Origin of the sequence: Janthinobacterium sp. SUN128 (genome assembly GCF_030587275.1) — a bacterium.
GTDB lineage: Bacteria > Pseudomonadota > Gammaproteobacteria > Burkholderiales > Burkholderiaceae_D > Janthinobacterium > Janthinobacterium lividum.
This window is the reverse complement of the sequence record NZ_JAPWHY010000008.1, coordinates 1-82,097: the sequence shown is the minus strand read 5'-3', so window position 1 is coordinate 82,097 and position 82,097 is coordinate 1. Positions and strand designations below refer to the sequence as shown.

Below are 82,097 nucleotides of genomic sequence, written 5' to 3'. Positions count from 1 at the left end.
ATGCCTGATGACCATAGCAAGTTGGTCCCACCCCTTCCCATCCCGAACAGGACCGTGAAACAACTTTGCGCCGATGATAGTGCTGCAACCAGTGTGAAAGTAGGTTATCGTCAGGCTTGTTATATAAAAAAACCCCGCGTGTGCGGGGTTTTTTTTCGTCTGCAGCGTTCATCGGATCAGATGCCCCAGGTGATGCTTTCATTTTCCGCCTTGGCCGAGCGCAGCATTTCCATCAAGGGATAGGCGCGCTGCGAAAAATGCACTTTTTGCGCGCGCGCATGGGCGCCCGTTTCGCCATCTTCCAGGGTTTCCGGCGTATGCGCATCGTGTTCGATGTCGTTTTCCGGATGCAATTTGCTTTCCGCGACTTCTTTTTCCAGCAGGGCCAGGGCATCGCCCGCTTCAGCTGGCGTGATGACGCCGCGCGTGGGGTTCTTGTGCAGGATGTCGAGGATGCGTTGGGCATGTTCCTGGTACATCAGCACTTCTGGGGAGGATTTGGATTTGAATGAGATCAACATAAGCGCTTTCTGAAACTTGTTGTTAGTGTCGAAACAATATCACGACTTGAAATGTCGCACAGGCCGTCCGATTGCCCGGATTGCACATTTGCAAGCCGGATAGGGCCATCTGTTGGACACCGCACGCATTTACAAGAGCTTGTTTATCGTGAAAACACCCGTTTAAGCGATCGTTAAGTCTCAATCCAGTTTCACGGAGTCCATGAAGGTGTCGATGGTGTCACGCGACAGCTTGCTTTCTTCACCGAGAATGATGATCTGGAAGATGCGTTTGTCCTGCGCCACAAAACGGCCGACCAGCAGGACGGGCTTGCCCTGCTGCGTCCCCGTCGCTTCGATGCTCAGCGAACGGCGTTGATGGCTGCCGGCCGCCGTGCTGCTGGCAGCCGAGGCCGATTTTTCGCTGCGCAAGGTACCGTTGATATTTTTCAACAGTGCCGTCTGCATGGCGGGCAGGGCCGTTTGTGCCTGTTCCACACTGTCGAGCACGGCGCTGCCAATGGCGAAGGTATTGCCATCGACCTCGCTGGCCGTCATGGTCAGGCTGACTTTCTTGCCATCGAGATCGATCTCGCGCGTCAGCACGGCCGGCTTGCCTGGAAACAGGGCCGTGAACTGGGCATCGGGGCTGCGATAGTCGCGCCAGTCGAATTTCGGACTACAGGCGGACAGGACGCTGGCAGCCGCGAGCGTCGCCAGGACGAGGGAAAGTGATGTTTTTTTCATCAGCAGATGGTAGCAGCGCCGCCCATCACGCGCAATCGCGCACGCGTGGGGCTCATTGGCCGCCTTATATTTCACGCAGTACGCGCCGGTACTGGATCGCTTCGGCAACATGCGGCTGCGCGATGGCCGGGCTGCCCGCCAGGTCCGCGATGCTGCGCGCCACGCGCAGTACCCGGTGATAGGTGCGCGCGGACCAGTGCAGGCGCGTCATGGCGCCATGCAGCAACTGTTCGCCATGCTTTTCAAGGCGACAATGCTGCTCGATTTCCGTGTTGCTCAGCTGCTGGTTTGATTTTCCCTGGCGCGCCAGCTGCAAGGCATAGGCTGCCGCTACACGCGTGGCGATCCGCTGCGTGCATTCTCCGGCACCGGCCTGCCGGCCTAGCGCGGCCGGCGGCATGGCGGCCACTTCAATCTGCAGGTCGATACGGTCGAGCAGCGGGCCGGACAGGCGATTGTGATAGCGCAGCACGGCGTCTGGCGTGCAGCGGCAGCGGCCGGAAGCGTGGCCCAGGTAGCCGCACGGGCAGGGATTCATGGCGGCGATCAGTTGAAAGCGGGCAGGAAACTCGGCCTGGCGGGCCGCGCGTGAAATGCTGATCACGCCCGACTCCATGGGCTGGCGCAGCACATCGAGTACCCGCCGCTGGAATTCGGCAATTTCATCGAGAAACAGCACACCGCAGTGGGCCAGCGAGATTTCTCCCGGGCGCGGCACGTTGCCGCCACCCACCAGTGCCACGCCGGATGCCGTCTGGTGCGGGGCGCGATAGGGCCGCCGTTTCCAGTGTTCCACCTTGAAGTGGCCCCCTAGCGAATGTACGGCAGCCGATTCCAGCGCTTCTTCATCGCTCATGGGCGGCAGCACGCCGGGAAAGCGGCTGGCCAGCATGGTCTTGCCTGCGCCTGGCGGCCCCACCATCAAGACGTTGTGACCGCCCGCTGCCGCCACTTCCAGTGCCCGCCGCGCCTGCTGCTGCCCCTGCACGTCGGCAAAGTCGGGATACGGAAAAGCGTGCGCTGCCAGCACGGGCTGGTGGCGTTGCAGGGCGGTCTGGCTGGTATGCGCGGCAAAATGCGCGCAGACCTCGAGCAGGCTGTGGGCGGGATAGATGCAGGCATCGCCGACGAGAGCGGCCTCGTCCGCGTTCGCCTGCGGCAGGATGAAGGCGCGTGGCGCGCCCGACTGGCTGCGCTGCATGGCAAAGGTCATGGCCAGGGCGCCGCGGATGGGACGCAACTGGCCTGAGAGCGACAGTTCGCCCGCGAATTCATAGTGATGTAATTGATCGCCCGGCAATTGGCCGGAGGCGGCCAGGATGCCCAGTGCAATGGGCAAGTCGAAGCGGCCCGATTCCTTGGGCAAGTCTGCTGGTGCCAGATTGGCCGTGATGCGCCGGGCCGGCATTTCAAAGCCGCAGTTTTGCAACGCGGCACGAACACGGTCGCGCGATTCCTTCACTTCCGTATCCGGCAAGCCGACAATCGTAAACGAAGGCAAGCCGTTGGCAAGGTGGACTTCGACACTTACCTCGGGCGCCTCCATGCCGGCCAGGGCGCGGCTTTTCAGGACGGCCAGGCTCATCAGACTCCCCTGTAGCGCGGGCGCGGGCAGGATCAGTCTAGCGTTAGAAACGCCGTCAGGCTTGAGGTATGCCAGCAAGTCCGTCAATAACGGACCCTGCCGGCCGCACTTTACGCCTTGGTGTCGTTCAGGCGCGTTTCCAGTTCGATCAGGCGCAATTCCAGTGCGTCCAGTTTGGCGCGGGTCTTGGCCAGTACTTGCGCCTGGATATCGAATTCCTCGCGCGTGACGAGATCGAGGCGGGCGAAGCCCTGGGTCATCATCGACTTCACGTTTTTCTCGATATCCTTGGCCGGCGAGTTTTCGATGGCTTGATGGATCTTGCCTTGCAAATCGTTAAAGAAGGTATTCATGTCCATGGTCAGTCCTTTTATGGTGCGGCCTGTGCATCGCACCATTGCGGTGCACAGCGGCGTTAATCTGGTGCGAATCTGGGCAAATTCACAATGCTTTAGCAGCCCGTACCCGCATGCCCAGAGGCTTGCAGGGTATGTATGGCCGGAAACGCACCTGTCAAGGTGGCAATGGAGCTGGCACGTATTCTGCTAAAGAAGGTATGAACGCTTTGTGATCTCCAGCCAAGATTTTAAACCTCAACCGCTTTAAAAGTTCAATAAAAGGGAATCGCCATGAAGAATCTGTCCAAGAACATGACTTTAGCTGCAGCGTTGACGCTGGCCATGACCGCCATGTGCGGTAGCGCCATGGCCCAGGATGCAGTGGTGGCGCCTGCTGCGGCCGAAGCCGTGCCTGATAACGTGGTGAGCTATAACGTGGCGCTGACCAGCGACTACCGTTACCGCGGCCTGTCGCAAAGCCGCTTGAAACCGGCCATCAGCGGCGGCGCCGACTATACCCATAACCCGACGGGCCTGTATGTGGGCACCTGGTTGTCGAGTATCAAATGGATCAAGGATGGCGGCGGCGACACCAATCTGGAATGGGATATCTACGGCGGCAAGCGGGGCGAGATCAGCAAGGATTTTACCTATGACGTGGGCGGCCTGTACTATTTCTATCCCTCGAATGGACTGAGCACCAATGCCAACACCTTCGAGCTGTACGGCCAACTCGGCTATGGCCCGATATATGTCAAATACTCGCATTCGACGACGAATCTGTTCGGTGTCGCCGACAGCAAGAACAGCGGCTACCTCGACGTGGGTGCCAACGTCGAGGTGCATGATGGCTACATGCTGAACCTGCATGTCGGACGTCAGAAGGTCGAGCACAACGATTCTCTCAGCTACAGCGATTACAAGATCGGCGTGACCAAGGACTTCGGCGTGGCGACCGTTTCCCTGGCAGCCGTCAAGGCCAATAACGTATCGCTGGCTCCGAACGGCAAGAATCTGGCGAAATCCGGTCTCGTGCTGACCGTGTCCAAAACCTTTTAAGCGAGACTGCCATGAAAATGATTACCGCAATCATTAAACCGTTCAAACTGGACGAAGTACGCGAAGCTTTGTCGGCTATCAATGTGCAAGGCATTACCGTCACGGAAGTCAAGGGCTTCGGCCGCCAGAAAGGCCACACGGAACTCTACCGTGGCGCCGAGTATGTCGTTGATTTCTTGCCAAAGACCAAGATCGAAGCGGCCGTCGATGACGCCATTGTCGACCAGGCCATCGAAGCGATCGAAGGTGCCGCGCGTACCGGTAAAATCGGTGATGGCAAGATTTTCGTCTACAACCTGGAACAGGTCATCCGCATCCGTACCGGTGAAACCGGCAACGAAGCGCTCTAAGGGGAATATTGATGCATAAAAATATAACAAAATTGCTAGCTGGGATAGCCTGCCTGTGTGCGTTTGGCATTGCCACGCCAAGCTTTGCCGATGCGCCCGCCAAGACGGAGGCGGCCACAACCACGGCCGTCGCCGCTCCCGCCGTCACGCCGGTTCCTGACGCAGCGCCTGCCGCCGCCGCTCCGGCCCCGGCTGCTGCCGCGCCAGCCGCCGCGCCTGTCGCCAACAAGGGCGACACCAGTTTCATGATGATCAGCACCTTGCTGGTGATCTTGATGACGATCCCCGGCCTGGCCCTGTTCTACGGCGGGCTGGTGCGCTCGAAAAACATGCTGTCGGTGCTGATGCAAGTGTTCATGGTGTTCGCGCTGGTCATCGTGCTGTGGTGTATCTACGGCTACTCGATCGCCTTCACGGAAAAAACCGCCTTCTTCGGTGGCTTCGACCGCCTGTTCCTGAATGGTATCTGGGATCCGGCCAAGGGTACGTTTGCCGCCGCCGCCACTTTCAGCAAGGGCGTCGTCATTCCCGAGTTCGTCTTCGTTGCTTTCCAGGGCACGTTTGCCGCCATCACCTGCGCACTGATCGTTGGCGCCTTTGCCGAGCGCGCCAAGTTTTCCGCCGTGCTGGCCTTCGTCGTGCTGTGGTTCACGTTCGCCTACCTGCCTGCAGCCCACATGGTGTGGTTCTGGACCGGTCCTGACCTGATCACCAGCGCCGCCACCTCGGCCAGCGAAGCCCTGAAGGCGGGCTGGATCTGGCAAAAAGGCGCGCTGGACTTCGCCGGCGGCACCGTGGTGCACATCAATGCCGCTGTCGCCGGCCTGGTGGGCGCCATCATGATCGGCAAACGCGTCGGATACGGCCGCGAATCGATGGCACCGCACTCGCTGACGATGACCATGATCGGCGCGTCGCTGCTGTGGGTGGGCTGGTTCGGTTTCAATGCCGGCTCCTCGATGGAAGCGGGCGACGTGGCTGCCCTGGCCTTCGTCAACACCTTGCTGGCAACGGCCGCCGCCACCCTGTCGTGGGTGTTTGGCGAGTGGATCAGCAAAGGCAAGCCTTCCATGCTCGGTGGCGCGTCCGGCGCCGTGGCCGGCCTGGTGGCGATCACCCCGGCGGCCGGCTTTGTTGGCCCGATGGGCGGCCTGGTCATCGGCTTGCTGGCCGGTGTCGTCTGCCTGTGGGGCGTGAATGGCCTGAAACGCCTGATCGGCGCCGACGATTCGCTCGACGTGTTCGGCGTGCATGGCGTGGGCGGTATCCTCGGTGCCTTGCTGACGGGTGTGTTTGCTGCGCCACAACTGGGCGGCCAGGGCGTATTCGACTATGTCACCAACAAGATGTCGGCGGATCCGTACTCGATCGGCCACCAGGTGTGGGTGCAGGCGCAAGCGGTTGGCACCACCATCCTCTGGTCGGCCATCGTCTCCGTTATCGCCTATAAACTGGTCGACATCGTCATCGGCCTGCGCGTACCGGAAGAAGAAGAGCGCGAAGGTCTCGATATCACCAGCCACGGCGAGCAAGCGTATCATGGCTAAATAGTCATTATCTGGCATGCCAGCGTCCCGGCGCGGCATGTCCAGCTGGAAAAGGCACCTCATTGAGGTGCCTTTTTTTCGTTGTGGGAATGTAAAAGGTCTTTAAAACAAGGCTTTTGCCCCGATTTGGGGTACTTACACGGTAATATAGTCGGCAGTTCTGTGTGCTTTTTTGAATACTGCACATAATTTAAGGATGTAACTATGGTTCCCCATCTCGTCACGGCCCTGACCGGACCGCTGCTCGACCTCGAAAAAAAGATTCTGGCCGCGACGCCGGCCATTGAGCGCTGGTTTCGCATGGAGTGGCAAGAACACACGCCACCCTTCTATTGCTCGGTAGACTTGCGTAACGCCGGCTACAAGCTGGCGCCCGTCGATACCAATCTGTTCCCAGGCGGTTTCCATAACCTGGCCACGGAAATGCTGCCCTTGTCCGTGCAGGCGGCCATGGCCGCCATCGACAAGTATTGCCCGGACGCCCGCAATCTGCTGATCGTGCCGGAATTGCACAACACTACGCCGCAGTATCTGCAGAACGTGGCGCGCCTGATGCAGATATTCCGCCAGACGGGGCTGCACGTGCGTTTCGGCTCCTGGTCGCCCGACATCACCCAGCCGACACCCTTGGCGTTGCCAGATGGCAACATGCTCGTCATCGAGCCGCTTGTGCGTCTGAACAATGGCCGCCGCCTGGGCTTGAAAGATTTCGACCCGTGCACGATTCTGCTGAATAACGACTTGTCAGACGGCATCCCCGATATCTTGCAAAATATTCATGAGCAAAGCCTGTTGCCGCCCTTGCACGCGGGCTGGGCCCTGCGCCGCAAGAGCAACCACTACACGGCTTACGATGAAGTGGTGAAAAAATTCGGCAAGATGATCGATGTCGATCCGTGGATGCTCAACCCCTTCCACGCCAAGTGCAGCGACGTCAACTTCCAGGAAGGCGAGGGCGAAGATGCGCTGGCCGCCAGCGTCGACGTGCTGCTGGCCAAGATCCGCAAGAAATACAAGGAATACGGCATCAAGGAAAAGCCTTTCGTCATCGTCAAGCCCGATGCGGGCACGTATGGCACGGGCATCATGACGGTGCGCGACGCCAGCGAAGTGCGCGACCTGTCGCGCAAGCAGCGTGACAAGATGTCCATCGTCAAGGATGGCAAAGTGGTCACCGACGTGATCATCCAGGAAGGCGTGCCGACCTTTGAAAGCATCAAGGATGCCGTGGCCGAACCGGTCGTCTACATGATCGACCGCTACGTGGTGGGCGGTTTCTACCGCGTACATGCTGAGCGTGGCGTGGACCAGAACCTGAACGCGCCCGGTTCGCAGTACGTGCCGCTGGCATTTGCCCAGCAGCATGCCGTGCCGGACTTGAAGGCCAAGCCGGGCACGGCCGCGCCGAACCGCTTCTATGTGTATGGCGTGGTGGCGCGCCTGGCCTTGCTGGCCGCGTCGCTGGAAATGGAGCGCACGGACCCGAATCCCGAGGTGTATTGATCCATCGCGGAGGCTTGCCGGGCGCGCCGACTACCGCGCCTGGCGATCTCGGCTAGAATCAAGCATTCCTTATCCAGGCTCCCCGATTGGACGCACCATGAAAATTGCATTCCTTGCCGACCCGCTGGCAGGCTTCAAGACTTACAAAGATTCCACTTTCGCCATGATGCGCGAGGCGGCCAGACGCGGCCACGCCGTGTACGCCTTCGAACAAAAGGACATGGCGCTGGAAGAGGGCATCGTCACGGCACGGGTACAGCACATCGAGCTGACGGGCGACGAACACGACTGGTACAAGGTGGTCTCCACCGAGGAAGTGCGCCTGTCGGCCCTGGACGCCATCATCGAGCGCAAGGATCCGCCGTTCGACATGGAATACGTGTACGGCACGTATCTGCTGGAGCTGGCGGAAAAGCAGGGCGCCTGCGTCTTCAACAAGCCGTCCGCCATCCGCGACAACAATGAAAAACTGGCCATCGCCCAGTTTTCCGAATTCACCTCGCCGACCCTGGTGACGTCGAACGAAGCGCGCCTGCGCGCCTTCCACGCCAAGCACCAGGACGTCATCTTCAAGCCGCTCGACGGCATGGGCGGCACGGGCATCTTCCGCGTCAAGGCCGATGGCCTGAACCTGGGCGCCATCATCGAGACCCTGAGCGAGAACGGCGCGCAAACCATCATGGCGCAGCGGTTTATCCCCGATATCGACAAGGGCGACAAGCGCATCCTCGTCATCGGCGGCAAGCCGGTGCCATTTTCGCTGGCGCGCATCCCGCAGGCGGGCGAAGTGCGGGGCAACCTGGCCGCCGGCGGCACGGGCGTAGCGCAGCCATTGACGGCGCGCGACCTGGAAATCGCTGAAAAGCTGGGTCCGATCCTGGCCGCGCGCGGCCTGATGCTGGTAGGATTGGACGTGATCGGCGACTATCTGACGGAAGTCAATGTCACCAGCCCGACCTGCTTCCAGGAAATCATGCAGCAGACGGGTTTTGACGTGGCTGCCATGTTTGTCGACGCCGTCGAGCATGGCGTTGCGCAAACACAGCAGCGCTAGAAAGTGGAATGGCTATGGTAGGGATTTTGCTCATGACACATGCACCGCTGGGACAGGCATTCATCGCCGCTTGCGCGCATGTGTTTCGCGGGCCAACGGAACGTTTTGAAGCCATCGACGTCGTCGCCGACCAGGACCTGGCGGAAGTGCAGAAGCTGGCGTCGGACGCCATCTGCCGCCTCGATGACGGCTCCGGCGTGCTGGTGATTACCGACGTGAAGGGCGGCACGCCGTCGAACTGCTGCAACAAGCTGGCCGATGCGGGTCGGGTGGAAGTCATCGCCGGCATCAGCCTGCCGATGCTGCTGCGCGCCATCACGTATCGCCGCGACACGCTCGACGTGGTGGTGGAGATGGCGCTGGCCGGTGCGCAAAGCGGCGCCGTGCGCGTCGATAACCGCATCCGCGTGGGCGAATAAGGAAGTACATGGCCGCCGCCCTGAAGGCGGCGGGTTTTATAGGCCAAGATTGTCATCAGCGTAGTGCATTCAGGGATAGAGACCATACAAAAATGATTCAAAAAGAACTCGAAATCATCAACAAGCTGGGATTGCACGCACGCGCTTCCGCCAAATTTACCCAGCTCGCCGCCAAGTTCAAGAGCGACGTCTGGCTGACCCGCAACGCGCGCCGCATCAACGCCAAGTCCATCATGGGCGTGATGATGCTGGCCGCCGGCAAGGGCGCGAAAGTGACCCTGGAAGCCGAGGGTGATGATGAGCTGGCATGTGTCGATGCGCTCACCGCCCTGATTAATGACAGGTTTGGCGAAGGCGAGTAATGCCCGCCGAACGCAGCCGCAGCCGCATTCCGACAGGTCACCCCATGGCATCTTTCACGCTCCACGGCATCCCGGTCTCCCGCGGCATCGCCATTGGCCGCGCGCATCTGCTGGCGCCGGCCGCCCTTGACGTCAAACATTACCTGGTCGCCCAGGAACAGATCGAAGCGGAAGTCCAGCGCCTGCAAAGCGCCATCGCCACCGTCCACAAGGAACTGCAAACCCTGTGGAACGAGCTGCCCAAGGATGCGCCCACGGAACTGGGTGCCTTCATCGACGTGCACGCGCTGATCCTGTCCGATCCGATGATTTCCGAAGCGCCGCTCGACATCATCCGCAAGCGCCACTACAACGCCGAATGGGCGCTGCTCACGCAGATCGATGAATTGTCGGCCCAGTTCGACGAAATCGAAGACCCGTACCTGCGCGAACGCAAGGCCGACATCCAGCAGGTGGCCGAACGCGTGCTGAAAGTCTTGCTGGGCACCGAGCAGCTGTTGCCCAAGGCGGCCGCCGAAGATGAATTGATGGCGCAGATGATCGTCGTCGCGCACGATATCTCGCCGGCCGACATGCTGCAGTTCCGCGACCGTTCCTTCATCGGCTTCATCACCGACGTGGGCGGGCAGAACTCGCACACGGCCATCGTCGCGCGCAGCCTGGATATCCCGGCCGCCGTCGGCATGTCGCAGGCGTCGATGCTGATCGAGCAGGACGACTGGCTAATCATCGACGGCGATGCCGGCGTCGTCATCGCCAACCCCAGCGCCCTGGTGCTGGAACAGTACCGCGAGCGCCAGACGGCCATGCAGCGCGCGCGCAAAAAGCTGGGCAAGCTGAAAAAGACGCCGGCCGTGACCAAATGCGGCACGCCCATCACCCTGCTGGCGAATATCGAGTTGCCCGAGGATTGCCCGTTTGCGCTGGAATCGGGCGCCAGCGGCGTGGGCCTGTTCCGCTCCGAATTCCTGTTCATGGGCCGCGCCCACAAGATACCCACCGAGGACGAGCAGTTCGAAGCTTACCGCAACACGGTGCAGTCGATGAAGGGACGCGTGGTGACGATCCGCACCTTGGACATCGGCGCCGACAAGCCGCTCGACCAGGCCGACCATACGGCATTGAATCCCGCCCTGGGCTTGCGCGCCATCCGTTACTGCCTGGCCGAGCCGCAACTGTTCCTGACGCAGCTGCGGGCCATTCTGCGCGCCTCCGCCTTCGGCAAGGTGCGCATCCTGATTCCCATGCTGGCGCATGCGTTCGAGATCGACCAGTCGCTGGCCATGATCGCGCAGGCGAAGGCCAGCCTGCGCGAGGAGGGCGTCAAGTTCGACGACGAGGTCGAAGTGGGTGCCATGATCGAGATCCCGGCCGCGGCGCTGGCCCTGCCCATGTTTGTCAAACGCATGGATTTCCTGTCGATCGGCACGAATGACTTGATCCAGTACACGCTGGCCATCGACCGCGTCGATTATGAGGTGGCGCATTTGTACAATCCGCTGCACCCGGCCGTGCTGCAACTGATCTCCATGACGATCGCCGCCGGCCACAAGGCGGGCATCGACGTGGCCGTCTGCGGCGAAATGGCGGGCGACGTGAAGCTCACGCGCTTGCTGCTGGGCATGGGACTGCGCGAGTTTTCCATGCATCCGGCGCAACTATTGGCGGTCAAGCAAGAGATCCTCAACAGCGACCTGGGCCTGATTGCGCCACAAATGCGCAAAATTATGCGTTCCATGGAACCAAATGTGATCGCGGAAGCCGTACAACAGTTGCAGCTCATGTAAACTGTCACCCTATCGGCATCAGGACACATCGCGCGCGGCAAGATGTGTCCTGATGCTAAAGTTGCAGCACCTATCATCGCGGTGCTGCATCGACTATGGCCCGTGGGGCCAACCTCCTTTTATAAACCGACACACATGTCATCCATTGGAATCGTTTCGCCGCAAACCATGTATTTTGCGCAACCCTTGCAGCTGCAAAGCGGAGCATCGCTGCAAGACTATATGTTGATGTATGAAACCTACGGCACCCTGAACGCCGACAAATCGAACGCGGTGCTGGTCTGCCACGCCCTGAACGCCTCGCACCACGTGGCCGGCGTCTACGCGGACGAACCGAAAAGCACGGGCTGGTGGGACAATATGGTTGGTCCCGGCAAGCCGCTCGATACCAACAAATTCTTCGTCATCGGCGTCAACAACCTGGGTTCCTGCTTCGGTTCGACGGGCCCCATGCACACCAATCCCGCCACCGGCAAGCCGTATGGCGCCTCCTTCCCCGTCGTCACCGTGGAAGACTGGGTCAGCGCGCAGGCGCGCCTGGCCGATGAACTGGGCGTCAGGCAGTTTGCCGCCGTGATGGGGGGATCCCTGGGCGGCATGCAGGCGCTGGCGTGGAGCATCATGTTCCCCGAGCGCCTGCGCCACTGCGTGGTAATCGCCTCGACGGCCAAGCTGTCGGCGCAGAATATCGCCTTCAATGACGTGGCGCGCCAGGCCATCCTGTCCGATCCCGATTACCATGGCGGCGATTTCTATGCCCATGGCGTGGTGCCGAAGAACGGCTTGCGCGTGGCGCGCATGGTGGGCCACATCACGTATCTGTCGAACGATGACATGGCCGAGAAATTCGGCCGCAAGCTGCGCGACGCGGCGCAGACGGGCGACTACAAGTTCGGCTTCGGCATCGACTTCGAGATCGAATCGTATCTGCGCTACCAGGGCGACAAGTTTTCCGAATACTTCGACGCCAACACGTATCTCTTGATCACCAAGGCGCTCGATTATTTCGATCCGGCGCGTGCGCATGGCGGCGACCTGGCCAAGGCCCTGTCGGGCACGAAGGCCAAGTTCTTCCTCGCCTCGTTTTCCACCGACTGGCGCTTTTCGCCCGAGCGCAGCAGGGAGATTGTCGAAGCGCTCGTATGCAACCGCCGCCAGGTCACGTATGCGGAAATCGATGCGCCGCACGGCCACGACGCCTTCCTGCTGGAGGATGCGCGCTACATGAACATGGTGCGCGCCTATTATGGCCAGGTATGGAACGACATCGGGGCGGGCTTGCCCGCTCCTGCACAGCACACCGCCGTCCGCCAGGGCGCGAAGGAGACCGCATGACTTTTGACGAATTGAGCGCGCTGCGCCCCGACCTGGCCTTCATCGCCCACTGGGTGCCGAACAACGCGCATGTGCTGGACGTGGGCTGCGGCGAAGGCGTGATGCTGCAGTATCTGCAAAGCGACAAGGAATGCAGCGGCTACGGCATCGAGATCGCCGATGACAAGGTACTGGCCAGTACCGTGCGCGGCGTCAACGTGATCCAGCAAGACATGGAGAAGGGCCTGGCCATCTTTGGCGACAACAGCTTCGATACGGTGCTGTGCCTGTCGTCCTTGCAGATGATGAAGCAGGTCGAGCCGCTGCTGCGCGACATCGTGCGCGTGGGCGCCGAGGCCATCGTCTCGTTCCCCAACTTCGCCTACTGGCCGCACCGCGTGGCGCTGCTCAAGGGCCGCATGCCCGTGTCGAAATCGCTGCCTTACCAGTGGTATGACACGCCCAACGTACGCTGCGCAACCATCAATGACTTCCGTGAACTGGCCGAGGAATGCGGCCTGGAAGTGATCGAATGCGTGGCCCTGGCCGAAGGCAAGATGGTCTCCGTGCTGCCGAACCTGCGCGGCGACCTGGCCGTCTTCCGCCTGCGTAAAAAAGCGGTGCATTGATGACCACAAGCCCGGCACCAGGCTGGCGTTCCTATGCCAATGGCCGCATGCTGGCCGTGCTGGTGCTGGGCTTCAGTTCCGGCTTGCCCCTGTTCATCCTGCTGTACCTGCTGCAGGCATGGCTGGCCAAGTCGGGCTTGAATGTCAAGGCGCTGGGGCTGTTCGCCCTGGTGCAGTTCCCGTACATCTGGAAATTCCTGTGGGCGCCCCTGATGGACCGCTACCGCATCCTGGGACTGGGACGCCGGCGCGGCTGGATGGCCCTGACGCAGGTGGCGCTGTTCTTTTCCATCGGCGGCATGGGCATGCTCGATCCGCTCACGCAGATCGGCCTGATCGCGGCCGCCGCCGGCGGCGTGGCCTTCCTGTCGGCCAGCCAGGATATCGTTATCGACGCCTACCGGCGCGAAATCCTCAGCGATAACGAGCAGGGCCTGGGCGCCGCCGTCATCGTCAACGCGTATAAAGTGGCGGGCATGGTGCCGGGTGCGCTGTCGCTGATCCTGGCCGACCGCATGCCGTGGCAGCCCGTTTTCTGGATCACGGCCGCCTTCATGCTGCCAGGCCTCGTGTGCACCTTGCTGATCAGGGAGCCGACCGTGTACGGCTCGCCGCCGAAGACCATGCGCGAAGCGATCATCTTGCCGTTCCAGGAATTCATCGCGCGCGATGGTTGGCGTAACGCAATGTGGATCCTCGCCTTCGTATTACTCTACAAAATCGGCGACAGCATGGCCACGGCGCTGGCGACGAAGTTTTATCTGGACCTGGGTTTTTCCATGACGCAGATCGGCCTGGCTGCCAATACCACGGGTTTCTGGGCCAGCCTGGCCGGCGGCGTGGTGGGCGGCATCTGGATGCTCAAGCTGGGCATCAACCGGGGCCTGTGGGTGTTTGGCGCGCTGCAGGCCATCGCCATCCTCGGATTCGCCTGGCTGGCGCAGGTGGGGCCGAACACCATGCTATTGAGCGCCGTGATCGGCTTCGAAGCTTTCGCCAGCCTGGGCCTGGGTGCAGCCGCCTTTGTCGCGTTCCTGTCGCGCACGACGGACCCGCGCTACACGGCCACGCAATATGCGCTGTTTTCCAGCCTGAGCGCCGTGCCGCGCACCCTGATCAATGCCTCGGTGGGCTTCCTCGTCGCCGAGCTGGGCTGGTTCTCGTTTTTCATCGTTTGCTTCTTCCTGGCCTTCCCGGCCATGATGATGCTGCCTAAAATCGCTCCATGGAGGTCTGCCAATGGCACCAATATCCCTTAAACGTTACACCGTCCTGGCCAGCCTGTGCGCGGCCACCGCGCTGGCGCCCCTGTCCGTCTCCGCCCAGCAGGCGACAGTGCAGGATGGCATCAAGGTTCGTCCTTTGTCGACCTCGCGCATCTTTGCCGGCGGCGCCGATTTCAATGCACAGTCGAAGCAGCAATATACGCAGCTGGTCAACGAAGCGAAGGAAAAAAATGCGCTGGTGCCGGACAGCGATCCGCAGGTGAAACGCCTGCGCGCCATCGCCCAGCGCATCATCCCGTTCGCCACGCGCTGGAACGAGGCGGCGGCCAGCTGGAACTGGCAGATCAACCTGCTCAACTCGGACGAGGTCAACGCCTTTTGCATGCCGGGCGGGCAGATCGCCTTTTACAGCGGCATCATCACCAAGCTGAACCTGACCGACGATGAAGTGGCCGTCGTCATGGGCCATGAAATCTCGCACGCCTTGCGCGAACACTCGCAGGCGCAGGCCGGCAAGGGCAACCTGGCCGCCGTCGGCGCCAAGCTGGCCGGCGCCGGCCTGTCGGCCTGGCTCGGCGTCGACCCGAATCTGACCAGTACCGCCACGAATATGGCGGCCAAGGGTGTGATGCTGAAATTCTCGCGCGACGATGAACGCGAAGCGGACCTGATCGGCATGGACCTGGCCGCGCGCGCCGGCTTCGATCCGCGCGCCGGCGTGGTGCTGTGGCAGAAGATGGCGGCCGTGAGCGCGGGCGCGCCGCCGGAATTCCTCTCGACCCACCCGTCGGGCAAGGACCGCATCTCGCAGATGAACAGCCACATGACGCAAGTGCTGCCCCTGTACGCGCGCAGCAAGGGCGTCAGCGTGGACGCCTTGCCGCCATACCGCAGCAACGCCATCGCGCAGCGCTAGGATGTCGAACCGCCACACCGCCGCACCCTTGCCCATGCGCGACGGTGTGGCGCCCAGCTACCTGTGGCTGCCGGAAGGGCAGTGGCCCGACATGCTGGCGTTTCTGCTCGAGCGCTATCCGCAGATCAGCGCCGCGCAATGGCGGGACCGCATGGCGCGCGGCGAAGTGGTCAACGGTGACGGCGCCGTGCTGGCGCCCGACAGCGCATACCGGCGCGGCATGCGCATTTTTTACTACCGCGAGCTGGAGCGCGAAACGCCGATCCCCTTCCAGGAAGAGATCCTGTTCCAGGACGAGCATTTGATCGTGGTCGACAAGCCGCACTTCCTGCCCATGACGCCGGCCGGGCGTTTCGTGCAGGAGACCCTGCTGACGCGCCTGAAGAAAAAGCTGGACTGCGCCGAGCTGACGCCGATCCATCGACTCGACCGCGAGACGGCTGGCGTGGTGATTTTTTCGCGCCAGATCGCCAGCCGCGGCGCGTATCAATCGCTGTTCCAGCGCCGCGAAGTGCGCAAGACGTACGAGGCGCTGGCGCCGCGCCTCGATGGCCGCGATTTTCCATTTGCCTACCGCAGCCGCATGGTCGAAGGCGCGCAGTTTTTCCTCATGCGCGAGGAAGCAGGCGAGCCGAATTCGGAAACCATCATCGATGTGATCGAGGAGCGCGGCGACGTCAACCTGTACCGGCTGCAGCCGCACACTGGCCGCAAGCATCAATTGCGCGTGCACCTGGCCTCGCTGGGCATCCCCATCGTCAACGATGCGTTTTACCCGGTGGCTCTGCCGTGCAAGGAAGACGATATGTCGCAGCCCTTGCAGCTGCTGGCGCGGGCCATCGAATTTGCCGACCCGTTGACGGGCGAGATGCGCCATTTCGAAAGCCGGCGCGTGCTCGCGTAACCCACACCACCAAGGACACAGCCAACAATGTTGTCGGATTACGGTCCTGCGGACCTAATCCGACCTACGGCAGATCAGGCGTAAGCCGACACCACCCGCGACGTGTCAAAGATCAGCTCTTGAGCGTGTAATCGATGATCAGCGGCGCATGGTCGGAAAAACGCTCGTCCTTGTAGACGCTGACCGTATGCGCCTGGGCCGCGATGCCGGGCGTGGCGACGTGGTAGTCGATGCGCCAGCCCACGTTCTTCGCGTAGGCTTGTCCCCGGTTGCTCCACCAGGTGTACTGGTCTTCGCGCTTGTCCAGGCCGCGGTGTACGTCGACAAAGCCCACTTCGTCGAAGACGCGCGTCAGCCATGCGCGTTCCTCGGGCAGGAAGCCGGAATTCTTCTTGTTGCCCTTCCAGTTTTTCAGGTCGATTTCATGGTGGGCGATGTTCCAGTCGCCGCAGATGACCACTTCGCGGCCCAGCGCCTTCAATGCCAGCAGGTGCGGCAGGAACAGTTCCATGAAGCGGAACTTGGCTTCCTGGCGTTCCGGGCCGGACGAGCCGGACGGGCAGTACACGGAAATGACGGACAGGTTGCCAAAATCACAGCGCACATAGCGGCCTTCGGCATCGAATTCGGGGCTGCCGAAGCCGATATGCACGGCGTCCGGTTCGACCTTGCTGTACACGCCTGTGCCGGAATAGCCCTTTTTCTCGGCGTAGTGGAAATGGCCATGGTAGCCGTGCGGGTTGAGGAATTCCGGCGTCATGTCGGGCAGTTGCGCCTTCAATTCCTGCACGCAGATGAAATCGGCCGTCTGCGTGCCCATCCAGTTGAAAAAGCCTTTTTTGGCGGCGGAACGGATGCCGTTCAGGTTGGCGGAGATAATTTTTGGCATAGGTCGAGAGTGAAAGGGCGCTGGACGGGGCCGGCGGGCGCGGCATGGCGATTGTCTCGCCGGTGCGCGCGGATTAAAATACAGGCACTTTTAAAAAATGAGGCTAATGTGAATAATTTACGCCAGCAGTTTATCGCGTTTTCAGTATCCAAGGGAGTCTTGCGGTTTGGCGAGTTCACCACCAAGGCCGGACGCCAGTCGCCGTACTTCTTCAATGCGGGCCTGTTCCACGACGGCGCCACCCTGGCCGAGCTGGCGCAGTTCTACGCGCAGACCCTGCTGGACTCGGGCGTGGAATTCGACATGCTGTTCGGCCCCGCCTACAAGGGCATCACCCTGGCGTCGGCCACCGCCGTGGCGCTGGCTGGCAAGGGCCGCAACACTTCGTTCGCCTTCAACCGCAAGGAAGCCAAGGACCATGGCGAAGGCGGCACCATCGTCGGCGCCAAGCTGCATGGCAAGGTTGTCATCATTGACGATGTGATCTCGGCCGGTACCTCGGTGCGCGAATCGGTGGACATGATCCGCGCCGCCGGCGCCGAGCCATGCGCCGTGCTGATCGCCCTGGACCGCATGGAGCGTTCCGGCCCGGACGGCCAGCTGTCGCCAAGTTCGGCGGTGCAGGAAGTGTCGAAACAGTACGGCATTCCCGTCATCTCGATCGGCAATCTGGACGACTTGTTCGGCTACCTGAATGGCGCGGGCGCCGATCCGGAACTGCTGAAACATAAAGAGGCTGTTTCCGCCTACCGCGCCAAGTATGGCATTTAAATAGTCTTGTCCAGCAGCGCCCGCAGCCGCGGGTCGCTGCAGGCGGTGGCAGCTTGCGGATGGCATTGCAATAGCCGCCGCAGCAGCGCGCCGCCGATGCCGCGCCGCCGGAATGGCGGCTTCACGAACAGCATGTTCACCGTCACCCCATCCCCGCACTTGCTGATGTCGAGCATGGCCACCTGCTGGCCGTCGATCCACGCGCACAGCGCGCTGTCCCCTTGCCAGTCTATCTGCATCACGCCAGCCATGGCTTGAGCGCCGCATGCAAGCCCAGGGCGAACAGCCCGGCAAAAAAACACCGTTTGAATACCTGCTGCGCGATGCGTCCGCGCAGCCATTGACCGGCCAGCATGCCGGCCAGCGCCGGCAGCAGCGCATACGCGGAGGCGCCCGCCGCGCCCAGGCTGAAGTCGCCGTGCAGGGCCAGGCTGGCCGCCAGCGCCACGGTCGATGCCGTAAACGCCAGGCCCAGCGCCTGCACCAGTGCATCGCGCGCCAGCCCCAGTCCCTGCAGATATGGCACGGCGGGGATGACGAACACGCCCGTGGCGGCCGTCACCAGCCCTGTCGCCGCGCCCGCGACGGGCCCCAGCCACGCTTCGTGTCGGGCCGGTACGCGCAACTGCAGCGAGAACAGGCCGGCCAGCGCGTACAGCATCAGCGCCACGCCCAGCGCGACGACGGCCCAGGTCCCGCTGTCGGTCGGCAGCAGGGCGCCGCCCGCCAGGGTGCCCGCCATGACGGCCGCCAGCATGGGCCACAAACGGCGCAGCAGGGCGCGCAGGCCGGGACCCACCGCCAGTTGCCAGACGTTCGTCACCATCGATGGCACGATCAGCAGGGCAGCCGCCTGCACGGGTGGCATGACAAGGCTGAGCGTGCCCATGGCCACCGTCGGCAAGCCCAGTCCGACTACGCCCTTGACGAAGCCAGCGACGAGGAAGCTGGCGCCGACAGCCAGCAGAAATGACGTCTCCATCTTTTTTATCCAGAGTGATTTTGCGTGGATTCTGCGCTTGCCCGGGGATTTCGCCAAGGTGGATTATTTTGAGTCAGCCTAAGTAAAATGCGAAGGCTGATAAGATGGCGAAAAGGAGAGCCGCCATGCGCTTTGATCTGGTCGATTTGCAGCTGTTTGTCAACGTGGTGGAGGCCGGCAGCCTGACGGCGGGCGCCGCGCGCAGCCATCTCGCATTGGCCTCCAGCAGTGCGCGCGTGCGCGGCATGGAAGAGATGCTGGGCATGCCCCTGCTGCTGCGCGGGCGGCGTGGTGTGGAGCCGACGCCCGTGGGCCAGACCTTGCTGCATCATGCGCGCCTGGTGCTGCTGCAAATGGAGAAAATGCGCGGCGAGCTTGGCGAATTTGCGCGCGGCTTGAAAGGGCAGTTGCGGCTGCTGTGCAATACGGCCGCGCTCAGCGAGTTCTTGCCCGAGGCGCTCGGCGCTTTTCTCGACCGCCATCCGAACCTGACCATCGACCTGGAAGAGCGCCTCAGTTACGATATCGTCAAGGCTGTCTCGGAAGGGCTGGCCGACATGGGCATCGTGTCCGACTCGGTCGACATGCGCGGCTTGCAGACGTTCTTGTTCCGCCCCGACCGGCTGGTGGTCATCGCCGCGGCCGACGGCGTGCACCACCGCGCGCTCGGCCAGGATGGCGTCGTCGACTTCGCCAGCGTGCTGGATCACGATTTCATCGGCCTGGCCGACGACAGCGCGATGCAGCAGTACCTGGGCATGCATGCCGCGCGCCTGGGGCGTCCGTTGAAGGTGCGCGTGCGCCTGCGCAGTTTCGATGCCGTCTGCCGCATGGTGGCCAGCGGCGTGGGCATCAGCGTGGTGCCGCTGGCTGCTGCCAGCCGCTGCCAGCAGACGATGGCGCTGCGCTGCCTTGAATTATCCGATCCCTGGTCGGTACGCAATCTGACAATCTGCGTGCGCCAGTTCAGTGAATTACCCCTGTATGCGCGCCAGTTGATCGATCATCTGAAGGCGTGACAGGGCATGACAGGAGCAGCGATGCGTTTTTCAGAAGACAAGATGGCCAGCCTGCTGTGCAGCGACCAGGTCGAGCGGCCGATCCACATCTGGCAGCCGGAGCAGCCACGTGCAGTGATCCTGGCGATCCACGGCGGCATGGCGCATGCGGGCGATTACGTCACGCCGGCGCTGTATTTCCGCCAGCACGGCTTCGCCACCGTCAGCTTCGACATGGTGGGCCACGATGGCAAGCGCAAGGTCGATATCCCTTCGTTCGATGCCTTCCTCGACGACGCGGAGCTGTTCCTCGCCTGGGTCAAGCAGGCGTATCCGGGCTTGCCGGTATTCGTCATGGGCCATTCCATGGGCGGCCTGATCGCCACGCACCTGGGGCTGCGGCGCTTCGCGGGCGACCCGGCGATCAAAGGCTTCATCATCTCATCGCCGTATTACGTGAATGCGATTCCCGTGCCGAAGGTGCTGCAGATGCTGTCGGGCTGGCTGGCGCAGCGCTTCCCCATGATGAAGGTGCCGCTAGGAAATTTGACCATGCTGCTGACGCACGATCAAACCATCACCGCGCGCCATTTCCAGGACGAGCGCGACGGCATACGCGCCAGTGCGGCGTCGGTGCGCTTCGCCCATGCGTTGACGTCGGCGCAAAAGGAACTGGCGGGCGGCTTGTCGGACTGGCGCTTCCCCCTGTTCGCCGTGGTGGCGGGCGACGACAAGCTGGCCGACAGCCGTGCCACGGAGAGCATGCTGCGCAGCGTGCCCGATGGCCTGCTCGACTATCACTACTATCCGGCCAACTACCACGAGAATTTCAATGAAGTGAACCGCGACGTGATCTTTGCCGCCATCCTGGCCTGGATGGAGAAACTGCTGGCACCCGTAGCGCCGTGAGGCGCCGGTATCGTTATAATCGGTTCGACTGAATTCACCGCCGGCGCATGCCGGCCCGGTCCCCGCGGTACAGGGGAATACTCAAGGAACGAACGATGCGCTTGCTGATTGCCCTGTTACTCCCGTGGCTGACCTTTTTCACGATCGGCCGTCCGATCGCCGGCATCATTTGCCTGATCCTGCAAATCACCTTGATCGGCTGGCTGCCAGCGACGATCTGGGCCGTATATGCGCTGAGCCAGTACAAGACGGACCAGAAGATCGCCGAGGCCATGCGCCGGCGCTAACCTAAGACTGGCCTAAGCTGCGCTTCCTATCTTGATTCAACCGACATGAGGAGAGTGAGATGGCACCAGACAGACGCGGTACCTTGAACCTGGCGGCGGTAATGCTGGCCGCCGGGCTGTTGCTGGGAAGTGCGGCTCAGGCCCAAACCGACAGCGCACTGCCGCCCGTGCAGAAAAGCGGGGCGGTGGAATACCTGAGCGGCGGCATCGGCCTCGATGAATCGACGGCCATCCAGAGCGCCAGCCGGCATTGGCCCCTGAGTCTCGTGTTTTCCGTGCAGGCGGCGGGCAAGGCGGAATTTGCCTCCGACGTGAAGCTGGAGATACGCGACGCCAAGGGTGGCGTGGCGCTGGAAACGACGGCCAGCGGACCGTTCCTGCTGGCAAAGCTGCCGCCAGGCAGCTACAGCCTGCGCGCCACGCTGGCAGGCAAGGCACTGGAACGCACTGTGCAGGTCAAGGCGGGATCGTCCGCGCGCGTGGAACTGGTCTGGCCGGCGGGAACGAACCAGGGCCGGCCTTGATGCCGGGCGACGGCAAGGCACCTGAACGGGACTCGTCGGCGCGCGGTTTGTCTGCCCATATCCTGCCCACGTCGGCGACGATGGTCGGCGTGTGCATGACGGTGCTGTCGATCGGGCACCTGGCACCGCGCGGCGAGGTGCGCGTGGCCATCGACAAGCTGCTGGCCATCGATGCCATCGTCTTTCTCGTCAGCGCCGTGCTCTCGTTCATGTCGCTGCGCCCCGGCCAGTCGCGCTTGCGCCACGAATGGTGGGGCGAACTGCTGTTCCTTTGCGGCCTGGCCCTGCTGGCGCTGGGCGCCGTGGTGCTGGCCTTCGTTATCAACTGACGTCGATCAACTGACTGCGAGCACGCGCCCTTCGGCCGCGCTTTGCAGCGCCAGTTCGATCAGGCGTATCGTCGCTGCCGCATCTTCGGCTGCCACGGGCGCCGGTGCGCCGTGGCGGATGGCGTCGGCCATGCCCTGGTAAAAGTCCTGGTAGCGGCCCGCCTGCATCTCGAGGTGTTCGACATGTCCGTCCGGCTGCGTGCCCAGGTGCAGCGCGCCGCGCACGGGGTCCACGCCCCAGCCGGGCTGGCCCGGCCTGCCGCCCGCCTTCAGGGCGTCTTCCTGCGGGTCGAGGCCAAATTTCACGAAACTGCCCTTGTCGCCATGCACGGCGAAGCGCGCCGTCGGCGCCTTTACCAGGCAGCCCGCCTGCAGCACCACGCGCAGCCGGTCGTAGTACAGGACGATGTGCATGTAGTCGACGGCTTGCGCGCCATCGCGCTGCAGGACGATATCAGCGTACAGCTTTTCCGGCTGGCCAAACAGCTGCATGGCCTGGTCCAGCATGTGCGGGCCCAGGTCGTACAGCAAACCGCCTCCCGGCGCGCCGGACTCGCGCCAGCGCTGGCGGATCTCGGGACGGAAGCGGTCGAAATGCGATTCGACGCTGGCGATACGCCCCAGGGTGCCCTGTGCCAGCAGCGCTTTCAGGGTCAGGAAGTCGCCATCCCAGCGGCGGTTGTGATACACGCTGAGCACGAGCTTGCGCTCTTTTGCCAGCGCGATCAGGCTCTGTGCTTCGGTGCTGGAAATGGTGAATGGCTTGTCGACCACCACGTGCTTGCCCGCTTGCAGGGCCGCTTGCGCCAGGCTGAAATGCGTTTCGTTGGGCGCGGCGATGACGACCAGTTCGATGGACGGATCGGCAAACAGTTGCGCGGGCTCCGCATACACGGTCGCGTGCGGCCAATCCTTGTGTACGAGCTCCGGCTTGCTGGAAGCGACGGCCGTCAGTTCCAGGGCTTCGATGGTGGAGAGCACAGGCGCGTGGAAGGTGGAGCCGGCAAAGCCGTAGCCCACCAGGCCGGTTTTGATCTTGTTCATGGCGTGTTCACAGGTGCGTGGAAGAATCCATGATCATACCCGCAAGCGGGCGGCGGCAGCGCTGCTGCGATGTTGCAACGCCGCCGCCGCTGCTTTTAGTTCAGGCTCCAGACGTATTGCACCTTGACGCTGGCGCTGACCGGCTTGCCGCCAGCGAGGGCCGGCTTGAACGTGCACTTGGCGATGCCGCTGCGCGCCGCCTCGTCGAGGGCCGGATGGCCGCTGCTTTTGACCACGCTCGATCCCGTTACCTTGCCGGTTGCATTCACGTCGAAGGACATGTTGACCGTGCCCTCTTCCTTCGCCTGCAGCGATGCGGCTGGCCAGACCGGCTTGCTGCAGACGCCAAAGTCGATGACGGGGCGGCGTTCCAGCACGGGCGCGCTGTCGGCGGCGACGGCCTGGCCGTAGATGCCGAGGCAGGCGCCGGCCAGGGCCAGCAGCGGTATGGCCGCTTTCCAGTTCAGGGTTTGTGGTGCGGGGCGCAGCAATCGTTTGATACGTGACATAAGATCTCCTCCGTTGGCCGCCTGGGCCAGGTGGTGGGTTGAGAACTGGAGACGTTCCAGTTCCGAGAGTGCAAGAGCCAGACGCCGCGGTTCGCCCAGTTGTCTTGCTGCGAAATCATCTGCAATGTGTTCGCGTTCGAGGCGCGCGCCGCGTGAAATCCACCAGACGGCCGGGTGGAAGAACAGCAGCGCCTCGATGGCGTTTTGCAGCAGGTTGATCAGATAGTCGTGGCGCCGGATGTGCGCCAGTTCGTGCGCCAGCAGCGCGTCGAGCAGGTGCGGCGGCATGCCGGTGACCAGCGAAGCGGGCACCAGCACCATGGGGCGCCAGATGCCGGCCGCCAGCGGGCTGGCGATGCCGTCGAGCACGCGCAGCCGCACGGGCCGCGTCACGCCGGCATCCTGGGCCATGCGTGACAGCCTTGTCTGCAGTTGTCCATGCATGGCGCCGGTGTTCCTGGCGCTGCGCTCTATCCACAGCATACCCAGCGCCATGCGCACGGCCAGCACGGCGGCGCACAGGGCCCACACGCCGACGATGGCGCGCAGCAGCAAGTCCAGGTCGGGCAGGCTGTCGGGCGCCAGCAGGGCGGCCGGCAGCAAGGCGCTGGAGTACGGGGCGCCCGTGGCATCGCCGCCGGCCAGGCGCAGATACAAGCCCGCCGCCGGCCATGCCAGGCAGGCCAGCAGGGCGCCGCAACCGACGGCGTAGCGCGCCTCCGGACGCGCATTGCGCAGGGCCGCCCACGCCAGCGCCGTGGCGCAGCCGATCAGCAAGCCTTGCCACAGGAAGTGCAGCAGGGTCCAGCCTAGCGCCGGCACGAAGCCGTTTATGACTGATCGTCCTTGAGCATTTTTTCGATTTCTTCGCGTTCAGCGCGCGACACGCCCGTGCGCAGCGCCGCCAGCACCAGTGCCTTGGCCGAACCGGCAAAGGCTTTCTGCATCAATTCCTTGAGCAGATTCGTCTGCAGGCTGTCCTGCGCCTGGGCCGGCGCATACACGTGCGAACGCTGGCTTGCGTCGCGGATCAGCAAGCCCTTGCCGTGCATGATCTGCATCAGGCGCAACACGGTGCCATACGTGATGGCAGGCTTGGCCAGCGCCATCGCCTCGTGCACCTGCTTGGCCGTGGCGGCGCCCAGCGGCCACAGTGCCTGCAGCAGATCGAGTTCGGCTGCCGTCGGTTTCGGGATGTCGTGCGTCTTGGCCATGCTGTTTTCCTCTTGCCTGAAATTCAATATGGCTAGATTAAACCTTGTAGACAAAAATGTATACTTTAATTTGAGGCGGTCTGCAAATGCCCTTCAGGGCGAAGGAAAAGTCTAGACAAGGCTGTTTATAAACGATGCGTACAGGCGAAAAAAAAGACGCCGCAGCGTCTTTTTTGGGGATGGGGGAGAGTTAGCCCGCCAGCTTGGCCTTCAGCAGTTCCGTCAGCTGGGCCGGGTTGGCCTTGCCCTTGGACGCCTTCATTGCCTGGCCGATCAGCGCGTTGATGGCCGCTTCCTTGCCGGCGCGGTATTGCTCCACCGACTTGGCGTTGGCCGCCAGTACTTCATCGACGATGGCTTCCAGCGCGCCCGAATCCGAGATCTGCTTCAGACCCTTGGCGTCGATGATGGCGTCGACCAGGTGCTCGTCGCTGGACTTCGCTTCCCACATGCCGGCGAAGACTTCCTTCGCCGCCTTGTTCGAGATCGTGCCGTCGGCGATGCGCTTGAGCATGGCGGCCAGCTGCGCGGCGGAGACGGGGGCATCGTCCAGGTCCACGCCTTCGCGGTTCAGGGTCGACGACACGTCGCCCATCAGCCAGTTGGCGGCGGCCTTGGCGTTTTCCTTGCCAGCCTTGTCGACCACGGCGACGAAATAGGTGGCCATGGCTTTTGATTGCGTCAGCACCAGCGCATCGTAGTCCGGCAGCGCGTATTCGCTGATGAAGCGGGCGCGCATGGCGGCCGGCAGTTCCGGCATCGAGGCCTTGACGGTGTCGATCCACGCTTGCGAGATGACCAGTGGCGGCAGGTCAGGATCCGGGAAATAGCGGTAATCCTGGGCGTCTTCCTTGCTGCGCATTTCGCGCGTTTCCTTGCGGTCCGGATCATACAGGCGCGTCGCCTGCACGACCTTGCCGCCATCTTCGATCAGTTCGATCTGGCGGCGCACTTCCACGTGCACGGCTTCCTCGATGAAGCGGAAGGAGTTCAGGTTCTTGATTTCGCAGCGGGTGCCGAATTCCTTCTGGCCGACGGGGCGCACGGAAACGTTGACGTCGCAGCGGAACGAGCCTTCCTGCATGTTGCCGTCGCACACGCCCAACCACATGACCAGCGAGTGCAGCGCCTTGGCGTAGGCCACGGCTTCGGAGGCGCTGCGGATTTCCGGTTCCGAGACGATTTCCAGCAGCGGCGTGCCGGCGCGGTTCAAGTCGATGCCGCTCATGCCTGCGTAATCTTCGTGCAGCGATTTGCCGGCGTCTTCTTCCAGGTGGGCGCGCGTCAGGTTGACCGTCTTGGTGACGAATTCGCCATCCTTTTCATAGCCGAAGGTCAGGGCGCCGCCGATGACGACGGGGTCTTCGAATTGGCTGATCTGGTAGCCCTTCGGCGAATCCGGATAAAAATAGTTTTTGCGCGCGAAGACCGAGTGCGGCGCGACGGTGGCGCCGACGGCCAGGCCGAAGCGGATCGCGCGGTCGACGGCCTGCTTGTTCATCACCGGCAGCACGCCTGGCAGCGCCAGGTCGACTGGGCTCGCTTGCGTGTTGGCTTCGGCGCCGTACTTGATCGGCGAACCGCTGAAAATTTTGGATTCGGTCGTGAGCTGCACGTGGTTCTCAAGACCGATGACGACTTCCCATTGCATAGTGTTCTCGCTTATTTTTTGGTGGCGCCGCCTGGGCGGCGCGAATTTTTTCTTAAATGCCTGCAGGGCTGCGCGTATGCCAGTCCGTCACTTGCTGGAACTGGTGCGCCACGTTCAGCAGTTTGGCTTCGCCGAAGTAATTGCCGATGATTTGCAGTCCGACGGGGCGCTTGCTGTTTTTCTCGCCGTCGCCAAAGCCGCATGGAATCGACATGCCGGGCAGGCCGGCCAGGCTGGTCGACAGGGTGTAGATGTCGGCCAAGTAGTTCGCCACCGGGTCATCCGTCTTGTCGCCCAGGTCCCAGGCGACGGTCGGCGCGACCGGTCCCATGATGACGTCGCAGACGGCGTTCGGGCCATTCAGCACGGCGTCGAAATCCTGCGCGATCAGGCGGCGGATCTTTTGCGCCTTCAGGTAGTAGGCGTCGTAGTAGCCGTGGCACAGCACATAGGTGCCGACCATGATGCGGCGCTGTACTTCCGGGCCGAAGCCCTGCGCGCGCGACTTCTTGTACATGTCCTGCAAGTCCTTGTACTCGGTGGCGCGGTGGCCATAGCGCACGCCGTCGTAGCGCGACAGGTTCGACGACGCTTCGGCCGGCGCGATCATGTAGTAGGCGGGAATCGACAGGGCCGTGTTCGGCAGCGAGATATCGACCAGGGTGGCGCCCAGCTTTTCATACTGCGCCAGCGCGCCGCGCACGGCCGCTTCCACGTCCTTGGCCAAGCCTTCGCCAAAGTACTCGCGCGGCACGCCGATGCGTAAGCCCGTGAGGGGCTGGTCAAGATCGCGCGAAAAATCTTCCGCCACGCCGCCCTGTTCCGGCGACAGGCTGGTCGAGTCGCGTTCGTCGAAGCCGGCCATGGCGCTCAAGAGCAGGGCGCAGTCTTCGGCCGAGCGGGCCATCGGGCCGCCCTGGTCCAGCGACGAGGCAAAGGCGATCATGCCGAAGCGCGAGACGCGGCCATACGTCGGCTTGATGCCGGTGATGCCGCAAAAAGCGGCAGGCTGGCGGATCGAGCCGCCCGTGTCGGTGCCGGTGGCTGCCGGCGTCAGGCCAGCCGCGACGGCGGCCGCCGAGCCGCCCGACGAGCCGCCTGGTACGGCATTCTTGTCCCACGGATTCCGCACGGCGCCGAAGGCCGAGTTCTCGTTGCCGGAGCCCATGGCAAATTCATCGCAATTGACCTTGCCCAGGGTGACCATGCCGGCCGCGCGGAATTTCTCCACCACGGTGGCGTCAAACGGGCTGGCATAGTCGGCCAGCATTTTCGAGCCGGCCGTCGTGCGCCAGCCTTTGGTGACGAACAAGTCCTTGTGCGCGATCGGCACGCCCGTCAATGGCGTGGCCGTCCCTGCGGCGATGCGTGCGTCCGCTTCGGCAGCTTGCGCCAGGGTCAGGGCACGGTCGACGTGCAAAAAGGCGTTCGAGTTGTCCGCTTCGATGCGGTCGAGGAAATGCGTCGCCAGCGCAACGGCGGAAATTTCCTTGTTCTGCAAGAGCGTGGACAGCTGTTTGATGGATTTTGTATGCATGGCGTTTCTATTTTTATCTATTCGGCAAGGTTGGGATTCGTGCACTGCGCCGTTCTAGCGCCTGACAGAAGCGTAGCGAGCGGAAGTGAGTTGTGGCCGAGAAGCGGAGCTGTGCTTTAGCACAGTGAGCATCGCAGGCCGCAAATCGCGACGCGCAGTAGCTTATGTCAGGTGCCAGTTACTCGATGACCTTGGGCACGAGGTACAGGCCATCCTGTACCTTCGGCGCCACGGCTTGGTAAGCGTCGCGGCGGTTTTGTTCCGTGGCGATGTCCTCGCGCAGACGCAGGGCGATATTGTCCATGTGGGCGGCCAGCGGATGGCTCAGGGGCGCCACGCCATCGGTATTGACGGCTTGCATTTGTTCTGCCAGTGCAAAAATCTTGTTCAATTGGGCCAAAGACGTGACGGCCTGGTCGTCGGCCATTTCAAGTTGGGCCAGGTGGGCGATGCGTTTTACGTCGGAGAGTGTCAGGGACATGGCGAATGGCGCGGAGTGCCGCGCATTAGTATTAAGTTGGCGTTTTGATAAAACGCGGGTATTTACTGCTATTTTGCTCACAAAAAACGAGGAATGCCGCGTAACTCGCGGCTGCAAGAGTCGCACTTTTCCATGGTTTTTGAGCAAATCGCATTCAAATTATAAGGTAGAATGGCGGGTTAATGCGTTGCCGGCGCTGATGGACTGCTGCCGCAGCATAGAAAAGATTGCGCAAGCGCCAAGCGAAACCCGGAAAAATCGCCTTTTGGATTTTCAGGGTGCCTGAAAGCGCCCGCTTTGAAACTCCCCATAAACAGCTTTTGCGCAGCTCGATGCGCTACAGGACACTCATGTTTGGTTTTTTACGCAGGTATATCTCCACCGATCTGGCCATTGACTTGGGCACGGCCAACACCCTTATTTATGTACGCGGCCTCGGTATCGTCCTGGACGAGCCATCCGTTGTCGCCATCCGCCAGGAAGGCGGTCCGAATGGCAAGAAGACCATTCAGGCAGTCGGCAAGGAAGCCAAGCAGATGCTGGGCAAAGTGCCGGGCAATATCGAAGCGATTCGTCCGATGAAAGATGGCGTGATCGCCGACTTCACCGTGACCGAGCAGATGCTCAAGCAATTCATTCGCATGGTGCACGACTCGAAATTCTTCCGTCCATCGCCGCGCATCATCATTTGCGTGCCGTGCGGTTCGACCCAGGTTGAGCGCCGCGCGATCCGCGAATCGGCCCTGGGCGCCGGCGCCTCGCAGGTGTACCTGATCGAAGAACCGATGGCTGCGGCCATCGGCGCGGGCTTGCCCGTGTCCGAAGCGACCGGCTCGATGGTGGTCGACATCGGCGGCGGCACCACCGAAGTGGGCATCATTTCGCTGGGCGGCATGGTCTACAAGGGTTCCGTGCGCGTCGGCGGCGACAAATTCGATGAAGCCATCGTCAACTACATCCGCCGCAACTACGGCATGCTGATCGGCGAACAGACGGCTGAAGCCATCAAGAAGGCCATCGGTTCGGCCTTCCCTGGCTCGGAAGTGAAGGAAATGGAAGTCAAGGGCCGCAACCTGTCCGAAGGCATCCCGCGTTCGTTCACCATTTCCAGCAACGAGATCCTCGAAGCGCTGACCGACCCGCTGAACAACATCGTCTCGGCCGTGAAAAACGCGCTGGAACAGACGCCGCCGGAACTGGGCGCCGACATCGCCGAAAAAGGCATGATGCTGACGGGCGGCGGCGCACTGCTGCGCGACCTGGACCGCCTGCTGATGGAGGAAACCGGCCTGCCGGTGCTGGTGGCCGAGGATCCGCTCACCTGCGTGGTGCGCGGTTCCGGGATGGCCCTGGAACGTATGGACAAGCTCGGCTCGATCTTTTCCTACGAATAATCTGACAGAAGGGCCGGAAACCAACTCCGGCCTTTTTTTGGTTTTGGCGCCGGCGTTTGACCGGGGCCTGCACGTTGGCGCACTGCGCCTGGCCTGATTATTGGAAGTCATGGAATACAGTCCTCCGCCACTTTTCAAACAAGGCGCCTCCGCCCGCGTCAAGATGATGGTGTTCGCCGGCATTTCAATCGCCCTGTTGCTGGTCGATTCGCGCATGCACGCGCTGACGGCCGTGCGCCAGGCCGTCGGTACCGTGCTGTATCCGGTGCAGATGGCGGCCCTGGTGCCGCGCGATGTGGCGGTTGGTGTCGGCAACTACTTCTCTTCGCTGTCCGCCCTGGAAAAACAGGTGCGCGACTTGAAACACGAACAGATCGCCTCGGCGCAGATCCTGCAGCAGGCGCAGCTCAACATCGTTGAAAACAACCACCTGCGCAAGCTGATGGAAGCGCGCGAGCGCGTGCCCGTCAAGACCATGATGGCCGAAGTGCTGTACGACACGCGCGATTCGGCCACGCGCAAGATCGTGCTCGACCGGGGCATCCAGCATGGCGTGGAACTGGGCCGCCCCGTGATCGACAACCTGGGCGTGGTGGGACAAGTCACGCGCGTGTTCCCGTTCACCTCCGAAGTGACGCTCCTGACCGATGAAGAGCAGGCCATTCCCGTGCAGCTGCTGCGCAATGGCGTGCGCAGCGTGGCCATCGGGCGCGGCAAGTCCGGCACCATGGAGCTGCGCTTCACGGCCCCCAGCGCCGACATCCAGATCGGCGACATCGTCATTACCTCGGGCCTCGACGGCCTGTATCCGGCCGGCCTGGCCGTGGCGCGCGTGACCCTGGTCGAGCGCAATGCGCATGGCCCGTTCGGCCGCGTCGTGTGCCAGCCGCTGGCCGGCATTGAACGCAACACCCAGCTGCTCATCTTGATGACGTCGCCGGAAATTCCGCCGCGTCCGCCCGCTGAAGAAGTCAAGACGGGGCGCAAGATCGCCGGCAAGATGGCGCCGATCAAGGATCCCGCCAAGGAGCCTGCCGCTGCGGCACCAGCGGCCGCCAATGCGGCGACCGCGCCGGCCGCGAAACCGCCTGCCAGCCCGGCGCCGAAACCGGCGGCGCCTGCGGCAACACCAGCAGCAACGCCAACACCTGCCGCCGTGCCACCGAAGGAAGCGACACGATGAACCGCCCGCATTACATCCTGCTGCCGGTCAGCCCCCTGTTCATCGGGTTTTCCCTGCTGTGCGCTTTCCTGCTGAACCTGCTTCCATGGGGGCAGTTCGTCGGCGTGCCCGATTTCGTCGCCCTGGTGCTGGTCTTCTGGGGCATCCACCAGCCGCGCAAGGTCGGTATCGGCGTGGCGTTTTTCATGGGCCTGATGATGGACGTGCACGACTCGACCCTGCTGGGCGAGAATGCGCTGGCCTATACCTTGCTGTCGTACTTCGCCATCATGATGCACCGCCGCGTGCTGTGGTTCCCCATCATGACGCAGGCGCTGCACGTGCTGCCGCTGCTGCTGCTGACGCAGGCGCTGCAATTGCTGACGCGTCTGATCGTCTCGGGCCGCTTCCCCGGCTGGCTCAATTTCATCGAGAGCTTCGTCGCCGTCGCCCTGTGGCCCATCGTCACGTGGATATTGCTGGCACCGCAGCGCCGCGCCGTGGACCGCGACCATAACCGGCCGATTTGACGGGCGCCTGCAATGACTGAACTTAAGAACACCGAGCGCGAACTGCATTTTTTCCGCATGCGCCTGACCATCCTGGGCGCGCTCGTCTTCGTCTGCTTTTCGCTGCTGCTGGCGCGCTTCATCTGGCTGCAGGTGATCAAGCACGAGGACTACGCGACCAAGGCCGAGGACAACCGTATCGCCGTGGTGCCCATCGTGCCCACGCGCGGCCTGATCCTCGACCGCAACGGCGTGGTCCTGGCGCGCAATTACTCGGCCTATACGCTGGAAATCACGCCATCGAAATTGAGCGCCAGCCTCGATTCCGTGATCGACGAGCTGTCGACCCTGGTGCAGATCGACATCAAGGACCGCCGCCGCTTCAAGAAGCTGCTGGAAGAATCCAAGAACTTCGTCAGCGTGCCGCTGCGCACGCGATTGACGGACGAGGAAGTGGCGCGCTTCACGGCGCAGCGTTTCCGCTTCCCTGGCGTCGAGGTGCAGGCGCGCCTGTTCCGCCAGTATCCGATGGGCGAGGTGGCGTCGCACGTGGTGGGCTTCATCGGCCGCATCAACCGCAATGAAGCGAAGGCGCTGGAAGAGGGCGAGGACGCGGCCAATTACAACGGCACCGACCATATCGGCAAGGAAGGCCTGGAAAAAAGCTACGAAAAGCAGCTGCATGGCACCACCGGCTACGAAGAGGTGGAAGTGTCGGCCGGCGGGCGCGCCATGCGCACCCTGTCGCGCACGGCCGCCACCCCTGGCAACAATCTGATCCTGTCGATCGACATCGAGCTGCAGAAGGTGGTCGAGGAAGCGTTCGGCGAATGGCGCGGCGCGGCCGTGGCCATCGACCCGGCCACGGGCGACATCCTCGCTTACGTGTCCAAGCCAGGCTACGACCCGAACCTGTTCGTCGACGGCATCGACCAGCAAAGCTGGAACGAACTCAATACCTCGCTGGACCGGCCGATGGTCAACCGTCCCCTGTCCGGCACCTACGCGCCCGGCTCGACCTTCAAGCCCTTCATGGCGCTGGCCGCACTCGAATTGGGCAAGCGTACGCCGAGCCAGTCGATTTCCGATCCCGGTTTCTTCATCCTCGGCGGCCACACCTTCCGCGATGACAAGGTGGGCGGCCATGGCACGGTGGACATGCACAAGTCGATCGTCGTTTCGTGCAACACCTATTACTACCAACTGGGCCGCGACATGGGCATCGATGCCATCCACGACTTCATGAAACCGTTCGGTTTCGGCCAGCTGACGGGCATCGACCTGAATAACGAAAAGACGGGCGTGCTGCCGTCGACGGAATGGAAGCGCAACCGCTTCAAGACGCCGCAGCAGAAAAAATGGGTGGGCGGCGACACGATTTCGGTGAGTAACGGCTCCGGCTACAACTCGTATACGCCGCTGCAGATCGCCCACGCGACGGCCAACCTGGCCAATAACGGCGTGGTGATGAAGCCGCATCTGGTGAAGATCATCGAGGACGCGGCTACGCGCGCGCGCACCCTGACGGTGCCCAAGGAAAGCTACCGCATCGCGCTCAAGCAGGAAAACATCGACGTCATCAAGCGCGCCATGGTGGGCGTGACCAGCGAGCAGGGTGGCACGGCCGCGCGTATCTTCACCGGCGTGCAGTACACGGTGGGCGGCAAGACGGGTACGGCGCAGGTGGTGGGCATCAAGAAAAACGAGAAGTACAATGCCAAGCTGCTGGCCGAACGCCTGCGCGACAACGCCCTGTTTACGGCCTTTGCGCCGGCCGACAAGCCGCGCATCGCGATCGCCATCGTGGTGGAAAATGCGGGCTTCGGCGCCGGCGTGGCCGCGCCGATCGCGCGCAAGGCGCTCGACTACTACCTGCTGGGCAAGCGCCCGAGCGACAAGGAAAAGGACACCACCAAGGTGCCCAAGGAAGATGTCGACGAAGTGCGCACCCTGGAAGAAATCACTGACGAGCAGGCCGCCCCGGCGGTACCTGCCAGGCAATAAGGAAGCACATGCCCATTAACGAGAGGCGCTCGCTGTGGCGGCGCGCCAAACCCTATCTGGCGGTGTTCGATCCGCCGCTGATGATCATCATCCTGATGCTGCTCAGTACCAGCTTGCTGACCCTGTATTCGGCCAGCATCGGCATCCCGGGCAAGATCGAAGACCACCTGCGCAATATTTTGCTGTGCTTTTTCGTCATGTGGGTGGCGGCCAACGTCACGCCGCAGATGATGATGCGCATCGCCGTGCCGGCGTACACGATATCGGTGATCTTGCTGGTGGCCGTGGCGCTGTTCGGCACCATCAAGCTCGGTGCGCGGCGCTGGCTGCATATCGGCGTGATCGACATCCAGCCGTCCGAATTCCTGAAGATCGCCACGCCGCTGATGCTGGCCTGGTTCTTCCAGCATAATGCGGGCGCCCTGCGCTGGAAATCGTTCCTGATGGCGGCGATACTGTTGCTGGTGCCCGTCTACCTGATTGCGCGCCAGCCCGACCTGGGCACGGCGCTGCTGGTGGTGGCGGCCGGCTTTACCGTCATCTTCCTGGCCGGTTTGTCGTGGAAGGTGCTGGCCGGCTTGCTGATCACCTTTGTTTCATGCCTGCCGATCGCCTGGTCGCACCTGCATGATTATCAGCGCGACCGCGTGATGATGCTGATCGACCCGACCAAGGACCCGCTGGGCAAGGGCTTCCATATCATCCAGTCCATCATCGCCATCGGTTCCGGCGGCATGACGGGCAAGGGCTGGACGCACGGCACGCAAGCCCACCTGGAATTTGTTCCCGAGCGCACGACCGATTTTATTTTTGCCGTATATTCCGAGGAATTCGGCCTGGTCGGTAACTTGATCCTGATGCTGATGTATTTGCTGCTGGTGGGACGGGGGCTGATGATCGCCGCCAACGCCCCCAGTTTTTTCACTCGCCTGCTGGCAGGAGCGATCACTATGATTTTCTTTACTTACGCCTTTGTAAACATGGGCATGGTCAGCGGCATCGTGCCGGTGGTCGGCGTTCCCTTGCCATTCCTTAGCTATGGCGGCACCGCGCTGCTGACCCTGGGCGTGGCCACCGGTATCCTGATGAGCATTCAGCGCCACCGCAAGCTGGTGCAGACCTGATGCGCGCGCCTTTCGATACTCTCGCCATGCGCGGGCTGAGCCTGACGGTCTTGCTGACCCTGGCCGCTTGCGGCACGACGCCGCAAAAGCCCGCATCGAATAACGTGCCGCTGCCGTCCGGCGGCAAGGTCAAGGTGCCCGTGCGCCAGGATCCCACCTTGCCGGCATTGCCGGCGGCCGGCTCCGGGCGCGGCGGCTACTACAAGGATGACGGCCCGGGCGACAATCCGCCGGCCAACCTGCGCGACGTGCCCGATGCGGAAGTGCGCAACGAGCCGTATTCGACGCGCTCGAACCGTCCGTATGTCGTCTTCGGCAAGACCTACACGCCGATCACCGACAATGAGCCCTTCAAGCAAAAGGGCACGGGCACCTGGTATGGCAAGAAATTCCATGGCCAGCGCACCTCGTCGGGTGAGATCTACGATATGTACAAGATGACGGCGGCCCATCCGACCTTGCCGATTCCGTCGTATGCGCGCGTGACGAGCATCGACAGCGGCGAGCAGGTGATCGTGCGCATCAACGACCGCGGCCCCTTCCATGCCACGCGCGTCATCGACGTGTCGTACACGGCGGCGCTGAAACTGGGCTTCCTCGGCAAGGGCAGTCACCAGGTGGTGGTCGAACGGCTGCTGCCTGCCGATATCGACGCCATCCTGGCCGCCCGTGCGGCACCGAAGCCGGTGCCGTCCGTGGTGGCCATCTCCATCGATACGCCGGTGGAAACGGGCGCCGTGGTGCAGCCGGAAGTGTCGTCGCAAATGCTGCCCGTCGACGCGACGGTCGCAGCGCCGGCACCGGCGGCGCTGGCCAGCGGTTTCTATCTGCAGCTGGGCGCCTACTCGCGCGCCGACAATGCGGAAACGGGCCGCTCGCGCCTGGAACCCTACGCGGCAGCCCTGGGGACCCTGGGCGTGGTGCAGGCCGGGAATCTGTTCCGCCTGTACGGTGGCCCATTCTCGAGTCGCGCCGATGCGGCGCGGGCGGCGGCCAGCCTGCCTGAATCGACAGGCATCAAGCCTATCGTCATCCAACGATAGGCGCGGGCCAGGGGTTTATTTGCAGCTGCGCAGTTCCTGGTCAGGGAATTGCGTTTTGATCTTCTCGAGACGCGCGCGCGTGGCGGCGTCGAGGTCGCGGAACTGGTAGGCCAGCTGCTTGCCGGCGCTGTAGCGCGGCGCGACGCGGGCGCTGTGCACGCCCTGTTTGTTGAGCGATGCCAGCTGGCTTTGCGCGCTGGTTTCCGACTTGAACACGCCCAGTGAAATGCCCCAGCGCAGCGGGCTGCTTTCATTCATGATGAAGTAATTCGTCACGCCCAGCTGCTTCAATTCACCGGCCTTGCGGTCGGCGCCTTCCTTGCTGCCCTGCGGCGGGATATACACCATGTAGCTGGAAATCTCCTGGCCGGCCACGTTGCGGCGCGACTGGCGGTCGCCCAGGTCCAATGCCGCCACTTGCGCTTCAAAGCGGCGCCCATCGGCCAGCAGGAAATTGCCCACTTCCGTGCAGGCATACGATGTCGGCGGTGCCGCTGCCGGTGCCGCCGCCGTCGCGCCCTCTTCGGCGGCGGGCGCCGTGGCCTGCTCCTGCGTCAGCAAGGTGAGCTTGCCCGCTTGCAGCTGGTTTTTCAGGCGCGCCGGTTCGCGCGTCTCGGTGCGAAAACTGCCCAGATAACCCTGGCCGATGGCCAGCACCAGCAGGTTGACGCCGGCCAGCAGCCAGAAGACGAATTTCAGCATACGTGGTTTCCTTGTGTTCCTGCGGTCCCGGCGCGCGCGGCCGCCTGCAGGCCGAGCATGACGATATTGTCCACCAGATGCAGCGGCACGGCCAGCGCCAGGGCCGGTGCGATGCGCGGTGCGGCGCCGCCCGACAGCAAACAGGCGCTGGCGCCATGCATGCGCACGGCCCGTTCGATGGCGCCCGCCTGTGCGGCCAGGCAGCCGGAAAGGATGGCGTCGTCCGTGTTGTCGGCAAAGCCGGCCGGCAGCAGGGCGTCGCTGGCGATTTGCGGCAGCTGCGCCGTGTTGCGCGCCAGCGAGCTGGCCATCAATCCCAGTCCCGGCAAGATCATCCCGCCGAGGAAAACGCCATCGGCCGTGATGGCGTCGATGGTGGTGGCGGTGCCGCAATTGGCGACGATGACGGCCTGGCCAGGCGCCAGCGCCTGCGCGCCGATGGCGGCGGCAAAGCGGTCGCAACCCAGCTGCGACGGCGCGCGGTAGCCATTCGTGAGGCCCGCCAGCTGCGGCAGCGATACAAAGTCGCGGGCGACGACCGGCAGCATGGCGCGCAGGCGCGTGCCGATGGCGGCGCCTGCCACGTTCGACAGCAGCGCTTCGCTGATGCCGAGTGTCTCCCACTGCGCGGCCAGGGTGTCGATCTGCGCATGCGCGACGGCGCCGCTGGCCAGCCAGCCGCCGGTGGGACTGCCGGCGGCCACGAGCGCCCATTTGATGCGCGTATTGCCGGCGTCGATCAGCAGTAGCATGCGCTTACTCCCCCGTCAGGCGCAAGGAAACGTCGCCGGACATGATTTCCTGCAGGCCGGCATCGGTGCGCAGCAGCAGGCGGCCAAGGTGGTCCACGCCAGCCGCCACGCCTTGCTGCAGCAGTTGGCCATTGTCGAGGATTTTCACGTGCTGGCCTTGCCAGGCGTGCAGCGCGTTCCAGCGTTCGGTAAACGGTGCAAAGCCCGTGTCGTCGAATTCGGCCAGCACGCCGGCCAGGCGGCTGAGCAGGGCGGCCACCAGGGTATTGCGTTCCATCTGCGCCAGCCAGGGCACGGCCGAGACGCTGCGCCCGATCTGCCGCTCCAGCACATCGGGCATCAGCAGATTGATGCCGCAGCCGATGACGGCCCACACGCCGCCGTCCGCTGCCTGCTGGGTCTCGACGAGGATGCCGGCCAGCTTGTGGCCATCCTTGAGCATATCGTTTGGCCACTTCAGTTGGACCGGCACGCCCAGCGACGTCATGGTCTCGGCCAGCGCCACGCCGACGGCCAGCGGCAAGCCGACCAGCTGATGCAGCGGACCCTTGAAGCGCCAGGCCAGCGAAAACATCAGGCTGGCGTCCGGCTGCGACACCCACGGCCGCCCGGCGCGCCCCCGTCCGGCCGTCTGCTGGCCGGCGATGCGCAGGGTGGGGCCGGCCAGGGTGGCGCAGCGCGCCAGCAGGTCGGCGTTGGTCGATCCCGTTTCATCGACCACCTCGATGGCTACGTGGGAGGCGCCCGTGGCGCAATGGGCGGCGATGGCCGCGCTGTTCAGGTCTGAGTGCTTCGTCATGGGGAGAGGTTGGTTTTACTGGCTGCCGCCGGATGGCTTGCTGCGCGCCTTGTGCGGCGCGTTGGCGAAGGCCATGTCGTAGACGGCATTGGGCAGCGCGCGCAGCAGCTTGGCGACGACGCCCATCTGCCACGGGATCACGCGGTAGCTGTCGCCGTCGGCGATGGCGCGCGCGGCGCGCACGGCGAATTTTTCGGCCGGCATCAGGAATGGCATGCGGTAGGCATTATGGCGCGTCATGGGCGTGTCGATGTAGCCGGGCGTGATGGTGACGACCTTGACGCCCGCGGGTTTCAATTCCAGGCGCAGCGATTCGCAGTAGCTGATGACGGCCGCCTTCGAGGCGCTGTAGGCTTCGGCGCCGGGCAGGCCGCGGATGCCGGCCACGCTGCCGATGCCTACCAGGCGCCCGCTGCCCTGGCTTTTCATGGCGGCGATGAAGGGCGCGAAGGTGGCGACGGTAGCCGTGACGTTGATGGCGATGAGGCGTGCGAAGGCGTCGAGGTCTTCCGCGTGTTCGCTCAAGGTACCGTAGGACACGCCGGCGCTGGCGATGACGACGTCGATGCCGCCCGCATGGGCGATGAAGTCACCGGCGGCGCTTTTCAGGGCGGCGTGGTCGCACACATCGACGGCGTAGGCGCGGTGGCGTTCAGGGTGGGGCAGGGAGGCGATCAGTTGCTGCAGGGTATCGCCACGGCGCGCCAGCAAGCCCAAATGGGCGCCCTGGCGCGCGTACTGTAGCGCCAGGGCGGCGCCCAATCCGCTCGACGCGCCCGTGATGAAAACGCGATGCATCAGGCGATGCCCGGGCGCGCCAAGGAGGTGGCCATGCTTATTTCTTTTCCGCTTTGGCTTTCGCGACCAGCACGTCCATCACGCTGAGCGCCTGGGCGTTCAGCTGCTCTTCGTTCCTGGCAGACTTGCTGCCCTGATCGGCCTGCGAAGGCGAGGTGATGTAGCGGCCGTCGATGGCGATCATGGGCCAGAACGTCACGTTATAGCCCTGCATCATGGCGTCAGCGCGGCGCACGCGGGCCGAGACGCCCATCGAACGGTAGGTGTCGATGAATTTCTGGCGGTCCACGCCCTGCTTGGCGACGAAATCGAATACGGCGTCGTCCGTGTTCAGGCGGTTGCGTTCCACGTGCATGGCGTGGAATACGCTGGTGTGCAGCTTGTCGACCAGGCCCATGGCTTGCAGGGTGAAGAACAAACGCTGCTGCGGCGCCACGCTGTCATCGCGCGACACGTGCACGCGCTTGAAGACGATGTTGTCACCCTGTTTCTTGACCCAGGCCGCCAGCTGCGGTTCGAGCACGTTGCAATGCGGGCAGTAATAGGCGAAGAATTCCGTCACTTCGATTTTCTTGCCCGATTCCGTCGCCTGCGGCGTAGGCAGGGTTTCGTATTCGACGCCGTTTTTCGGCTCGGCCGGCGAGGCAGATGCGCCCATGGCGGCGGTGCACAGGGTGGCGGCGAACAGGATTTTCTTCAGAAAACGCATGCTGGTTCCTTATTTTTGGTTGCGGACGACGGCGACATCGATGCCGTTTTCAGACAGTTTGGTGCGTGCGCGGTTCATCGCTTCGAGCTGGTTGAACGGCCCGATACGCACGCGGTGCAGCACGCCGGCGTCGGTGCTGCGGTCGCTGATGGCCGCTTCGAAGCCGAGCAGCGCCAGTTTGCCGCGCGTGCTTTCGGCGTCCGACATGTCATGGAAGGCGCCGGCCTGCAGATAATAAATCCATTTGTCGCTGGCTGCATCGGCCTTGGCCTCTTTTGCGTCGGCCTTGGCTTGCGGCGCGGGCGCCGCTGGTGCTGCCGCCGGCGTTTTCGGCGCCGGCTTGTCCTTCAATGTACCGATCAATTCCTGCAGCGCGTCCGGCGGTGGCGCCTTCGGCTGCTGCGCGGGAGCGGGTGCTGGCGCTGCTGGCTGCGTCGGCGTGACAATCTCGCGCGGCTCCTTGGAGAAGTCGCGCGCCGCTTCCTTGGCCGCTTCCTTGTTGCCGTACATCGGCTTGTTCGGGTCGGCGATCTGGCCGGCCGTCGGTTCGGTCGATTTGCCGGCCTTGCCCGACTTGTCGGTGAAAGGCGAGGCGCCCTTGGTGATCACCAGGGCGACCACCACGGCGATGCCCAGGCCGATGACCAGGCCGATGATGATGCCGACCAGGGTATTGCCCTGCTGGCGCCGGGTCGAAGAGAAGCGGGAAGCGTGATTCATTTTGACGGTTAGACCTTCGCGATTACATTTTGTTTGGCGCGGACACGCCGATCAGTGCCAGGCCGTTGCGCAGTACCTGGCGCGCGGCGATGACGAGGGCCAGGCGGGCCATCTTGACGGCTTCGTCCTCGACCAGCACTTTTTCGGCGAAGTAGAAGCTGTGCAGGTTGGCGGCCAGGTCGCGCAGGTAGAAGGCGACCTGGTGCGGACCCAGTTCCGCTTGCGCACGCGCCAGCATTTCCGGGTAGGCGGCCAGGGTCGCCAGCAGGGTCGCTTCAGTCGGCGCTGTCAGGGGAGACAAGTCGACGCCGGCGACCGTGCTGGCATCGCCGCCCCAGTTTTCCAGGATGCGGCAGATGCGCGCATGCGCGTACTGCACGTAATAGACCGGGTTTTCATCGGTGGTTTTCAGCGCCACGTCGACATCGAAGACGAATTCCGTGTCGGCCTTGCGCGAGATCAGGAAGAAGCGCACGGCGTCGCGGCCCTTGGCGATGTCGCCGCCGCCCGACCATTCGATCAGGTCGCGCACGGTCACGTAGGAGCCGGCGCGCTTCGAAATCTTGACTTCTTCGCCGTCCTTCATGACGGTGACCATCTTGTGCAGCACGTAGTCGGGGTAGCCTTGCGGGATGCCCATGTCGACGGCCTGCAGGCCGGCGCGCACGCGCGCGATGGTGCCGTGGTGGTCGCTGCCCTGGATATTGATGGCCTGCACGAAGCCGCGCTGCCATTTCACCAGGTGATAGGCCACGTCCGGCACGAAATACGTGTAGGTGCCGTCCGTCTTGCGCATGACGCGGTCCTTGTCGTCGCCGAAGTCGGTGGTGCGCAGCCACAGCGCGCCATCCTGTTCGTAGGTGTGACCCGCCTTGATCAGGGTTTCCACGGCGCTGTTGACCTTGCCGTCCGCGTACAGCGACGATTCCAGATAGTAATTGTCGAACTTCACGCCAAACGCCTGCAAGTCGATGTCCTGTTCGTTGCGCAGGTAGGTGACGGCGAACGGGCGGATCGAATCGATGTCTTCCACGTTGCCGTTGGCCGTAGCAGGCTGGCCATCGCTGGCCGAGACGGTCTTGCCGGCCTTGAAGTCGCTGGCGATATCGGCAATGTAGTCGCCGTTGTAGGCGGACTCGGGCCATTCTGCGTCGCCCGGCTTGAAGCCGCGCGCGCGCGCCTGCACGGAGTTGGCCAGGGTCTGGATCTGCACGCCGGCGTCGTTATAGTAGAACTCGCGCGTCACCTGGTAGCCTTGCGCGTCGAACAGCGAGGACAGGGCGTCGCCCAGGGCTGCCTGACGGCCGTGGCCCACGTGCAGCGGACCGGTCGGGTTGGCCGAGACGAATTCCAGGATGACCTGCTTGCCGGCGCCTGCCGTGCTGCGGCCATAGCTGTCGGCCTCGCTCAGGATGGTTTTCACCACGGCTTGCTTGGCGGCGGCGGAGACGCGCACGTTGATGAAGCCGGGGCCGGCGATTTCCACTGCCTCGACCAGGCCCTTGCCGGCCGGATTGGCCAGCACGGCCGCAACGATGGTTTGCGCCAGTTCGCGGGGATTCTGTTTCAGCTGCTTGGCCAGTTGCATGGCGATATTGCAGGCGACGTCGCCATGCGATGCATCGCGTGGTCGCTCGAGCACTACGCTAGGCGCAAGCGAAGTGCCGGCCAGGACGGGAGCGAGGGCGGCCTGGAACAGGGCGATGATTTCTTGTTTCTGTTGGGCGAGCATGAGCAGGATGGCGGTGGAACCGCGTTAAGAATGAATAGAATGAATCAAAAAGCAAAACGGACGGCAAGTACCCAAGCCGCCCAGACTGCGTTAATTATACTGGTTTGCTGCCGGGAACAATACGCCAGCCGGCAGTGTCCCCGTGCCGGCGCGTTTCACGATATTATCAGGACAGCATGCCCATGTTGGTGCACGAAAACATCAGCATGGGACATTCTGCTTGTATATATACAGTTTTTTGCCGCAATTTACATGTATCGCTGCAATCGCTTGGGTCAGAGGGCGCCACAAACGCTACAATCGACCCTTTATTGATGACGCGCGGCCGCGACTTTGCCACCATGCAGACCGCCGCGCGCAGCCACACCGGATAACTATGAACAAGCGCCCCACGCTGAAATTGAAAACCAAGCCGGCGCCAGGCCAGGCTCCTGCCGCACCGAAACTGCGTCCCAGCTACCATCCCGACCTGAAACCGGTCTTGCAGCCAGGCTTCCAACCCGATTTGCGTGCCGATTCGCTGGCGTTTTGCCTGCTGGGCGCGGCCAATGCCGTGGCGCAAGTGCGCACGGGCACGGCCCTGCCGCAGGCGCTGGCCAAGGTGTTTGCGCAATCGAACGCCAGCCCGCAGGCGCGCGGCGCCATCCAGGATATTTCCTACCGTACCATGCGCCAGCTGGGCCGCAGCGAAACCCTGGTCGGCCTGATGACGTCGAAGGCGCCCGAGCCGCCGATGCTGGCCGCCCTGCTGTGCTGCGCGCTGTCGCTGATGTCCGCCGAGCCGGGCGAACAGCCGTACGAAGAATTCACGGTGGTCGACCAGGCCGTCACGGTCGCCACCTCGCACCCCGACCTGGCGCATGCCAAGGGCATGGTGAATGCCGTCTTGCGCCGTTTCTTGCGCGAGCGCAAGTCCTTGCTGGAAGCGGCCCTGCAGCAACCTTTGGCGCAATGGAATTATCCGCAGTGGTGGATCGACTCGCTGCGCCTGGCCTATCCGCGCGACTGGCAAGCCATTCTGACGGCCGGCAATGCCGTGCCGCCATTGACCTTGCGCGTGAATCGCCGCAAGAGCACGGTCGAAGCGTATCTGGCCGTGCTGGCCGAGGCGGGCATTGCCGCGCGCCAGGTGGGACCGTTCGCCGTGCGCCTGGACAAGCCGATCGGCGTGGCCTTGATCCCCGGCTTCGAGCAGGGCGTCGTTTCCGTGCAGGATGCTGGCGCGCAATTGGCCGCGCCGCTGCTGGATTTGCAGGATGGCATGCGCGTGCTGGACGCCTGCGCGGCGCCGGGCGGCAAGACGTGCCATATCCTTGAGCTGGCCGACGTGCAGGTGACCGCCATCGATGCGGACGCCAAGCGCCTGCCGCGCATCGCGGAAAACCTCGAGCGCCTGGGCCTGGACGCCACCTTGAAGGCGCAGGATGCGCAATCGAGCGCGTGGTGGGACGGCCAGCAGTTCGACCGCATCCTGGCCGACGTGCCGTGCACGGCTTCGGGCATCGTGCGTCGCCATCCTGATATCCGCTGGTTGCGCCGCAAGGGCGATGCGTTCCAACTTGCAACACTTTCATCCAAAATTCTGGACAACCTGTGGCAGATGCTGCGCCCCGATGGTAAATTGCTGTTCGTGACATGTTCATTGTGGCCGCAAGAGTCCGAGGCACAGGCGGCGGCATTTGCGGTACGCAATAATGCAACCCGATTGACAGCGCCTGGCCAGCTGTTGCCGACTGGCAGCGCGGAGCAGGACCACGACGGTTTGTTCTATGCGCTATTCCAAAAAAATGCGGCTTGAGCGATTCGTCGATACTTATCCTACGGACTACACCGGCACACTTGTGACAACACGACTCTTCCGACTCCTGGCCCTGCTGCTGATGCTGGCATGTACCATGCCACGCGCGCATGCCGCCGATATGGTCGAGATCACCCGTGCCTACATCGAGTCGAGCGAAGAGGGCTACAAGCTGGCCGCCACGTACTCCTTCGAGCTCAATCACGACCTCGATGATGCGGTGCAGCATGGCGTGCCGCTATATTTCACGACCGAAATCGAACTGACCCGGCCCCGCTGGTACTGGTTCGATGAAAAAGCCATCGTGGCGCGCCAGACCAGCAAGCTGTCCTACAACGTGCTGACGCGCCAGTATCACGTGTCGGGCGTGGGCTTGCAGCAAAGTTTCCCCACCCTCGACGATGCGCTGTTCCTGATCCGCCGTCCCAGCCGCTGGCTGGTGGCGCGGCGCGGCGAGCTGAAAGTGGGGCAGACATATAACGTCACCTTGCGCATGGGCATGGACCGCGACTACCTGCCCAAGCCGATACAGGTCAATGCCTTCAATAACAGCGACTGGCGCCTGGCTTCGAATAAAAAAACCTTCTTGTATACGGCGGAGTAGTGAGTCAAGCATTGCGCTATCTGCTGGTAGTGGGCGGCGGCATCGTCAGTATCCTGCTGTTCCTGCTGGCGTCGGCTTCCGATAATTCCGGCTTTTTCGACCGCTACTACACCTGGCTGCTGGGCTTGAACGCGGCCGTGGCCGTGTCCCTGCTGGCGCTGGTGGGCATTTCCCTGGCGCGCCTGTACGCGCGCTACAAGAGCGGCAAGTTCGGCTCCAAGCTGATGACGCGCCTGGTGATGCTGTTTGCCGCCGTCGGCATTCTGCCGGGCCTGGTGATTTTCCTTGTGTCCGTGCAATTCGTCTCCCATTCCATCGAATCCTGGTTCAACGTCAAGATCGAAGCGGCGCTGGAATCGGGGATTGAACTGGGCCGTGCCGGCCTCGATGCGGCCCTGGTCGAGCTCGACCACCGGGGCCGCAAGGCCGTCGAAAAACTGGGCGCCGACCCGGTGGCCGGCCCGGCCGTGCTGACCAGCCTGCTGCGCGAAGAGGGCATGCAAAATGTCATGCTTGTCAGCGGCGACGGCGTGCTGCTGGCCAGCGCGGGGCCGCATAGCGCAGCCGACTTGCCGACGCCGGCCATGCTGGTGCAGGCGGCCTTGCCGGCCGGCTATGCCTCCGCCGAGGGCGGGCTGGAGCTGCACGACGATGGCACGGAGTCGGGCGGCGGCGGTTTCCGCTCGGGCTTGCCGGCGTCGGTGGAAACGGCGGCCAGCCTGCGCCTGCGCGTGCTGGTGGCCGTGCCGGGGCCTTCCGTCTCGCCCCGCTACCTGCAATTGCTGCAATCGGTACCGCCCAAGCTGGCGACGAATGGCGAAGTGCTGCGCGCCGCCTACAGCGAATACAAGGAACGTTTCGTCGCGCGCGTGGGATTGCGCAAGATGTACATGGAAATCCTCACCTTGACCTTGCTGCTGGCCATCTTTGGCGCCATCGGCAGCGCTTTCCTGATCGCGGGCAACCTGGCCCAGCCCCTGCTGCTGCTGGCCGAAGGCACGCGCGCCGTGGCCGAGGGCGACCTGTCGCCGCGCCCCATCGTCGCCACCAAGGATGAACTGGGTACCCTGACGCAATCGTTCAACATCATGACGCGCCAGCTGCTCGATGCGCGCACGGCCGTGGAAAGCAACCGCGCCGCCCTGCAAAACGCCAAGGCCCACCTGGAATCGGTGCTGGCGAACATGTCGGCCGGCGTGATGGTGCTCGACGGCGATTTCAAGCTGGTAACCTGCAACGAGTCGGTCGAGCGCATCCTGCAGCATTCGGGCATGAGCATGGTGGGCCAGCCGCTGGCGCATATTGCTGGAATGGAAGAATTTGGCGGCGCCATCATCAGCGCCTTCACGGCGCAAAGCGCGCAATCGGCGTCGGGCCGCAACCAGCAGCGCCTGCACTGGCAGCGCCAGATCGAGATTCCCCGCCGCCTGGGCAGCAGTGCCGATGAGCATGACATCACCTTGCTGGCGCGGGGTTCGCGCCTGCCGCTGGAGTCCGGCAGCGGCTACATCGTCGTGTTCGATGATATTTCCGACGTGATTTCCGCGCAGCGCTCGATCGCCTGGGGCGAAGTGGCGCGCCGCCTGGCGCATGAAATCAAGAATCCGCTCACGCCGATCCAGCTGTCGGCCGAGCGCCTGCAGATGAAGCTCGAAGGCAAGCTGGAGCAGCCGGACGCCGACCTGCTCAGCCGCGCCACCACCACCATCGTCAAGCAGGTCGATGCGATGAAGCGCATGGTCGACGACTTCCGCGACTATGCGCGCACGCCGCCGGCCGTGCTCACGCCGCTGCGCTTGAACGAGCTGATCGAAGAGATACTGAACCTGTACCTGCGCGGCGACGATGGCGACATCATCCATCCGCTGCTGGCGCCGAATCTGCCGATGGTGATGGGCGATCCGACCCAATTGCGCCAGGTGATCCATAACCTGCTGCAGAATGCGCAGGACGCGATGACCGACTTGCCGCCGGACTCGCCGCATCCGCGGATTGACGTAAGGACGGAAGCAATTCATTATCGCAGTGCGGACGGCGGCGTGAATATCGCCGTGCGGCTGGCCATCAGCGACAATGGCCCTGGTTTCGCGCCAAAAATCCTGGCGCGGGCTTTCGAGCCGTATGTGACCTCGAAGGCGCGCGGCACGGGATTGGGCCTGGCGATGGTCAAGAAAATTATCGATGAACACGGCGGACGCATCGATATCGAGAACCGGGTCGACGGCAATGGCGCTTCGGTGGTCATTTTGCTGTTAAAGTTAGCTCCCGACACTCCTGCCCAGGAATTCCTGGCGTGAGGGTCTGGTTTAGTATTTAAAACACTAATAAAATCATAGTTGTCCGCCGCGTGCATCTTGTGCGCGACGGCCGGCGAAATGAGGAAGGCAAGACACGAATGGCAAACATACTCGTAGTGGATGATGAAATGGGTATCCGTGAGTTGCTCTCGGAAATTTTGGGCGACGAAGGACATGCTATCCAGCTGGCCGAAAATGCGCAGCAGGCGCGCGAAGCGCGTGCCGCGGGTGCGCCGGATCTGGTATTGCTGGATATCTGGATGCCCGACACCGACGGCGTCACCCTGCTCAAGGAGTGGCAGCGCGACGGCTTGCTGACCATGCCGGTAATCATGATGTCGGGCCATGCCACCATCGATACGGCGGTCGAGGCGACGCGCATCGGCGCCATGAACTTCCTGGAGAAACCGATTGCCCTGCAAAAACTGCTGAAGGCGGTCCAGCAAGGCTTGACGCGGGCACAGGAAACCGTGCGCGCGCCGAGCGTGGCGCCGCGTCCCGTGGCACCCGTGGTGGCCGAGGAAAGCAGCCATCCCGTGCCCAGCTTTGGCGGCAGCGCGCCGCAACAGCTGATGGTACGCCCGGGCATCGCCGTACCGGCGGTGGCCGAAGGCCATGGCTACAACCTGTCGTTCGACTTGCCCCTGCGCGAGGCGCGTGACGCGTTCGAGCGCATGTATTTCGAACACCACCTGGGGCGCGAAGGCGGCAGCATGACCCGCGTGGCGGAAAAAACGGGCCTCGAACGCACCCATTTGTACCGCAAGCTGAAACAGCTGGGCGTCGAACCGGGCAAGCTGGCCAAGAAAAGCCTGTGACGGCAGCCGTGCGGCGTCCGACGCCGCTGACCCTGGTCAGCGGTGGACGCGCCGCCGGGCGCGAGGCGGCCATCGCGCAAGCCTTGCCGCCGGACCAGCCGGCCGCCGTGATCCTTGAAGGATTGGCTGACGGTAACGGCATCCTGGCCGACCTGGCCGAGCAAGTTTCTCCATCCCCATCATTTCCATTGCAACTGTTGCGTATCGCGCCCGGTTGCCTGTGCTGCAGCGGCAATCTCGTATTGCGTGTAACATTGAATCGTCTGCTGCGCCATCCACCCGCGCGCTTGTTCATCAGCTTGGCCGACGCCTCGCACATCGAACAATTGCGCACCTGGCTCACCGCCAGTCCCTACGATGCCCTGCTGGCGCTGCAAGCAGACATGGTGGTTTCCTGACGATTTCCTGATCGACTTACCGCAAACGCAGTTTGCATCTCGTTACAACTCTGTAGCCCGCAGGGTGGCATGGCCGCTTGAAATGGCGCCGTGTAACCCCACCTCTGTTCTGACACCGCAGGAGCTTCTCCTGCTTGAGCGAAGGATGCAAAATGAACCTGATCTATAACAGCGAACAATATAGCGTCGTGGAATTCGGCGTCGATGGCAACCTGGAAGCCTTGCGCTTTGGCGGCTATGAAATCGTCGACAAGGGGGGCAAGCGGGAAACGTTTATCGCCGGCATCCTTGCGCAAAACTTCCGCCGCGACGTGACGGAGCTGATCGCCAGCGAACCCAGCATGGAAGAGATCGATGAATTTTTGGGCAGCTATGATTCCCTCATGAGCCAGCCCGTGCTGTTGCATTAGGGTGATGGCTATCGCCGCCATACCAATCCGCCAGGCGGCGTGGTATGGTGGCCGTGTTATCCCGCTGCAAACAGACCATGTGCCAACTTCTTGGAATGAATTGCAATGTCCCTACGGACATTGTCTTTAGTTTTACCGGCTTCGCCATGCGTGGCGGCCATACCGATACCCACCATGACGGCTGGGGCATCGCCTTTTTCGAGGGCGCCGGCGTGCGCCATTTCGTCGACCACCAGGCGGCCATCGCCTCGCCCGTGGCCGAACTGATCAAACGCTACCCCATCAAGTCGCGCAATGTCATCGCGCATATCCGCAAGGCCACGCAAGGCCAGGTGGCGCTGGAAAATTGCCACCCCTTCGTGCGCGAACTGTGGGGCCGCTACTGGGTCTTTGCCCACAATGGCGATTTGAAGGAGTTTCACCCCGTGCTGACGGGCAGTTACCGCCCCGTCGGCTGCACGGACAGCGAACTGGCTTTCTGCTATCTGCTGCAGGAGTTGCATGCGCGCTTTGGCGATGCCCCGCCGGCGTTGCCGCAACTGCATGCCGCCCTGGCGGAGTTGTTGCCTGGCATCGCCGCCCACGGCACCTTCAACATGATGCTGTCGAGCGGCGAGGCGCTGTTTGCCCATTGCTCGACCAGCTTGCACTATCTGGTGCGACAACATCCGTTTCCAACTGCTAAACTCTCCGATGAAGACCTGAGCGTGGACTTTTCCCAGGTGACGACCCCCCAGGACAGAGTGGCCGTGATCGTTACCCAGCCGCTGACGACGAATGAGCAATGGACGGCGTTTGCGCCGGGTGAATTGAAATTATTTGTCGACGGGATGGTGCAAGAAACCCCTGCGCCCTAATTTGTTGACGACAATAAACTGGATTGCTGCCAAAATACCCACAGCGCGGGCGGAATTCAGCTAAAGTATTGTCAATAGTGAACCTTGATGCGGGCGCGGCGCGGCCGGTGTCACTCGACGTGATTGATGAAGAGTTAATGATCGATATTTCCAGCAACGACATCACCCCGAAACCCTTGCGCGTGCGCGAGTTCTATCTGGGGCGACAACCTATCCTTGACCGCAATCAAGCCTTGTTTGGCTATGAGTTGCTTTTCCGCAACGCTCCGGTCGGTCCCGCCAACATCACCAGCGACCTGTCCGCCACGGCATCCGTTATCGCCCACGCTTCCCAGCTGGGCATGGAAAAGGTCATCGGCGACGCGCTCGGTTTCGTCAACGTCGATGCCGACGTGATCATGAGCGACATCTTCGTGTTTCTGCCGCGTGAAAAAGTCGTGCTGGAAATCGTCGAATCGATGCCCGTCACGCCGGAAGTGCGCGCGCGCATCAGCGAACTGGTGGGCCATGGCTTCACCTTCGCGCTGGAAAACGTCGTATCCGATACGTCGCAAGTGCAGGAACTGCTGCCACTGGTGCAGTACGTCAAGATGGACATGAGCACGGTCGACCCGAAAGTGCTGGCAGCGCTGGCGCCCCGTTTCAAGCAGGAAAACAAGAAACTGGTGGCGGAGAAGGTCGAGACGCGCGAAGAATTCAAGTCGGGCCTGGATCTGGGCTTCGATTACTTCCAGGGCTATTACTTTGCCAAGCCGGCCATCATGACGGGCAAGAAGCTGTCGCCGTCGCAACTGGCCGTCATGGAACTGATGACCTTGGTCACGTCGGACGCCGACAACATGGATATCGAGCGCGCCATCAAGCGCGACGTGTCGCTGGCCCTGAACCTGCTGCGCCTGGTCAATACGCCGGCCGTGGGTGCGCGCCAGCGCATCGATTCGCTGAGCCAGGCCGTGACCGTGCTGGGCCGCCGCCAATTGCAGCGCTGGCTGCAAATCATGCTGTACGCGGAACCAAGCAAGCGCGGCCATAGCATGACGCCGCTGCTGATGCTGGCCACCACGCGCGGCCGCCTGCTGGAATTGCTGGCGCATAAACTGCGCCCGAACCACGCCCATTCGGCCGATATCGCCTTTACGGTCGGCATCATGTCCCTGATGGATACCCTGTTCGGCGTGCCGATGTCGGAAATCCTCAGCCAGATCGAAGTCATCGACGAAGTGGCCGAAGCACTGCTGTCGCGCGAGGGCTTCTATGGCGACCTGCTGCGCCTGGCCGAGTGCATCGAGCGCATCGAAGACATGGAAGGCGAGATCGTGCCGACCTTGCGCGACCTGGCCATGTCGCCGGACGACCTGGTGGAGCTGGAAATGGCCGCCTACGAATGGAGCGATAACGTAGTCCGCTACGCGCTGTAGATCGGATTAGCGCGGCCGCCAGGCCACGCGTAATCCGACGACATTGTTGACGCTGATCGTAGTGATGTCGGATTACGGCCTGCGGCCTAATCCGACCTACCCGATTTATCTAAAAGAGCCCTGCACGGCGTCGCCGTGGCAGGGCTTTTTTACGCCGCTACGCGGCGGCGCCGGGCCAGTGCTTGTGCAGCTCGGGGTCGGTGCGCAATTCCCACAGGGCGAGCACGACGACGGCGATACCGACGAGCAACTCGTTCCACATGACGACGGGCTGATCGGCGAGCCGCAGTACCCATGGCGAGGCCGCCACCCAGACGCCGACCAGCAGGTTGACGACGACGGCCCAGAAATAGGTCTTGTACAGGTCGAAGGCGGCCAGTACGGCGATCACCAGTCCCGAGACAAAGGCGTTGATCATCTGCGGTGAACCCTCGGGATAGGAAAAGGCCCAGGGCGAGACGACCAGCCATAGGCCCAGCAACAGGATCACTTGATCCTGCCAGCGTTTCAGTTTGAAATTGGTTGCCATATATCCTCCTTGCCGGTTGGGAACGGGCCGGAGCGGGCATGCAGCATGCCAGCCGGCATACTGCGTTAGTGCGCTTCGGCGCGCGATAAGTTCCGCGCGCCTTGTGCATATATTATGACAGATTGGGTGCCAGCCAGCGTTCCACGTCCTCGATGTTGACGTTGCGGCGCTTGGCCATGTCTTCCACCTGGTCCATGCCGATCTTGCCGACGACGAAGTATTTCGACTCCGGGTGGGCAAAATAGAAGCCGGAGACGGCCGCGCCGGGGAACATGGCATACGATTCCGTCAGCTGCATGCCGATTTCCTCGGCCTGCATGACCTCGAACATCTGTTTCTTGACCGTGTGCTCCGGGCAAGCCGGGTAGCCGGGCGCGGGGCGGATGCCGACATACTTTTCGGCGATCATGTCGTCGTTGCCCAGGTGTTCATCCGGCACATAGCCCCACAAATCCTTGCGCACGCGCTCGTGCAGGTATTCGGCAAACGCCTCGGCCAGGCGGTCCGCCAGGGATTTGAGCATGATGGACGAGTAATCGTCGTGCGCATCCTCGAAGCGTTTTTCGTATTTTTCAATGCCCAGGCCGGACGTGACGGCGAACATGCCGATGTAATCCTTCACGCCTGATGCCTTCGGTGCAATGAAGTCGGCCAGGCACTGGTTCGGACGCTGCACGCCGTCGACCACGGGCTTGACGCCTTGCTGGCGCATGCCGTAATAGGTGAACGCCACGGTACTGCGCGTATCGTCCGTGTACACCTCGATATCGTCGTCATTGACGCTGTTGGCCGGCAGCAAGGACACGACGCCATTGGCCGTCAGCCAGCGCCCGTCGATGAGTTTTTTCAGCAAGGCCTGGCCTTCCGCGTACACCTTGGTGGCCGCGTCGCCCACCACTTCATCCGTCAAAATGGCGGGGAAGGGACCTGCCAGGTCCCAGGTCTGGAAGAACGGGCCCCAGTCGATATAGTTGGCCAGCGTGGCCAGGTCGACATTCTTGAACACGCGGCGGCCGATGAACTTCGGTTTCACGGGCGTGCAGGGGCCGTCGAACGGCACGACCATCCTGTTGGCGCGCGCCTGCGCCAGCGGCAAAATCGGCAGGGCCTTCTTGTTGGCGTGCTGCTCGCGGATGCGCGCGTAATCGATTTCGATATCTTCCACGTATTTGTCGCGCTGCTCCGGCGTCAGCAACGATTGCGCCACGGATACGGAACGCGAGGCGTCCGGCACGTAGATCACGGGGCCTTCGTAGTTGTGCGCGATTTTCACGGCCGTGTGGGCGCGACTGGTGGTGGCGCCGCCGATCAGCAGGGGGATCTTCAGCATGCGGAAGTGTTCGTCGCGCTGCATTTCCTTGGCGACATACGCCATTTCTTCCAGCGATGGCGTGATCAGGCCCGAGAGACCAATGATGTCCGCGTTTTCCACCTTGGCACGCGCGAGGATTTCCGAGCACGGCACCATCACGCCCATGTTGACCACTTCGAAGTTATTGCACTGCAGAACGACGGTGACGATATTCTTGCCGATGTCATGCACGTCGCCTTTCACGGTCGCCATGATGATCTTGCCTTTCGGCTTGGCGACGATGCCCGTGCGCTTTTCTTCCAGCAGCTTTTCTTCCTCGATAAACGGGATCAGATGGGCCACGGCCTGTTTCATCACGCGCGCCGATTTCACCACCTGCGGCAGGAACATCTTGCCCTGGCCAAACAGGTCGCCGACCACGTCCATGCCGGCCATCAAGGGGCCCTCGATCACGTGGATGGGGCGCCCGCCATTGTGCAGCAATTCCTGGCGCGCCTCTTCCGTGTCTTCCACGATGAATTGCGTGATGCCGTGCACCAGCGCGTGCGACAGGCGCTCCTGTACGGTGCCTTCGCGCCAGGCCAGGGTTTGCGCCTCGGCCTTGCCGCCCGCCTTCAGGGTGCCGGCAAATTCGATCATGCGCTCGGTCGAGTCTTCGCGGCGGTTCAGCACCACGTCTTCCACGCGCTCGCGCAATTCCGGGTCCAGGTTGTCATACACGCCCACCATGCCGGCGTTGACGATGCCCATGGTCATGCCGGCCTTGATGGCGTGGTACAGGAAGACGGTGTGGATGGCTTCGCGGGCTGGATCGTTGCCGCGGAAACTGAAGGACACGTTCGACACGCCGCCCGAGATCTTCGCGTACGGCAAGTTTTCCTTGATCCAGCGCGTGGCGTTGATGAAGTCGACGGCGTAGTTGTTGTGCTCTTCGATGCCGGTGGCGACGGCAAAGATGTTCGGATCGAAAATGATGTCTTCCGGCGGGAAGTCGAGCGCATCGATCAATAAATGGTATGCGCGGGCGCAAATCTCGATCTTGCGCTCGAAGGTATCGGCTTGCCCTTTTTCATCGAAGGCCATGACGATGACGGCTGCGCCATAGCGGCGGCACAGTTTTGCCTGGCGCAGGAATTCTTCCTCGCCTTCCTTCATGGAAATCGAGTTGACGATGGCCTTGCCTTGCACGCATTTCAGACCTGCTTCGATGACGGACCATTTCGACGAGTCGACCATGATGGGCACGCGCGAAATATCGGGTTCCGAGGCGATCAGGTTCAAAAAGCGCGTCATGGCGGCCAGCGAATCGAGCATCGCTTCATCCATATTGATGTCGATCACCTGCGCGCCGTTTTCCACTTGCTGGCGCGCCACCGACAGCGCTTCGTCGTATTGCTCGTTGAGAATCATGCGCGCGAACGCTTTCGAGCCCGTGACGTTGGTGCGCTCGCCCACGTTGACGAACAGCGACTCGTCATTGACGACGAACGGCTCCAGGCCCGCCAGGCGCAAGTCGTGCGATGGGGCCGGCACGGTGCGCGGCGTGTTTTTCGACAGCAATTCGCCGATGGCGGCGATGTGCTCGGGCGTGGTGCCGCAGCAGCCGCCCGCCATGTTCAAGAAGCCCGCGTCGGCAAATTCGCGCAGCAGGGCGGACGTGTCGGCTGGCAACTCGTCGAAACCCGTGTCGCTCATGGGATTGGGCAAGCCCGCATTCGGGTAGATGCACACGAAGGTGTCGGCGATCTTGGCCAGCTCTTCCGCGTACGGGCGCATCAGGGCGGCGCCCAGCGCGCAGTTCAGGCCGATGGTCAGCGGTTTTGCGTGGCGCACGGAATTCCAGAAGGCGGGCACGGTCTGGCCCGACAAGATGCGTCCCGAGGCGTCCGTGACGGTGCCGGAAATCATCAGCGGCAGGCGCACGACATCCGGGTTTTGCTCGTAGAACAGGTCGATGGCGAACAGGGCCGCCTTGCAGTTCAGGGTATCGAAAATGGTTTCCACCAGCAGCACGTCGGCGCCGCCTTCCACCAGGCCCTGCGTCTGCTGCAGGTAGGCGGCCACCAGCTGGTCGAAGGTGACGTTGCGCGCTGCCGGGTCGTTGACGTCGGGCGAGATCGATGCCGTCTTCGGCGTGGGGCCCAGGGCGCCGGCGACGAAGCGCGGCTTGTCCGGGGTGGAGTACTTGTCGCAGGCGGCCCGCGCCAGCTTGGCTGCCTGCACGTTCATTTCATAGGCCAGGTGGGCCATGTGGTAATCGTCTTGCGCGATGGTCGTGGCGCCGAAGGTATTCGTTTCGATCAGGTCGGCGCCGGCCGCCAGGTAGCGCTCGTGGATTTCCTGGATGATGTGCGGCTGCGTCAGGGTCAGCAGCTCGTTATTGCCCTTGACGAACAATTCGCGCGCGCCACTGTCGGCTGGGGCGGCGAAATCGATGAAGCGGCCGGCGGGACCGCCACGGTAGGCTTCTTCGTCGAGCTTGTACTGCTGGATGATCGTGCCCATGGCGCCGTCGAGGATCATGATCCGCTGCGCCAGAATGGCGCGCAAGGTGGCTTCGGTCGGGGACATGGCGGGGATCACGGTATCGTTCATTTCATGCTTTCAATAGGCAAACGGGCGGCGGCGCGGCGACAAGACTGGTACGAGGCGGATGCGGGCCAGCAGGATCAGCTGACGGAGAGTGCCGGCCGGGTAGGGCAGGCAGAAGGTGGCAATCGCCTGATTTCACCGGGTCTAAAATTATACGGCATCAGGCTGCTTTGGTTTTAAGCAAAAGCGGCCGTACGCCCCACGGCTGGCCTTCTTGCAACACATCGCCTCCTGCCACGCCTGCCGCTGAAAATTACATTCCTGAAAATCTTACTCAAAACGTTAATTCTTCCGCCAAAGTTGGCAGAAGAATACCGCCCTCTAGGCTGTGGAAAAATTTCCACATTATTTGTGCTGCCTCAGCATATTTTTAATGAATTGAATGGCAATAGCTGCAAAGGAAATTAATTTTGATTTAAGGCAATACAGAGTGAGGGAAATAGTACTCAGAATAAAGTTTGCCAAGCAGATATTTTAACTATTATCAAAACCAATTGAATCAAAAGCATTAATAGTTGTCTTTGGGAATCGAATTAACCCATAATATTGGTTCTTAGAAATTAAATTCTCACCAAAAGTCACCAATATGTCACATTTATCTCGTGTCCTCCCCGGCATCGCGCTGCACAAACATGGTTGCCAGCCATGAAAAACCATCTGCTCGTAGCATTGTTTGTCGTGCTGGGCCTGTCCGCCTGCGGTGGCGGTGGTGGCGGTGGTGGCGACACGGTGGTGGCGACCACCTCGGGCACGCCCGTCCTGATTCCTGCCGTGACGGCCGTCTCGGCGGCGAATGTTGCCGTGGGCGGCAGCCTGGTGGTCACGGGCACGAATCTGAGCCGCGTGACGGCCTTCCAGGTGGGCGGCGTGACCGTTGCCACCAGCGCCGCCAGCGAGACCAGCGTGACCCTGGCCATGCCTGGCGTGCCCGTCACGGGTGCCTTGAGCCTGGTCAGCGCCAGCGGTACGGCGGCCACCAGCTATAACGTCAATGTGTACCTGCCGCTGAGCGTGGGCAGCGTCGCGCCGGCGACGGGCGGTGTCGGTTCCAGCGTGACGATCATGGGCGGCGGCATGGGCGCCGTGACGGCAGTACAGTTTGGCAATGGCGCGGCGGCAACGCCGCAAAGCCAGACGGCCAGCAGCGTGACAGTGGTGGTGCCTGCGGGTGCAGCGACAGGCGCGCTGACGGTGCGCGGTCCCTACAACGATGTGATCAGCAGCGACGCGTACACGGTCCTGGCCAGCGTGGCAGTGACGTCGATCACGTCGGCCGTCAACGGCGCGACCTTGTCGGTGACGGTGCAGGGCAGCAATCTCGACCAGGTCAGCTCGGCTTCGGTGGGCAATACGCCGGCCGTCATCGTCAGCGCCAGTGCCAGCCAGCTGCTGCTGTCCGCGCCAGCCTCGGCAACGGGCAATGTGATGCTGTCGGCCGCTTCGCGCATCGCCGTGAATGCGGGCACGGTGTCGGCCTTTACCTTGGGCAGCATTGATTTCGCGCAAGTGCTGAATTTGAACGCCAGCAATACGGCCTTGCGCCTGACGCGTGGCAAGCCGGCCGCCGTGCGCGTGTCCGTGCTGGCCACGCAGGCGGGCCAGGCCAGCCCGGCCGTGACCTTGAATGCGACCGCCGCCAATGGCAGCAACCTGGGCAGCATCGCAATGACGGGGCCGGCGCTCTTGCCGACGACGAAGAACGATGACAGTTTCAATGGCAATTTCAGTGCCGTCCTGCCCTCCGGCTGGATCTTGCCCGGCGTGCGCGTGCGCGTGACGGCCGTCGGCAATGACGGCGTGCAAGTGAGCCAGGAAGCGGCACCCATGGTGGCCAGCCTGGCCAGAATCCGTCTGGTGCTCGTTCCCTTGAGCACCGACGATGGCGTGGCGCAACTGCCGGACGCCGAGGTGATCCGCGCTGCGCTGTTGCGCGTGTATCCGTATGCGACGGAAAATATCAGCATCACTACGCGCGCCGCGCTGAGCATGCCAGGCAGCAGCACGGCCGACAGCTGGTGGAGCGATACCCTGGGCAAGCTGGAAAACAAGCGCGCGCTGGAAGACAGCGGCGCCTATTACTATGGTTTCGTGCCGAGAATGTCTTCCACCCGCGCCGCCGGCCTGGCCTACATCAACCAGCGCAGCAGCGGCAGCGACTTCACGTCGGCCATCGGCCTGGATGCCCGCTTCAACAGCATCGCATCGGTCGATCCATTCGGCAATCAATGGCCTGAATGGCTGACCACGCTCGTGCACGAGCTGGGCCACAACCACTCGCTGCAGCACGTTGCCTGCGGCGGCCCGGCCGGCGCCGCTGCCGATTACCCGTATGCGGATGGTAATCTGGGTCCGCAACCCCTGTATAACAGCAACTATGCGGGCAGCATCGGCCAGCTGAGCAAGGCAGTCTATGGCAGCACGCCGATGAAAGACGTGATGAGCTATTGCAGCGGCGCCTGGTTCTCCGACTACAGCTATGCGCGGGTGCAGCAATTCCTGGAAAAACGCAGCACGCAGGGGACGGGCAGCAATGTGCTGGCCGCCAGCATGTCCGTGGCCGAGAACGGCTATCTGACCATTTCCGGCCGCATCACGCCAGCCGGCGTGGCCTTGCGCCCAGCCGTTGCCTCGTCGGCGCGCATCGGCGCCGCTGCCAGCGGCAGTGGCCATGCTTATACCTTGCGCGTGTTGACGGCGTCCGGACAGACTATCGACTTGCCCTTCGATGGCGTCTCCGTGGCCGACCATGGCGGCAACGCCATGAGCCACTTCCGCGTCAGCTTCGCCAATCCGGGCGAAATCAGCGATGTGCAAGTGCTGGCAAATGGCAAGGCTTTAGCCAAGCTGGAACGCCCGGCGCGCCGCAGCAAGGCTGCCGCCAACGATGCCACGTTTGATGCGACGCAAAGCGGCGGCCAACTGGTGCTGGTTTGGAATGCCGAGGCGGAACCGTATGCCGCCGTCATGTACGTGGCTGCCGATGGCCGCAAGACGGTGGTTGCCAGTGACTTGACGGGTGGCAAAGCCAATGTCGACGTGAGCGCCGTGCCGGCCGGTGGCCGTTTCGAAGTCAGCCTGTCGTCGTCCGTGGGCGCACGCCTGATGAAGGTGCAGCGCCGCTAAGCGCTGTGGCTGGATACAAAAAAGGCTTGCCGCAGCAAGCCTTTTTTTATGGCCATCGGCATGATGGCGCGGTGCAACCCGGTGAAGTCAGGCGAAGCGTTTGCCTTCGAGGGGGAAGCCCTTGATGAATTCGGCCGCGGGCAGGCGCTTGCCGCCCGGTTTTTGCAGTTCCGTCAGGCGCAGTGAGCCATTGCCGCAGGCCACGACGATGCCGTGCTGGGCGTCGGCTGCCAGCACCTGGCCGGGCGCTTCCTTGCTGTCCGCTTCGAGCACGTCGGCGGCCCAGATCTTGATGGTGGTGCCATCGACCTGGCCGCAGGCGCCGGGAAACGGATTGAAGGCGCGGATTTTCAGGCCCAGTTCCAGTGCCGGCAGGCTGAAATCGAGCGCCGCTTCTTCCTTGGCGATCTTTGCCGCGTAGGTGACGCCCGCTTCCGGCTGCGGCACGGCTTCCAGCGGCTGCTGCTGCATCTTGCGCAGGGTTTCGACGATCATCTTGCCGCCCAGGGTGGCCAGCTTGTCGTGCAGGGTGGCGGTGGAGTCGCCCGCTTCGATGGGCGTGCGCTCGATGGCCAGCATGGGGCCCGTATCGAGGCCTTCTTCCATCTGCATGATGGTCACGCCCGTTTCATCGTCGCCCGCTTCGATGGCACGGTGGATGGGCGCTGCGCCGCGCCAGCGCGGCAGCAATGAACCGTGGATATTGATGCAGGGTTTGATGTCGAGCGTGCTGCGCGGCAAGATCAAGCCGTAGGCCGCCACCACCATCACGTCGTAGTCGGTGGCCAGCAGGCGCGCGTGGGCTGCCTTGGCCTCGGCGGCGCGCTGCGGGTCCTTGCTGTCCATGCGCAGCGACAAGGGCTGCAGCACCTCGATGCCATGCTGCTGCGCATATTGCTTGACGGCCGAGGCGTGCAATTGCATGCCGCGTCCGGCAGGGCGGTCGGGCTGGGTCAGCACCAGCGGAATCTCGAATCCCGCTTCGTGCAAGTCTTTCAGGGCCGTGGCGGCAAATTCAGGCGTGCCTGCGAAGATCACTTTCATATTGTTCCTTGACGTGAGGTGTACAGGCCCGCGCCCAAATGCGCCAGGCTGGCGTGGTGTGACGACTTCTGTTGCGGCTTAGTCTATCAGCAGTGGCTTAGAAGCGGCGGTTCTGAGCGCGCAGGCTCGCTTCGCGCTCGAGACCACGGATTTCCTTGATCATCTTGGTCTTGATGCGGTTGCGCTTGAGCGGCGACAGGTATTCGACGAATACCTTGCCCAGCAAGTGATCCATCTCATGCTGGATGCAGACGGCCAGCAATCCATCGGCTTCCAGTTCGAACTGTTTGCCGTGGCGGTCCAGGGCGCGCACCTTGATGCGGGCCGGGCGCTCGACGCCATCGTAGACGCCAGGCACGGACAGGCAGCCTTCATCGTAGACCTGCTTTTCTTCGCTGGCCCAGGTGATTTCCGGGTTGATGAACACTTGCAGCTGGTTTTTCTCTTCGGTGATGTCGATCACCATCATCTGGATATGCTCGTCCACTTGCGACGCGGCCAGGCCGACGCCCGGGGCGTCGTACATGGTTTCGGCCATGTCGTCGATCAGGGTTTGCAGGCGCGCGTCAAATTCGGTGACGGGCTTGGCGATCGTGTGCAGGCGAGGATCGGGGTAACGCAGGATATTTAATATGGACATACGGATTCGACTGGTTAAGGTGGGCGCCGGTGCGCCGGATTATTCATGCCTGGGCCATGCGAACGATGGCAGGGCTATTTTATTTGAGTACGCTACGGTTGGGCGCGTATGGCACAACGGCGCGGCAGATGCGTTTGCCAGTGCGCTATTCGTCTGCTGCAAAGGGAAATTTTATCACAGACGCCCATGCTCCTGTGGATGACGGGCCGTTTTGCCCGGCCATTGCGCGCATTGTTGCGCGCGTCGGTATCGCGTGCGCGCCATGGCGCTAGCATGGGATGGCACAGTACACAGCGAGGTTGTCATGCATGCAATTGCCACGACGGCAGACGCGGCCACGGAACTGGCGGGCTGGCTGCGCCTGCAGCATCTGCCAGGCGTGGGGCCGGTGGCGGCGCGTGCCTTGCTGGTCAGCTTCGGCTTGCCGCCGGCCATCTTCAGCGCGTCATTCGAGGCCTTGCGCGAAGCGGTGCCGGCCAGCGTGGCGCGCGCCATCGTGCAGCCGCCCAGGCCGGTGGCCAACAGCCAGCTCGAGCTTACTCTACAGTGGCTGCAAGGCCCCGGCAATGCCGTGCTGACCCTGGCCGATGCCGCGTATCCGCCCCTGCTGCTGGAAATCGCCGATCCGCCGCTCTTGTTATATGTACGGGGGCGGGCAGAACTGCTGTCGCGTCCCGGCGTGGCCATCATCGGCAGCCGCAATGCCAGCGCGCAAGGCATGCAGAATGCGGCCGCCTTTGCGCAAGCCCTCAGCACGGCAGGCCTGACCATCATTTCCGGGCTGGCGCTGGGCATCGATACGCACGCGCACGAGGGCGGCTTGCGCGGCGCGGGGGCCACCGTCGCCGTGATCGGCACGGGTGCCGATCTGGTGTATCCGCGACGTAACCTTGATCTGGCGCAAAGAATTGCCGAACAGGGTTGCATCGTCAGCGAATATGCACTGGGGCTGCCCGCCATGCCCGGTAACTTTCCGCGCCGCAACCGCCTGATCAGCGGCCTGGCGCGCGGCGTGCTGGTGGTCGAGGCGGCCGCGCAATCGGGTTCCCTGATCACGGCGCGCCTGGCCGGCGAGCAGGGACGCGATGTGTATGCCTTGCCCGGTTCCATCCATGCCACCCTGGCCAAGGGTTGCCATGCGCTCATCAAGCAGGGCGCCAAGCTGGTCGAGTCAGCCGATGACGTGCTGCAAGAGCTGCAGTGGCTGGGCGGCATCCCCGGCGCGCCGGCCGTGGTGGAAGACGAACCGCCGCTGCTGGCCGTGCTGGGCCATGATCCCCTCGATGCCGATACCCTGGCCGCGCGCAGCGGCCTGGCCATGGGCGCGCTGATGGGCGAATTGCTGGCGCTGGAGCTGGCGGGCCGGGTGGAGCGCTTGCCAGGAGGACTGTTTCAACGCTGTAAATGACAGCTTGTCACTTGTGTGGCGGCCTTGCCGCACGGCGGCGCTTTGTCGGCGCGCACCCTTGTGTCGCAGCGAACTTAGCTGATAGAGTAGAGCCATGTTCGATATCCTGGTGTACCTCTACGAGACTTACTATCGCCCCGATGCCTGCCCCGAGCCGGCAGTCCTGGCGCGCAAACTGTCGGCCGTCGGTTTCGACGACGTGGAGATTTCCGAAGCGCTCGTGTGGCTGACGGATTTGAATGCCATGGCTGGCGTCGAGCAAACCCTGACGGCCAGTTCCACGGGCACGCGTTTCTATGTACAGCAGGAAAGCGACGTGCTGGGCACGGCCGCCATCGGCTTCATCCAGTTCCTGGAAAGCGCCAAGGTACTCTCGCCGCTGCAGCGCGAAATCGTCATCGAACGGGCGCTGGCGCTCGACGAGGCACCCGTGTCGCTGGGCAAGCTGAAAGTCATCGTGCTGATGCTGCTGTGGAGCCAAGGCAAGGAACCGGATGCCCTGATGTTCGACGACTTGTTCGTCGACGATGAAGACCTCCCGCCGCGCTTATTGCACTAATATATAGCCGTATTCTTCGCTGTCTGCCCGACCCTGGCACCGCTGCCGCGCCATCCCCTTTACCATGTGCTGCACCAGCGCGCCCGCCAGCCTGTTGTGTTTGCGCTTGCGCATTCTTGCTTGCAGATAACTTGCCGAATTCTTCAATAGGCGCTTATCATTGGCCGCTTGACAAGACCACAAGTCACACGGCCTTGCGCAGACAAAAGCGTCGGCGCCTGGCAATGCACTGTATGATGCGCATGCTGAAACTATCCTAGAGCATTTTTCGAGACTAAAAAATATGACAAAAACCCTCATCATCGCCGAGAAGCCTTCTGTCGCGAACGATATCGCGAAGACGCTTGGCGGCTTTACCAAGCACGATGAGTACTTTGAATCGGATGAATACGTCCTGTCGTCGGCGGTCGGCCACTTGCTGGAGATCGCCGTACCGGAAGAATTCGACGTGAAGCGCGGCAAATGGAGTTTCGCGCACTTGCCGATGATTCCACCGTATTTCGCGCTGAACCCGATCGCCAAGACGGAAGCGCGGCTCAAAGTATTAAACAAGCTGATCAAACGCAAAGACGTCACCACCCTCATCAACGCATGCGATGCGGGGCGCGAAGGCGAGCTGATTTTCCGCCTGATCGCGCAGAACGCGAAAGCCAAGCAACCGGTCAAGCGCCTGTGGCTGCAGTCGATGACGCCGGGCGCCATCCGCGACGGTTTTTCGCACCTGCGCAGCGACGAAGAAATGCTGCCGCTGGCCGATGCGGCGCGCTGCCGTTCGGAAGCCGATTGGTTGATCGGTATCAATGGCACGCGTGCCATGACGGCGTTTAATTCGAAGGAAGGCGGCTTCTATCTGACCACCGTGGGCCGCGTGCAGACGCCGACCCTGTCCATCGTGGTCGAACGCGAAGATAAAATTAAAAAATTCGTGCCGCGCGACTTCTGGGAAGTGCGCGCCGAATTCGTCTGCGCGGCCGGTATCTATGAAGGCCGCTGGCTCGACACGAAGTTCAAGAAGGACGAGAACGATCCCGAGAAGCGCGCCGAGCGCCTGTGGAGCAAGACGGCTGCCGACTCGATCGCCACCGCCTGCCGCGGCCGCCAAGGCATCGTCACGGAAGAGTCGAAACCGACCACTTCGATGGCGCCGGGCCTGTTCGACCTGACCAGTTTGCAGCGCGAAGCGAACTCGCGTTTCGGCTTCTCCGCCAAGAACACCCTGGGCCTGGCCCAGGCGCTGTATGAAAAGCACAAGGTATTGACGTATCCGCGTACCGATTCGCGCCACCTGCCGGAAGACTACATGCCGACCGTGCTGCAGGCGCTGGAAACGGTCAAGGACAACAGCAACTACCACCAGTTCGCCAAGCAGATCATCGACAAGGGCTGGGTCAAGCCGAACAAGCGCATCTTCGACAATACCAAGATCTCGGATCACTTCGCGATCATCCCGACGACGATCGCGCCAAAGAACCTGTCCGAGCCGGAACAGAAGCTGTACGACCTGGTCACGCGCCGTTTCATGGCCGTGTTCTTCCCGCCTGCTGAATTCCAGGTCACCACGCGCTACACGGAAGTGTCCGGCCATCAGTTCAAGACTGAAGGCAAGGTCATGACCAATCCGGGCTGGCTGGCCATCTACGGCAAGGAAGCATCGACGGACGCCGACAAGGAAAGCAATGGCAACGGCAACCTGGTGCCGGTCGCCAAGGGTGAGAAAGTACAGACGGAAAGCGTCAACGCCAACGGCCTGGTCACCAAGCCGCCTGCGCGCTTCACGGAGGCAACGTTGCTGTCGGCCATGGAAGGCGCCGGCAAGCTGATCGACGACGACGAGCTGCGCGATGCGATGGCTGGCAAGGGCCTCGGCACGCCAGCGACGCGCGCGGCCACCATCGAGGGCTTGCTGACGGAACGCTATCTGATCCGTGAAGGCCGCGAACTGATTCCGACGGCCAAGGCGTCGCAACTGATGACCTTGCTCAAGGGCCTGGGCGTCAACGAATTGACGGCGCCGGAGCTGACGGGCGAGTGGGAATACAAGCTGTCGCAGATGGAAAAAGGCAAGATTTCGCGCGAAGAATTCATGCGTGAAATCGCGCAGATGACGCAAATCATCGTCAAGCGCGCCAAGGAATACGATAACGACACGATTCCCGGCGACTACGCGACCCTGGAAACGCCATGCCCGAATTGCGGCGGCGTGGTGAAGGAAAACTACCGCCGTTTCGCCTGCACCAAGTGCGAATTCTCGATGAGCAAGACGCCGGGTTCGCGCCAGTTTGAAATCGCCGAAGTGGAGCAATTGCTGAAGGACCGCACCATCGGCCCGCTGCAAGGTTTCCGCTCGAAGATGGGCCGTCCGTTCGCCGCCATCCTGCGCATCGTGCGCGATGAAGAGATCAAGAATTTCAAGCTGGAATTCGATTTCGGCCAGAACGACGAGAGCGAAGATGGCGAAGGCGTCGATTTCACGGGCCAGACGCCCGTGGGACCGTGCCCCAAGTGCAACGCCGGCGTGTACGAAATGGGCCTGGCCTATGTGTGCGAACACAGCGTAGCCAAGCCGAAGACGTGCGATTTCCGCAGCGGCCGCATCATCTTGCAGCAGGAAATCTTGCCGGAACAAATGGCAAAACTGCTCAACGATGGCAAGACCGATCTGTTGCCAGGCTTTGTTTCGCAGCGTACCCGCCGTCCGTTCAAAGCCTTCCTCGTGCGCGGCAAGGATGGCAAGGTGAGCTTCGAGTTTGAAGAGCGCAAGGCCAAGCCGGGCGCCAAGACCAAGGCGGCAGCCGTCGAGGCCGAAGGCGAAGAAGGCGCGGCGCCAGCGAAGAAGACGGCCGTCAAGAAAGCGGCAGCCGTCAAAAAGGCGCCAGCCAAGAAAGCCACGGCCGTGAAAAAGCCGGCCGCCAAGAAGGCGCCGGCGAAGAAAGCGGCAGCGGCGGAGTAATCCGGCGCCAGCCAAACAAAAGCCAGGGATGTCCCTGGCTTTTTTTACGTCCCGAGACTCTTAGTCAAGGTAGTCCGAATACTCGCGCTGCGCGTAGTTCTGCAGATTCGCCCACGGCTGGGCCTTGCTGACGGTCGGTTGCAGCTTGACGTCGACCCGGCGATAGAAGGTATTCGCGCGGTCACCGCTTTCGATGATCAGCGGAATCTGCTTTTGTTCATCCCACAGGATGCGCTGGAACACGCCATTCTTTTCCACTTCGCGCCAGCGCGCGCCCGTCACGTTCGACGCCTGTTTCGACAGCGGCATGGCGGCCACCAGTTTCGGGTCCAGCAGATAAAAACTGTTTTCCCAGGAGCCGTCGAAATTGACGTTTTCGTATTCCGCTTTCGGGATCGCCACCACCACCTTGTCATGCGCATCGATGTATTCCACGCGCACGGTGTTCTTTTCCAGCATCACGTGGCGCGGTATCAGCACGGGATTGAAGTGCTTGTGTTCATGCTGCGTGGCCTTCAGCGCCACTTTGGTGTTGTCTCCGTGCTTGTGGCCCGCATGTGCATCGGTCGACGGCGCCAGCACGCGCTCGACCCACACGTGGCCGGGGCGGCGCAGCATCTTTTCTTCGTAGCGGCTCTCGCGCGTCACGCCTTCCGGCGTCAGGACGCGGCTGTAATAGGTGATGCCCAGGTCCAGGTCGGCAGGAGCGGACGGCGTGGCAGGAGCGGCTTGCGCGCTGGCGGCAAGGCCGGCGGCGAGGAGGATGGCGATCAGGGACGATTTCATGGTGTTGCCTTTACGTGCAGAGGGGCGGAGGGCATACGCCATCCGCCCCGGTGGGGTTGCCGTGTTGATGTGGATCAGAAGCCGAAGGCCGCCTTCAGCAAGTCAAACACCTTGGTATTGTCCAGGGTGCCCTTGAAGGTCTTGGAGCCGGCGCCCGTGGCCAGCAGCTTGACGTCGCCGCCGCCGTGGGTTTCGCTGGCCAGGCGCACGCCTGTTTCCTGCAGGTAGTTGTCTTTCAGGGCCGTGGCGCTGTCGACATTGCTGCGCAGGTCAGGACGGTTCGGGCCGTTGCCGAACACCAGGGTGGTGTAGGTATTGCCATCCGCATCCTTGCTCGGCTGGTTATCCTTGTAGCCGCGGTTGATGTCGAGGATAGGGTTGCCGCGCTTGCCGTAGCCGTTGAAGGCCAGGGTATGGTCATGGTCGGCCGTGACGACGATCAGGGTATTTTCCAGCTTCGGATCGGTTTCCTTGATCTTGTTGATGGCGGCCTTGATGGCGTCGTCGAAGGCGATGGTATCCGTCAGCGCGCGCTTGGCATTGATGCCGTGCAAGGCGTGGTCGATGCGGCCGCCTTCGACCATCAGGAAGTAACCGTTGGCGTTCTTCGACAGCAAGTCGATGGCTTTCAGCGTCATTTCCGACAGGCTAGGCTGGGTCGCGCCTTCGCCCAGCGGTGGCGTGGCGGTACGGTCCAGTTCATATTCCAGGTGGCTGCGGGTGCTGTACAGGCCGATGAATTTCTTGCCGCTCGGCGCTGCCGCCATTTCCGCTTTCGTCGCGGCCACGGTGTAGCCCTTGGCGGCAAATTCCGTCAACAGGTTGCGGCCATCGGCGCGGCCATACTTGTTGCTTGCCGACCAAGGCGTAAAGTGGTTGCGGCCGCCACCCATCAGCACGTCGACGCCATCGCCCAGGGCCGCGTTGTAGCCCGCGCCGCCCGGCGCCGTTTGCGCGGCGATCGCGTATTGCGCATTGCGGTTGCAGATGTGCGAGAAAGTCGTCGCCGGCGTGGCGTGCGTCAGTTCCGTGGTGGTGATGGCGCCCACGGCCTTGCCCTTGGCTTTTGCCAGTTCCAGGATGGTCGGCGCGCTCTTGCCGCCGGCCGGGCAATTGTCCACGCCCAGGTTGCCGTTGGCATCGCGGCTGGGTTCCTTGGCGATCGTGTCCTGCGCCATCGAGATGACTTCATTGTTCATCTTGACGCCAGTCATGTAGGCGGCCATCGATGGCGCGCTGTCCGTCGTTTGCGCATCGTTCGAGAACGTCTTGATGCGCGCCGTGCGTTCCAGCGTGTCCATCGTCAGGCTGCCATCTTCCTTGTACTGGTAGATGCGCGCCGCCGTCACGACGGAAGGGCCCATGCCGTCGCCGAGGAAGAAGATGACGTTCTTGGCGTCGGCGGCGTAGGCGCTGGCAACGCTGGCGGCCACGAGCGTGGTCAGCAAGGAGAGTTTCAGGGCCGATTTCAGTACGGCGGGTGTCGATGCAAGTTTCATGTGCTTGTCCAATTCTTGTCTCTTGGGGATTACAGACCGCCGGCGGTCTTGACCAGGCCGAATACTTTGGTGTTGTCGATGGTGCCGAGGAAGGTTTCCGAACCCTTGCCGATGGCGCCCAGGAAGACGTCGGTGCCGCCGTGGGTTTCATTGCCCGCCGTGGTGCGGATCACCGCTTCCTGGTGGTAAGTATTGGCGCTTGTGACGGTTTCATCGAGGCTGGCCATGGCGGCGCGGCTCGACTGGGTGCGGTTTTCGCCATTGCCGAAGCCGATGATCGAATACGGTGCGCCATCGAGGTCTTTCTCGACCGCGCCGGTCACGTAGTTCTTCACCACGCCCAGCACGCCAGGGTTGCCGGCAGCCGTCTTGCCCGTGCGCTTGGCGTAGCCGTTCAGCACCAGGGTGTGGTCATGGTCGGCCGTGACGACGATCAGGGTATTGGCCAGGGTCGGGTCGGTGAGCTTGGCTTTGTCGATGGCCGCCTTGATGGCGTTATCGAATGCGACGGTATCTTGCAGCGCTTTCTTGGCCGTGGTTTCGTGCAGCGCATGGTCGATGCGGCCGCCTTCGACCATCAGGAAATAACCCTTCTTGTTCTTGGCCAATACATCCATGGCCTTGGTGGTCATTTCCGCCAGGCTCGGTTCCTTGGCGGCATCGCGGTCCAGGTCGTAGCTCATGTGGCTGGACGTGAACACGCCGAACAGGCGCTCCGTCTTGGCCGCATCGACGGCCTTGAAGTCGGCACCCGTGTTGGCGACCGTGTAGCTCTTCGCTTTCAGTTCGGCGAGCAGGTCGCGTCCGTCGGAACGCTTGCCGCCATCCTTGAACGGCTTGAAGAATTGCGCGCCGCCACCGAGGACCACGTCCAGGCCGGCAGTGCCCAGCGCGCTGTTGTAGCCCGTGCCGCCAGGCACCAGGGCCGCGGCGATATCGTTTTCCAGGTCGCGGTGGCAGATGTGCGAATAGGTCGCGGCCGGCGTGGCGTGCGTCACGCGCGCCGTGCTGACGACGCCGGCGGCAAAGCCCTTGGCCTTGGCCAGTTCCAGCAGGGTGGTGGCGGGCGTGCCGTTGCCGGTGCCGCATTTGTTGACCAGCTTGTTGCCGTTCGCATCCGTGCCCGGATCGATGGCGACCGTGTTGGCCGACATCGAGATGACTTCATTGTTCATCTTGACGCCCGTCATGTAGGCGGCCATCGATGGCGCGCTGTCCGTCACTTGCGCATCGTTCGAGAACGTCTTGACGAAGGCCGTTTCCGGCAGGGTGTCCATGGTCAGCGCACCCTCTTCGCCCACCGAATAGATGCGCGCGGCCGTCATGGTGGTCAGGCCCATGCCGTCGCCGAGGAAGAAGATGACGTTTTTCGGCGGTGCTTCAGCCACTACCTCTTCTTTTTTGGCGTCGCTGCCGCAGGCGGCCAGCATCAGGGTGATGGCGACGCTGCAGCCAGCGACGGAAATTTTTCTGCGTGTCATGTGGTTCATCCGGCTAGGTTTGAAAGAGCTAGCAAGATAACAATCCAATGTGACGCCCTCATGACGCTGTGACACATTTGGCCACGCCGGTGCGCGTCCGCCTGGCGTGTTGTTTTAGCGCACGTCCTCGGTGGAAAAGTACACCGTGCCGCGCAAGCGGGCCGTTGTTCCCAGCTGCGCGCGCAAGGCCGCTTGCAAGGCGGCGGCCGGAGTTTCCTGCACGCCCCGCTTGGCCGCCACGATGTCGCCATGCGGCGCCTGCGCAGGGCTGGTCCAGGCGACGATATGTTCGAAATCGGGGCGGCTGTCGATGCGCTTGACGAGGAAGCGCTGCGTGCCGTCGCCCACCTGCAGATAGCGCGCGCTGGCGTGCGCGGCGGTTGCCGGCGACAGCTGGCGCATCAGCAGGACGCGCTCGACGATGATGGCGGCAGCGCCGTAGCCGGGTTCGGCTTTTCCAGCCTTCTCGAAGTGCCCGCGCACCACCGTCGCGCGGAACTGGCGCAGCGGCAGCGGCGCGGCGGGCAGCAAGCGCGCCAGCTCGAAATGTTCCGGTTCGAGGGTCCACAGCGCCGTACGGCCATCGAGCTGCTGGCGCAGCCGCGCATCGAGGGCGGGGTCGGCCAGCCGCACTTGCAGCACCGCCTGGTAATCGTGCGGCGCATGGAACATCGGCAGGTGCGAGGCATACAGCCCTTGCTTGCCGCCAAACAGCACCATGCCGTGCAGGCCCCAGGTCGGGGGCGCGGCGTGGGCAAAGCTGGAGGCGAGCAGGAGCAGGGACAGGAAGAGGGTGCGCAGCATGGGTTTCATCGATGAGTTGGAATGGCACGATGATAGGGGCGGTATCATGGACGGTACAGCAACCATTTTTCACTTTTCGTGTCCCATTTGGAAATCATCATGCACATGAGCCTTGCCGACCTGCGCGTGTTTTGCAGCGCCGCGCGCCAGCCGACCCTGGGCGCGGCGGCGCTGGAATTGCACCTGACGCCATCGGCCGTGTCGAAAGCCTTGCGCCGCCTGGAAGGGGACATGGGCGCGCCCCTGTTTGACCGGAGCGGCAAGCAATTGCTGCTCAACGACAGCGGCCGTTTGCTGCTCGAGCGTGCGCGCACCTTGCTGGCGCTGGCCGAACAGGCGCGCCTGGACGTGATGGGCGAACGGGGCGCCATCGCTGGCCGCATCGCCGGCCCTGCCTTGCTGCTGTGGCGCCATGCGGAGACCCTGGCGGCGGCGCTGGACGCCTATCCGCAGGCCAGCGTGCGTTTGCAACCGGCGTTCGAGGATGCGGCGCTGGCGGCCCTGGCGCGCGGCGATTGCCATGCGGCACTGGTGACGCAGGACGCCATCGCCCAGCGCGGCGCCGACTGGCCTGCCACCTGGCACAGCACGGCGCTGGGCAGCATGCGCATGCTGCTGGCGGCCGGGCGCGGCCATGTGCTGGCGCGCGGCGTGCCGGCAGCCTGCGCATCCGTGCGCTGCGCCATGCAGGACGTCTTGCCGCACGCGTTTGCCAGTCCTGCCCACTCCCTGCTGTGCGGCGAGGAGCGGGGCCGCCACGCCGATGGCTGGCGCGGGGTGGCCGGGCGCACCATCCGCTACTGGAGCGACGATGTGCAGCTGCTGCTGGGCTATGTGCAGTCCGGCCGGGCGCTGGCCTACCTGCCCGACTTCGCCGTGCGCGCGCACGATTTGCTGCAGGTCGAGCTGGCCGGCAGTGTCGATTGCAGCGAACAGGTACTGCTCGTGTGGGATGGCGCGCTGGCGGGGCAGTGGCTGCATGCACTGGCGCGGCAGCTGTCTATTCATCCGAAATAAGCAACAAACTATTGCGCTTTAATGGGTTTTTCTACCGGATTGAGCAACGTAAGATGCATGCATCCCAATCATTTTGTGAAGGCACATCATGTTCTCCAAATCCATCAGCAGCGTTCTTGTTTCCACCCTGTTTGCCGCCGGCGCCGCGTCGGCCGCCGCCAGCGCTCCCTTGACCCTGGAAGTCTTCAATCCGGGCGAAGCGGCGATCTTCCCTGTCGCTTCCGTGCTGGTTGCGGGCAAGCATGACGCCGTGCTGATCGATGCGCAATTCTCGCGCGCCGAAGCGCAAAAGCTGGTGGAGAAGATACACGCCAGCGGCAAGAAACTGACGACCGTGTACATCAGCCACAGCGATCCCGATTTTTACTTTGGCCTCGACGTGATCAAGGCCGCTTTCCCGCAGGCGAAAATCGTTGCCACGCCGGAAACAGTCGCGGAAATCCGCCGCAAGGCCGACGCCAAGGTCGGCTACTGGGGTCCTATCCTGAAAGACAATGCACCGAAAAGCATCGTCATTCCCGAAGCGTTGCAAGGCAAGCGCATCAGCCTGGAAGGCCAGTCGCTGGATATCGCCGGCCCGACGCCAGCGCGCACCTATGTGTGGATTCCATCGATCAAGGCCGTCGTCGGCGGCGTGGTACTGTTTGGCAACCTGCACGTATGGACGGCCGATACGCAAAGCCTGCAATCGCGCCAGGACTGGCTCAAGACACTGGATGGCATCGCCGCCCTGAAACCCGTCACCGTCGTGCCCGGTCACTTCAAGGTGGGTTCGCCCCTGACGCCGGACAGCATCAGTTTTACGCGCGACTATCTGGTGACGTTTGAAGCGGAAACGGCCAAGGCCGCCAATTCGGCCGCCCTGATCGAAGCGATGAAAATGCGCTATCCGAAGCTGGGCCTCGATGGCGCCCTGGAAACGAGCGCGAAGGTGGCCAAGGGCGAGATGAAATGGTAAGCGGCAACAAGGAGTCAAGCATGCCCACACTGCACTACATTTTCGACCCCCTGTGCGGCTGGTGCTACGGCGCCGCGCCGCTGGTCGAGGCGGCGCGCGCCGTGCCCGGACTGACGCTGGCGTTTCACGGCGGCGGCATGATGACGGGCAGTAATCGCCGCCAGATCACGCCCGCCTGGCGCGGCTATGTGCTGCCGCACGACCGGCGCATCGAGCAATTGTCGGGCCAGTCGTTTGGCGACGCCTATATCGATGGCTTGCTGAACGACACGACGGCCATGCTGGATTCCGAACCGCCGATCACGGCCATCCTGGCGGCCGAATCGCTGGCCGGCAAGGGCCTGGACATGCTGCAGCGCGTGCAGCGCGCCCATTACGTGGACGGCTTGCGCATTGCTGACCTGCCCGTGCTGGTGACCTTGGCGCAAGAGCTGGGCATGGACGGCGCGGCATTCCAGGCCGCGTATGCGCAACAGGCGGGTGCTGCCACGCAACGGCATATCGATGCCAGCCGCGCCTTGCTGGCGCAGGTGGGCGGGCAGGGCTTTCCCACGTTCGTGCTCGACGATGGCAGCGGCACGCTGTCCGTGATCGATATCGGCGGCTTCCTGGGCCAGCCCGCGAAGTTGCAGGCGCAACTGGGTGGCGTGTGCGATGCGCAAGGGTGTGCATTGTAAATAGCTATCGATTCGATAAAATCAATTAACTTTTCCTTTGTTGTTGACCTCGTTACACTGGTTCCATTAGTCAACAACGAAGGAAAAGCAGCATGAGCCAACAGCCGCCATTCAGTACCGCCTCGGGCATCCCCGTCGCCGACAACCAGAATTCCATCAGCGCCGGTCCCCGTGGCCCGCTGCTGCTGCAAGACTTCCACCTGATCGAAAAACTCCAGCATTTCAACCGCGAGCGCATCCCCGAGCGCGTCGTCCACGCAAAAGGTTCGGGCGCCTACGGCACTTTTACCGTCACGCACGACATTTCGCGTTACACCAAGGCCAAGCTGTTCAGTGAAGTGGGCAAGCAGACGGCAACCTTTGCGCGCTTTTCCACCGTCGGCGGCGAACGCGGCAGTGCAGACACGGAACGCGACCCGCGCGGCTTCGCCGTGCGCTTCTATACGGAAGAGGGCAACTGGGATTTGGTCGGCAACAACACGCCCATGTTCTTCATCAAGGACCCGATCAAGTTCCCCGATTTCGTCCACACGCAAAAGCGCGATCCGCAAAGCAACCTGAAATCGGCCGAGATGATGTTCGATTTCTGGAGCCATGCGCCGGAAAGCCTGCACCAGGTCACCATGCTGTTCTCGGACCGCGGCACGCCGGACGGCTACCGCCACATGGATGGCTTCGGCAGCCACACGTATAGCCTGATCAATGCCGACGGCCAGCGCGTGTACGTGAAATGGCACTTCAAGACGCGCCAGGGCATCAGGAATCTGCCTGCCGCGGAAGCGGGCCGCCTGGCCGGCGCCGACCCCGATTACGCCCAGCGCGACCTGTTCGGCGCCATCGAACGCGGTGATTTCCCCCAGTGGGAAGTCAAGCTGCAGGTGGCCACGCAGGAGCAACTCGATGCATGGGAGCAGCGCACGGGCTGGAACCCGTTCGACCTGACGAAAGTGTGGCCGCATGCGGACTTCCCGCTGCTGCCGGTAGGCATCTTCGAGTTGAACCGCAACCCGGACAATTACCACGCGGAAGTCGAGCAGGCGGCCTTTTCGCCGGCCAACGCCGTGCCGGGCATGGGATACTCTCCGGACAAGATGCTGCAAGGCCGATTGTTCGCCTACCACGACGCCCAGCTGTACCGGGTCGGCACCAACCACCAGCATCTGCCCGTGAATGCGGCCCGCTGCCCCTTCCATAACCAGCAGCGCGACGGCGGCATGGCGATCCACAATGGCGGCGCGGCGCGCAACTATGCGAACGTGGCGGCGGCGGGCACGCAACCGCAAGGCCTGGGCCATGGCGAGGGGGCGCTGGCGCTCGATGGCGGCGCGGCGCGCTACGATGGCCGCGGCGTGGAAGACGACTTTACGCAGGCCGGCAATCTGTTCCGTTTGATGTCGGCACAGGCGAAGCAGAACCTGTTCGATAACCTGGCCGGTCCCTTGAGCCAGGTGCGCGCGGAAACCTTGCAACGTCAGCTGGGGCACTTCGACCGGGCCGATGCCGCCTACGGCGCCGGCGTGCGCGCCGCCCTGCAGGCGCGTGGCGTGACCCTGTAAGCGTGTATTGCAGGCGGAACAAGCTGGTTCCGCCTGTTGTTGATCCAGCACAAATTAGAGATGAATACCAAATATTGCCGTATGGACATATTTGCCGCCCATGCGTAGACTTGTCGGTCTGATGATCGCGCCGTCTTCCTGGCGGCGCCCTGACTAGAAAGTCTTGCAATATGAATATGGCGAAGCTGTCGGTGCATGGGGACGACCCCACGCTCAAATCCATCCTTGAAGTCTTGCCCACCGATCCGGAACGGCAATGGCGCAAGGGCGAGGCAAAGGGCGCGGGCCGCGTGCATCTCGATTCCGGCTTCGAGGTGCTGATCGCGCAGGCATCCAAATCGCAAGTGTTGCCCTCGCGCATACGCAGCTACCTGGCCGAATGCCGCTCGCGCGGCGTCAGCTTCAGCATGCCGCGCATCGTGGCCGAACTGCAACTGGAGTTGAATGGCGACGATACGCTCGATGCGCCACTCGACCTCTCGCTGGCCGACATGCAGCACCTGACGGAAATGGGCATCAGCCTGAGCCTGGTAACGCGTTCCGCCGCAGCCTGATGAGCGCCTGACACTTAAAAAATGGCCACCTGTTCAGGGTGGCCATTTTTTGTCATGCTTCGGCGATGTCGACGGTGACCATATTGTCGTCCGGCTTGCGGTCGATCAGCTTGTTGTCGGGATCGATGCCCGCCTTGTCGGGGCGGCTGCCGACGATGACGGTATAGCTCGCTTCGCGCTTCGTCATGCGCAGGCGTTCGCGCAGCAGCGGATGGCCATTCGCGTCGTCGACGCCGATCTCGATCCAGTCGTGCAGGGGCGCGTCGTGTTCCTCGCCCTGTTCGCCGGCCGTCAATTTGCTCGCCTGCACCTTGATGGTGACGGCGTACTTGCCGTCGCTGCGTTTCGTGGCCGTGGCCGACAGGGCGCGGTTGTCGAACAGCACGATTTTCTCGAACAGGTCGTCGATCAGGTAAGCCTGCTCGGGCGGCGCGACCTGGCGCAAGCCGGCAATCAGGGCTGTCACGCTCGCATACGGCGGGCCTTTCTGGCCATAGGTCTTGAGCAAGTCGCGCAGCACGCCGTTGACCTTGTCTTCGCCGATGATGTCTTGCAGCAAGTACATGGCCAGGCTGCCCTTGTTGTAGTGGATATACGCCTGGTTTTCATTCTCGGCCAGCGGCAATTCCTTCTTGCGCTCTTCGCTGCGCCCCATCAGGTATTGATTCAGGTCATAGCGCAGGAAGCGGCGCATCTTGGCCTGCCCCACGGTTTTCTTCATCACCATCAGGGCCGAATATTCGGCCAGGGTTTCGCTGAGCACGGTAGCGCCGCGCGTATTGCCGCCCACCAATTGATGCGCCCACCACTGATGCGCCACTTCATGCGCCGTGACGTAGAACGGATAATCGATATCTTTCGGGTTCTTGTCGTCCACCTTGGCGATGAAGCCCAGCCCTTCCGAGTAGGGAATCGTGTTCGGGAACGATTGCGCAAACGTGGCGTAGCGGGGGAACTCGACGATGCGCAGGATCTTGTGCTGGTAAGGGCCGAAGTTTTTCGTGTAGTACTCGAGCGCTTCCTTGCTGCCGCGCACGAAGCGGTCCAGATTGTATTCATGGCCCGGATGGTAATACACGTCGATGGCCACGTCTTGCCAGCGTTCGTGCCTGACGGCGTAGCGGGCCGACTGGAATGCGTAGAAATTCAGGATCGGCTGCTCCATCGTGTAATGGAAGTAATGGCGGCCCTTGGCGATCCAGTCGTTGTCCAGCATGCCCGGCGCGATGGCCGTCTGGCCGTCGACGGTGCTGACGGTGGCGTCGAAGTTGATGCGGTCGGCATCGTTGCTGACGTAATTGTCGGCCAATCCCTTCGCATCGTCGCGCGGCAAGGCCCGTTCGCGCGCGGGCAAGCCGTGTTTCTTGCGGTCGCGCGGGTCCGTCAATTCCTGCTGCGCCTGGTAGCCGATGTGCGGCAGCACGGCATTCGTGAAGAAGGTGCCGTTGGCGACCACGGGCGTGTCCTGGCCCAGGCCGAAGATGCCGCGCGGCGCATAGCGGACGTCGAAATCGAGGCCCAGGGTAGCGCCCGGCGCCAGTGGCGCGGCCAGGCGGTAGCTGTAGAAGCCCAGCTTGCCATCATCGAGGCCGGGATGCACGCGCGCGTCAAAACGCAGGCGCATGGTGGAGGTCGGGTCTTGCTGCACAAAAATGTGGCTGATCGGCAGGCTGGTCTTGTTTTGCAGCACATAGCGGCCCGTGACGGCCAGGGTGCGCTGCGCCGGATAGATGGCCACGTCGAGTTTCACGTCGGTGATTTTCGGCTGCGGCGTGGCGGCAAATTTGCGGTACTGGCGCTCGACACTGGCGCGGTCCGCATCGCGGGCGAATTCGGACTTGTAATCGTTGGCCACGTGGAAGACGTAGAACAGCACCGTGCCGGCGCCGAGGAAGAGCAGGGCGCCGCCGGCAAAGCTGGCCAGTACGCCGTGCGTCAGGCCATGGCGCGCCAGGCGCAGACGGATGCGCCAGCTATCCTGCGCGCCGCGGGGCCAGAACAGCAGGGACAGCACCGTCAGCATGACGGCCGCACCGCTCCAATACAGCAAGTACCAGCGCTCGCGCAACAGATAGTGGCCGGCGCCGTTCATGGCCGAATACACGAAGTCCGGTGTGTTGCCATACAGCAGCAGCGGGTCGCCCAGGCCCAGCGAGGAAAAGCTGATGCTGGCGATGTGGTACAGAATCATGGCGAAATACGCCAGGTACTTGTGGTTGATCAATACCTGCAAGAAGATGGCCAGCACGGCGATCAGCGCGTAGGACGGCAAGTGCGACAGGAACAGCGATTCCAGGTACAGGCCGGGGTCGAGGCGGTAATAGCCCTTGAAGACCTGAATCGACATGCCGCACAGCATGATGACCAGACTCAGCAGAGCTTGCAGGCCGACCAGCGCAAACAGTTTCGACAGCAGGGGCAGCCAGTTCGGCACGGGCAGGGCGTCGAGCATCTGATACGTGCCCGCTTCCCGTTCGCGCCACACCAGCTCGCCCGCGTAGAAGGTGGTAATGATCAGCATGAACAGGGCGAACGAAGCGTTGACCATGTCCAGCACCTTTTCCGTCACCGGATAGGTATTCGTGCCGTAGATGGAGCCCATGTCCAGCGCGCCCGCATACATGGTCAGCACGCCGGCCAGCACGATGACGACAAAATAGATGTTCTTGATGGTTTCGCGCAGGTTCAGCCAGCTCATCTTGACGAGCAGGGCGGCCAGGCTGCGCTGCGCGAAGTCCGGTGTTTCCTGCGTGGACAGCGAAGCGTTCGACAGGCGCAGCGGGACGTCGCCCTCGCTGCGGCGCTTGCCGGCGCCCGCGTCCGTCGTGGCGTGGAACTGGAAGCGCCAGTAGCCGAGCAGCAATGCCACCAGGGCGAGGCCGGACCAGATGGCGCGGTTCAGCAGGTACACGCCTTCCAAGGTCACCAGGCGCGTGTTGCGCTCCGCGTTTGGCCAGTATTCCGTCAGGCGTATCAGCGCCGTGGTGCCGAAAGGATCGATCAGGGCGGCCAGGGTCTTGTAGTCGAGGTCGCGTGCCAGCGACGGGGCCACCAGATAGCCGATCAGCATGACCACCGAGCTGATGTATACAGGCAGCATGCGCCGCGTCAGGGCCGCGATGACGAAGAAGATGGCGCCGAAGATGAACAGGTTGGGCAGCAGCGTAAACACATACGGCATCAGGTAGGCCAGCGCCCGTTGCGGCCCCAGCCGTTCCGGATCGATGCCGGGCAGCCAGGCGCCCAGCCAGGCACCGATGACGATGCTGGAAAACACCACGGCCAGCACCAGGTAGGCGCCCAGGAAGCGGCCGAAAACATACTGGTATTTCCTGATCGGCGCGCTGAAGAAGAAATGCTGCATGCCGTATTCGAAATCCTGCTGCACCGAGCGGCCCATCATGGCGGCTACCACCACGGCGCCGAAGCAGCCCAGCAGACTGCACGTGAACGCCAGCGAGCGGGGCGCGTTGATCAGGAACTTGCCGCCGAAACTGATACTCGCTTCCTTGAAGACGCCGCCGGCGGCAGCCATCCACAGCATGGCCAGCGCCAGAAACATGGCGAAATACACCCAGGTGGACAGCAGCTTGAGCCGCTGTCGCGCTTCAAAGCGGGCGATGGCAAGCATGGCCGTCCCCTCAGTCGCACTGCGGGGCGACGCGGTGGCGCCCGGCAATGGTGGCGAAATACAGGTCTTCCAGGTCGCCGATGGCTTCCTCGAAGCCATCGCCCGGGTCGTCGTCGCTGTAGACGTGGATCAAGGTGCGGCCCGACAGCAAGCGCGTGGAAATGACGGCGTGGCGCTGCTGGAAGCTGGCCAGCTCCTTCTTCTCGACGAAGCGCGCCCAGATCTTGCAGCTGACTTCGTCGATCAGTTCCTGGGTCTTGCCGCACAGCAGCAAATGGCCCTTGTTGATGATGGCCATGTTGGCGCACAGGTCGGCCACGTCGGACACGATGTGGGTCGACAGGATCACCGTCTTGTCTTCGCCGATGTCGGACAGCAGATTATGGAAGCGCACCCGCTCCTGCGGGTCGAGGCCGGCCGTCGGTTCGTCGACGATGATCAGTTTCGGGTCGCCCAGCAGGGCTTGCGCGATGCCGAAGCGCTGGCGCATGCCGCCGGAAAAGCTGCCCAGGCGCTGGTGGCGCACGTCGAACAGATTGGTTTGCTGCAACAGGCCATCGACGACCTCGCGCCGGCGCGCCCGCTGCGACAAGCCTTTCAAGGTGGCGAAGTGGTCGAGCAGTTCGTAGGCCGTCACTTTCGGGTACAGGCCGAAGTCTTGCGGCAGGTAGCCCAGCATGCGGCGGATCTCGTCCTTGTCGTCGAGCACGTCGTAGTCGCCGAAGAAGATGGAGCCGGAATCGCATTCCTGCAAGGTGGCCAGGGTGCGCATCAGGGTCGACTTGCCGGCGCCATTCGGGCCCAGCAAGCCAAACATCCCGGGCGGTATCGTCAGCGACACGTTATCCAGCGCCGCCACGCCATTCGCGTAGGTCTTCGACAATTTGCGAATCTGCAATTCCATACAACTCCTAACTCATACGTTGCAGCCCGATGGTGCAGGGCTTCTCTATGCTGGCATTGTATTGAATTTAAGACGTACTGGGCAGTTACATGCGATACACGGCATTTTCGCGTGGCCAGAGTGCAGATGGGCGGGGTGGACGGCACCCCGCTTCACCCTGGCTGGCGTGTCTAGTTGCGGAACAATACGGATTCCCGGTTGAACCACCAGCGGCACAGCATCAGCAGGGCGCCCGCGATCACCGTGGTCGAGGCCAGGATCACGCCGAACATGCGGTAATCCATGGTGCCCTTGACCAGTTCCTTCATGGCCAGCGACACATTGGTCAGCGGCACCATGGCCCACATCCAGTTCAGCTCGACGCCGGGCAGCATGGCCGCCACCGTGGGCAGGATGACGAACAGCATCAAAGGCGTGATCATGCCGGCCGCTTCCTTGTAGCTTTTCGCGTAGATCGAGATCGACAGCAGCAGCGAGGCGAAGATGGCGGCTGTCGGCACCAGCATCAGGGTCACCATGGCCAGGTCGGGCAAGCCGATGCTGCGCACCATGACGGCCATGTTGCCTTCCAGCGAACTGCCGAAGATGGCCAGCAGGGCGCCCATGCTGCCCACCATCAGCACGGCCGAGGTCATGCCGACCGTAAACAGCACGAGGAACTTGGCCAGCACGATGGCGCTGCGCGGCACGGGCGCCAGCAGCAGGGTTTCCAGGGTGCCCCGCTCCTTTTCGCCGGCGCCCAGGTCGATGGCCGGGTACATGGCCGCCGTCAGGCACACCATCAGCAGCAGATAGGGCAGCATGCCGCCGACGATGGCGCCCATCTGCTCGCGTTCGTTGGCCGTCGATTGCTTGTCGAGCACGATAGGATTGAGGGCAAAGGCCAGCTGGGCAGGACTCAGGTTCAGGGCAGACAGCGTCCCTTCGCGCAGGCTGGCGTTATAGGTTTCGACGATCTCGCGCACCCGCTGCTGGGTCACGTCGACGGTGCTGGCGCTGTTGTAGTGCAGCACCACCTTGGCTTGTTGCTGTTGCTGCAGCGCCTCTTCGAACCGGGGCGGAATGACGACGGCAAACTTGATGGTGTCATCGCCGATGGCGCGGCGGATATCGCCCTCGCTGGCCAGCGGCACTTCGCGCAGGTTGTGCTGCTGGGTAAAACGCGCGCTCAAGCCCGGCGAATGGTCCTTGCCGAACAGCGTGTAGCGCATTTCCGCTGTCTTGGCATTCTTGAACATATTGTTCGAGACATAGGCGAAGCCGCCAAAGATCAGCGGCATGGCAAAGATGGGGATGAGGATGGTGAAGATCAGCGTCTTGCGGTCGCGCGTGAGTTCCAGCAACTCTTTCAGATAAATGGTCCACATGGCTCAGGCTCCCTGGTTGATGACGCTGACAAAGGCGTCGTACAAGTCCGCGCTGCCGCCTAGGTGGCGCAGTTCGTTGACCGTGCCATTGAAGGCGGTGGTGCCGCGGTTGATGATGCAGACGCGGTCGCACAGCTTTTCCACCTCGTGCAGGTGGTGCGTGGAAAAGATCAACGGCACGCGCAGCGCCTTGTAGCTGGCGATGAAGTCGAGCAGGATCTTGGCCGACATCACGTCCAGGCCCGTCGTCGGTTCGTCGAGGATCACCACCTGCGGCTCGTGCACGACGGTGCGGGCGATCGCGCACTTCTGTTTCATGCCTGTCGACAACTGATCGGCCCGCTTGCCGCCGTATTCCTCCATCTGCAGAAGTGCAAACAGTTCGTCGCAGCGGCGTTTCAGCTTGTCGGCCGGCATGCCATGCAGGCGGCCGAAATATTCCACGTTTTCGCGCGCCGTCAGGCGGCCGTACAGCCCCGTCGAGCCGGACAGGAAACCGATGCTCTGGCGCGCCACCAGCGGCTGGCGCAGCACGTCGACGCCGTTGACGAGGGCGCTGCCCGCGTCCGCTTGCAAGGCCGTCGACAGCAGGCGCAGGGTGGTGGTCTTGCCGGCGCCATTCGGGCCCAGCAGGCCCAGCACTTCGCCGGGGGCGCAGCTGAAACTGACGTCGCGTACGGCGTGAAACCAGCCTTCATGTTCGCGCGGATCGCTGACGTGCACGCCCTTGCCCTTATGGGGCGGCAGGCGAAAACGTTTTGCCAGGTGCTTGACTTCAATCATGTGCTTCATCCATTCGACGGTGAAGAACGAGAGTAGCATGCAAAAAATGTAACTTGCAAGGTGGAAATATCGTTTGGTCTATTGAAAAAAACAGCATCTTCATGCAAGCTGGCCCGGTGGGCGCCGGCGGACGGCGCGGGAGAGCGCAATGCAAACGATCGATCAGGCGATGCAGGACAAGGTACTGGCCGTGGCGCGCGCCGGCATGACCAGTGCCGAAGCCATCGGTTTCTTCCGCGTCAGCCTGGGGCTGTACTACCTGGCCGGCCTGATGACGGAGGAAACCCTCGATTTCAAGCAGATCGACGCGAAGTACAACCGGTTTATCTACCACTCGATAGGTGGCGGGCACAGCATCGCCAGCGTGCTGCAATTCATGAGCGGCGAGAAAGTCTTGCGCGTGCTGCAATCGGAGCGTTTTCGCGCCGCGTTTGCCGAATACTGCCCGGACATCCCCGTCGACAGCATTTCTTTCCTGATTTCACTGAATCTGGGCGTGGCGAAAAGCCTGTCCGGCCTGGATGCCGTTGGCCCCGTGGTGGACTGGATCGAGCAGGAAAAAGCGCGCACAAGTCAATAAAGCCCCGTTCACCCTGCGCGCAGCGTGGGGACGGCTGGCCCTGATCGTCCTATAATTCATGTTTTCCCTTACATGAATAGCCACGATGACCGCGAACCGCCATTTTGACCCCCTGGATCGTTTGATTGTTGGCGCCGACAAGGCCCTGCGCGTCATGGCGGGCGTGGCCTCGGCCTCGCGCCCCACGCCGGCCGCGCATGCGCCCGATGCGGAGCTGAGCCCGGCCGAGCAGCGCCACAGTGCCGGCTTGATGCGCGTCAACCATGTGGGCGAAGTGTGCGCACAAGCCCTGTACAACTCGCAGGCGCGCTATGCGCACAGCCCGGCCATCCGCGCCCAGTTCGATGAAGCGGGACGCGAAGAGGAAGACCACCTGGCCTGGACGGCGCAGCGCCTGACGGAGCTGGGCTCGCGTCTGAGCCTGCTCAATCCCCTGTGGTATGCGGGTTCGTTTGCGCTGGGCACCATCGCCGCGCGCATGGGCGACGGCCGCAGCCTGGGTTTTGTGGTGGAAACGGAACGCCAGGTGGAAGCGCACCTGGCCAGTCACCTGGAAGAATTGCCGCCGCAGGACGCCAAGTCGCGCGCCATCGTCAAGCAGATGGCCATCGACGAAGTGGAGCACGGCGCCGCCGCCCAGCGGCTGGGCGCCATCGATACCCCGGCGCCCGTGAAGGCGCTGATGGGCATCATGGGGAAAGTGATGACGAAAACGGCGTATTACTTGTAGGTCGGATTAGCGCGGCAATGCCGCGCGTAATCCGACATATTGTTGACGTTACTGGTGTTGTCGGATTACGCGCTGGCGCGCTAATCCGACCTTGTATTATTCCTTCCATGCCGTTGGCGATATTGCCAACGGCGTCAATCGCTGTCAAAGTTCTTGGTAGGCATATCAAGACCGGGCAACTGGATGCCGTATCCGCCCTT

General features: G+C 62.7%; 76 protein-coding genes and 1 rRNA gene. 45 read left to right on the top strand and 32 right to left on the bottom strand.

Annotated features, from left to right (window positions below):
- Positions 1–3: 3 nt before the first annotated feature.
- Positions 4–116 (top strand): 5S ribosomal RNA (rrf, locus tag O3297_RS28385).
- A 60-nt stretch (positions 117–176) separates the two neighbouring features.
- Here the strand turns inward: rrf and O3297_RS28380 are convergent.
- The 4 genes from O3297_RS28380 to O3297_RS28365 all read right to left on the bottom strand — a co-directional run bounded on the left by O3297_RS28380 (position 177) and on the right by O3297_RS28365 (position 3,191).
- Positions 177–521, bottom strand: coding sequence for a DUF1840 domain-containing protein (locus O3297_RS28380; protein WP_034749443.1), 345 nt, complete (start codon positions 519–521; stop codon positions 177–179).
- A 180-nt stretch (positions 522–701) separates the two neighbouring features.
- Complete coding sequence (locus O3297_RS28375; RefSeq protein WP_305051232.1) at positions 702–1,247, bottom strand: hypothetical protein; 546 nt, start codon at positions 1,245–1,247, stop codon at positions 702–704.
- 64 nt (positions 1,248–1,311) lie between these two features.
- Positions 1,312–2,832, bottom strand: coding sequence for a YifB family Mg chelatase-like AAA ATPase (locus O3297_RS28370; RefSeq protein WP_305051230.1), 1,521 nt, complete (start codon positions 2,830–2,832; stop codon positions 1,312–1,314).
- Positions 2,833–2,942: 110 nt separating this feature from the next.
- Positions 2,943–3,191, bottom strand: a complete 249-nt coding sequence (locus tag O3297_RS28365) for an accessory factor UbiK family protein (protein WP_034749434.1) — start codon at positions 3,189–3,191, stop codon at positions 2,943–2,945.
- Between the two features lie 270 nt (positions 3,192–3,461).
- Between O3297_RS28365 and O3297_RS28360 the strand changes: the two genes are divergently transcribed.
- From O3297_RS28360 to O3297_RS28300, 13 genes are all read left to right on the top strand, one after another.
- On the top strand, positions 3,462–4,229 hold the full coding sequence (locus tag O3297_RS28360; protein ID WP_305051229.1) for a TorF family putative porin: 768 nt from the start codon (positions 3,462–3,464) through the stop codon (positions 4,227–4,229).
- 11 nt (positions 4,230–4,240) lie between these two features.
- Positions 4,241–4,579 carry a P-II family nitrogen regulator gene (locus O3297_RS28355; RefSeq protein ID WP_010393464.1) on the top strand — a complete coding sequence of 113 codons (339 nt, stop codon included), beginning with the start codon at positions 4,241–4,243 and terminating at the stop codon, positions 4,577–4,579.
- Positions 4,580–4,590: 11 nt separating this feature from the next.
- On the top strand, positions 4,591–6,126 hold the full coding sequence (locus O3297_RS28350; protein WP_034784678.1) for an ammonium transporter: 1,536 nt from the start codon (positions 4,591–4,593) through the stop codon (positions 6,124–6,126).
- Positions 6,127–6,330: 204 nt separating this feature from the next.
- Positions 6,331–7,629: a glutamate--cysteine ligase gene (gene gshA, locus O3297_RS28345; protein WP_070254361.1), complete on the top strand. Its 1,299-nt coding sequence runs from the start codon at positions 6,331–6,333 to the stop codon at positions 7,627–7,629.
- 97 nt (positions 7,630–7,726) lie between these two features.
- The gene (gene gshB / locus O3297_RS28340; RefSeq protein WP_070278335.1) at positions 7,727–8,683 is read left to right on the top strand and encodes a glutathione synthase; all 957 of its coding nucleotides are present in this window, start codon (positions 7,727–7,729) and stop codon (positions 8,681–8,683) included.
- A gap of 14 nt (positions 8,684–8,697) precedes the next feature.
- A complete protein-coding gene (locus O3297_RS28335; RefSeq protein ID WP_035824452.1) occupies positions 8,698–9,102 on the top strand; it encodes a PTS sugar transporter subunit IIA in 405 nt (134 codons plus the stop codon).
- A 92-nt stretch (positions 9,103–9,194) separates the two neighbouring features.
- Positions 9,195–9,464 carry an HPr family phosphocarrier protein gene (locus O3297_RS28330; protein ID WP_070254359.1) on the top strand — a complete coding sequence of 90 codons (270 nt, stop codon included), beginning with the start codon at positions 9,195–9,197 and terminating at the stop codon, positions 9,462–9,464.
- A 44-nt stretch (positions 9,465–9,508) separates the two neighbouring features.
- On the top strand, positions 9,509–11,251 hold the full coding sequence (ptsP, locus tag O3297_RS28325) for a phosphoenolpyruvate--protein phosphotransferase (RefSeq protein WP_034785303.1): 1,743 nt from the start codon (positions 9,509–9,511) through the stop codon (positions 11,249–11,251).
- Positions 11,252–11,386: 135 nt separating this feature from the next.
- Positions 11,387–12,586 carry a homoserine O-acetyltransferase gene (locus O3297_RS28320; protein WP_071653281.1) on the top strand — a complete coding sequence of 400 codons (1,200 nt, stop codon included), beginning with the start codon at positions 11,387–11,389 and terminating at the stop codon, positions 12,584–12,586.
- Positions 12,583–13,194 carry a methionine biosynthesis protein MetW gene (gene metW, locus O3297_RS28315; RefSeq protein WP_034784683.1) on the top strand — a complete coding sequence of 204 codons (612 nt, stop codon included), beginning with the start codon at positions 12,583–12,585 and terminating at the stop codon, positions 13,192–13,194. The genes O3297_RS28320 and metW overlap by 4 nt, the downstream gene beginning before the upstream one ends.
- Positions 13,194–14,453, top strand: coding sequence for an AmpG family muropeptide MFS transporter (locus O3297_RS28310; RefSeq protein ID WP_070278331.1), 1,260 nt, complete (start codon positions 13,194–13,196; stop codon positions 14,451–14,453). Before metW ends, O3297_RS28310 begins: the two co-directional genes overlap by 1 nt.
- Positions 14,434–15,336 (top strand): M48 family metallopeptidase, encoded by a 903-nt coding sequence (locus tag O3297_RS28305; RefSeq protein WP_070278329.1) that lies wholly within the window; start codon positions 14,434–14,436, stop codon positions 15,334–15,336. Before O3297_RS28310 ends, O3297_RS28305 begins: the two co-directional genes overlap by 20 nt.
- A gap of 1 nt (position 15,337) precedes the next feature.
- Positions 15,338–16,240 carry a pseudouridine synthase gene (locus O3297_RS28300; RefSeq protein ID WP_070254355.1) on the top strand — a complete coding sequence of 301 codons (903 nt, stop codon included), beginning with the start codon at positions 15,338–15,340 and terminating at the stop codon, positions 16,238–16,240.
- A gap of 112 nt (positions 16,241–16,352) precedes the next feature.
- On the opposite strand, the gene O3297_RS28295 is transcribed toward O3297_RS28300, so the two are convergent.
- Positions 16,353–17,129 carry an exodeoxyribonuclease III gene (locus O3297_RS28295; RefSeq protein ID WP_034784687.1) on the bottom strand — a complete coding sequence of 259 codons (777 nt, stop codon included), beginning with the start codon at positions 17,127–17,129 and terminating at the stop codon, positions 16,353–16,355.
- Positions 17,130–17,237: 108 nt separating this feature from the next.
- Between O3297_RS28295 and pyrE the strand changes: the two genes are divergently transcribed.
- Positions 17,238–17,900, top strand: coding sequence for an orotate phosphoribosyltransferase (gene pyrE / locus O3297_RS28290; protein WP_071079536.1), 663 nt, complete (start codon positions 17,238–17,240; stop codon positions 17,898–17,900).
- Here the strand turns inward: pyrE and O3297_RS28285 are convergent.
- Complete coding sequence (locus O3297_RS28285; RefSeq protein ID WP_305051220.1) at positions 17,897–18,151, bottom strand: GNAT family N-acetyltransferase; 255 nt, start codon at positions 18,149–18,151, stop codon at positions 17,897–17,899. The genes pyrE and O3297_RS28285 overlap by 4 nt on opposite strands.
- The gene (locus tag O3297_RS28280) at positions 18,139–18,882 is read right to left on the bottom strand and encodes a sulfite exporter TauE/SafE family protein (protein ID WP_176374667.1); all 744 of its coding nucleotides are present in this window, start codon (positions 18,880–18,882) and stop codon (positions 18,139–18,141) included. The genes O3297_RS28285 and O3297_RS28280 overlap by 13 nt, the downstream gene beginning before the upstream one ends.
- Before the next feature lie 125 nt (positions 18,883–19,007).
- On the opposite strand from O3297_RS28280, the gene O3297_RS28275 reads away from it, so the two are divergent.
- From O3297_RS28275 to O3297_RS28255, 5 genes are all read left to right on the top strand, one after another.
- Entirely contained in the window at positions 19,008–19,901 is an 894-nt protein-coding gene (locus O3297_RS28275; RefSeq protein ID WP_034749390.1) for a LysR substrate-binding domain-containing protein, read from the top strand.
- Positions 19,902–19,922: 21 nt separating this feature from the next.
- Positions 19,923–20,789: an alpha/beta fold hydrolase gene (locus tag O3297_RS28270; protein ID WP_305051217.1), complete on the top strand. Its 867-nt coding sequence runs from the start codon at positions 19,923–19,925 to the stop codon at positions 20,787–20,789.
- 95 nt (positions 20,790–20,884) lie between these two features.
- A complete protein-coding gene (locus O3297_RS28265; protein WP_034749384.1) occupies positions 20,885–21,076 on the top strand; it encodes a YqaE/Pmp3 family membrane protein in 192 nt (63 codons plus the stop codon).
- 59 nt (positions 21,077–21,135) lie between these two features.
- Entirely contained in the window at positions 21,136–21,600 is a 465-nt protein-coding gene (locus O3297_RS28260) for a carboxypeptidase-like regulatory domain-containing protein (protein WP_305051216.1), read from the top strand.
- 47 nt (positions 21,601–21,647) lie between these two features.
- Positions 21,648–21,929, top strand: a complete 282-nt coding sequence (locus O3297_RS28255) for a hypothetical protein (protein ID WP_305051215.1) — start codon at positions 21,648–21,650, stop codon at positions 21,927–21,929.
- A 6-nt stretch (positions 21,930–21,935) separates the two neighbouring features.
- Here O3297_RS28255 and O3297_RS28250 read toward each other — a convergent pair whose 3' ends face one another.
- From O3297_RS28250 to gatC, 6 genes are all read right to left on the bottom strand, one after another.
- Positions 21,936–22,973, bottom strand: a complete 1,038-nt coding sequence (locus tag O3297_RS28250) for an oxidoreductase (RefSeq protein ID WP_305051214.1) — start codon at positions 22,971–22,973, stop codon at positions 21,936–21,938.
- A 95-nt stretch (positions 22,974–23,068) separates the two neighbouring features.
- Positions 23,069–24,304: a M56 family metallopeptidase gene (locus O3297_RS28245; protein ID WP_305051213.1), complete on the bottom strand. Its 1,236-nt coding sequence runs from the start codon at positions 24,302–24,304 to the stop codon at positions 23,069–23,071.
- Between the two features lie 8 nt (positions 24,305–24,312).
- Positions 24,313–24,696 carry a BlaI/MecI/CopY family transcriptional regulator gene (locus tag O3297_RS28240; protein ID WP_070254345.1) on the bottom strand — a complete coding sequence of 128 codons (384 nt, stop codon included), beginning with the start codon at positions 24,694–24,696 and terminating at the stop codon, positions 24,313–24,315.
- Between the two features lie 190 nt (positions 24,697–24,886).
- Complete coding sequence (gatB, locus tag O3297_RS28235) at positions 24,887–26,362, bottom strand: Asp-tRNA(Asn)/Glu-tRNA(Gln) amidotransferase subunit GatB (protein WP_305051235.1); 1,476 nt, start codon at positions 26,360–26,362, stop codon at positions 24,887–24,889.
- A gap of 37 nt (positions 26,363–26,399) precedes the next feature.
- On the bottom strand, positions 26,400–27,884 hold the full coding sequence (gene gatA / locus O3297_RS28230) for an Asp-tRNA(Asn)/Glu-tRNA(Gln) amidotransferase subunit GatA (RefSeq protein ID WP_305051211.1): 1,485 nt from the start codon (positions 27,882–27,884) through the stop codon (positions 26,400–26,402).
- A 178-nt stretch (positions 27,885–28,062) separates the two neighbouring features.
- Positions 28,063–28,365, bottom strand: a complete 303-nt coding sequence (gatC, locus tag O3297_RS28225; RefSeq protein WP_034784699.1) for an Asp-tRNA(Asn)/Glu-tRNA(Gln) amidotransferase subunit GatC — start codon at positions 28,363–28,365, stop codon at positions 28,063–28,065.
- Between the two features lie 350 nt (positions 28,366–28,715).
- On the opposite strand from gatC, the gene O3297_RS28220 reads away from it, so the two are divergent.
- The 6 genes from O3297_RS28220 to O3297_RS28195 all read left to right on the top strand — a co-directional run bounded on the left by O3297_RS28220 (position 28,716) and on the right by O3297_RS28195 (position 35,601).
- Entirely contained in the window at positions 28,716–29,759 is a 1,044-nt protein-coding gene (locus O3297_RS28220; RefSeq protein ID WP_010393186.1) for a rod shape-determining protein, read from the top strand.
- A gap of 109 nt (positions 29,760–29,868) precedes the next feature.
- Positions 29,869–30,942 (top strand): rod shape-determining protein MreC, encoded by a 1,074-nt coding sequence (mreC, locus tag O3297_RS28215; RefSeq protein ID WP_034784701.1) that lies wholly within the window; start codon positions 29,869–29,871, stop codon positions 30,940–30,942.
- Entirely contained in the window at positions 30,939–31,451 is a 513-nt protein-coding gene (gene mreD / locus O3297_RS28210; RefSeq protein ID WP_034749354.1) for a rod shape-determining protein MreD, read from the top strand. Before mreC ends, mreD begins: the two co-directional genes overlap by 4 nt.
- Before the next feature lie 12 nt (positions 31,452–31,463).
- Positions 31,464–33,434 (top strand): penicillin-binding protein 2, encoded by a 1,971-nt coding sequence (mrdA, locus tag O3297_RS28205; protein WP_034784702.1) that lies wholly within the window; start codon positions 31,464–31,466, stop codon positions 33,432–33,434.
- A gap of 8 nt (positions 33,435–33,442) precedes the next feature.
- The gene (gene rodA, locus O3297_RS28200; RefSeq protein ID WP_034784703.1) at positions 33,443–34,558 is read left to right on the top strand and encodes a rod shape-determining protein RodA; all 1,116 of its coding nucleotides are present in this window, start codon (positions 33,443–33,445) and stop codon (positions 34,556–34,558) included.
- Positions 34,558–35,601, top strand: coding sequence for a septal ring lytic transglycosylase RlpA family protein (locus O3297_RS28195; protein WP_099395698.1), 1,044 nt, complete (start codon positions 34,558–34,560; stop codon positions 35,599–35,601). The genes rodA and O3297_RS28195 overlap by 1 nt, the downstream gene beginning before the upstream one ends.
- 15 nt (positions 35,602–35,616) lie before the next feature.
- Here O3297_RS28195 and O3297_RS28190 read toward each other — a convergent pair whose 3' ends face one another.
- From O3297_RS28190 to argS, 7 genes are read right to left on the bottom strand one after another with little or no spacing between them, the layout of a single operon-like run.
- Positions 35,617–36,303, bottom strand: a complete 687-nt coding sequence (locus tag O3297_RS28190; protein ID WP_305051206.1) for an SPOR domain-containing protein — start codon at positions 36,301–36,303, stop codon at positions 35,617–35,619.
- Positions 36,297–37,055: a type III pantothenate kinase gene (locus tag O3297_RS28185; RefSeq protein WP_176381800.1), complete on the bottom strand. Its 759-nt coding sequence runs from the start codon at positions 37,053–37,055 to the stop codon at positions 36,297–36,299. Before O3297_RS28185 ends, O3297_RS28190 begins: the two co-directional genes overlap by 7 nt.
- A 4-nt stretch (positions 37,056–37,059) precedes the next feature.
- Entirely contained in the window at positions 37,060–37,854 is a 795-nt protein-coding gene (locus tag O3297_RS28180; RefSeq protein WP_305051204.1) for a biotin--[acetyl-CoA-carboxylase] ligase, read from the bottom strand.
- 15 nt (positions 37,855–37,869) lie between these two features.
- Entirely contained in the window at positions 37,870–38,652 is a 783-nt protein-coding gene (locus O3297_RS28175) for an SDR family oxidoreductase (protein ID WP_070278298.1), read from the bottom strand.
- Positions 38,653–38,689: 37 nt separating this feature from the next.
- On the bottom strand, positions 38,690–39,361 hold the full coding sequence (locus O3297_RS28170) for a thiol:disulfide interchange protein DsbA/DsbL (RefSeq protein WP_305051202.1): 672 nt from the start codon (positions 39,359–39,361) through the stop codon (positions 38,690–38,692).
- Between the two features lie 9 nt (positions 39,362–39,370).
- Positions 39,371–40,081 carry an SPOR domain-containing protein gene (locus O3297_RS28165; RefSeq protein ID WP_099390064.1) on the bottom strand — a complete coding sequence of 237 codons (711 nt, stop codon included), beginning with the start codon at positions 40,079–40,081 and terminating at the stop codon, positions 39,371–39,373.
- A 22-nt stretch (positions 40,082–40,103) separates the two neighbouring features.
- Positions 40,104–41,813 carry an arginine--tRNA ligase gene (gene argS, locus O3297_RS28160; protein ID WP_034784713.1) on the bottom strand — a complete coding sequence of 570 codons (1,710 nt, stop codon included), beginning with the start codon at positions 41,811–41,813 and terminating at the stop codon, positions 40,104–40,106.
- Positions 41,814–42,189: 376 nt separating this feature from the next.
- Here argS and rsmB point away from each other — a divergent pair, with 376 nt between their 5' ends.
- From rsmB to O3297_RS28120, 8 genes are all read left to right on the top strand, one after another.
- Positions 42,190–43,611 (top strand): 16S rRNA (cytosine(967)-C(5))-methyltransferase RsmB, encoded by a 1,422-nt coding sequence (rsmB, locus tag O3297_RS28155; protein ID WP_034784714.1) that lies wholly within the window; start codon positions 42,190–42,192, stop codon positions 43,609–43,611.
- 97 nt (positions 43,612–43,708) lie between these two features.
- A complete protein-coding gene (locus O3297_RS28150) occupies positions 43,709–44,215 on the top strand; it encodes a DUF4390 domain-containing protein (RefSeq protein WP_225317180.1) in 507 nt (168 codons plus the stop codon).
- Positions 44,215–46,512, top strand: a complete 2,298-nt coding sequence (locus tag O3297_RS28145) for a PAS domain-containing sensor histidine kinase (RefSeq protein WP_305051199.1) — start codon at positions 44,215–44,217, stop codon at positions 46,510–46,512. The genes O3297_RS28150 and O3297_RS28145 overlap by 1 nt, the downstream gene beginning before the upstream one ends.
- Before the next feature lie 98 nt (positions 46,513–46,610).
- Positions 46,611–47,330, top strand: coding sequence for a response regulator (locus tag O3297_RS28140; protein ID WP_034784724.1), 720 nt, complete (start codon positions 46,611–46,613; stop codon positions 47,328–47,330).
- Complete coding sequence (locus O3297_RS28135) at positions 47,327–47,728, top strand: hypothetical protein (protein ID WP_052140360.1); 402 nt, start codon at positions 47,327–47,329, stop codon at positions 47,726–47,728. Before O3297_RS28140 ends, O3297_RS28135 begins: the two co-directional genes overlap by 4 nt.
- A gap of 152 nt (positions 47,729–47,880) precedes the next feature.
- Positions 47,881–48,138, top strand: coding sequence for a DUF3567 domain-containing protein (locus tag O3297_RS28130; protein WP_070253841.1), 258 nt, complete (start codon positions 47,881–47,883; stop codon positions 48,136–48,138).
- A 77-nt stretch (positions 48,139–48,215) separates the two neighbouring features.
- A complete protein-coding gene (locus tag O3297_RS28125) occupies positions 48,216–48,995 on the top strand; it encodes a class II glutamine amidotransferase (protein ID WP_305051196.1) in 780 nt (259 codons plus the stop codon).
- A gap of 137 nt (positions 48,996–49,132) precedes the next feature.
- Positions 49,133–50,413, top strand: a complete 1,281-nt coding sequence (locus O3297_RS28120) for an EAL and HDOD domain-containing protein (RefSeq protein WP_034784728.1) — start codon at positions 49,133–49,135, stop codon at positions 50,411–50,413.
- Between the two features lie 157 nt (positions 50,414–50,570).
- On the opposite strand, the gene O3297_RS28115 is transcribed toward O3297_RS28120, so the two are convergent.
- Both O3297_RS28115 and metH read right to left on the bottom strand, forming a co-directional pair.
- Positions 50,571–50,942: an SPW repeat protein gene (locus tag O3297_RS28115; protein ID WP_070253839.1), complete on the bottom strand. Its 372-nt coding sequence runs from the start codon at positions 50,940–50,942 to the stop codon at positions 50,571–50,573.
- Between the two features lie 112 nt (positions 50,943–51,054).
- Positions 51,055–54,849, bottom strand: coding sequence for a methionine synthase (gene metH / locus O3297_RS28110; protein ID WP_170846497.1), 3,795 nt, complete (start codon positions 54,847–54,849; stop codon positions 51,055–51,057).
- 642 nt (positions 54,850–55,491) lie between these two features.
- Between metH and O3297_RS28105 the strand changes: the two genes are divergently transcribed.
- A complete protein-coding gene (locus O3297_RS28105) occupies positions 55,492–57,969 on the top strand; it encodes an IPT/TIG domain-containing protein (RefSeq protein ID WP_305051194.1) in 2,478 nt (825 codons plus the stop codon).
- Between the two features lie 87 nt (positions 57,970–58,056).
- On the opposite strand, the gene fmt is transcribed toward O3297_RS28105, so the two are convergent.
- Both fmt and def read right to left on the bottom strand, forming a co-directional pair.
- A complete protein-coding gene (gene fmt, locus O3297_RS28100) occupies positions 58,057–59,013 on the bottom strand; it encodes a methionyl-tRNA formyltransferase (protein WP_070278290.1) in 957 nt (318 codons plus the stop codon).
- Between the two features lie 97 nt (positions 59,014–59,110).
- On the bottom strand, positions 59,111–59,653 hold the full coding sequence (gene def / locus O3297_RS28095) for a peptide deformylase (protein ID WP_034784735.1): 543 nt from the start codon (positions 59,651–59,653) through the stop codon (positions 59,111–59,113).
- A gap of 304 nt (positions 59,654–59,957) precedes the next feature.
- Between def and dprA the strand changes: the two genes are divergently transcribed.
- The 3 genes from dprA to O3297_RS28080 all read left to right on the top strand — a co-directional run bounded on the left by dprA (position 59,958) and on the right by O3297_RS28080 (position 64,570).
- Positions 59,958–61,061 carry a DNA-processing protein DprA gene (gene dprA / locus O3297_RS28090; RefSeq protein WP_305051193.1) on the top strand — a complete coding sequence of 368 codons (1,104 nt, stop codon included), beginning with the start codon at positions 59,958–59,960 and terminating at the stop codon, positions 61,059–61,061.
- A gap of 94 nt (positions 61,062–61,155) precedes the next feature.
- Entirely contained in the window at positions 61,156–61,620 is a 465-nt protein-coding gene (locus O3297_RS28085) for a DUF494 family protein (RefSeq protein ID WP_034749287.1), read from the top strand.
- Positions 61,621–61,903: 283 nt separating this feature from the next.
- Positions 61,904–64,570, top strand: a complete 2,667-nt coding sequence (locus O3297_RS28080) for a DNA topoisomerase III (RefSeq protein ID WP_305051192.1) — start codon at positions 61,904–61,906, stop codon at positions 64,568–64,570.
- 60 nt (positions 64,571–64,630) lie between these two features.
- On the opposite strand, the gene O3297_RS28075 is transcribed toward O3297_RS28080, so the two are convergent.
- The 4 genes from O3297_RS28075 to O3297_RS28060 form a co-directional block, all read right to left on the bottom strand.
- A complete protein-coding gene (locus tag O3297_RS28075) occupies positions 64,631–65,356 on the bottom strand; it encodes a hypothetical protein (RefSeq protein ID WP_305051191.1) in 726 nt (241 codons plus the stop codon).
- A gap of 74 nt (positions 65,357–65,430) precedes the next feature.
- On the bottom strand, positions 65,431–66,855 hold the full coding sequence (locus O3297_RS28070; RefSeq protein WP_305051189.1) for an alkaline phosphatase: 1,425 nt from the start codon (positions 66,853–66,855) through the stop codon (positions 65,431–65,433).
- A gap of 29 nt (positions 66,856–66,884) precedes the next feature.
- Positions 66,885–68,336 (bottom strand): alkaline phosphatase, encoded by a 1,452-nt coding sequence (locus O3297_RS28065; protein ID WP_099395689.1) that lies wholly within the window; start codon positions 68,334–68,336, stop codon positions 66,885–66,887.
- Positions 68,337–68,450: 114 nt separating this feature from the next.
- Positions 68,451–69,140 (bottom strand): hypothetical protein, encoded by a 690-nt coding sequence (locus O3297_RS28060; RefSeq protein WP_305051188.1) that lies wholly within the window; start codon positions 69,138–69,140, stop codon positions 68,451–68,453.
- Between the two features lie 99 nt (positions 69,141–69,239).
- On the opposite strand from O3297_RS28060, the gene O3297_RS28055 reads away from it, so the two are divergent.
- From O3297_RS28055 to O3297_RS28035, 5 genes are all read left to right on the top strand, one after another.
- Positions 69,240–70,157 (top strand): LysR family transcriptional regulator, encoded by a 918-nt coding sequence (locus tag O3297_RS28055; protein WP_139144408.1) that lies wholly within the window; start codon positions 69,240–69,242, stop codon positions 70,155–70,157.
- A gap of 88 nt (positions 70,158–70,245) precedes the next feature.
- Positions 70,246–71,115: an MBL fold metallo-hydrolase gene (locus tag O3297_RS28050; RefSeq protein ID WP_099395686.1), complete on the top strand. Its 870-nt coding sequence runs from the start codon at positions 70,246–70,248 to the stop codon at positions 71,113–71,115.
- A gap of 20 nt (positions 71,116–71,135) precedes the next feature.
- Positions 71,136–71,792 (top strand): DsbA family protein, encoded by a 657-nt coding sequence (locus O3297_RS28045; protein WP_305051186.1) that lies wholly within the window; start codon positions 71,136–71,138, stop codon positions 71,790–71,792.
- Positions 71,793–71,884: 92 nt separating this feature from the next.
- A complete protein-coding gene (locus tag O3297_RS28040; protein ID WP_070278280.1) occupies positions 71,885–73,348 on the top strand; it encodes a catalase in 1,464 nt (487 codons plus the stop codon).
- Between the two features lie 170 nt (positions 73,349–73,518).
- A complete protein-coding gene (locus O3297_RS28035; RefSeq protein ID WP_070253828.1) occupies positions 73,519–73,902 on the top strand; it encodes a hypothetical protein in 384 nt (127 codons plus the stop codon).
- Positions 73,903–73,954: 52 nt separating this feature from the next.
- On the opposite strand, the gene O3297_RS28030 is transcribed toward O3297_RS28035, so the two are convergent.
- From O3297_RS28030 to O3297_RS28015, 4 genes are all read right to left on the bottom strand, one after another.
- A complete protein-coding gene (locus O3297_RS28030; protein WP_305051183.1) occupies positions 73,955–77,533 on the bottom strand; it encodes a M1 family aminopeptidase in 3,579 nt (1,192 codons plus the stop codon).
- A gap of 10 nt (positions 77,534–77,543) precedes the next feature.
- The gene (locus tag O3297_RS28025; RefSeq protein ID WP_034784750.1) at positions 77,544–78,437 is read right to left on the bottom strand and encodes an ABC transporter ATP-binding protein; all 894 of its coding nucleotides are present in this window, start codon (positions 78,435–78,437) and stop codon (positions 77,544–77,546) included.
- A gap of 170 nt (positions 78,438–78,607) precedes the next feature.
- Positions 78,608–79,804, bottom strand: a complete 1,197-nt coding sequence (locus tag O3297_RS28020; protein WP_034784752.1) for an ABC transporter permease — start codon at positions 79,802–79,804, stop codon at positions 78,608–78,610.
- A 3-nt stretch (positions 79,805–79,807) separates the two neighbouring features.
- Complete coding sequence (locus tag O3297_RS28015) at positions 79,808–80,587, bottom strand: ATP-binding cassette domain-containing protein (RefSeq protein ID WP_070253857.1); 780 nt, start codon at positions 80,585–80,587, stop codon at positions 79,808–79,810.
- A 148-nt stretch (positions 80,588–80,735) separates the two neighbouring features.
- Here O3297_RS28015 and O3297_RS28010 point away from each other — a divergent pair, with 148 nt between their 5' ends.
- Together O3297_RS28010 and coq7 are read left to right on the top strand one after the other, a co-directional pair.
- Positions 80,736–81,167, top strand: a complete 432-nt coding sequence (locus tag O3297_RS28010) for a hypothetical protein (protein WP_034784755.1) — start codon at positions 80,736–80,738, stop codon at positions 81,165–81,167.
- Between the two features lie 85 nt (positions 81,168–81,252).
- A complete protein-coding gene (coq7, locus tag O3297_RS28005) occupies positions 81,253–81,897 on the top strand; it encodes a 2-polyprenyl-3-methyl-6-methoxy-1,4-benzoquinone monooxygenase (RefSeq protein WP_070253827.1) in 645 nt (214 codons plus the stop codon).
- Positions 81,898–82,097 lie beyond the last annotated feature (200 nt).

Bases quoted from the DNA above. Each gene is read 5' to 3' on its own strand.
- O3297_RS28380 (WP_034749443.1), bottom strand. From the start codon at position 521: ATGTTGATCTCATTCAAATCCAAATCCTCCCCAGAAGTGCTGATGTAC.
- O3297_RS28375 (WP_305051232.1), bottom strand. From the start codon at position 1,247: ATGAAAAAAACATCACTTTCCCTCGTCCTGGCGACGCTCGCGGCTGCC.
- O3297_RS28370 (WP_305051230.1), bottom strand. From the start codon at position 2,832: ATGAGCCTGGCCGTCCTGAAAAGCCGCGCCCTGGCCGGCATGGAGGCG.
- O3297_RS28365 (WP_034749434.1), bottom strand. From the start codon at position 3,191: ATGGACATGAATACCTTCTTTAACGATTTGCAAGGCAAGATCCATCAA.
- O3297_RS28360 (WP_305051229.1), top strand. From the start codon at position 3,462: ATGAAGAATCTGTCCAAGAACATGACTTTAGCTGCAGCGTTGACGCTG.
- O3297_RS28355 (WP_010393464.1), top strand. From the start codon at position 4,241: ATGAAAATGATTACCGCAATCATTAAACCGTTCAAACTGGACGAAGTA.
- O3297_RS28350 (WP_034784678.1), top strand. From the start codon at position 4,591: ATGCATAAAAATATAACAAAATTGCTAGCTGGGATAGCCTGCCTGTGT.
- gshA (WP_070254361.1), top strand. From the start codon at position 6,331: ATGGTTCCCCATCTCGTCACGGCCCTGACCGGACCGCTGCTCGACCTC.
- gshB (WP_070278335.1), top strand. From the start codon at position 7,727: ATGAAAATTGCATTCCTTGCCGACCCGCTGGCAGGCTTCAAGACTTAC.
- O3297_RS28335 (WP_035824452.1), top strand. From the start codon at position 8,698: ATGGTAGGGATTTTGCTCATGACACATGCACCGCTGGGACAGGCATTC.
- O3297_RS28330 (WP_070254359.1), top strand. From the start codon at position 9,195: ATGATTCAAAAAGAACTCGAAATCATCAACAAGCTGGGATTGCACGCA.
- ptsP (WP_034785303.1), top strand. From the start codon at position 9,509: ATGGCATCTTTCACGCTCCACGGCATCCCGGTCTCCCGCGGCATCGCC.
- O3297_RS28320 (WP_071653281.1), top strand. From the start codon at position 11,387: ATGTCATCCATTGGAATCGTTTCGCCGCAAACCATGTATTTTGCGCAA.
- metW (WP_034784683.1), top strand. From the start codon at position 12,583: ATGACTTTTGACGAATTGAGCGCGCTGCGCCCCGACCTGGCCTTCATC.
- O3297_RS28310 (WP_070278331.1), top strand. From the start codon at position 13,194: ATGACCACAAGCCCGGCACCAGGCTGGCGTTCCTATGCCAATGGCCGC.
- O3297_RS28305 (WP_070278329.1), top strand. From the start codon at position 14,434: ATGGCACCAATATCCCTTAAACGTTACACCGTCCTGGCCAGCCTGTGC.
- O3297_RS28300 (WP_070254355.1), top strand. From the start codon at position 15,338: ATGTCGAACCGCCACACCGCCGCACCCTTGCCCATGCGCGACGGTGTG.
- O3297_RS28295 (WP_034784687.1), bottom strand. From the start codon at position 17,129: ATGCCAAAAATTATCTCCGCCAACCTGAACGGCATCCGTTCCGCCGCC.
- O3297_RS28285 (WP_305051220.1), bottom strand. From the start codon at position 18,151: ATGGCTGGCGTGATGCAGATAGACTGGCAAGGGGACAGCGCGCTGTGC.
- O3297_RS28280 (WP_176374667.1), bottom strand. From the start codon at position 18,882: ATGGAGACGTCATTTCTGCTGGCTGTCGGCGCCAGCTTCCTCGTCGCT.
- O3297_RS28275 (WP_034749390.1), top strand. From the start codon at position 19,008: ATGCGCTTTGATCTGGTCGATTTGCAGCTGTTTGTCAACGTGGTGGAG.
- O3297_RS28270 (WP_305051217.1), top strand. From the start codon at position 19,923: ATGCGTTTTTCAGAAGACAAGATGGCCAGCCTGCTGTGCAGCGACCAG.
- O3297_RS28265 (WP_034749384.1), top strand. From the start codon at position 20,885: ATGCGCTTGCTGATTGCCCTGTTACTCCCGTGGCTGACCTTTTTCACG.
- O3297_RS28260 (WP_305051216.1), top strand. From the start codon at position 21,136: ATGGCACCAGACAGACGCGGTACCTTGAACCTGGCGGCGGTAATGCTG.
- O3297_RS28250 (WP_305051214.1), bottom strand. From the start codon at position 22,973: ATGAACAAGATCAAAACCGGCCTGGTGGGCTACGGCTTTGCCGGCTCC.
- O3297_RS28240 (WP_070254345.1), bottom strand. From the start codon at position 24,696: ATGGCCAAGACGCACGACATCCCGAAACCGACGGCAGCCGAACTCGAT.
- gatA (WP_305051211.1), bottom strand. From the start codon at position 27,884: ATGCATACAAAATCCATCAAACAGCTGTCCACGCTCTTGCAGAACAAG.
- gatC (WP_034784699.1), bottom strand. From the start codon at position 28,365: ATGTCCCTGACACTCTCCGACGTAAAACGCATCGCCCACCTGGCCCAA.
- O3297_RS28220 (WP_010393186.1), top strand. From the start codon at position 28,716: ATGTTTGGTTTTTTACGCAGGTATATCTCCACCGATCTGGCCATTGAC.
- mreC (WP_034784701.1), top strand. From the start codon at position 29,869: ATGGAATACAGTCCTCCGCCACTTTTCAAACAAGGCGCCTCCGCCCGC.
- mreD (WP_034749354.1), top strand. From the start codon at position 30,939: ATGAACCGCCCGCATTACATCCTGCTGCCGGTCAGCCCCCTGTTCATC.
- mrdA (WP_034784702.1), top strand. From the start codon at position 31,464: ATGACTGAACTTAAGAACACCGAGCGCGAACTGCATTTTTTCCGCATG.
- rodA (WP_034784703.1), top strand. From the start codon at position 33,443: ATGCCCATTAACGAGAGGCGCTCGCTGTGGCGGCGCGCCAAACCCTAT.
- O3297_RS28195 (WP_099395698.1), top strand. From the start codon at position 34,558: ATGCGCGCGCCTTTCGATACTCTCGCCATGCGCGGGCTGAGCCTGACG.
- O3297_RS28190 (WP_305051206.1), bottom strand. From the start codon at position 36,303: ATGCTGAAATTCGTCTTCTGGCTGCTGGCCGGCGTCAACCTGCTGGTG.
- O3297_RS28185 (WP_176381800.1), bottom strand. From the start codon at position 37,055: ATGCTACTGCTGATCGACGCCGGCAATACGCGCATCAAATGGGCGCTC.
- O3297_RS28180 (WP_305051204.1), bottom strand. From the start codon at position 37,854: ATGACGAAGCACTCAGACCTGAACAGCGCGGCCATCGCCGCCCATTGC.
- O3297_RS28175 (WP_070278298.1), bottom strand. From the start codon at position 38,652: ATGCATCGCGTTTTCATCACGGGCGCGTCGAGCGGATTGGGCGCCGCC.
- O3297_RS28170 (WP_305051202.1), bottom strand. From the start codon at position 39,361: ATGCGTTTTCTGAAGAAAATCCTGTTCGCCGCCACCCTGTGCACCGCC.
- O3297_RS28165 (WP_099390064.1), bottom strand. From the start codon at position 40,081: ATGAATCACGCTTCCCGCTTCTCTTCGACCCGGCGCCAGCAGGGCAAT.
- argS (WP_034784713.1), bottom strand. From the start codon at position 41,813: ATGCTCGCCCAACAGAAACAAGAAATCATCGCCCTGTTCCAGGCCGCC.
- rsmB (WP_034784714.1), top strand. From the start codon at position 42,190: ATGAACAAGCGCCCCACGCTGAAATTGAAAACCAAGCCGGCGCCAGGC.
- O3297_RS28150 (WP_225317180.1), top strand. From the start codon at position 43,709: ATGCCACGCGCGCATGCCGCCGATATGGTCGAGATCACCCGTGCCTAC.
- O3297_RS28140 (WP_034784724.1), top strand. From the start codon at position 46,611: ATGGCAAACATACTCGTAGTGGATGATGAAATGGGTATCCGTGAGTTG.
- O3297_RS28130 (WP_070253841.1), top strand. From the start codon at position 47,881: ATGAACCTGATCTATAACAGCGAACAATATAGCGTCGTGGAATTCGGC.
- O3297_RS28125 (WP_305051196.1), top strand. From the start codon at position 48,216: ATGTGCCAACTTCTTGGAATGAATTGCAATGTCCCTACGGACATTGTC.
- O3297_RS28120 (WP_034784728.1), top strand. From the start codon at position 49,133: ATGATCGATATTTCCAGCAACGACATCACCCCGAAACCCTTGCGCGTG.
- O3297_RS28115 (WP_070253839.1), bottom strand. From the start codon at position 50,942: ATGGCAACCAATTTCAAACTGAAACGCTGGCAGGATCAAGTGATCCTG.
- metH (WP_170846497.1), bottom strand. From the start codon at position 54,849: ATGAACGATACCGTGATCCCCGCCATGTCCCCGACCGAAGCCACCTTG.
- O3297_RS28105 (WP_305051194.1), top strand. From the start codon at position 55,492: ATGAAAAACCATCTGCTCGTAGCATTGTTTGTCGTGCTGGGCCTGTCC.
- fmt (WP_070278290.1), bottom strand. From the start codon at position 59,013: ATGAAAGTGATCTTCGCAGGCACGCCTGAATTTGCCGCCACGGCCCTG.
- def (WP_034784735.1), bottom strand. From the start codon at position 59,653: ATGTCCATATTAAATATCCTGCGTTACCCCGATCCTCGCCTGCACACG.
- dprA (WP_305051193.1), top strand. From the start codon at position 59,958: ATGCATGCAATTGCCACGACGGCAGACGCGGCCACGGAACTGGCGGGC.
- O3297_RS28085 (WP_034749287.1), top strand. From the start codon at position 61,156: ATGTTCGATATCCTGGTGTACCTCTACGAGACTTACTATCGCCCCGAT.
- O3297_RS28080 (WP_305051192.1), top strand. From the start codon at position 61,904: ATGACAAAAACCCTCATCATCGCCGAGAAGCCTTCTGTCGCGAACGAT.
- O3297_RS28075 (WP_305051191.1), bottom strand. From the start codon at position 65,356: ATGAAATCGTCCCTGATCGCCATCCTCCTCGCCGCCGGCCTTGCCGCC.
- O3297_RS28070 (WP_305051189.1), bottom strand. From the start codon at position 66,855: ATGAAACTTGCATCGACACCCGCCGTACTGAAATCGGCCCTGAAACTC.
- O3297_RS28065 (WP_099395689.1), bottom strand. From the start codon at position 68,336: ATGACACGCAGAAAAATTTCCGTCGCTGGCTGCAGCGTCGCCATCACC.
- O3297_RS28060 (WP_305051188.1), bottom strand. From the start codon at position 69,140: ATGCTGCGCACCCTCTTCCTGTCCCTGCTCCTGCTCGCCTCCAGCTTT.
- O3297_RS28055 (WP_139144408.1), top strand. From the start codon at position 69,240: ATGCACATGAGCCTTGCCGACCTGCGCGTGTTTTGCAGCGCCGCGCGC.
- O3297_RS28050 (WP_099395686.1), top strand. From the start codon at position 70,246: ATGTTCTCCAAATCCATCAGCAGCGTTCTTGTTTCCACCCTGTTTGCC.
- O3297_RS28045 (WP_305051186.1), top strand. From the start codon at position 71,136: ATGCCCACACTGCACTACATTTTCGACCCCCTGTGCGGCTGGTGCTAC.
- O3297_RS28040 (WP_070278280.1), top strand. From the start codon at position 71,885: ATGAGCCAACAGCCGCCATTCAGTACCGCCTCGGGCATCCCCGTCGCC.
- O3297_RS28035 (WP_070253828.1), top strand. From the start codon at position 73,519: ATGAATATGGCGAAGCTGTCGGTGCATGGGGACGACCCCACGCTCAAA.
- O3297_RS28030 (WP_305051183.1), bottom strand. From the start codon at position 77,533: ATGCTTGCCATCGCCCGCTTTGAAGCGCGACAGCGGCTCAAGCTGCTG.
- O3297_RS28025 (WP_034784750.1), bottom strand. From the start codon at position 78,437: ATGGAATTGCAGATTCGCAAATTGTCGAAGACCTACGCGAATGGCGTG.
- O3297_RS28020 (WP_034784752.1), bottom strand. From the start codon at position 79,804: ATGTGGACCATTTATCTGAAAGAGTTGCTGGAACTCACGCGCGACCGC.
- O3297_RS28015 (WP_070253857.1), bottom strand. From the start codon at position 80,587: ATGATTGAAGTCAAGCACCTGGCAAAACGTTTTCGCCTGCCGCCCCAT.
- O3297_RS28010 (WP_034784755.1), top strand. From the start codon at position 80,736: ATGCAAACGATCGATCAGGCGATGCAGGACAAGGTACTGGCCGTGGCG.
- coq7 (WP_070253827.1), top strand. From the start codon at position 81,253: ATGACCGCGAACCGCCATTTTGACCCCCTGGATCGTTTGATTGTTGGC.